Here is a 112,723-nt window from a genome sequence, read left to right on the forward strand (position 1 = left end):
ATGGTTTTCGCCGGGGCGCCGCCGCCGAAGCCGATGGTCTGTGCGCCGGGCACGCCGGTGAACGCCGTGCCTGGCGAGGCGGCGGGCAGGAACAGGACCCGGAAGCGGCTCGCCGTCACCGCGGGGAAGCTGACGGTGGTCTGCGCCACGCCCTTGGGATCGATGTCGGCGACGCGGGTCCACCGGCCCTGCGCGTCTTCCGCCTCCAGCCGTGGGGCGACCCCTTCGCCGCCCACGCCGAACACGTCGGTGCTCTGGCCCAGCGCCAGGACCGCCGAGCGGACCGTGACCGGTTGCGGATATTGCAGGACGAGAGCCGCCGGCGACTCCGCCGATCCGCGCTGGATGGTCACCACCGCCTTCAGGAGGCCGTCCGACAGGCTGGAGGCGTCGATGGCCTCCCCGGCGCCGTTGCCGATCCTCGGCGTGGGCAGGGGCTCAGCGCCGTCGGGCAGCCGGTAGGCGATGACCGCCGCGTCCGTGTAGAGCTGCGGCTTGTTCGGATCCGGAGGGCCGAGGATGCTGGGCGCCTCGGGGAGGTCCGCGAACGGGCCGGTGATGCGGGGCGGCTCCGGCAGGCGGCCCTGGTAGGGCGATCCACCGCTCACCAGGGTCTCGCTCCAGACGAGCTTCTTCATGGCGTCCGGCGGCGTGACCCACGGCCCGCCGGTCTCGCTCCAGCCGGGCGACGAGGCGATGGCGAGTTCAAGGCCCTTCTGGTCGGCGAGCTGCGCGGCGTAGCGGAAGGCGTCCTTCCATTCCGGAGACATGTAGACCAGGCGATTGGGCACCACCTGCGGCGTCAGAAGGTCCACGTCGAAGTTCTGCAGGCCGCCGATCCCCACCCGGCTCATCCACTCCAGGTCCTTGCGGATGCCGTCCTTGGTGACGTTGCCGTTCATCCAATGCCACCAGACGCGGGGCCGCGCGCCGTTCGGCGGATTGGCGAAGCCGGCCTCCAAGCTCTGGGGCGCGCTCTTCGCGGGTTGCGCAAAAGGCGCCGACAAGGGGGCGAGGATTGTGCCGGCGAGCAGCAGGGCGATCGTCGCCGTGCGGCGACGGCCATTCCATGTCGACGTCATCCGGTCCCTCCCAAGCCCCACGGTTGGATCCGCGTGGCGTCTTTCAAGCAGAAGGCGTCAAAATCGCGCAACTGCGGCAATCGTCAAGACCCTTAGGGGCGCATGAGGGTGATGGCGATCGCCGGCCTTCATTGCGGCCACAAGGGTTGCGATCACTTTGCGCCATGTGGCATCGATAACAATCAACAGGCCAGACAATTGCACCGCGAGAGGATCAGGATGAGACCGGCCAAGCTGACGGCGCTCGCGCTGACGATGCTTCTTGCCTGCGTAGGCGCGGCCCTCGCTGCGGACCCGCCCGCCATCCCCGTGCCCGTCCAGGGCGGCGCGCCGAAAGCCCCCACCCCGGAACGCACCGAAATGCTTCTGGGCGAACTCCGGGTGCGCAATGTCAGCCAGCCCTCCCTCACCCCTTTCCTGCCCGCCCCGGGCAAGGCGACGGGCGCCGCGGTCATCGTCGCGCCCGGCGGCGGCTTCATGATGCTCTCGTGGGAGAGCGAGGGGACGGCGGTCGCCAAGCGGCTGGCCGACGCCGGCGTCGCGGCCTTCGTCCTGAAATACCGGCTGGACCCCACGCCGGACGACTCGGGCGCCTTCACCCGCCAGTTCATGGCCACCATGGCGTCGCTGGCGAAGGGCGGCGGTGGAGCGGGGACGCTGCCGAGCTTCGCCGCGGAAGCTCCGGCCGCGGCGGATGCGGCCGAAGCCGTCCGCCTGGTCCGCAGCCGCGCGAGCGAATGGGGAATCGATCCCCATCGCGTGGGTCTAGTGGGCTTCTCCGCGGGGGGCATCACCGCGGCCAACGTCGCCACGGGCGCCGCGGCCGGCCGCCCGGATTTCGTCGGCATCATCTATGGCGCGCTGCGCCAGGCCGTGCCGGCCGATGCGCCCCCGGCGTTCATCGCCACCGCCGCCGACGATCCGCTGCTCAGGAGCGCCGCCGTCCCGATGTTCGAGGCCTGGCGCGCGGCGGGCCGTCCCGCCGAGCTGCACCTCTACGAGAAGGGCGGCCACGGCTTCGGCATGGTCCCCAAGGGGTCGAGCAGCGACCACTGGTTCGACGAATTCGTCTGGTGGATGCAGGCGAGAGGCCTGCTGGGGAACAAGTCCGCCAAGCCCGGCTGATATCGGCCTTTCGCGCCCCTCGGCGCCGCCGCGAACCGACCGCCGATCAAACCCACGATCACTCCGCCGCTTCGTGTCTTGATCTAAAATGATCGAGAAAGGTGAACTCTTGCGCTAAATTGCTTCGGAGCATAAGCATTCACTCAAGAACAAAAATTCTAGGGGGACGAAACGACATGCTTCAGCACCACTATGTGTCGCGTCTGATGGCCGGCGCCGCCGTCGCGGTCCTCGCCGTGGCCGCCGCTTCGCCGAGCTTCGCGCAATCGTCGGCGAGCCAGGCGCCGACGCAGCAATCCGCGCCGCCCGCGGACGTCAGCGAAGTCGTTGTGACCGGCTCGCTGATCCGCGGGGTCGCCCCCGTCGGGACCACGGTCGTCGGCGTGAACGAGCAGCAGATCGAGCAGATGGGCGTGGTCTCGAGCAATCAGATCCTGGCCAACATCCCGGCGATCACCAGCCAGTTCAATTCGCAGCCGGTCAACCAGACGAACATCGGCATAAGCATCGTCCGCCCGAACATCCGGAACATCGGCGCCTCAGGCGGCAATACGACCCTGGTGCTGATCGACGGGCACAACGTCGTGGGCGCGGGCATCCTGCAGACGACGCCGGACTCCGGCGTGCTGCCGCCCGGCGTCCTGCGGCGAGTGGAAGTCGTCCCCGATGGCGGATCCTCGCTCTACGGCGCCGACGCCGTCGGCGGCATCGTCAACTTCATCACCAAGAAGAAGGCCGACGGCTTCGAGATCGCCGGCCACTATGGCGTCGCCGATCCGGGCTACCAGTCCAGCGACCTGAACCTAACCGGCGGGACCAGCTGGGAAGGCGGGTCCGCCTATATCTCGTTCGCGAGCCGCGAGAACAGCGACCTGAAGGCCTTCAAGCGCGACTTCCCGCGCCAGAACCTCACGTCGCTGGGCGGCTCAGACTTCCGGGTGACCACCTGCGCGGCGCCCAATGTCACAGCCAACGGCGTGAACTTCGCCGCGCCGGGCTTCACGGCAGGATCGGTCAATCTCTGCGACCAGACCGCGGCGTCCGACATGATCCCGAAGGAGACCCAGAACTCATTCTTTGGGTCGGTCTCGCAACAGATCACCGACCGCGTCGAGCTCTCGGTCACCGGCTACTGGAGCGATCGGATCACCAAGACGGCCGGGGCGCCGCTGAGCGCATCGGCGGTGACGGTGCCCTCGACCAATCCGTTCTTCCGTCCGCTCAACGGGGCGACCAGCGAGAGCGTCTCGTTCGATTTCTCGCCGATCACCGGGCCCAACGCCAATTCGCGCGGCGAGCTCAAGGAGTACGGGGTCACCCCCGTTCTCACCATCAAGCTGGGCGGCGACTGGCAGGCCAAGGCCATGTTCAACTACGGCCATAGCGAAACCAGCATTCACATGCCCGAGGTGAACCCCACCGCCCTGGCCTTGGCCGCGGTGGGGACCACGGCCGCAACCGCGCTCAATCCGTTCAACCTCAGCCAGACCAATTCGGCGATCCTGAGCGCGATCACCAACTTCGAGAACTTTGCGACCAACACCCAGTCGCTGAGCGACTTCCGGGTGATCGCCGATGGATCGCTGATGAGCCTGCCGGGCGGCGACCTGCGGCTGGCGGTTGGTGCGGAATACCAGCGCCAGACCTCCGACGCTTTCGACACCGATGACGCCGTAGGAAATCTCTCCGCGGGCCGGACGAAGAACGCCAACCGCAATGTGAAGGCGGTGTTCGGCGAGCTGCTGATTCCGCTGGTCGGCCCGGCCAACGCCATGCCGCTCATGCAGGCGTTCTCGATCGACGCCTCAGCGCGCTACGACGACTACAGCGACTTCGGCCACACCACCAATCCGAAGGTCGGCTTCACCTGGGACGTCGCCGGCGGCGTGAGCTTGCGCGGCAACTACGGCACCGCCTTCAACGCCCCCAGCCTGGCGGACACCACCGGCGCGGTCGACACCCGGGTGCAGGTCATCGCGGTCAGCCCGTTCCGGGCGCCGACCTCTCCGTTCACCGACCTCTTCCGTCCGACCATCGTCCTGGCCGGTGGAAACCCGAACCTGAAGCCCCAGAAGGCCGACACCTGGTCGTTCGGCGGAGAGTGGAAGCCGACCTTCTTCGAAGGGTTCCAGGCCGGGCTCAGCTACTGGAACATCAAGCTCAAGGACGCGATCGTCGTCGCGCCGCCGGGCTTCCCGACCTCCGTCTTCACCGTGCCGGCGTTCCAGCAGTTCGCGATCGTCAACCCGACGCTCGCCCAGGCCCAGGCGGCGACGGCGGGCATGTTCGTGACCGGCGCGCCCAGCGTCGCGGCGCTCTACACGCCGTTTTCGACCCCCTATGTCCTCCTCGACCTTCGCCGGAAGAACGTCGGCAACCTCAACGTCTCGGGTCTCGACTTCCACGTCGACTACACCCGTCCCACCAGCTTCGGGGCGGTGTTCGCCGATCTCAGCGGGACCTATGCGCTGGAGCGGAAGAGCCAGGCGCCGGGCTCCGGCGAGACCGATCTGCTGAGCTCCAACGTCAGCCGCCTGCAGCTAAGCGCGAGCGCCGGTGCGAACTACGGTCACTTCACCGGGACGGCGACGCTCAACTACAGCGCCGGCTACGATCTCACCGGCGCGGCGCCGCAGACCCATGTGGATTCGTTCCATCCGGTGAACCTGGCGCTGGTCTACAACTTCGATGGCCGGTCCTGGGCAAAGGACCTCACCGTTTCGCTGAATGTCGACAACGCCTTCGACGAGAAGGCGCAATTCATCAATGTCGCGCCCTCCGCCTTCGGCGCGTCGTCCAACGGCTTCACCCTGGGCCGGTTCGTCAACCTCGGCGTCCGCAAGCACTTCTGAGACGTCGGCAGGCGGGCGCGCAGCCCGCCTGCCGGAGCCTAGCGGTCGATGGCGCAGGTGAAGTTGGCCGCCTCGTCGGTGGATCCCGAGCCATTGTAGCGCGCCGTCTTCGGCCAGGCGCACAGGGGGCGGCTGCGCAGCGACCTGGTCGGCAGGCCGAGCAGGGCGAAGATCGCATTCTCGGGTTTGTTGGCGATGACCCGTTCGGGCGCCGCCCCGTGTTCGACCCACTGGTCGAGCTCCGGCAGCATGTCGAACGCCGTGGCCCCGGGACCGTTGAAGCAGTGCCCCATCCCCGGGACCATGAACAGCCGCACGGCCTTGCCGTCAGGGTCGGCGCGGCGCTGGACGGCCTCGTAGTAGCGAACCGAATTGCCCGGCGGGACCGCCGGATCGCTCCAGCCGTGATAGACGATCAGCTTGCCGCCGCGGCCGGTGAATGCGCGGATATCGGGATTGTCGGAATCGAGGATCGGGGCGACCCGTTGCCGGGCCAGTCGGTAGTCCCGGTCGAGGTCGAAGCTGGGCTTGTCCCACTTGGGATCGCCGATGACCATCCAGCGGTAGAACTCGGTCCCGAAGTTGATCTGCGATGACTTCGGGCTGGTGATCCACGCCGTCCAGTCCGTGGTCTCGCCGCCGACCGCGAAGCCGCTGATCACGGACTGCCCGTTGCGCAAATGCGCGCCCTGATAGAGCTTGCGCAAGGCCGCGACCTCGCCGGCGTCGAGGCAATCGGGGCCCGCGCCGGCCTTGCATTGCAGTTCGGCCGGATCGAAGCCGCAACGGCTGGGATTCTCCAGGACGCCGTCCTTCACGCCGTCCAGGGCGTCGCACTTCTTGAGCACCGCCGCGTTCACGAACGGCAGCTTAGCGGCCAGGCCCGGCGCTCCGGCTATGGCCAGATTGTTGAACACAAATCCGGTGAACAGCGGCGTGAAGCTCGTCGCGGGGGCGCCGGCGATCACCCCGTCATAGTCGGTGGGGAAGCGGCTCACCTCCATCAGGGCCTCGCGGCCGCCGTTGGAGCAGCCCTCGAAGTAGGCGTGCGTCGCGGGCGCGCCGTAGAAGGCGTGGATCAGCGCCTTGGCGGTAAGAGCGGCGAGATGGTTTCCGCGGTAGCCGTAGTCGATCAGCTTCTCGCGGTGGCCGAACGCCCACTGGGCGCCATCGCTGGCGTCATGTCCGACGTCGGTGGCGACGCCGGCGTATCCCTTGGAAAGCGGCGTGCGGAGCATGAGCGCCATGGTGGGCAGGCCGCCCGAAAAGCCGCCGCCGCCGACGCCCAGGAGCTTTCCGTTCCAGGTGTCGGGTAGCCAGGCTTCCACCAGGATCTTGGAGTCCTTGGTCGGCTCCAGCCGCGCCCGGACCCGGCAAAACCCAGTGGGCGACGTCAGGCTGCTCAGCGCGGCCGCGGGACCGGTCAGCTGTTCGGTGACAAGCCGCCCGCCGACGGCGACGTGGTCGGCGCGCTCGACCGCGCCGAATGGCGCCTTCGACCCTACCAGGGCGCTGCAGCGCGCGGCGGCGTCGCCTGGGTTCTGGCCCGCCGCCTGGGCGCCGCCGCCCGAGGGTTGGGTCGCGCCGGGCAGGGCCATCAGCAGGAGTCCCGTGGAGGCCAGCAGAGCCGCTCGCACCCTGTTTCGTTTCCGCATCACAGCCGCCCCGTTTTCGCGCAATTGCGTTCACGATAGCTCATTAGTGATAACACTCAATCCTCGCGTGAACCTGAGGGTCGGGCGTTCGGATCGTCCAGGGCGCGCTGTCGCTCTCGCCGGCCCTGTCCCGTCGCTCACAGGTCGCGCAGGACCTGGTCGATGGTTTCGGACCAGTCGCGGGGCTTGGTCTGGCGGTAGAGCTTCAGGGTCGGGTACCAGGGCGAATCCGTCCGTTCGCGGAGCCAACGCCAGTCGGCGTGGATGTAGGGGATGAGCGTCCAGCAGGGCTTGCCCATGGCGCCGGCCAGGTGAGCCACCGAGGTGTCGATGGAGATCACCAGGTCCAGGCGCTCGATGATCGCGGCGGTGTCGGCGAAGTCGCGGGCGCCGGTGTCCTCGGGGTGCAGGCTTGTAGCGCCGCGGTCGAGCAGGCGCTGGGCGAGCTCGGTCGGCAGGCCCTTATTCGGGGCGTTGAAGCCGGTGGGACTGGCCTGCCACGCGAGGCCGATGCCTCTGGCGTCCGACCAGCGCTCGCGGCGGTCGGCGGGCGCGGCCAGGTAGGGCGCGGACGGCAAGGTTTCCAGGGTGACGCCGAGCGGCTCGGGCAGCGAGAAGTAGCGGCTCCAGTAGTCGTGCGGCGCCACGGCGGCGCTGGCGCCGGTGGCGATCGGGATGATGGCGTCGGCGCCGGCGAGCGTGGAGAAGAGGTGGGCCAGCGCTGGGCGGCACCCCAGCGTCACCCGCGCCGCGCCGCGGGCCTTCAGGCTATCGGCGAACCGGCACATCTGGATCTGGTCGCCGAACCCCTGCTCGACCCAGACCAGCACCGACTTGCCTTCGAGCGGCTCTCCGCGCCATTCGGGGAAACGGACCTGGACCGGCGGCACGACCTCGGGATGCAGCGGGACGCGGGCGGCCATCAGCGGCCAGCCCTCGGCATAGCGGCCGAGCGACAGATAAAGCCCCGCCAGCGCCAGTTCGGCGGACCGGTCGTCGGGTTTGGCGGCCCGCGCCGCCTGGTATTCCTGCTCGGCGAGATCGGTCCGCCCGGCCTCGGCGCAGACCGCAGCCAGCCGGCGGCGGAAATCGGCGTTGGCCGGCTGGTGGCGCGCGGCGAGGCCCAGGTAATGCGCTGCCCCCGTCCAGTCGCCGAGTTCGCCAAGGCAGACACCCAGGTTGCAGGCCAGGTTCGACGTCAGGCGCGCCGGCGCGATCTGCCGATAGACCTCGGCGGCCTCGGCGTAGCGCTGCGCCCGCTGCAGCTCGACGCCCCGCGCGAACTGGTCCTGGCTCACGTCGTCCTGCATCCGCTCCCGGCCACCCGCATTGTCCGACCCGCGCGCAGTCTCTAACTAGGTTTCCAGCTGACGGGGAGCCACGTTGAAAGCCTTCGGCCATCGCGCGCCAACCACCGGCCGAGGACGGCGCCCCATGCGCCGCGGGCGCGCCTGTGTCTCCTAGGCTTTCGATCTTCCATCCGGTCGGGACGCTCGGCCTGGCGGGCAATCCGTTCGGCAAGGACATCGCCAACCTGGAACTCTATCAGGCGCTGGCGCGGCACGGCGGGTTCGAACAGCTGGATGTGCTCAGCCTGCGGCCGATGACCGAGGCCGCGCTGCGCGAGGGCCTGCTGGATGACCCGGCCGCCGCGGTGCGCCTGGTTCCGGGCTCGATCTTCGCTCAGGCGGCGGTGGCGGAGGCCGGCGCCCTGCTGCGGGGCCAGCCCGACCTCAACAATCTCGCCTGGCTGCGCCGCCGCATGGTCGGCGACCGGGCCTACAGCCTGCTGGGCCTGGCCCACACCCTCGCGCCGCCCGCCATGCGGCAGTACATCGCCATGGCCTCGGTCGCCCCGGTCCACCCATGGGACGCGGTGATCTGCACCTCGCCCAGCGTGCGCGACGCGCTCGGCGCGATGTTTGAGGCCTGGGGCGACCATCTGGGCGAGCGCACCGGCGGACGAGCGCCGCCGCGTCCAGCCCTGCCGGTCGTGCCGCTCGGTGTGGATGGCCCCCGGTTTGCCGCCCTGGCCGACCGCCCGGACGCGCGGGCCAGGCTGCGCGCCCAACTCGGCCTGACGGAGGCCGATGTGCTGGTGCTGTGGGTCGGCCGGCTGTCTTTCTTCGAGAAGGCCTTCCCACAGGCCATGTTCCAGGCGGTGCAGCGGGCCCGCCGGGCGAGCGGGGTGAAGATGCACTTCGCGCTGGCCGGCTGGTTCCCGGTCGAGGAGGACCGTGGCCGCTACGAGGAGGCGGCGCGGACCCACGCACCCGACGTGGCGGTCCATGTGCTGGACGGCAACGACCGCGCCCTGGTCGGCGAGCTCTGGGCCGGCTCCGATATCTTCCTGTCGCTGGTGGACAATATCCAGGAGACCTTCGGCATCACGCCGCTGGAAGCCATGGCCGCGGGCCTGCCGGTGGTGGCCAGCGACTGGGACGGCTACCGCTTCACCGTCCGCGACGGGGTGGAGGGCTTCCTGATCCCCACCCTGGGGGGCCCGCGGTCCGGGGTCGGCGCGACCATGGTCCAGCGCCATATCTTCGAGATGAACAGCTACCAGGCCTATGTGGGCGAGGTGGCGCAGTACACCGCCGTCCATATCGGCCGAGCCGCCGACGCCCTGGCCCAGCTGGCCGCCTCGCCGGAACTGCGCCGGCGGATGGGAGGGGCGGGCCGCGAGCGTATCCGCGCCGCCTTCGACTGGCCGGTGGTCGCGCGGCAGTACCAGGAACTGACGGTGGAGCTGGCGCGGATCCGCGAGGCCGCCGCCGATCCGGTGACGCGCCTGGCGAACGATCCGGTGCGGGGCGACCCGTTCATCGACTTCGCGGGCTTTGCGACCCAGCCGTTCACCCTCGACACGCCCCTGGCCGCCGCGGCGGGCGTCACCGGCGACGACGTGCGGGCCCTGACCGGCGGGCTCGACCTGGCCTTCCCGGGTCTCAGGGCGACCCAGGAGGAATGCGCCCGGGCCCTTGACCTGTTGGCGTCGGGTCAGGCGCGCAGCGGGCGCGACGTCTTGATCACCTTCCCCATGGACCGGCGGCGGCTGGTGGAGATGGGCCTGGCCTGGATGGCCAAGCTCGGCCTCATCGACTGGCTGGTCTGACCCGCGCTAGGCTGAGCGCCATGGAAGCGCGCGACCTGGTGGACGTGGCGATCGACGAGGATCCAAGGGCGCCTTGCCTATGGGTGCCCTCGGAGCTGTGGCCGGAGTTCCTGGCCGCGATCGACCGGCAGCCGAACCGCATCGGAGCCGTCATCTACCGCAACAAGACCATCCGCGAAGGCGGCCCGCTCACCGACATCACCACCCGCAGGCCCTGAGGGGTGCGCAGCGCCGCCACCTTGATCGCGGCCCGCGGGGTCCGGGGCCTGGGCGACGGGTTCACCGCCCTGCTGCTGCCGGTCTATCTGACGAGCCTCGGGTTCAGCGCCTTCCAGGTCGGCGTGCTGACCACCGCGACGCTCCTGGGCTCGGCGGGCCTGACGTTGGCGGTGGGCCTGGCGGGGCACCGGTTTCCGGCGAAGCGCCTGCTGTTCGCCGCCTGCGGATTGACGGTCGCCACCGGCCTCGCCTTCTCCCAGGCCCACGCCTTCTGGCCGCTGGTGGCGATCGGCTTCGTCGGCACGCTCAATCCCTCGGGCGGCGATGTCAGCCCCTTCCTGCCGCTGGAGCAGTCGCTGCTCGCCCACGCGGGGCCCCCCTCGCAGCGGACCCACCTCTTCGCGCGCTACAGCCTGACCGGCACGCTGACGACCGCGCTCGGCGCGCTCAGCGTCGGCCTGCTCGGACCGCTGCGCTCGGCGACCGGCCTGACGCAACTGACGCTGATCGAGGCCGCGTTCGGGGTCTACGCCCTCCTGGGCCTGGTCTCCGCCGCGCTTTACCGGGGCCTGCCCGATCAGCCGCCAGAGGCCGACGCGCCGCGCACGCCGCTCGGCCCGTCGCGGCGCAACGTCTTCGGGCTCGCGGCGCTGTTCAGCCTCGATTCCTTCGGCAGCGGCTTCATGGTGCAGTCGCTGTTCGCGCTGTGGCTGTTCCACCGGTTCGGCCTGTCGCTGGGCGTGGCCGGCGCCTTCTTCTTCTGGACCGGGGCGCTCTCGGCCGTGTCGCAGCTCGCCGCGCCGGCGCTGGCCAAGCGGATCGGCCTGATCAACACCATGGTCTTCACCCACATCCCGGCCAGCCTGTGCGTGATCGCCGTGGCCTTCGTCCCCAATGTGCAGATGGCCTTCGTCCTGCTGTTCGTCCGCGCCCTGCTCTCCAACATGGATGTGCCGGCGCGCACCTCCTACGTCATGGCGATCGTGACCCCGGCCGAACGGGCGGCGGCGGCGGGGGTGACCAACGTGCCGCGCAGCCTCGCCTCGGCCTTCAGCCCGGCCCTGTCGGGGCTGCTGTTCAGCCTTTCGCCCTTCGCCTGGCCGCTGGTGATCGGCGGGTCGCTGAAGGTGACCTATGACCTGCTGCTGCTCTGGCGATTCCAGAAGGTCCGGCCGCCGGAGGAGCTGGATCCCTAACGCCGCGCAGCCGCCATGGCCGCGGTCCTCACCTGCGCAGGCAGGGTGGTGAACCAGGCGGGCGGCGAGAGCTGTCGGGCCACCCGCTCGCGCCCGGCCTTGGTCAGCCGGCGGCGCAGGGCCGGGTCGCCGCGCAGGCGGGCCAGCGCCGCAGCGGCCGCCCCGACATCCGGATCGGCCCAGGTCTGGCCGCGATAGATGTCCTGCGGATCGGCGACCGGGGTCGGCCGATAGGGGACCAGCAGCGCGCAGTCCTGGTCCATGAAGTCGAGGACCCCGGAATAGGCGGTCGCCAGGACGGGTACGCCCAGGGCCATGGCTTCGGCGGGCGTCAGGCCGAAGCCTTCGGCGCGGTGCAGCGAGACCAGCACGTCCGCGCTGGCGATGAGAGTGAGGACGTCCGCATAGGCCCAGACCTCGTCGACGATGCGCACATTGGCTGGGGCCGAGGCGCGCAGGCCCGCCAGGACCTCGGGAAAGGCCTCTCCGTTCTGGGTCTTCAAGGTGAGTTCGCAGTCCGGATCTTCGCCGAAGGCCTGGCGCCAGGCGGCGATGGCGCCCTGCGGGTTCTTGCGGGCCGCCGAGGACCTGAAGTCGAACACCGCCACACCCTGGAAGGCCGCCCGCCGCGGGGCGGGGGCGATGGCCGCATAGTCCTCGGGGAACAGCGGATGCGGCACCACCCGCACCGGTGCGGCGGCGCCGGCCAGGGCGTCTGCGGTGTAGCGGCTGGGCGCCCAGACCTCGTCCACCATGGCGGCGTCCTTCAACCAGCGGCGCGGGGCCTGCGGCAGCTCCCAGGCCCAGTAGCCGAAGCGCGGCCCGACGAGCTGCCGGGGCCCCAGGCAGGCCAGGGCGGCGAGCAGCTCCGGCGGATTGAGATGGAAGATCCAGGCGCCGGCGGCGACCGGCCCGGTCAGCCGGCCGTTCCAGCCCAGCTTGGCGTCGGTGACGTCGACCCGCTCGACCGGGACACCCAGCGCCTCGAAGGCGCGGGCGGCGAGACGGGCGGAGGCGGCGATGCCGTGGGAGCCGGCGAAATAGCCCACGACCTTGATCGGGCCCTGGGCGGCGTCCGCGCCGTGCGGCTTGCGCGCGGCGGAGCGGACATAGCTCTCCAGCGCGACGTTGAGCGCCGGCGCCGCGAGCGTCCGCAACGGTTCCGGCAGGACCGATCGCCAGAGCCGGCGGGCGGCGCCCAGGACGCTCATAGGCGCGCACTCATGCCGCGACCGGGGCCTGGGTCTTGACCGGCCGGAAGAGATCGCCGCCGGCCGAGGGCGCCCAGACCTCGTCGACGAAGCCCAGGCCCACCGAGGCGTCGGTAAGACCGCCCGCGGTGGCGGCGTCCCAGACGCCCACGGCGCGGCTCCAGCGGACGCCACGGCTGTGCAGGGCTATGGCGTCGGCAGGGACGAGGTCGGGGTGGGTCAGGAACCGCACCAGGTCCGCCTGGGCGGGCGCCGCGGCCGGGCCGGAAGGTCCGAGGAAGCGGCCGGCGGCGGCTTCGTAGACCAGGCGGTCGGCGGCGGCTTCGGCGGCAAGCTCGGGGCCTTCCACCACCCAGAGCTCCGGCACGCGGCGCTCGGCGGCGCTTCTCGCCGCCGGCTGGCGCTGGCGGACGGTCAGGCGGGCGAGCTGGGTCTGAGGGTGCAGGCGGACGGCGGGCGGCAGGGCGTCGAACTCGACCCCGTATTCGGCCAGACCCCCGCCCACCAGCCAGCGCAGAAACTTGAAGCGCTCAGGCCCGGTGCGCAGCGGGAACATTCGCTGCAGATCGACGCGGCTTTCCCAGATGTCCGCGAAGAGCTGGATGAACGGTGCGGGCTGGGCGCGGGCCGGTTCCAGGAACGGCGCGCGCAGGGCCTCGGTCAGGGCCGGCGGCCATCCGGCGCGGGCGGCGACGCCGAAGCCGGCGGAGAGGCGGCGCTTGAGGTCGCTCGCGCCGGGCTCAGCGAGGCGGGCGGCCGAGAGCAGGGGGGTGGGGTCGCGGGCCAGGTCGTCGATCACCGCCTGGGGCAGGAGGTCGGGCGCGAACCGGCCGGCGGCGGCCTCGGCGCCCAGGCACCAGGCGATCAGGCCGCCGGCGTCACCGGCGAACCTGGCGCGCAGGTCGGCCCGGGCGGCCAGCAGGGCCTTGGCGGCGCGCGGCGTTCCGCCCGCGGCGGGCTCGCGCAGCCAGTCGAGCGCGCCGGACGCCGGCCCCCGCCAGGGCGGCTCGCCCCAGACCGTGGGATCGGCCTCGCGCGCGCCGCTGCGCCAGGCGGTCAGCAGGCCTTCCGCCGCTGAGCCTGACAGGACGTCGGCGCCCAGGGTCGTGGCGTGTTCGGCGAAGAACCGGTGGAAGCCCAGGCGGCCGGCCTCGTGGTCGAGCTGGAAGCCCGAGGGCGTGTCGCGCCAGACCTGGTCCATGGTCCGGGTGATGTCCGGCAGGCCGGCCAGCGCCGCCTCCGGATCGGGGGCGTCCATCCAGGCTTCGACCGCTGCGGTGAGGCCGGCCGAGAAGTCCTTGCCGTCGCGGGCGGCGCGAAGCGCGCGGCGGCGCATGGGGCCGGTGACCAGCCGCCCGGAGGGGAATCGCAGGTGGGCGTAGGGAACGGCCCGGCTGGTCTCATGGCCGTTGCGCAGCATGGCGGCGGCATAGTCGGCCAGGAGCTCGGCGAGCGGCGAGCCGGGGACGACCTTCACCCGGTCCTGGTGCTTCGACAGGACGTCGGGCCGAGAGGGATCGAAGCCGGAATAGTGGAAGAAGCCCAGGGGCTCGCCGTCGACCGCCCAGCCCGCCTTGCCCTTGGCCAGAGTGCGGCCTTCCAGGTTCCAGTAGGCGAGGTTGAGGGTCGGGGTCCTGAGGATCGCCAGGCTGTCGACGAAGCCGGGGGCAAGGTCCATCCAGCGCTGGTCGGTGAAGAGGCCGTTCTTCAGGTCCACGCGGCAGTCGAACTCGCAGCGGTCGGCCCACCAGCTCATCAGGTCGAGGACCTTGGGCTCGGCGCGGGCCGCGCAGAAGCCCAGGTTGAATGAGCCGGAGCGCAGGATCGCGTGGTCGTTAGGCATGGCCGAGCCCAACAACGGCCTCGTGAGGTGCGGGGTCAGCGCCAGCTGCGCCTCGGCCAAGCCCAGGCGCACCGCGTCCAGCGGCCGGAAGACGTAGATGTCGGGGTCGAGGTAGGTGGCCGAGGTCACGCCCGGCTCGCTCAGCAGTCGCCGGAAAACGTAGGGCTTCACCGCCGTGTTGAACTCCAGTGCGTCATAGTAGACGCTCATCGCGGCGTAGGGCGCATCGAGCGAGGCGGCGTCGATCACCTCGGCCAGCCGTTCCAGCTGGGGGATCGGGCCGTCGGTCGCCACCACCACCCGGCGCGCCTTGGGCTCGGCGGCGGCCAGGCTCTCCATCAGCGTGGCGGCCTGGGCCGCGTAGTTGCGGGAGACGATGGTGAAGATGACGTCCAAGGCGATACCTGCCGGCCCCCGCTAGGTTATGGCTCGGTCTATCAGGGGTTGGCTTTGAGCCGCAATGTGGCCGCTCAGGCGGCCATCAGCTCGTCGAGCTTCTTGATGTCGGTGACCGGCGAGGCGACGCCGCCCTCCAGCCGCATGACCTTGTTGCAGTAGAGGCGCAGGAGATCGGTGTCATGGGAGGCCAGGACCAGGATGCCGGCCCGCTCGACGAGTTTCAGCAGCCGCTTGTGGGCCAGTTTCTGGAAGTCGGCGTCGCCCACGGCGATCCATTCGTCCATCAGCAGCACGTCGGCCTCGACGGCGGTGGCCGCGGCGAAGGCGAGGCGCGCCTGCATGCCGGCCGAATAGGTCTTCACTGGCATGGCCAGGAAAGCGCCCAGGCCGGTGAACTCGGCGATCTCCGGCAGCTTGGCGTCGATCTCCTTGGACGAGAGGCCCGCGATCCGGCCGCGCAGGCGGATGTTGTCCATGCCGGTGGCGGAGGGGTCGATGCCGAGGTTGAGATCCAGCAGGGCCGCGATATGGCCCTGCACCTCGATGGTCCCCTCGTCGGGCTCGTAGGCCCCGGAGAGCGCGCGTAGCAGGGTGGTCTTGCCCGACCCATTGTGGCCGACGAGGCCCAGCCGGTCGCCGGCCTTGAGCTCAAGGTTCAGGTTGGAGAGCGCGGTGACCTCGGTCGTGCCGTGGCTGCGGCCGAGGCTGCCGCCGACGGTGATCTTGGCCAGGTGCTTCTTCAGCGACTTGGCGTCCACGCCATAGACCGGGAAGCGCAGGGTGAGGCCCTGGCAGGAGATGGAGACCGGGGGGGCCTTCATAGGTAGTGCACGATCCGTCGGCGGGTGTAGGCGAAGATCGAGAAGGTCAGGACCCAGCCCGCCGCCGCCATGCCGGCCAGGAAGAGGTAGGTGTGCGGCGCGACGCCGACGCCCATCAGCGGCGCCCGGACCGCCTGCAGCAGGTGGTAGAAGGGGTTGAAATCGAGGATCCCGCGATGCTCCGGGCTGATCCGGTCCGGCAGCCAGAAGACCGGCGTCATCAGCGCCGCGGCCTGGGTGATGGAGGCCACGATCTGCGGGATGTCGCGGAACCGCGCCGAGACGATCCCCACCAGCATCGACAGCCACGCGACATTGATCACCATCAGCAGGAGGCCGAGCGCCGCCACCGGATAGTTCGCCGTCCGCCAGAAGCCGAAATAGACCAGCACCGCGAGCACGATCACCAGGTGATGGCCAAGGTTGATCAGGTTCCGGAGCACGGTGCGCCAGACGAAGGTGAACATCGGCAGGCTGGTCTGCGACAGCATGCCGGCCGCCTGGACGAAGGTGTCGCAGCCCTCGTTGATGGTGCCGGTCACGGTCCCGAAGAACACGATGCCGAGCGCCACGAAGGGGATGAAGTCGTGGATCGAGACGCGGAACAGCTCGCCCCAGAGCAGGCCGATGCCCAGCACCATCAGACCCATCGACAGCGTGATCCAGAACGGACCCAGGATCGAGCCGCGGTAGCGCGAGATCACGTCGTGCGAGGCCAGCGACCAGGCGAGGTCCAGCCGTTCGCCCGATGCGCGCAGGTCCCGAAGCGCCATCTGGAGCTCGAACAGCGGGCCGCGCCGTCCGGTCCGCAGCATGTGGGTGGCGGTGTCCATAGTTTCCCGGTGAGGGGGTTCTCCGACGAAGGGCGCTGGTAACAGGCGTGCCGGAGGGGCGCAAGAACGGCCCCTTGCCACGCTTTGCCACCGTCACGCCCCCGTGTTAGCCCGAGTCGCGGGAGCAGCCGGAAGACGCATGACCTCCATCGACAAGATCAGGCGGGGCGCGTCCAGGCCCACCGAGGAGCGGCGCCAGATGCTGCGCGCCTTCGATCCCAGCCTGGAGGGCGCCGGGGTCTGGCTGGTGATCCCCTGCTACCGGGTGACGGCCCACATCCTCGACGTGATCGCCAAGACCCCGGCCTGGGTGGACGGCATGGTCTGCGTCGACGACGCCTGTCCCGATCATTCGGGCGATTTCATCGAGGCGAACAACACCGATCCGCGGGTCGCCGTCGTCCGGCTGAAACAGAACCAGGGGGTCGGCGGGGCGACCATGGCCGGCTACCGCGAGGCGATCGCGCGCGGCGGCCAGGTGATGGTCAAGGTCGACGGCGACGACCAGATGGACCTGGGCTACATCGCCCACTTGGTGGCGCCGATCCTCCTGGGGGAGGCCGACTACGCCAAGGGCAACCGCTTCACCTCGATCAGCCACCTGCAGACCATGCCGCCGGTCCGGGTGTTCGGCAACGCTGCGCTGAGCTTTGCGGCCAAGATGTCGACCGGCTACTGGAACATCTTCGATCCGACCAACGGCTACACGGCCATCGAGGCCCAGGTCGCCGGGATGGTGATCGAAAAACGCGTCTCGCGGCGGTTCTTCTTCGAGACCGACCTGCTCTACCATCTGGGCACCCTGCGCGCGGTGGTGCGCGACGTGCCGATGCCCGCCCGCTACGCCAACGAGGTCTCGAACCTGCGGATTGGAGCCATCGTCGGGCCCTTCGCGCTGAAGCACGTGAAGAACTTCTTCCAGCGGCTGCTCGGCCAGTACTTCGTGCGCGACTTCAGCGCCGCCAGCCTGGAGCTGGTGTTCGGCCTCTTCTTCGTGCTGTTCGGGGTGGGCTACGCCGCCCACTACCTGGTCACGCCACACCACGGCCAGGCGGCCTCGGCCGGCGTGGTCATGGCCGCCGCCCTGCCGGTGATCCTCGGCGCGCAGCTCCTGATGCAGGCGCTGAACTTCGACGTGCTCAACGTGCCGAGCCGCCCGATCCACCCCTATCTGCGCACCATCGCGCGGATGGAAGCCGAGGAGCACGGCAAGTGACCTCTAAGGACATGCTGCTCTGCGCGGGCTTCTCGCTGGCCCTGCCGGTCGGCCAGACCCTGTTCAAGTTCGCCGCGGTGAACAACGCCCGGCTGTCGGGCCCGCTGATCGTCAAGCTGGTGACCAACGTCCCGTTGATCGGGGCCTTCGCCTGGTACGGCCTGACCGCGCTCTTCTGGTTCTACATCCTGACGCGGGTGCCGCTGTCGACCGCCTACGCCTTCTCGATCGTGGGCTCGGGCCTGGTGCCGCTGGTCGCCTGGCTGGTGTTCAAGGAGCCGCTCGATTGGCGGTTCGCGCTCGGTTACCTGCTGATGCTGGGCGGCTTCGCGGTGATCCTGCAGGGCCAGCGCGGCTAGCCCCGCGCCGCTAAAACGCGTCGAAGTCCAGGAAGCTGAACAGGATCCGCTCCGGATCGAGCCGCCCGCCCGGCGTCCGGTGATCGAGCCAGATCATCCGCAAGGGCGACGGCCTAAGCCGCTCCGGCACGATCATCGCCAGCCGCCGCCGCGCCGTCCCCTTGGGCGTCAGGCCCAGCACCACGGCCGGGCCGAACGCCCCGCCATGTCCGCCGAGGCTTAGGCCGGCGCGGGGGATCGCACCCCGGGCGCGGACCAGGGGCAGGGTGGAGGCGCCCTCGACGATCAGGCTGTCGGCGGTTTCGGCGGCTATCTTCAGGGGGTTGGCCGGGTTCTTCAGCCGCCAGGCGAGCGTCGCGTCCTCCCAGCGGTGCGCGAACTCCGCGGCGGCCAGCGCCTTGGCCATGTCGATCCTCTGCGGCGCCAGCTCGACGTGGGCGTGGAGGCCGGCGACGTTCTGGAAGCCGAGCCTGGTCTCGTAGGCGCGGATGGTCTGCTGGTTGGCGACGCCGACGACGCCCGCGTGACCCCGCCCCGCCGACATGGCCGCCACGCGCCGGACAAGCTCCAGGAAGAGACCACGGCCGCGATAGTCCGGATGGGTGGAGACATTCATGATCAGGGTCACGACCGCGGCCTCGCCGCGCAGGGCGACCTTCAGCGGGATGCCCATCAGGTGACCGATCAGGCGTTCGCCATCGTCGATGTTGCAGCCGAGCGGCTCACCGGCCGGGTTGTCGTAGTACTGCCACTGCAGGAAGGCCTGCGAGAACTTGTGCGCGCCCGGGAAGCCCAGTCCCATCAGCTCCACGGTGCGGCCGAGGTCGTCGGGAGCCGCCGGGCGGAAGACCGGATCGCTCATGGGCTCGCCGCAGGCGTCGTCCAGGGCGCCTTGCCGTCTGCCGCCAGGCCGTCGACGGCGGCGCGGACCACCGGATAGGGGGTCCTGAACATCCGCTCGTAGAGCAGGCCGCCGCGGTGCGGGCGTTCCCCGATGCGTTTCGGGTCGAGCGCCTGGTAGCGGAAGGCGCCCTGCCGGGCAAAGGTCATGGCCATGGCCGGCAGGAGCCCGGACCAGGCCTTGAGCTGCGAGGGAAAGGCGCCGACTGCCGCCAGCCACGCCGCCCATTCGCCCAGGCTGAGACGCAGATCCCGCGCCGGCCCGTTCTCGGCGAGCGGCCAGGAGGCCCGGTAGAGGATCCAGGGCAAGCCCTTGCCCTGATAGAGGCAGACCTGGTCGACCGGCGCGCCGCCCCGCTCGGCCGCCAGCTTCACGCCGAGCGCCGCGCAGATGTCGTGGTCGGGGTGGCCGCCCTCCCAGGCCGGGACCACGACCCGCTCGACGGGCCCGGGGACCGCGCGCTTCAGAGCCTCGTAGGCGGGACCCGCGTGGCGGTGCAGCTCGCCGTCGAACCAGCCGGTCCCGCCGCCCAGGTGGATCTGCTGCCCAGGGCTGATTCCGAGGCGCGCCAGGAAGACCTCGGTCTCGCGCCGGCGGCGCTCGGCCATGCGCGGATTGCGGTAGTCGACCACATGGATGAACAGCGGCTCGCGGCCCTCCGCCAGGTCGCGGCGGATCAGCGGCAGGGCGCAATATTCGTCGTCGAAGTGGGCCAGGACATAGACGACGGTCATGCCCGGCGCCGCCTTCGTCCGCGCAACGATCGAGGAAGGTGGCCGTGCCCCATGGCGGGGCAACTCACCACGATTGCCCGGCCCCGCCAAGCCGCCGTGCTTTTGCGCTTCTCATCGGCGCCCACGCACCGTACCAAACGCGTGGAGCCGGGGGTTACGGCGGGCGGATGACAGGCCTTTCGATGCAGATCAGCGCGCGGTCGGCGTTTCGCGCGGTGCTCGCAGCGGGCCTCCTGGTCATGCTCGGCGCGAACCTGCCGGGGCACCTGTCCTACGACTCTGTCGCCCAGCTCTACGAGGGCCATTTCCATCTGCGCGAGACCTGGGGCCCGGCGCTCTATGCCTGGATCCTCGGGGTGTTCGACGGGATCATTCCGGGGACCGCGCTCTATGTCACGGCGAGCGCCGCCCTGTTCTACGCGAGCCTCGCCTCGCTGTCGGACCTGAGGCCCCGGACCCACTGGTTGGCCGCCCTGGTCACGGCGCCGATCATGCTGATCCCGCAGGTGCTGATCTACCAGGCGATCGTCTGGAAGGACGTGGCCTTCGCCAACACCGCCGTGGCCGGCCTCGTCTGCCTGGCGCACGCCGCCAAGGTTTGGCCGCAGACGCGCCGCCGCTGGCTGTTCCTCGCCGCCGCGGTCGCCCTGCTGGCGGTGGCGAGCCAGGTCCGCCAGAACGGAATCATCGCGGCCATCGTCGCGGCCGTCGCCCTCGGTTGGATCGCCAGCCGCGGCCGGTGGCTCCGCGGCGCGGTCTGGGCCGTGGGTGGGCTGCTGGCGGTCTTCCTCACCGGCCTCGTCTTTACGCAAGCGTCGATCCCGTCCGGCTCGCCGCCGGAGCCCAGCGTCAAGAGCGGCCTGCGCATCGTCCAGAACTTCGACCTGGTGGGGGCGGTGGCGCTCGATCCCAGCTACCGGCTGGACGCCATGGCCGCGGTGGCTCCGGCCGACACCGCGCTGGTCAGCCGCCGGGCGAAGGCTGACTGGTCGGGGCGGCGGGTGGACTTCATGGACCGCGACCGTCCGATGAACGACGCGATCTGGCGGATCCCGGACGATGCGGCCAATGTGCAGTGGCGGGACCTGATCCTGAAGCATCCCGGGCTTTACCTGCGGGTCCGCTGGGAGGATTTCCGCTGGGTGTTCGCCACCCCGGTGATCGATTTCTGCCTGCCGGTCTACATCGGGGTCGATGCGCCGGTCGAGAAGATGGCGCCGCTGCGGATCGACCATCGCTTCGTGGAATCCGACGCCCAGCTCAACAACTATTCGACCTGGTTCTTCGACACTCCGGTGTTCCGGCACTGGTTCTACGCCGGGATATCGCTGGTCCTGACGGGCCTGTTCCTCTGGCGCCGGCAGCCTGCCGACATCGCCATGGCCGGGCTGCAGCTCGCCGGGGTCGGTTTCGCGGCGAGCTTCTTCATCATCTCGATCGCCTGCGACTATCGCTATCTCTACTTCACCGACCTGGCCGCCCTGGCCGGCCTGATCTACGCGGCGATTGATCCGCCGACGCCGTGGCGCAAGGCCACTGCCTAGCCGAAGCGCTGTTCCCAGGCGGCGGCGACGTCCAGCCGGGGCCGCCGTCCCGCGAGGAAGCGGTAGAGCGAGAGCTGGCGGCCGATCCCGAAGCTCCTGACCTCGACGTCCTCGAAGAGGGCGCGGACCAGGGTCTCGATCTCGCGGGCGTCGTTGACATGCTCGTGGGCCATCATCAGCCCGTAGTCGAGGCCGTGGCGCAGGCGGAATTCCAGCCCGGTGGTGCACATCCAGCCGAGCTTCCAGAGGAAGCCGCCTTCGCTGGGAATGGCGGCGCGGAGCGATCCCCCTGGGGCCAGCAGGCGCGCGGCCCGGGCTAGCACCAGCGGCAGGTCGCAGATGTGCTCCAGCGACGCGACGCTGGTGATCCGGTCGTAGGTGCGCCCCGCCGGCACGTCGGAGGCGTCGGCGTAGATCGCCCGCAAACGGCCCCTGAGCGGCGAGTCGCGATAGAGTTCCTCGAAGGGCTCGATGATGTCGTAGGCCTCGCTCGACGGCTCGTAGGCCAGCTGGTTGAGGGTGCCGGCCCCGATCTCCAGGGTGGCGGCCGATCCCGCGCCGCCCTTCACGTCGGCGGCCACCTGATGGTGCAGCCAGCGCTCGAGCCGCTGCGACAGCGAGGCGGCCGGCGTCTCGCCGCCGCGGTTCTCGATATATTGCCGGGTGTAGATCGCCTGCATCTTCGGCAGCAGCGGCGGCCGGGTCTTGGGAAACCGCGCGAGCAAGGTTGCCAGGTCGCGCGCTCCGCTCATCCAAGTCTCCTCCCGCCGTCGGCCGCGCCGGACGCGACGCACACTTAGCAAGGGCCGCTGCGCCGCCACAAAGGCTTTTGCCGCTTCCCAACGCAGAGACGGCCTCTTACCAACAAGGACAGGCGGCGAACGGGGCGGGCGTTGGGCGAAGCGGGGCAAGAGCGGCGGCGGGGCGACGCGGGGCCGGCCTTCCGAATCGCCATGGCCGTGGGGCTGTTGCTGACCCTTGCGGCCAACGTGCCGGGCCAGATGTCGCTGGATTCCGTCGTCGCCCTGACCGAGGCGCGGACCGGCGTCCGCCAGACCTGGGCGCCGGCGGTCTCGTCCTGGATCCTCAAACCCTTCGACCACATGCTCGGGGGAACCGGGCTCTATGTGACCGCGTCGGCGGCCCTGCTGTTTTTCAGCCTGATGTCGCTGCCGCGCCTGCGGCCGCGGTCGAGCTGGCTGGCGGTGGGCCTGGGCGTGCTGGTGATCCTCACCCCGCAGATCGTGCTCTACCAGGGGATCGTCTGGCGCGACGTCCTGTTCGCCAACCTGACCATCGCGGGCTTCGTCATGCTGGCCCACGCCGCGAAGGCCTGGGACGCGCGGCCGCCGGCCCTGCCGTTGGCCGGGGCGCTCGCCTGCCTGGCCCTGGCGGCCCTGGCGCGGCAGAACGGGGTGATCCTGGTGGTCGCCGCGGCCGGCGTGCTGGCCTGGACCGCGCGCAAGGACGGCTGGCGGCCGGCGCTGACCTGGGGCCTTGGGGCCCTGATCGCCGCCGGCGTCCTGGCCTTGGGCGTCAACCGCCTCGCCCAGCCGGCCCACACCCCGCCCAAGCTCCGGCTGAACGCCGCCTCACTGATCCTTGAGCACTACGACGTGGTCGGCGCCAAGGCCCATCATCCCAGCCTGAAGCTGAAGGAGATCGGCAAGGTCGATCCGGCCGCCCAGGCGCTGATCGAGGCGAAGGCGTCGCAGATCTACACCCCGACCCGCGTCGATACGCTCGACGTCGACGACGCCTTTCGCAAGACGCTGTGGCACGTGCCCGACGCGGCCATGCACGCCCAGTGGCGGCGGATCATCGTCCACTATCCCGCAGCCTATCTGCTCCACCGGGCCGACGTCTTCCGCTGGACATTCCTGACGCCGAAGCTGGAGCTCTGCCTGCCGGCCCACGTCGGCGTCACCGGGCCGGACGGCATGCTGAAGGACATCGGCGTCGGGATCGGGGTCGATATCCAGGACCAGGGTCTCGCGGACTACGCGCGCAGGTTCTACGGCACGCCGGTCTATTCCCACCTGACCTGGGCGATCGTGGCGGTGGCCGTGATCGTGCTGCTGCTTCGCCGGCGCGATCCCGCGGACTGGGTGTTCGTGGCGATGCTGGGCGGCGCACTGGCCTTCACCGCGAGCTTCGCCGTGGTCTCGGTCGCCTGCGACTACCGCTACCTCTACCTTCTCGATCTCGCGGCCATGGCCGGCGTACTCTACACGGCGCTCGACCCGCCGCGCTGGCGCAAGACCTAGCCGTCGCCGAGGCTCGTCGCGTCCACCGCCTGCAGCATGTCGCCGATCAGCTCGCGCTCGACCGCGTTGAGCTCCGGCCGCCAGATGTCGAAGATCATCACCACCCGCAGCTTGTCGGGGTTCCGGTTCCAGGCCTCGTGCTCGATGCTGTCGTCGAAGACGCAGGCCTGGCCCTCCGTCCACGCCCGGGTCTCGGAGCCCACCCGCATCGCGCAACCGTCCGGCACGATGAGCGGCAGATGGCAGATGAAGCGGGTGTTGGCGAAGCCGTGATGCGGCGCGATGTGCGCGCCCGGACGTAGCAGGGAGAACAGGATCGACGGCGTGCGCCCGGGGATCCGGCAGAGCGGCGCGTCTTCCAGGGCGGCCATGGCGGCCGGACAACGCGCCGCGTTCTCCGGAACCGGGGAGCCGGACTTCCACAGATAAAAGGCGCCCCAGCTCGGGTTGCCCAGCATGCCGTGGTCGTCGAAGAACGGCCGGTTCGGCTCGGCCTCGACGTAGGGCGAGAAGGCGGAGTCCTCCTCCAGCACCTGGATCAGCTCGGCCCGGATGTCGCCGGTGGCCGCCTCGACCTTGTCCAGCCAGGGGAAGGCCGCGCGGTCGGCGTATTCGATGTTGGGCAGTTCTGGGAAATAGAAGTTCCGCGGCTGTTGGAGGTAGAGCTGGGACTTGCCGACCAGCAGGTCCAGCGCGCGGCGGACGCGGCGCGCCTCCGGCCGGCCCAGGGGCTCTCCCAACTGGCTGCGCAGCTGAGCCTCGTAGGTCTCGGCGTATCGCTCCCGCATCTCCTGGGCGCGGAGGATCTCGGGCTCGAGCATGGGCTCTACCACGCCCGCGGCGGCGGCCACCTTCACGACCGTGTCGTAAAAGGACGAGGCGGCGCGGGCGTCCCCGATATCGGCGAAGTGGTCGGCGGTCGCCAGCAGCGCGCGGAGATCCCGCGGATCGAGCTTGAGCGCCTCGTCCAGGGCCGCGCGCTCCGCCGGCCGATCGCCGAGCGTCTTGTGCGCCATGGCCGCCGCGACCCAGACGACCGAGGTTGCCGCGCCGGCCTCGGTGATCCGGCTGAGCGCCGCCAGGGCGTCGGCTGGTCGGCCGTCGCGCAAGGCCCGTGCGCCGTCGCGCCAGGCGGCCTGCAAATCCAGGGCTGGATCAGTCATGGCGCCACGATGCCGAACGGGTCTTGGCGGTCAAGCTCACGGGGTCCGTCCGATGGCGTCTAGGCGTTCGAGATAGCGGCGGCCGACCGCGCGCGTGGCGTAGTGCTCGGCGATATGCGCCCGGGCGCGGCGTCCCATGGCGCGCGCCTCGGCCGGGTCGTCGAGCAGGGTCTCGATCAGCCGCGAGGCGTGTTCGGGCGAGGCCTCCGCCCAGACCTGGCCCTCGCCGTGCGGATAGGCGCCGGGCGCCACGGGGACGAGCTCGTAGTCGACCAGCAGGCCGGTCCCCGGCGCCATGAAGTCGAGATTGCCGGAATAGCCGGTGGCCACGGCCGGCCGGCCGAGCGCCATGGCTTCGGCCATGCCGCGCCCGAAGCCTTCCGAGCGGTGCAGCGAGACGAAGACGTCGCAGACCCGGATCAGGTTCTTGATCTCGTTGTCGTTCAGGTCGCCGTAGATCGCCTGGGCGCGCGGGCCCAGCGCCGCCAGCCGCGCCTCTAGCTCGGCCTGGGCGGCGTCGGCTTCGTGGCCGCCGCGGGACTTGATCACGCAGTGCAGAGCCGCCGCCGGACGCCGGGCGGCGAGCCGCTCGAAGGCCTCTAGCACCGCGCCGGGGTTCTTGCGGTCGGCGAAGGAGGCGAAGTCGAAGAAGAACAGCACCACGAAGGCCTCTTCGGGGATGCCGAAATGGCGTCGGCCGAGGAAGCTCGAAAGCTTCAGGTCGACCGGCAGCGGCATGCGGTGGACCGGCCGCGAGACCGCGCCCTCCAGCGCCTGCTGCACGAAGGCCGAGGGCGCCCAGATCTCGTCGAAGCGATCCAGCACCCTGGCCCAGGCCTTCGGATAGCGGGCCAACTCCCAGGCGGGATAGGCGATGTTGTAGGCGCCTTCGAAGGCGGCCTCGCCGACCTTGTCGATCACACGCGCGGCCTCGTCGCCATTGACGCCGAAGAGGTTCACGCCGGTCCCGAGCGTGGTCACCAGGTGGGGTCCGAAGTCGCGCTCCAGGTCGGGGTCGAAGCCGCGGTTGGCGTCGGCGACGTCCAGCAGGCGTGGGGTCACGCCGGCGGCCTGGAAGGCGCGGAAGGTCGAGCGCGCATGCTCGGCCATTCCGGTGGGCTGGAACGGGTAGCCGACGATGGTGACGTCGGCATTCACGCCAGCAGGTCCGCATCGGCGGCGTTGGCGACGGCCTCCAGCCAGCCGTGGCCGAAGCGCAGGTCCGGGGCGAGCGCGGCGCCGGTCTCCCAGTCGTTCCAGGCGTGGACGAACACCAGCCGGCGGTCGGGCGCACGGTCGCGGACGCCGTCGCCGGCAGCCTCCAGCCAGGCCTGCAGGGCGCCGGGGCTCGCGCCCTGCCAGACGACCGGCGCGTCCTGCGAGCGCGGGGTGGTGTCGTGCGCCGCGACGACCAGCGGGATCGTATCGGGGCCCGCCGCCTCGGCCAACCGTTCGCGGATCAGCGCCTGGCCGTCGTGCACCAGGCCGCGGAAGTCGGGATTGACCACGGGGCCCGGCGGACCCTCCGGCGCGCGGGGCGGCAAGGCGTCGGCCAGGCAGGCGTCGAAGCCGGCGGCCGGGGTCCCACCGCGCTGGATGAGGAAGAGTTCGGCCCCCTTGCGCCAGGCGTCGGGATCGGCCCCGGGCTGCAGCAACAGCACCGGCCGGCCGTCGACCCGGATGGCGTGGGCGGACGCCAGCGCCGGCGCGAGCGCGGCGAGGGCTTTGGCCGCGGTCGTCGGGCCGGTCCAGGACAGGCAGAAGGGGAAGGCCGATGCGGCGATGGCGGCGACCTGCTTGGCGTTGGCGACCTCGTGGCAGAAGCCGCCGAGCCCGTAGCGCTGGGCCAGCGCCACGTCGCGCGCCAGGGTCGCCGGGCCGGCCGGATCGGTGAAGCCGTCGGCGGGCAGGCGCGGCTGCAGGTGGCCGCGGAAATTGGGCAGGGCTCGGGCCACCGCGACCCAGTCGGGCGCGGCGGCGCGGCGGATGGCGATCACCCGCACCGGCTCCCGCGGCCCGGCGTCCGGGCGCGGCCGGCGAAGGGCGGCGTAGGCCGCGTTGTCATAGGCTTCGGGGTCGGGCTCCGAGGCGCGGCGGAGGTCCTGGAACAGCGCCTCGGCGGAGACCGCGCGGCCCGCGGGCGCTCCGGCGAGCGGCCGTTCGGTCCCCTGCAGCGTCCAGTGCTCCAAGCCGCTGAGCGGCGAGGCCGCGGCGTCCGGGTGGGCGGCGAAATAGCCGCCTTCGTCGAAGTCCGGCGCCGGCCACAGGCCCTCGTGCGCCCCCACCGTCAGGTAGTGCAGCAGCGGGTTGGCCCGTGCCTCGGGACGGTCGCCGGCCTGTTCCAGGTAATAGGCGGGCCGGAAGTGCGGCGTGGGGCTCTTGAGCGCGCGTCCGCCGCTGGCCAGGAAATCGCTGAGGGCGTCACCGCGCAGTCCGGCCGCGCGCTGCTTGCGGTAGGCGGGGACGTCGAACAGCGGGTGCGGGTCGAGCCCCTCGGCCGCGCCGGTGGCCACATAGTCGAGAAGCGGCGCGATCCCCGCGGCCCGGGCGGCCGGGTTCTGCTCCAGGTACCAGGCGCCGGCGAACAGCGGGTGCGGGTTCAGGCCTTCGCGCCAACCGGCGCGCAGGTAGTGGATCAGCGGGTTCTCGCCGGAGGCTGCGACCTCCTCGGACTGGCCGACGTAGAACTTCACATCGAACAGCGGATGCGGATTGGCCCCTTCCGCCGCGCCCTCGAACAGGAAGTGCTCAAGGGCGGTGAGCTTCGATGCGCTCATCTTCGCGCCGTGCCGGGCGCGGTAGGCCGGGGCGTCGAGCAGGGGATGCGGACTGAGGTTATGGCTGTCGCCGACCACCAGATAGTGCGCGAGTGGCGGCCAGCGGCTGCCGGGCAGGGCGGGCGCGCGCTCCAGGTACCAGCTCTGGTCGAAGAGCGCGGCGGGCTGCGCCGCGGCGTCCGGGCCGGCGCGAACATAGTCGGCGAGCCGGATGGCGGGGCCGGGCACGCTGCCGAGGCTGAGGCTGAGGTCCGGCTCCCACAGGCCCGAGAGCCGCAATAGCTGGATGCGTCCCGGTGTCTTGGCCCGGGCCAGCAGGCGGGCCATGCCTGGCGAGAGCTTGCCCGCGGCGCGGGCCGCGTAGCGCTTGCGGTTGGCCGCCTGGAAGCTCAGCCAACGCTCCTGCGCCAGCCGCACCCGTTCGGCCTGGGCGGCGCGCCGGCGCTCGATCAGGGCCGCGGGATCGGTGGAACTGGACACGCCGGCCGCGCTCAGCCGTCGGCCAGGATGGAATCGAGGCTCACGGAGGCCCGGGCGCACTCGCGACGCAGGGCCTCGACCTCGACCTGCAGGAAGTCCAGACGCTGGCGCAGGTCGAGCACCTCGGCGCGCGCGGCGTCGAGGTCGCGGGTCACCGGCGAGACCAGCACGCCGACGTCGCGGGCCCGGCGATCCAGCTCGGCGGCCGCCTTGTCGAGGGTTCTGGCGCTGGGCGCGGGGCCGGTCGCGGCCGCCTCGAACCAGTCCAGAACCTGGCCCGCCAGCGCGCCGGCCCAGCCCAGGTCCTTAAGTCCCGCGTCGCCGGCGTTGTGGCGCAGCTCGGGGCTCAGGAAGCGATCGATGGCCTTGGCCGCCGCGTCGGTCATCTTCGGCAGGGGCGCGCCATGGGCGGCCTCGATTCGCGCGACCTCGCCCCGCCAGTCGCCCAGCAGGCCGTCGTAGCTGACGAAGGCGCGGGGCAGGTCGCGGGTATAGGCCTCGGCGGCCAGCATGTAGGCGCTCCAGAGCAGCACCGACTTCTCCGGCGCGAAGCCGTTGCGCCGGGCGAGCGATCCGGCGACCGCCAGCGGATGGCGCACCGGAATCACGCAGCGCGCGCCGATCTCAAGGTCGGCCAGCACCGTGCGCCAGAAAGGCATCAGCACCGTGACGCGGGGATCCTTCAGGAGGGGGTATCGCGCCTCGCCATATTCCTCCTCGAACAGCGTCTCGGCGCGGTTCAGCCACTCGCGCTCGGGCTTGGCCGCCAGCGGCCGATGGGGGAAGGCGAAAATGTCGTCCCAGGCCGCGCCGCCGGCGCGCAGGCGCCCATCGTTGAGGATGGCGATCTTCCAGGGCTCGAAGTAGCCCTTGGCGTTGTGCTCGTCGCCGCTCATCACGTTCTCGGGCAGCGAGGCGCCGGCCAGGGCAAGCACCTGGGTGACCGCCGAGGTGCCCGAGCGGTGCATGCCCAGCACCAGATAGGCGGTGCGTTCCGGGGTTCCCGCAGCGGGCCTGGCGCCCTTCGGGGCGGCCTTGGTTGTGGTCATCTAAGGGGCTCTACGCCGGTTGATCGCTCAGGCCTTCTGTTGCACACAGCCTGCGCCGCCGCACAGGATTTTACGCCCAATGGCCGTTACGGCCCGAGTTGACGAGGCCCATCGGGTGATCTCCACGGCGGTGGACGGCGCCTTCTACCGGGCCGTCAATCCCGACCTGGCCAAAAGCGATCTCGACCCGATCCGGCACTATCTGCTGAGTGGCTGGCGGGAGGGCCGCGACCCGGCGCCCTGGTTCTCGACGCGCGCCTACGTCGAAGCCAATCGCGAGGTCATCAGGGCCGGCTGGAATCCGCTGCACCACTACCTGGCGATAGGCCGGCGCGAGGGCCGCGAGATCGTCCGCTCGGCTCTGGCCGAAGACTACCTGCTGCGCGCCGCCCGCCAGGGCCAGGAGCCCGCGTGGGACTTCGAATCGCTGACCGACGACGGCCGCGCGGCGGAGGAACGCGAACAGCGCCGACGAGAGCGCCTGCTGGCGGCCACCGAGTTCGACGTCGCCTTCTATCTCGAGAACAGCCCAGACGTGGCCAAGACCGGCGACGACCCGCTGGACCACTTCCTGGCCTCGGGCTGGCGCGAGGGCCGCGACCCCAACCCGACCTTCTCGGTGAAGGACTATCTGGAAAGCTACCCGGACATCGCCGCGGCCGACCTCAACCCCTTCGTCCATTTCCTCGGCGCCGGGCGCGCGGAAGGGCGGACCGGACGCACCGAGCTCGGCTTCCGCTACGAGATCATCAAGCGGCTCGCGCCGCTGCAGGCGCGGGTCGACGCCGTCGCGCGGGCCTCGGCGCGGGTGAAGCTTGCGACCGCGGCCGGCCTCTCCAAGGCGCTGGCCGGCGCGCGGACGGGCCTCGCCGACCTGCACATCACCTTCAGCCACGACGACTACACGGCCAATACCGGCGGGGTGCAGCTTTGCCTGCAGCGAGAGGGCGCGCAGATCGCCGCGCTCGGCCGCGACCATCTGCATATCTTCCCGGTGAAACCCTGGCCGGTGGTGCGGGCCCGCGGCGAGCCCGGCCACCTGGGCGTGCTGTTGAACGGCAAGTCCGTGGGCGTCTTCGCGCCGCAGACGATCGCCGGCGCCCTGACCAAGGCCGCCGGCGGCAAGGCCGGACAGCGGAGCTTCGCGATCCACAGCCTGCTGGGCCACAGCGCGACCGAGATCGCCGATATCCTCGCGGCTGCGGGCCTGAGCGCCGGCTATTTCTGGCTGCACGATTTCGCCAGCCTCTGCGCCGGCTATCACCTGCTGCGCAACGACGTGGAGGACTGCTCGGCGCCGCCGCCGGAGAGCGCGGCCTGCGGCATCTGCGTCTACGGCCCCTGGCGGGCGCGGCATCTCGCCGAGCATGGACGGCTCTTCGAACGCCTGGCCCTGACCGTGGTGAGCCCGTCGCGGCCGACGCTCGATCTCTGGAAGGCGAGTTCGGCCTATCCGACGGCCGGCGAGACCATCCTGCCGCACGCCCGGCTGGTCGAGCGGGCCCCGGCGCCGCAGACCCCGGCCGGCCGGCCGCTCCGGATCGCCTATGCCGGCATGCCGACCGCCCACAAGGGCTGGGAGATCTTCCGCGACCTGGCGGCCAGCCACGCCGGCGACCCGCGCTACCACTTCATCCACCTGGGCGGCCGCACGCCGCCCGGCCTCGCCCTGGAGTTCCACAAGGTCACCGTCACCGCCGACAAGCCGCGGGCGATGCAGGAGGCGATCGAGCGGCATGAGGTGGATGCGGTGCTGATCTGGCCGCTCTGCCGCGAGACCTTCTCGTTCCTCGCCTATGAGGCTGTGGCGGCCGGAGCGGCGGTGATCGCCGGGCCCGACAGCGGCAATGTGGCGGCCTTCGTGGAAGAGACCGGTCACGGCGTGGTGCTGACCGGGGAGGACGCCCTGGCCGCGGCGCTGGAGGGCGGCGGCCTCGCCGACCTCGCCCGCGCCCGCCGCCGGCCGCAGCTCTACGACCTGGCGTTCAGCGCGATGACGGTCGATCTGCTGGAGGGCCAGGCGTGAAAGTCCTCTGCTATTCCAGCTTCACCTTCTCCTACCTCAACCGCGCCCGCGTATTGTTCCAGACGCTGCGCCGCTTCCATCCGGACTGGGAGCTGGTCGCCCTGATCACCGACCGGGCGCCGCATGGCTTCGCCTTCGACCCCGCCGCCGAGCCGTTCGACCGGGTCGTGTGGGCCGAGGAGCTGGGCATTCCGGACTTCGAGGGCTGGCTCTTCAAGCACGACGTGGTCGAGGTCTGCACCGCGGTGAAGGGACCCTTCCTGCATCAGGCGTGCGGCTGGGGCGCCGACGCGGTCATCTACCTCGACCCCGACACCGCGCTCTTCGGCAGCCTCGCCCCGCTGGAGGGGTGGCTGGAGGATCACGACATCCTGCTCACGCCGCACTTGGTCGATCCGAACGACACGGCCGAGGCGATCCGCGACAACGACCTCTCGGCCTCGCGCACCGGCATCTTCAACCTGGGCTTCGTGGCCGTGCGCACGACCGGCGAGGGCGCGAGATTCGCCAGGTGGTGGAACGACCGGCTGCTCGACTGGTGCTACGACGACATGCCGAACGGCCTCTTCGTCGACCAGCGGTGGTGCGACCACGTCCCGGCGCTGTTCGACCACGTGAAGGTGGTGCGCGACCCGGGCTACAATGTCGCCAGCTGGAACCTCAGCACCCGCATCGTGGCGGTGCAGAAGGACGGGCAGGTCACGGTCAACGGCGCAGTCTTGCGCTTCTGGCACTTCACCAAGCTGGGGCCGATGGGCGACGCCATGACCAAGAAGTACGGCGGCCGCAACTTCCCGGTCTACGAGATCTGGAGCTGGTACAAGCGCCAGGTCGGCCAGGCCACCGACGCGGCGATCCCCGAGCGCTGGTGGGCCTATGGCGTCTATTCCGACGGCGCGCCGATCGAGAAGGCCCACCGGGTGCTCTATCGCGAGCGCCCCGACCTGCAGGCCGCCTTCCCCGATCCGTTCCAGGCGCGCGAGGGCGGCTATCGTCAGTGGCTGGAACGCGAAGGCCTCTGACGGCTCGCCCTGACAGGCCCGGGTTGACAGGCCCGGGCGCGCGCCCGAGACAACCCACCCAGAGTTCAACCAGAGGGGCCGCTTCAGCGTCGCGGCCGCAGACTTGGCCAAGACCCCCGCGCCATCGCCGAAAGCCGCGCCTCAGACCACGGGCGACGTCGCCCGCAAGGCCGCCGCCGCGGCGCAGAAGGTGGCGGGCCTGCGGACCGACCTGCGCCTCGCCCATGAGATGGCGCATCAGGCCCAGGTGCGTGAGGCGCTGACCCGCAGTGAACTGACCCTCGCCCTGACCGAGGCCCTGAAGGTCCGCACCGAGGCCCTGACCGCCGCGCGGCGGATGACGGCCGAGCGCTGGCTGGAGCAGGCCAGGCCACAAGCCTTGCGCCGCCGCGGCAAGCTTGAACGCGGTTTCGAGCGTCTGCTGGTCCGGTTGGGCCGTTCGGGCCACATCCGGTTGATTCTCGACGCCGGCGTCTGGCGCGGCGACGATGAGGCCGGGATCGCGGCCTATGTGCGCCGCGGGGCCGACCCGACGGCGACGCCGGCGGCGCTGTTCGACCAGGCCTGGTATCTGGAGACCTATCCCGCGGTCGCCGGCTCGGGCCTGCCGCCGCTGGTCCACTATCTCGCGCGGGGCGCAGCCCTCGGTTACAGCCCACACCCGCTGCTGCATTCCGACTATTACGCGGCGCTGAACGCCTCCGCGCTGCGGGGAAGCCAGGTCTCGCCGCTCGAGCATTTCGTCCGCGAGGGCGCCGCGCGCGGCCGCAATCCGCAGCCGTTGTTCGACGTCCTGCACTACGCCGCCCAAGGGCCGCAGTTGGCCAAGGACGAGGACCCCGCGTCGCACTACCTGCGCACCGGCTGGCGCGACGGGCTCTCGCCGCACCCGCTGTTCGACGGCGCCTGGTACCGACGGCAGATGCCGCGCCAGGAGGCGGAGACCGCCCCGCTCGTCCACTACCTGACCAAGGGCTGGCGCCAGGGCCTGACGCCGCATCCGCTGTTCGATCCCAACTGGTACGTGGAGCACAATCCGGACGTGGCCGAGCTCGGGGCCGAGCCCATGACCCACTTCCTGATCGGCGGGGCCGCCGAAGGCCGCAGTCCGAGCGCCTGGTTCGATCTGCCGCACTATGTGGCGGCGCGCGGCGAAGCGCTGGATCCCGGGGCCAATCCGCTCGTCGACTACCTGCAGGGCGGCGCCTGGGCCGTCGCCGAGGCCCGGCCCGGTTTCCCGACCGCCGCCTATCTGGCCGCGACGCCGGAGTTGGTTCGGCAGGGCATGACGCCGCTCGAGCACTGGGCGCGGCAGGCTACCCGGGCCTAGGCCAGGGCTCGGCCCCGGACGCCGAGTTCGGAGAGTTGCCGCCAGATCTCCGCATAATAACCGCTGACATAGTGGAACGGGCTAAGACCCCAGTCGTGCGCGTCGTCGGCAAGGCGGAAGTCCGGCGCCTCGACCCGATGCACGTTCGGGACCAGCGCCATGAACGCCGCCTCGTAGCGGCCGAGGAGGGCGTTGTGCGCCGCGACGTCGGCAGGGTGTCCGGGGAGAATCTCGATTTGCGCGATCGGCGCCTCGCGGCCGTCGGCGAGCCGGCGGTGCGTGGCCCAGCGCGCCGAATGCAGAATCAGGCGCGCCTGGGCCAGCGGTGTGGCCTGCACGAAGGCGGAGAGCTCGCGAACGGACTCCAGCCATAGCTGCTCGCAGGCCGCCGAGAGCCTGCGAATCGGTCGCGCCGCGCGCAGGGCGGGCTGGCTCCGGTAGCCACTGCACTCGAGCTCCCAGGTGTCGGTGACCAGCGTGCCGCGCGCCGACAACAGGTCGTACCGCTCGTCGATGAAGTCGAAGATCACGTGGGTCGGCCGGAAGGCGACCAGGCTCGCGAGTGTGGTCTTCTGCAGGTCCGCGACCAGGGCGTTGTGCGGCAGGGGTTTCAACCCTCCCGGCGGCGCGGCGGCCGGCCGGAAGCCCGGCAGGGGTGCGGCAAAGAGGCTCGGGAGGCTGGTGCGCTGGATATAGAGCAGGTCAGGCGCCGGGCCTGTAACGCGCCTGCCACTTAACCGCCACACATCCCGCGTTATGCAGCTTCCGACGATGGCGACCCTCGACATTCCTCCTCCAGGCGCCGGCGCCGCATCCTTATGCCAGCGGGCGTATTGTAACATGCACGGTCTGCGCGAGTGGAACCCCAGGATTGACATCGCAAGGGTCCCCAAGCATCTGTCCGCCCGCCTCGGGCGCTTCGGACCCGACGATGACCGAGTGAAGAATATCGGTCCGCGTTCATCTTTTTAGACCGATCGTTAAGTACGTTGGGCAGGGACCAAACAACTCGGCGCGCATGAAGATATTCAGCTTTCTCACGAATCAGCCCGACAACGTGCTCACCCGAGCCCTTAACGACGGGAAGCATCCGTTCGCCGTGGCGGCGGGATTCAGCTTCTTCTCGAACGTGCTCTACCTCGCGCTGCCGCTGTACACCTACCAGGTCTACGGCCGGGTCATGGTCAGCCAGAACATCCCGACCCTGATCATCCTGACCGTGATCACCCTGTTCGTCTTCGCCGTCTCGAGCGCGATCGACGACTACCGCGCGCGCATCCTGATCAACTACGGGGTGATGCTCGACCAGCGGGTTTCGGGGAAGGTCTTCTCGGCGCTGTTCGACGCCTCGGTGCGGGGCGATTCCGGAGCCCGCGCCCAGGCCCTGCGCGACCTGGACCAGTTCCGCCAGACCCTGACCGGCATCGCCGCGGCCGCCTTCTTCGACGTTCCCTGGATTCCCGTCTTCCTGTTCGTGCTGTTCCTGATCGACCCGGCCGTGGGCGTCGTCACCACCGTCGGCGCTCTCGCCCTGCTTGGCCTGGCGCTCTTGCAGGAGCAGATCATCCGGCCGGTCCAGCGCGACGCCGGCGACGCACAGCTTCGCAGCTACGCCTTCACCGACGCGGCGTTGCGCAACGGCGAGGTGGTGCGCGCCATGGGCATGCTGCCGACCCTGGGCGCGTCCTGGGCCAGCCACCGCGGCGTGGCCATCGAACGCGGCGCCACGGCGGCCGAGCACTCCAACGCCTTCACCGACATCATCAAGGCTGTCCGGATGGGCATCCAGGTGCTGATCATCGCCATCGGCGCCTACCTGATCATCAAGGGCAAGCTGCATCAGGGCATGCTGTTCGCCAACATGATCCTGGCCAGCCGCGCGCTGCAGCCGATCGAGAAGATCGTCGGATCGTGGGACCCCTTGAACAACATGGTCCGCGCCCACGGCCGGCTGATGCAGCTGCTGTCGAAGGCCGAGCCGTCGCTGCCCGCCACGGCCCTGCCCAGGCCCAAGGGCCGGCTGGCTGTCGAAGCGCTCAACTACGCGCCCCCGGGGGCGAACAAGCTGTTGCTTGGCAACATCAATTTCGCGGTTGAGCCGGGCGAGACGCTCGGCGTGATCGGACCCTCCGGGGCCGGGAAATCAACCCTGGCGCGGCTGCTGGTCGGCATCTGGCGTCCGGTCAACGGCATCGTCCGCCTCGACGGCGCCGACGTCTTCGCCTGGGACCGGGCGGACTTCGGCCGTCACGTCGGCTACCTGCCGCAGGACACCGAGCTGTTCGCGGGCACGATTCGCGACAACATCGCCCGCTTCCGCACCGAGGTCACCGACGAAGAGGTGGTGCACGCCGCCCAGCTCGCCGGGGTCCACGACCTGATTCTGCGCCTGCCGAAAGGCTACGAGACCGACGTCGGCGACGGCGGCCACACCCTCTCCGCCGGCCAGCGCCAGCGGGTCGGCCTGGCGCGCACCATGCTGGGCAATCCGGCCTTCATCGTGCTCGACGAACCCAACGCCAGCCTCGACGCCGAGGGCGAGGACGCGCTGCTCCAGGCGCTCGACGCCATGAAGGCCAACGGCGCCACCGTGGTGATCATTTCGCACAAACCCAGCATCTTCCGCGCCGCCGACAAGATGCTCGTCCTGCGCGAAGGCCGCATCGAACTGTTCGGCCCGCGCGACCAAGTGATGAACCGACTGATGAAGCCGACCGAAGTCCGCGCCGTCGAGGCCGGCCGATGAAACTCGACCTCACGCCTGTCCGCTCGTCCTATATCGCGCCCACCTTCGGCGGCGACGAGTACCTGCCGGTCAATGCGGAACTGCAGCGGCGCATACGTCATCCGATGATCGTCGGCGCGGTGATCATCGGCGTTCTGGTGCTGGGCCTGGGGCTGTGGGCTTCGCTCACGCCGCTGGTCGGCGGCATCACCGCTCAGGGCGAAGTCCGCATCGAGTCGAACGTCAAGACGCTGCGCAACCGCTCGGGCGGGACCGTGAAGCAGATCCTGGTGCAGGAAGGCCAGCATGTCCGCGCCGGCCAGCCGATGATGCTGTTCAACGACGTCGAGGCGCGCGCGTCCAACGACGTGCTGCAGAATCAGGTCGACAGCCTGCTCGTCCAGACTGCCCGGTTCAATGCCGAGGCGACGAACAAGAACACCCTGGAATTTCCGCCCGAGGTGACCGCTCGGATGTCCGATCCGCGCGTCTCCGGCATGGTTCGCGACCAGCAATTCCTGTTCACCACCCGCGCCCAGCTGTTCCAGAGCCAGAACGCAGTGCTCGCGCAACGCCTGGACCAGGTGCAGACCCAGGTCGAGGGGCAGCAGGCGCAGGTCGCCTCCGTCGACGAGCAGATCAAGCTGACCGACGAGGAAATGGCCGGCTATCAGACGCTCTACGACCAGGGCTTCGCGCCTAAGCCGCTGATTCTGCGCTACCAGCGCTCGCTCGCCGATCTTCGGGGCCGCAAGGGTTCGCTTCTGGCCGACATCGCGCGGCTGCGTCAGCAGGCCGGCGAGACGCGCATGCAGGTCTCGGCCAACCGCGACACCCGCACCAGCCAGGCCGCCGAAGGCCTGCGCGACGCCCAGACGAAGCTCGCCGACACCCTGCCGCGCCTCGCCGCCGCCAAGCAGGCGCTGGACGACACGGTGATCCGCGCCCCGGTGGACGGCTACGTCTTCAACCTCACCCAATTCACCGTCGGCGGGGTCACCGGCCCCGGCGAGGTCCTGACGCAGGTGGTGCCGGCCAACGCGCCGATCGTGGTCACCGCGCAGATTCCGCCCAAGGACATCGACAAGGTGCACCAGGGTATGGACGCCCAGGTGCGCTTCACGGGCCTCAATCAGCGCTGGCATGGGCCGATGAAGGCCACGGTGACGCTGGTTTCGGCCGACAAGATCGTCAACGAAAAGGCCGCCGCCGCCTATTATCGCGCCGACCTGCGGATCGACGCCAAGGAGCTGACGAAGCTGAAGCGAACCGCGCAAATCAGCCCCGGCATGCCCGCTTCGGTGATGATTGTGACCGGCAAAAAGACGGTCATGGGATCGCTGATTTCGCCCATCACCGACACCGTCCACGGGGCGCTCCATGATTGATAGATGCGTCTCGGTAACAGGAGGCTAGAGGATGGATTCCACGGCCTTTTTGCTGTTGCGTAAATTGCGTGCTTCCGATACGTCTTCCCTCGGGCTCGTTTAACCTTCGCCGCAGCCATGCTATGGCGCTTGGGACAAATGGACCGTCGGGACTGCTCCATCGGGGATGGGGGTCAGGCGTGCCGAGGGTCCGTGTGACACAGACTGGAGAGATCTATGGCGACTTATTTCTTTGAGACGATCACGGCGACGCAGGCGCTCGCATTCAACGGTGCGGCCGGCGGCGACGTGTTGGTCTTCACTAACCCGACGTCGTCGGGTTCCAAGGTTGCGGTGAGCTACAACGCGGCGACCGCGACCTCGACCCAGACCGTGACCATCACCGACCTGGTGACCGGCCACGCGGTGGTCTTCGGCACCGGCATCTACGGCGAAGGCGAAGCCAGCCACACCGTTCCGGTGTTCGCGGACGCCTCGACCCTGGTCGTCGGCGACCCGGGCGCGAACGACACGGCCACGCTGACGGCCGGCGCCAACGGCATGTTCGGCGGCGACGGCAACGACGCCCTGACCGGCGGCTCGGGCGGCGACGTGATCCAGGGCAACCAGGGTAACGACGTCCTCAGCGGCGCGGGCGGCAACGACACGATGTTCGGCGGCCAAGGCAACGACTCGATCGACGTCGGCACCGGCACCAACTTCGCGCAAGGCAACCTGGGTGACGATACGATCACCGCGGGCGGCGGCACGAACATCCTGCTCGGCGGCCAAGGCAACGACAACGTTTCGGGCAGCACGGGGAACGACATCCTCAGCGGCGACCTGGGCAACGACACGCTCAGCGGCGGCGGCGGCAGCGACAGCCTGGCTGGCGTTGACGGCAACGACAGCATCAGCGGCGGCACCGGCAGCGACATCATCGATGGCGGCAACGGCAACGACACGATCGCCAACGGCGGCGGCGCGGGCGGTGACACCATCACCGGCGGCAACGGCGCTGACAGCATCGGCGTGACCGGTACGGGCGTGAACAATGTCGAAGCTGGCCAAGGTAACGACATCGTCACCGACAGTGGCTCCGGCGCGGATACGCTCCTCGGCGGCCAAGGCGACGACACGATCGCCCTGACCGGCACCGGCAATGTGCTGATCGACGGCAACCTGGGCAACGACACCATCACCGCTTCGGGCGCGGCGACGGGCGCGCTCAACCTCCAAGGCGAAGACGGCAACGACGTCATCAACGATGGCGGTACGGGCAAGGCCACGATCGCCGGCGGCGCGGGTGACGATACGATCACCGCCAGCGGCGCCGCCGTCCACGTGATCACCGGTGGTGATGGCAACGACAACATCACCGGCGGCAGCGCCGGCGACAACATCGACGGCGGTCTTGGCAACAACACCATCGTCGGCGGTGCGGGCCTCGACACCCTCACGGGTGGCGCTGGCAACGACAACATCACGGCGGGTGGCGGCAACGACGCGATCAATGCCGGCGACGGTAACAACACGGTCACCCTGTCCACGGGCGACGTGTCGGTTACGACCGGAGCTGGTAACGACGTGATCAGCGGCGGCACGGCTGGCAACGAGAACATCGCCAGCGGCGCCGGTGACGACACGATCACCACCAGCATCGGCAACGATGCGATCGACGGTGGAGCCGGCAACGACGTGATCACGGGTGGCCAAGGTAAGGACATCCTGACCGGCGGCGCCGGGAACGACACCTTCGTGTTCGGCACGACTTCGGCCGGCTCTCCGGTGGTCAACACCGGCGACTCCTCGATCACCGCCGGGTCCGGCGACCAGATCAAGGATTGGGAAGGCGGCACCTCCGCGGCTCCGCTCGACCACCTGCACTTCGTGGACGCCGGTGGCGGCACCACGAACCTCGGCGCGGCCACCTCGGCCAACTACGTCGAAGTGACGGCGACCGACTACGCCAACGCTACGACGCTCGCGAGCACCTTCTTCTCGGGTGGCACGGTCCACTACGTGGTGGCTCAGGTGGGGACCGACGTCGTGGTCTTCGCCGACACCAACCACGGCAGCTCGCTGGATGCTGGTGACGATGCGGTGGTTCTGGTTGGCCGTTCGCTGACCGACATCGACGTCGGCAACATCATCTAAGCTCCGGGTCTGGAGTAAGGTTTAGGGCCGCCCCTCGGGGCGGCCCTTTTCTTTTGTAGCGATAAGGAATGGGCGCTAGCCGTCCCATTTCTCCTGTAGTGACAAGGCGGGGCGCGCCGCGCCCCATTATTCCCCTAGTGACAAGGCGGGGGCGCGGAGCGCTTCCGGGGCGTGCAATGACCAACGCTGCGATCTACATGCACCCCAATGGGTTCGACACCACGAGCGGCCGCATCCTCGGGCGGCATTCCGCGGGCGAAAGCTTCCTCAGGGGATTCCTCCGCCACGCCGACGTCGAGCGCTTCTACTTCTGGAACGCAGGCGCCGCGACGATCCCGGACCTGCAGGCCCTGGTGAGGCGGATCCACCCGACGGACCGTCCGAAGACCTGGATCACCACCAACCATCGTCCCGGCATCGGCGAGCCGGGCGTGCTGAACCTGCCCGGCCCGAACCTCAATGAGGAAGCCTGGGCCCGTCGCGTCCACGGCGCCGGCGTCTATTCGATCTGCGGCATCACCCACACCACCGCCACGGCGCGCGTCATGGACATGGTGGGCCAATTCGCGATCTCGCCGATCTCCGATCACGACGCCCTGATCTGCACCTCCTCGGCGGTCCGCGACAGTGTCGAAGCCCAGCTCGACGGCGTGAGGGAATATCTCGCCGAGACTTTCGACGGACCGCGCCGTCGTCCCGAGGCCCAGCGCGTGACCATCCCGCTGGGTGTCAACGCCGAGGACTTCCAGGCCGACCCAGATCAGCGCAAGGCCTGGCGCGAACGCCTCGACATCCCCGACGATGCGGTCGTCGCCCTCTATGTCGGCCGCTTCAACCACCGGGAGAAGATGAACCCGGCGCTGATGGCCCTGGCCCTGGAAAAGGCGGCCCAGGCGACCGGCAAGCCGATCTATTGGGTCAATTCGGGCTGGGCCGAGTCCGAGGAGGCCAACACCGCCTATCATGATGGCGCGCGCGCGCTCTGCCCCACCGTCCAATATCGAGAGGTCGATGGACGGCCGCCCGACGTCCGCTTCTCCATCTGGTCGGTCGCCGACTTCTTCATCAGCCTGTCGGACAACATCCAGGAGACCTTCGGCCTCACGCCGCTCGAGGCCATGGCCGCGGGCCTGCCTTGCGTCGTCACCGACTGGAACGGCTACAAGGACACGGTCGCGCATGGGGAGCACGGTTTCCGGATTCCGACCGTCGCGCCGAAGCCCGGGGCCGGTGTCGATCTCGCCTACTGGTACGCCAACAACTGGCTGAGCTACGAAAACTACGTGGGGGCCGCGAGCCAGTGCCTGGCGATCGACTTCGCCGAATCGACGGCGGCCATCTCTGCCCTGGTGCTGAATCCGGATCTTCGCCTCAAGCTCGGCCGCCAGGCGCGCGCGCACGTCCAGGCGACCTTCGACTGGGTGCAGATCATCCCGCAGTACCAGGCGCTTTGGGGGGAGCTGAACGACCGGCGCAAGCGCAACGCACAGCTACCGGCCAGGCCCGACAATCCCTATCGTCCCGACCCCTTCCGCCTGTTCGGCGGCTATCCGACCCGCCATCTCTCCGAGGACTGGACGGTCGAGCTGGGCGCCGGGGTGACCTGGGAAGACGCGAAGGAACTGCTGTCCAGGCCGATCACCAGCTACAGCGCCATCCACCGTCCGACGCTCTTCGAGGTGGAAACCATCGTGGCCTGGCTCGGCGCATCGTCCCCTGGGGCCAGGTTGGGCGACCTGGTCAAGATATTCCCGGCGGAGCGGCGATCCATCGTGACGCGTGGCGCGCTGTGGGTCGCCCGATACGGGGTGATCGTCCTACGGCCGCCGGCCTGAGGCCCAAAACGCGAAAGGCCGGGCGACGGATCTTGCGATCCGTCACCCGGCCAAAGCGACACAGCCATGGAGAGCTAGGCTGACGACCCACATTAGCTCAAAGCGTCACCACACTGAAGCAATGCGCCGATCACTTAACGGTTAGACCGGCCGGCGCCCGCTTCCGCCTCGCGCAGCGCCTCGACACGAACCCGGTGAACGAACTGCTCGCCGGCCGGCGCGCCGGCGAGGTTGTGGCCGGTCCCCGCGGGCCCTTCATGCAGCCGCACCAGGGGATTGGCGCACAGCACCTCGCGATCACGGGCGCTGGTGAGGGAGGGCCAAAGGGGCAGGTCGCGCACCGGCAGGAGCGGCAATTGGGCGACGACGAGGTCGGTCGGCACGCTGAGGGCGCGCGCGAGATGCTCGTAGTCGACGTTGTCCGCCCGCTCCAGCGCGATCCCGAAGACCTTGTCGAAGAACTCAGCCAGGAGCTTGTTGTCTGGGTTGAGCGCCAGCCGCTTTTGGGAGTCGGCGATGAAGGGCCACAGGTCGCTGGTGTTGAGGAACGGCTCCTGGACGATCTGCCGGACGACGTTGGGCGCCTTGAGCCCCAGGGTCACCAGGCATCCGGTGGAGACCCCGTAGGCGACGACCGGCTGGGTCGGCAAGAGCGCGCCGATAAGCTCATCGTAGGCCGTCGAATAGTGGCCGGGCCGGGGAAACTCGAAGGCCGGCGATCGCATCCCGGGCAGAGTCCCCACAATGACATTCGCGCCGGAGTGCTTGTCCACCAGGTCATGCAGGAAGTCGTCGGGCGGAAAGGCGCCGCCGACGGCGAGCAGGGCCGGTCGCTTCCGGTCGGCGTACAGGCGACCCACCACATGCAGCGGCCCGAAGCTGGTTTGAACGATCAGTCGGTCCATGCGGCAGGCGGGCGCGATCCATCGAAGGTCGATGCGTCTCTAGCCCAAGTCGCCCATGCCGCCTAGATCGTGGCGGTGAACCGGCGCGTGATGGCCACTGCGCCGGCCCGGCGCACCCGCACCTCGGCGGAATAGGCGCCGTGGGGCCATCCGCCGGCCGGCGGCTTCTTGCCGGCATAGGCGACGTACTGGTCCTTGTCCGAGGTGAGCGGCGCGAGCTGGTTCTGCAGCAGGACCTGGCCGCCTGGCCCGGTCAGGACGAGCTCGATGACGTCGCCGGTCTCCAGCCCGATCAGGCGCGCATAGGCGATCAAGGGGGTCGTGGCGGTGGGCGGCCCGACGCCGCCCTCTTCGACGGCGGCCATGGTCACGGGACCGGAGGCGAATCCGCCATTCAGCACGGCGCCCGCCTTGTAGGTCAGCTGGCGCTGCGCCGCGGCGGTCCACAGCGTATTGGGCTGGGCGCGGCAGACGGTCGGACGGCTCATGTCCGGCGCGAAGGGATCCACCACCTGGGCGGCGTGGCGGACGGTGAAGTGCAGGTGCGGGAACTCGGTGTCGCCGGAGAGGCCGACGTGAGCGAGCGGCTGGCCGGCCTTGACCTCCTCGCCCACCTTCACCCGCACGCTGCCGCGCGCCAGGTGGCAATACTGGGTCTCCCAGCCGTCGCCGTGATCCACGACCACGCCGTTGCCGCACTCCTGGCCGGCGACCGAGGGCGCGCCGGGCGCCCGGATGGAGATGTCCTGGACGCCATCGCGCAGCCGAACCACCCGCCCGGCCGCCGCGGCCAGGACGTCGACGCCGGCCCGCTCGGCGGCCATGTCGAGGAGGCGGATGTCGATCCCGTTGTGCGCCTGGTAGGTCCGGTGGCCGCAGCGGTAGTCCAGCGCGCTGGGCCCCGGATCGCGGTCCACGTAGTGCTGCACCTCGCAGGAGCGACCTATCTGGCAGGCGAGCGGCAGGGCGAACTTCGGCCCCTCCGACGCGCCGCGCGCGGCCAGCGGCGCCAGGGCGAGCGTGAGGCCCAGAAGGCCGAGCGAGGTCGTTCGCATCTTGGCTCCTTTGGCGGCGATCGGGCCGAACCTCGCGGGCCGCCACGACCAAACTATGGCCTCACCCGAACCTGACTCCAGTGAGGTCCGCCAGCCGCGCCGCGTCGCGCGCATAGATCCCGCGCAGGAAGTCCACATCGGCGGGCGTCAGGTCGGAGCCATAGTCCATCTCTCGGCCGACATGGACGTCGCGCGCCTCGGACGCGATCCCCGGACGGAGCCCGAGGAAGGCTCGCACCTGGCCGAGCGTGCGGCCCGGATCGCCGCGCAGGTCGTCGGACCGCAACACCAGCACCTGTTCCCGAGGGAAGAGGCCATAGAGCCTGGCCATCTGCTCGCCATAGAAGCCCCGCTCCACATAGGAGATCTCGCGGCTGAAGCCCCAAGGTTCGACATCGAACAATCTTTGCCGACCCTCACGAACGCACCAGGCGAAGGGCTTCGTCTCGACGCCGCGGGCATATTCCATCTTCCAGTGCGACCAGGCGCGCTCCACCGGATCGCGCAGCATGACGATCAGCCGGACCTTCGGATTGTAGGCGGCGATACGCTCCAGGCTCCCGGGCCAGTAGAGGTAGATCGGTGTCGCCTCGCCGCGCGGACGGCCGTCGAACGGCTCGAAATTGGCGTGGTAGGCGGCGTAGTCGGGCCGCGCCCAATCCTGGCTCTCGTCGTCGAAGAAGTGGACCTCCTTGACGCGCGACAGCGACAGGTCGGGCGCTTCGCCGAGGTAGTCGAAGAGCGCGGTCGTGCCGCCCTTCTGCACGCCGGCGACGATAAAGGCGACACGGTCTTCAGCCATGCCCTCACATCCCCCGCCGGACGCGATGTCGCAAGACCTCGAAGACTGCTTGGCGGTCCATTGGCGCTGCCCGGCGTACGCGATAAGAGGAGCGGCGGTTCGCAGGGGCGCGGCCGGCGAGAGGCTTCGACGCGATGAAGACGGTGATCCTGGCGGGCGGCCTCGGCACGCGCATCTCGGAAGAGAGCCACCTGAAGCCCAAGACGATGATCGAGATCGGCGGCCGACCGATCCTCTGGCACATCATGAAGCTCTATTCGCACTATGGCTTCAACGACTTCATCGTCTGCCTTGGCTACAAGGGCTACGTGATCAAGGAGTACTTCTCGAACTATGTGCTCCACAACGCCGACCTGACCGTCGATCTGGCGAAGGGCGCCATCGAATTCCATCAGACCAACCACGAGCCCTGGCGCGTGACGCTGGTCGACACCGGCGCCGAGACCATGACCGGCGGGCGCCTGAAGCGGGTGGCCAGATACCTCGACCCGAAGGAGCCCTTCTTCCTCACCTACAGCGATGGCGTCGCGGACCTGGACCTGCGCGCGCTGGCCGAGTTCCACCGCAGCCATGGCCGCGATGCGACGGTGACGGCGGTCTCGCCGCCGGGCCGGTTCGGCGCGCTGGAGATCGTCGACGGCCAGGTGGAGCGGTTCATCGAGAAGCCGCCCGGCGACAACGGCCTGATCAACGGCGGCTTCTTCGTCCTTGAGCCCAGCGTGATCGAGCGCATCGCCGGCGACGAAACCATCTGGGAGAACGAGCCGCTCACCGGCCTGGCCCACGACGACCAGCTGATGGCCTTCCGTCATGACGGCTTCTGGGCCCCGATGGACACCCAGCGCGACAAGAACATCCTTGAGGCCATGTGGGCTTCGGGGGAGGCGCCGTGGCGGCGCTAGACCGCGGGTTCTGGCGCGGCAAGCGGGTCCTGCTCACCGGCCACACGGGGTTCAAGGGCTCGTGGACGGCGATCTGGCTGGCCGGGCTCGGGGCCGAGGTGACAGGCCTCGCGCTCGCCCCCGACCAGGATCCCAGCCTCTTCGAGCTCGCCGGCGTCGCGGGTCTTGTGCAGTCGCTGATCGTCGACCTGCGCGACGCCGCGGCGGTCGAGGCCGCGCTGACCGGGCGCGGCTTCGACCTCGTCCTGCACATGGCCGCCCAGCCGATCGTGCGGACGGCGATCGCCGACCCGGTGGCGACCTTCGCGGCCAATGTGATGGGCAGCGTCCACCTGCTGCAGGCCCTGCGGGCGCAGACCTCGCTCAAGGCGGCCCTCACGATCACCTCCGACAAGGTCTACGCCAACGCCGAGACCGGCCGCGCCTTCGCCGAGGGCGACGCGCTCGGCGGCAAGGATCCCTATTCCGCCTCGAAGGCGGCGACCGAGATCGCCGTTCGGAGCTTCGCGCAGAGCTATTTCGAGCCGGCTGGCGTCCCGGTCGCGACGGCGCGCGGCGGCAACGTGATCGGCGGCGGCGACTTCTCCCGCGACCGCATCGTGGCCGACATCGTGCGCGCCGCGCGGGGCCAGGAACCGGTCGTGCTGCGCCATCCCGAGGCGACCCGGCCCTGGCAGCACGTGCTGGACTGCGTGGCGGGCTACCTTGTCTATCTCCAGGCGCTGGCGACCGACCCGGCCACGCCGCGGGCGATGAACTTCGGCCCCCGGCCAGGCGACGCGGCTGTGACGGTGGGCGAGCTCGCGACCCTGGGCGTCGAGGCGTTGGGCGCGAAGCCCTGGCGTCATGAGCCGGATCCGGCGTCGCTCGAGGCCAGGTCGCTGGCCATCGACGCCGGTCTCGCGAAACGCGCCCTGGGCTTCGAAAGCCACTTAGCGGCAGGCGAGGCCGTGGCGCTGACGATGGACTGGTACCGCCGCCAGGCGAACGGCGAGGACGCGCTCAGCTTGTGCCGGGACGAGATCGCGGCCTACGAAGGCGGCGCATGACCCCGCCTCTCTGCCGCTTCTGCCGGACGCCGCTCGTCCACACCTTCCTGGACCTCGGTCGTCAGCCCTTGGCCAACAGCTATCTCACCGCCGAACAGCTCGCCGCGGGGGGCGAGCCGACCTATCCGCTGCACGTGCGAGTCTGCCACAACTGTTTCCTGGTGCAGGCCGATGACGCCGTGCCGGCCGACGCCATTTTCGACGACGCCTACGCCTATTTTTCCTCCTATTCGACGAGTTGGGTGGAGCACGCGCGGCGCTACGCTGTGGCCATGGCTGAGCGGTTCGAGCTCGGTCCGGAGTCGCTGGTGGTCGAAGTGGCGAGCAATGACGGCTATCTGCTGCAGCACTTCGTCGAAATGGACATTCCGGTGCTGGGCGTGGAGCCTACGGCCAACACGGCGAAGGCCGCGATCGCCCGCGGCGTGCCGACCGAGGTGATGTTCTTCGGCGAGCGGACCGGCCAGCTGCTGGCTGCGCAGGGCTACAACGCCGATCTGATGGCGGCCAACAATGTGCTGGCCCATGTGCCGGACATCGCCGACTTCGTCTCCGGCTTCCGCGAGATGCTCAAGGACGAGGGCGCTCTGACCTTCGAGTTTCCGCACCTACTGAACCTGATCGAGAAGGTGCAGTTCGACACCATCTACCACGAGCACTTCTCCTATCTGTCGCTGCTGGCGGTGGAGCAGGTCCTGCGGGCCAATGGCCTTAGGCCGTTCGATGTCGAACGACTGCCCACGCACGGCGGCTCGTTGCGGCTGTTCTGCTGCCACATGGGCTCGGGCCACGAGGAGACCGATGCGCTCGTGGCGCTACGGGACGACGAGCACGCCGCGGGCTTCGACCGGATCGAGACCTACGCCGGCTTCGCGCCCCGTGTGGAGGCGGTGCGCGAGAGCTTCCGCGCCTTCCTGGCGACCGAAAAGGCCGCCGGGCGACGTGTCGCGGCCTATGGCGCGGCGGCCAAGGGCAACACCTTCCTCAACTATTGTGGGACGACCACGGACGATATCGTCGCGGTGTTCGACGCGAGCCCGGCCAAACAGGGCCGTTTCCTGCCCGGCAGCCACCTGCCGATCCTCAGCCCCGCCGCCGTGCGGGAGGTAAGGCCCGACGATCTCCTGATCCTACCCTGGAACCTGAAGGTCGAGATCATGGGCCAGATGGCCTTCATTGCCGACTGGGGCGGCCGTTTCGTCACGGCATCGCCGGAGACCAAGGTCCTTTCCTGATGCGGTTCGCGGAAACCGCCATCGTCGGTGTCGTGACGGTCGATATCGAGCCCCACGAGGATGAGCGCGGCGCGTTTGCGCGCCTGCATTGCCCGGAGGCGTTCGCCGCCGCCGGACATCCCTTCGTCCCGGTCCAGACCAGCCTCTCGCGCAATCCCCACTCAGGCACGCTCCGGGGCATGCACTACCAGCCCGCGCCCCATGGCGAGGCGAAGCTGGTGCGCGCCGTCCGTGGGCGGATGTTCGACGTCGCGCTCGACCTGCGCCCGGGCAGCCCGACCTACCGGCGCTGGACCTCGGCGGAGCTGTCGGCGGACAGCGGCCGCGCGCTGCTGATCCCGGAAGGCGTCGCCCACGGCTTCCTGACCCTGGAGCCGGACACCGACGTGCTCTACCAGATCACCCCGGCCTTCCAGCCGGGCCACGAGGCCGGCGTCCGCTGGGACGATCCGGCCTTCGCCATCGCCTGGCCGGCCGCGCCGCGGATCATCTCCGGTCGCGACGCCGGCTATCCCGATCACCAAGGCTGAGAACGCGCGTACGATCTGCTAGATGTGCCGCGCTTTCCAAAGGAACAGGTTCGCTTAGATGGCTCACGACAAGGCGCTAGAAGCTCTGGCGCGCATCGCGCAGGACGAGGCCTGGCGCGCCGCCTTCATCCGCCAGATGATCGCCTTCGAAGGCGCGATCGAGGCGCCGGGTGTCGACGTGCGCGAGGAGATCACCGGCCCTCTCGTCGACGCCCTGTTCGACGACGACCAGGTGATCCGCAAGACGCTCTCCAGCGGGGTGACCTTCGAATTCCTCTACCGCTCGAAGATCGCGCGGGACTTCGTGATGTCGACGCCCGAGGCGCCCGACCACGCCTGGGAGCCGCAGACCAGCCGCATCCTGGTGAACCTCGCCAAGCGCGCCAAGCAGGTGGTGATCGGCGGGGCCTATTTCGGCGACCACGCCGTGCTGATCGCCCGCGAGATCGCCTCGCGCGGCGGCGTGGTGCACGCCTTCGAGCCCAACAACGAGCAGCGGGCGATGCTGACGCGCAACGCCGAACTCAACGGCCTCACCAACATCCGCCCGCGGCCCGAGGGCCTGTGGTCGGATTCGAGCACCAATCTCAAGCTCGTCGGCTACGACAGCTTCGCCAGCGCCGAGGTGGCCGAGGCCGGCGCCGCCGACGGCTTCAAGACCGTGACCATCGCCGACTATCTGAAGGCCGCCGGCGTCGACCAGCTCGACCTGATCGTGATCGATATCGAAGGCGCCGAACTGGGCGCGCTGAAGGGCGCGGAGCCCTTCCTGGCCGCGCCCGCCGGCCAGGCGCCGGACATCCTCTTCGAGGTGCACCGGCATTATGTGGATTGGTCGAACGGGCTGGAGGCGACCGAGATCGCCCGCCTGCTCACCGGCCACGGCTACCACCTGTTCGCGCTGCGCGATTTCAACTCGAACTACGATCTGGCCGGCCGCCCCATCGAGCTGATCCCGGCCGACGCCATTCACCTGGAAGGCCCGCCGCACGGCTTCAACATGGTGGCGGTGAAGGACCCGAAGGTGTTCGAGACCGACGCCTACCGCATCGTCCGCGACGTCTCGCCGAAGCTGCTGCGCCACAAGGATCCCAAGCTGCATCACCCGGTGGGAGGCCTCTGACGAGGTGACGGGCCTCGCTACCATCATCGGCGCCACGGGCTTCGTCGGCCGACGGCTGCTGGCGCGCCTGGGCGCGGCGGGCTGGGACACCTATGCCCCGGCCAAGGGCGACAAGAGCCTGTTCGGCCGCGACATGGGGGTGGTCTTCTACTGCGCGGGCCTGACCGCCGACTACGACCGCCGTCCCTTCGACACGGTGGACGCCCACGCGAGCCTGGTCAGCGAACTGGTCCGGGCCGGGCGGTTCGAGCAACTGATCTACCTCTCTTCCACGCGGCTCTACGACGGCCAGGCGGCGCCGATGGTCGACGAGACCACGCCTCTGGTGTTCGACCCGGCCGATCCGCGGCGGACCTACGACCTCTCCAAGGCGCTGGGCGAGAACATCACGCTCACCCGGGCAGAGGGCCGGGGCGCCGTGGCCCGGCTCGCCAATGTGTTCGACTGGGCGCTGGAATCGCCGGGCTTCCTCTCCCAGTGGCTGATCGAGGCGGCGCGGACCCGCGACCTGCATCTGGACTCCACGCCGCATGTGGTCCGCGACTACATCCGCCTCGATGACGTGGTCTCCGCGCTGATCGCCATGGCCGAACGGTCTGCGCGAGGGGTCGTCAACGTCGCCTCGGGCGAACTCACCGGCAATGGCGAGATCGCCAACCTCTTCCTCAAGGCCGGTTGGCGGGTGACCTTCAGCGGCGACGCCTCGCCGCCCGTGCCGCCACGGGTTGACGTCGCCCGGCTGCGGGCGCTTGGCGTCGCGCCCACGCCGGTCAAGGATGTCGTGCGCGGCTATCTGGAGGGGCTGACAGCGTGAAGCTCAGGGACCACACCCGCGAGAGTCTCCTGGCCTATACCGTCGCCCAGTGCGCCGCGGTGGTCCCGGACGGGCGCGAGGCGGCCTTCCGCTCGGCGGTCGACGCGCACCTCGACGAGACGCTCGAGCGGCTGCATCGCTGCATCAACGCCTGCGCCCCCTGGCGGCCGGACGAATTCAATGTCCTGCAGTCGTCGCAGCACACCATCTATCTGTATTTCCTGGGCAATACGATCTGGAAACGATCCGGCGACACCGAGGCGCCGACCCGCCTCTTCCTGATGAACAAGGCCTTCAACGGTATCGACCTGTTCTATGAGATCGCCATGCCGGAGGTGTTCTACATCGGCCATAGCGTCGGCATCGTGCTAGCCAAGGCGATTTACGGAAACTATCTGGTGCTCTACCAGAACTCGACCGTCGGGCGGCACAAGGACCAGATCCCGGTGCTGGGCGACCGGGTGGTGCTCTATCCAAACACCGCCGTGATCGGGCGCTCCATCCTCGAGGATGACGCCGTGGTGAGCCAGGGCGTCAGCGTCGTGAACAAGCGCGTGCCGAAGGGCTCGATCGCCTTTGCCGGCGGGCCCGGCGAGCTCGCCTTCCGGCCGCGGCCCGACGACCTTATGAGCGAGTACTTCCGGCTGTAGCCTTTGCGGGCGCTTCGGCGACCGCGCGGGCGATCATCTCGTAGAAGTCGCGGGCGAACTCGTCCGTGCGGCCGAGCGGGCTGTTGCGAATCCGGTCGCGGAGCGTCAGGCGCAGGTCGCGCCGCCGCTCGCGGTCGCTGGCCAGCTTCAGTGCGATCGCCTGGTATTCGTCGAGATTGCCGCCCACCAGGTCGCCCAGGCCGGCGTTCGACAGGATCGACCAGCTCAGCCGTTCGAAGAAGGCCTCGCCGCGCAGGCTGACCACCGGCACGCCCATCCATAGCGCCTCGGTCGTGGTGGTCCCGCCGGTCAGGGGGAAGGGGTCGAGCGTGATGTCGATCTCATTGTAGAACGGCATGTGCTTGCCGCGCACCGCGTGGAAGATGATCCGGTCCTCGGCCACGCCGTGCGAGGCGAACTCGGCCAGCACGTTGCGGCGGAAGGTCGGCGTCGCGCCTTCCGGCCGCACGAAGGCGAATTTCGAGCCCGGAACGGCGGCCAGCACGCGGGCCCAGGCGGCTAGCACCTGCCGGCTGTATTTGTGCGGATTGTTGGCTGTCCCGAAGGTGAGGAAGCCGTTGCGCTCCTCGGGCAGGCCCTCGGCGATCGGCTGGTTGTCGGCGAACACCGCGCGGCCGAGCGCCAGCCAGGTGTGGGGCATCATCAGCGGCTTTTCGATCATCAGCGCCGGGTCGGTGGGCGCCGAATAGGGGTCGCAGATGAAGTAGTCGATCGTGGAGAGCCCGCCTGAGTGCGGGTAGCCCAGCCAGCTCGCCTGCCGCGGCGCCGGGCGATAGGCCAGCACGTCCAGACGGTTCATGTGGGTGGTGCCGCCGAGCTCGATCAGCATGTCCAGCTGGTCGTCGGCGATGGTCTGGGCGATTTCGCGCGAGGCGCTCTCCGGCATCCAGCGGAACGCGGTCACCTGCCTGGCGATATAGGCCTGCAGCGGGTCCTCTTCGCCCTGGTAGAAGGAGTAGCAATAGACGTCGAAACGCTCGCGATCGATGTGGTCGAACAGCGGCTGGGCGAAGTAGGCGACCGGGTGGCGGCGCAGGTCCGACGACATGAAGCCCAGGCGGATGCGTCCGTCGGCGGGCCGCGGCGGCGGCCGGGTGATCGGCGATGCGGCCACGGCGGCTTCCACGAGCCGACCCCAGATCCGGTGCTGTTCCAGTAGCTCGAGCCGGTCCTCCGGACCGCGGACGAAGGCGAACTGTTTCAGGAGCGCGGTGTGCCGCCCGGAATTGGCCCAGCCGCGGCCGAGCGTCTTGAAGTCGCCGAGCGAGTCGAGCGCGTCGAAGGCGCAGACCCGGATCAGCAGCTCGTTGAGGATCTTCAGGTGGCCGGGGTCCTTCGACTTCAGCGCCAGCGCCTGCCCGGCGAGCTGATAGGCCTCCTCGATATTGGCCCCCTCGTCACCCTTGCGCAGGCGCTCCAGGCTTTCGATGAGGGCCATCAGGCGATCGATATTGTCGGGCTCCAGCGCCACGGCCTTGCGCAGATGCACCGCGGCGCGTTCCTGGTCGTAGTCGGTGATCAGGGCCCCGAGCTGGGCGTGCAGCCAGGCGGCGTTCTCGAAGCGCGGCAGGAGGTCCATCAGATAGGCCTCGCCGCGCCGCCGCTGCCCAGATCGGCGGATCACCGTGGCCCGGGCGTCGTGCAGCCGCGGGTGGTCCGGATTGGCGGCCAGCGCCTTGTCGACGAGGGCCTCGGCCGCCTCGACATGGTTCAGGTCGTTCTCGTAGCCGATCAGGTCGAGCCAGGCCTCGATGTGATCCTTCTTGAGCGCGACGGCCTGGCGGAGCCGCATCATGGCGGCGGCGGTCTTGCCCTGCCTGAGCAGCGATCGCCCCAGCTGGCGCTGGAAGTCGCTGTTGCGCGGCTCAGCGCGGAGCAGCTTGGCGAACACCGCCTCGGCGCGCGCGTCCTCCCCCAGGTCCTGCAGGACGTTGCCCCGGTTCGACTGCACGGCGATGTTGTTGGGGTTGAGCTTCGCTGCCCGATCGAGGGTCGCGAGCGCCTCGGGGTAGCGCGACAGGCGCCGGTAGACCACGCCCAGCAGGTTGAGGATCTCAAGGTCACGGGGATGCCGGGCGGCGGCGGCTTCGCCCCACCGCGCGGCCGCGTCCAGACGTCCGGCCTTGTAGAGCTGCAGGAGGAGGGCGCGATAGACGCCGGCTGTCTGAGCCGGGTCGGCCTCCAGAAGCTCGGTCAAACGCTGGATGGCCTCGTCGCTGCGTCCCGCCTTCAGCGCCGCATCCGCCGCGGCCAAACGCTCATCCATGCTTCCACTCGAGGCCTTGCGCCCCTTCGGGGCGAACGGCGAGCAGCCTTAAGGCCGCCCGTTCCATGTGGCTAGAGCACGCCGCGCGGGGCGATGGTCAAGCGCCCCGGCTGAACCGCCACTTCAGCGCCAGCACGGTGGCCGACATCAGCAGGCAGATGGTGTTGGAGGCGGTCACCGGCCAGCTCGCGATCAGCACGCCGTAGCCGATCCAAAGGCAAAAGCCGGCGACGGTGACCAGGTACATGGTGAGCGAAACCTCGGAGGCGTCGCGATCGCGCCAGATCTTGACGATCTGCGGGGCGAAGCTGGTCATCGAGCAGAGCGCCGCGACGGTCCCCACGCTGTTGGCGACGAGGTTCGACAACCGCTAGCCCACGCCGGCGAGGTCGTCGCCCCAGAGCTCTTGGAACCGAGGCGAGAGGGCCAGGCCCTGCGGCGGCGGACCGGGCGCGCGATGCTCGCGGAGGCAGGCGTCCAGATAGGTCAGGGCCGAGCGCACCGTGTGCTCCGAATAGGGTTTGCCGATCACCCCGCAGGCCCCGGCGTAGTCGTCGGGCAGCCGCTTCACATTGGCGGTCATGAACAGGACCACGGCGCCGCAGTCCTCGACGATCAGGCGGGCGGTCTCCACTCCGGTCGGGCCGTCCTTCAAATGGACATCGACGAGCGCCAGGTCGGGGGTCAGGGCGCCGGCCAGCGCGATGGCCTCGGTCGAACTCATGGCGCGGCCGACCTCGCGCAGCCCCACTTCATGCACCAGGAACGCGAGTTCCTCGGCGAGCAGGGCTTCGTCCTCGACAATCAGGACATCGAGCCGCTTGGCGGCGGTCATGGCGTGGGGCCCGGGGTCATCGGGATAGCAACTGTCGTGCGCACGCCTGGTTGCGCGTCGGCGACATCCAATTGCGCATGAAGTTGCTGGCAGAGCAGCTTGATGATGGTCGAGCCGAACCCCGGCGGACGGTCTCCCATGCCCACGCCATCGTCGCTGACGGTGAGCACGCAGGCGCCGCCGCGATGGGCGAGGGAGACGGTGATATGGCCCGCTCGGCCGCCGGGGAAGGCGTGCTTCAGGGCGTTGCTGAGCAGTTCGTTGATCACCAGGGCGAAGGCGGCGGCGGAGGAGGCTGGGATCGCCACCTGGTCGAGGGCCACCGCGATCTCCAGGTCGTCGCGGCCGGCCGCGGCGGCGAGGTCGCCGATCAGGTCGCGTACGAAATCGGCGACGTCGAAGCGCAGGGGATCGCCCTGGAACAGTCGGCGGTGGACGGTGGCGACCGCGGTGACCCGCTCCAGCACCGATCTCAGCGCCTGGCGCGCGGCCTCGTCGGTGGTGCGGCGGCTTTGCAGCAGGATCAGGGAAGCGATCAGCTGCAGGTTATTCTTCACCCGGTGGTCGACTTCGTGCAGCAGGGCGTTCTTTTCGGCTAGGGCGTCCGCCAGAGCGCCAGCGTCGGCCGCTCGGTTCTCCGGGCGTCCGTTTTGAAAATCGTTCATGATGCTACACGGGTCTTCGCCGCCCCGAAGTTGGCCTCCCTGAACGGCCATGCACAAGAATGGGTTCCGTACGCTCTCGATGTGGACCCGCGTCACCGATCTGTCACAGGACTGAGGATGCTAGGGTGTCGCGGAACGGAGATTCGCCACTGTCCCTGCTCGATCCCATCGCATCGTCCACGCCGGCTTCGCAGCTCTATGCGGCGCTGGTCGACGCCCTGCCGGACCCGATTCTGGTGGTGACGGGGTCGAAGCGCGACGACCTGACCGGGCGGCGTTTCGTGCTGGCGAACGCCGCGGCGCGCGAACTGCTGCGGCTCACGTCGGACGAAGGCATGCTGCTGTCGGCGGTTCGCGATCCCGAAGTCCTGGGGGCCGTCGACAAGGCGCTGTTCGACGCCGCCGACGCCGATGGCGTGTACGAAACCACCGGCGCCCAGTCGCGCAGCCTGCGGGTGCGGGCCCGTCCGCTCGGGTTCGGCGCCGACGGCGCGCGCCTGGCCCTGCTCACCTTCCACGACGAGACCGAGGTCCGTCGGGTGGAGCGCACCCGGGTCGATTTCCTGGCCAACGCCAGTCACGAGCTGCGCACGCCGCTGGCCTCGCTCTCCGGCTTCATCGAGACCCTGCGCGGCCACGCCCGCGACGACCCGGCCGCGCGCGACAAGTTCCTCGGCATCATGCAGGCCCAGGCCGACCGCATGGCGCGGTTGATCGCCGACCTGACCTCGCTCAGCCGGATCGAGCTTGACGAGCACATCCCACCGCGCGGCGTCGTCGACCTCGTGTTGCTGGTCGGCGAGGTGGTCGAGGCCGCGGGCCCGCTGGGCGCGCAACGCGGCGTCAAGCTCGACTGGCGCCCCTGCGCCGCCTGCCAGGTGATGGTTCGGGGCGAGCGCGACCAGATCGTCCAGGTCGTCCAGAACCTGCTCGACAACGCCATCAAATATTCCCCCGACGGCGCGGCGGTGCGCATCCAGATGCAGAGCGGCCTGAGCGAATTCGCCGCGGCCGCCAGCCACGACGGCGTGCCGCGCCTGTCGCTGGTCGCGCCCGATCCTTCGCCGGAGAGCTATGCGGCCCTGCGGTTCACCGACCTCGGTCCCGGCATCGCGCGCCAGAACCTGCCGCGGCTCTCCGAGCGCTTCTACCGCGTGGATGGCCAGAAGAGCGGCGCGCGCTCGGGCACCGGCCTGGGCCTGGCGATCGTGAAGCACATCATGAACCGCCACCGGGGCGGCCTGGTGGTCGCCAGCGCCGAGGGCGAGGGCTCGACCTTCACGGCCTATTTTCCGATGGCCGGCGACCCGGAGGGCGTCGTCAAAGCGTCATGAGACTGTAGCATAGGGGCCTGGGGCCGGCGTCCCCTTGGGCAAGGCGTATGAACGAGCACATTGTCAAATCCTACGAAGAGGAATTGAACGGCCTGGCGGCTGAGTGCGTGCGCATGGGCGGCCTGACCGAAGCCCAGGTGGCCGACGCCGTCAGCGCCGTGGTCAAGCGCAACCAGGACCTGGCCGCCATCGTGGTCGGCCGCGACGACAAGCTGGACGAGGCCGAGCGCGACATCGAACGCAAGACCATCCGCCTGATCGCCCTTCGCCAGCCGGTGGCCGACGACCTGCGCCGCGCCGTGGCGGCGATGAAGGTCGCCAACAATCTCGAACGCTGCGGCGACCTCGCCAAGAACATCGCCAAGCGCACCCTGGTGATCGTCGAGTCCGATCCTCTGACGCCGCTCACCCGCTCCATCGAGCGGATGGGCAAGCTGGTGCTGGGCCGGCTCTCCAGCGTCCTCGACGCCTACAGCCGCTCCGACCTCGAGCGCGCGCTCGCCGTCTGGAGCCAGGACGACGAGGTCGACGAGCACTATAATTCCCTGTTCCGCGAACTGCTGACCTACATGATGGGCGATCCGCGCACGATCACCGCCTGCGCCCACATGCTGTTCGTCGCCAAGAACCTGGAGCGGATCGGCGACCACGCCACCAACATCGCCGAGATCATCCACTATCAGATCACCGGGGCCGAGATGATCGGCGGCCGGCCGAAAACCGACGAGTTGGCTTGAGACCCACATGCAGATGACGCCCCACATCCTGGTCGTCGAGGACGAGGATTCGCTGGCGACCCTCCTGCAGTACAACCTGCAGAAGGAAGGCTACGACGTCGGCCTCGCCGGCGACGGCGAGGAAGCCCTGCTGCTGGTCGACGAGCGGCTGCCCGACCTCATCGTGCTCGACTGGATGCTGCCGAAGATCTCCGGCATCGAGGTCTGCCGCAGGCTGCGCCAGCGCAACGAGACCCGCAACGTGCCGATCATCATGTTGACGGCGCGCGGCGAGGAGACCGACCGGGTCCGTGGCCTCGACACCGGCGCCGACGACTATGTGGTCAAACCGTTCTCGATGACCGAGCTGACGGCCCGCATCCGCGCGGTGCTGCGCCGGCTGCGGCCGGGCCTGGCGGAAGACCGTGTGCGGCGCGGCGACATCCTGATCGACCGGGTGGCCCACCGCGTGAAGCGTTCCGGCCTGGAGATCCATCTGGGTCCGACGGAGTTCCGCCTGCTCGACTACCTGATGCAGCATCCCGGCCGGGTGTTCTCCCGCGAGCAGTTGCTGGACGCCGTCTGGGGCTCGGATGTCTATGTGGAGGCCCGCACCGTGGACGTCCACATCGGGCGGCTGCGCAAGGCGCTGGGCGTCTCGGAAACCGACGACCCGATCCGCACCGTGCGCTCAGCAGGCTATTCCCTGGACCTCGAAGGCTGACCCCGGCTTGACCGCGGGCGCCGCCCGCGCGAAAGCGCAGCCCATGAACATCCTCCTGGTCGGCTCCGGCGGGCGCGAGCACGCGCTGGCGTGGAAGATCAAGCAGTCGCCCCTGCTGACGCGGCTCGTCTGCGCGCCGGGCAACCCGGGCATGGCGCAGATTTCGGAGGTGCGGGAGATCAAGGCCATTGAGGTCGCGCGCCTGGTCCAACTGGCCCAGGAGATCGCCGCCGACCTGGTGGTGATCGGCCCGGAGGTGGCCATCGAGGCGGGCCTCGCCGACGCCCTGGAAGCCGCGCAGATCCCCTGTTTCGGCCCGACGGCGGCCGCCGGGCGGCTGGAGTCCTCCAAGGCCTTCGCCAAGGCCTTCTGCGACCGCCACCACCTGCCCACCAGCGGCTATCGGATCTGCGACGACGCCGCGGCCGCCAAGGCGGCTCTGGCGCACTTCCAGCCGCCCTATGTGGTCAAGGCCGACGGCCTGGCGGCCGGCAAGGGGGTGGTGATCGCTCCCGACCGCGCGGGCGCGGAGGCGGCGATCGACGACGCCTTCGGCGGCGGCTTCGGCGCGGCCGGCGCGCGGGTGGTGATCGAGGAATATCTGGAGGGCGAGATCGGCTCGCTGTTCGCGCTCTGCGACGGCAGGACTTCGATGCTGTTCGGCTGGGCCCAGGACCACAAGCGCGCCTTCGACGGCGACGAGGGCCCCAACACCGGCGGCATGGGGACCTATTCGCCGGCCCCGGTCTTCACCTACGACCTGGTCGAGCAGACCCGCACGCGGCTGGTCGAGCCGGCGTTCAAGGGCATCGCCGCCGACGGCGCGCCCTATCGCGGGGTGCTGTTCGTCGAGCTGATGTCCACGCGCCACGGGCCGAAGCTGATCGAGTTCAACGCCCGTTTCGGCGACCCGGAGTGCCAGGTGCTGATGCTGCGCCTGGAGAGCGACCTCGTGCCCTATTTGATGGCCTGCGCCACCGGCCGGCTGCACGAGATGCCGCAACCGAAATGGCGCGACGACGACGCGGTCTGCGTGGTGCTGGCGACCGAGGGCTATCCCGGTCCCGCCAAGGCCGGCAGCGCGATCGGCGGCCTCGACCGGGACTTCGGCGAGGGCGTGGTGGTCTTCCAGGCCGGGACCTCAGCGGGTCCGGGCGGCGCGGTCCTGGCCGGCGCCGGGCGGGCGTTGAACGTCTGTGCGACCGGCGAGGATCTCAGCGAAGCGCGCGAGCGGGCCTATGGCGCCGTCGCCCTGATCGACTGGCCGGAAGGCTTCCACCGCACCGACATCGGCTGGCGCGCGCTCGGTCGCTGAGCGCCTTGCTCCCGGCGCGTGAGCCCCGGTAAAGTGGGTTCAAACAACTGTACGAGGGAACGCCATGGTCGACGCCGCCGAGCAGGAGCGCGAGCAGCTCAACACCGGCACCAAGGCCGTCGCGGACTCCCACAAGTTCGACGAGGCGTCGCTCGACCGGTGGATGCAGGCCAATGTGGCGGGCTACGCAGGCCCCCTTGAGGTGCGCCAGTTCAAAGGCGGCCAGTCGAACCCGACCTACCAGCTGATCACGCCCGGCAAGAAATACGTCCTGCGCCGCAAACCGCCCGGCAAGCTCCTGCCATCGGCCCACGCCGTCGACCGCGAGTACAAGGTGATCACGGCGATGGGCACGACCGGCTTTCCGGTGGCCAAGACCTATGGGCTCTGCGTCGACGACGAGGTCATCGGCACCTGGTTTTACATCATGGACATGGTCGAGGGCCGGATCCTCTGGGACCAGACCCTGCCGCAGTATGAGCCGGCCGAGCGGCACGCGATCTTCATGGACAAGATCAAGGTCCTCGCCGACCTCCACAACACCGACTACGAGGCCATCGGCCTTGGCGACTTCGGCCGGCCAGGCAACTACATGGGCCGCCAGGTCGAGCGCTGGACCAAGCAGTACAAGGCCTCCGAGACGCAGCTGATCCCTGAAATGGAGCGGCTGATCGAATGGCTGCCCGCGACCCTGCCGGCCCAGGAGCGGACCTCGGTCGTGCACGGCGACTACCGGCTCGACAACATGATCTTCCACCCGACCGAGCCCCGGGTGATCGCGGTCCTCGACTGGGAGCTCTCGACGCTCGGCGAGCCGCTGGCCGACTTCACCTATTTGCTGATGAACTGGGTCAATGGCTCGATCTCGACGATCGCCGACCCCAAGGCCCACGGCGTGCCCACGATCGAGGAGACGGTCGACTACTATTGCAGCCTCACCGGCCGCGCTGGCCTGCACGATCTCGACTGGTTCTTCAGCTACAACGCCTTCCGGCTGGCGGGCATCCTCCAAGGCATCGTCGGCCGGGTGCGTGACGGCACGGCGAACAGCCCGCATGCCGCTCAGCAGGCGGACCGCGTCGTCTCGCTCGCCCAGGCCAGCTGGCACTTCGCCCAAAAAGCCGGCGCGACCGCCTAGAGCCCGACGGCGGCCAACAGGGCGTCGAGCGCGGCGGGGTCGGCGAACGTCGCCTTGACCGGCCAGGCGGTCACGCGCGCGCGCCATTCCAGCGGCAGGCGCACCCAGTCCTTCTCGGTGGTCACCAGGCCGGCGCCGAACTGGGCGGCGCGGTCGGCCAGCCGCTTCAGCGTGGCCTCGTCATAGGCCCGGTGGTCAGGGAAGGGCGCGAAGTCGGCTAGCTCACAGCCGGCGGCCTGCAGGGCGCGCTCCACCTTCCAGGGCTTGCCGACCCCGGCGAAACCCACCTGCGGGCCCTTGGGCGGGGCCGCGGCGGCCGTCAGATGGGCGACCAGCGGCGGCGGGCCTTTCAGCGCCGCGACCAACTCCGGGTCGGCGCCCGGCAGGTCGGCCGGCAGCAGGATCAGCGTCGCCTGGGCTCGGGCCAGGCCCGTGGCCAGCGGTTCGCGCATCGGCCCGGCGGGGAACACCCGCCCGTCGCCGAACGGCCATTCCTCGTTCCGCGTCTCGCCGTCGACGACGACGATGGAGAGAGCCTTCTGCACCGAGGGATTCTGGTGGCCGTCGTCCATCACGATGACCTCCGCGCCCGCCGCGGCCGCGGCCCTGGCGCCCGCCGCGCGGTCGCGGGCCACCCAGACCGGGAAGTCGCGGGCCAGCATCAGCGGCTCGTCGCCGACGTCGGCGCTGGAGTGCCGCGCCGTATCGACCTGGACCGGGCCTTCCAGACGCCCGCCATAGCCTCGCGAGAGAAGGTGTACGGCCAGCCCCCGCGCCTTCAGCCGCTCGGCCAGGGCGCGCACAACCGGCGTCTTGCCCGCGCCGCCCACGGTGACATTGCCCACGCAGATCACCGGAACGCCCGGATCGAAGGGCTGGGCGCGGGCGATCCGCCGCGCGGTGACGGCGGCCCAGATCCAGGACACCGGCGTCAGCAGGGCCCGCGTCAGGCCGATGCTGCTGCCGCGCGTCGGGGCATGGCGGACGTACCACCAGCGGGGCGTCGAAAGCTTCATGCGGGCAGCAGGGGCTCGATGAGCGCCAGGGCAGTCTCCAGCGCCGCGCCCTGGCGCCCCGCGTAGGCGGCGGCCGCTTCGCCAATGCGCCGGGCAATCACCGGGTTCGCCAGCAGGCCGCGGAGGTGGCGGGCGAGCGCTTCGCCGTCGGCGGCCTCGATGGCGGCGACCTCGGCGAACATCTCGGCGTAGATCTCGCGGGCGTTGAAGGCGTGCGGGCCGGTGACGATGGCCGCCTCCAGCCGCGCGGCGTCCAGCGGGTTGTGGCCGCCGATCCCGGCCATGAAGCTGCCGGCCATCACGACGGCGTCGGCGGTGACGTAGAAGGCCCCCAACTCGCCCAGGGTGTCGGCGACATAGGCGGTGGTTGTCGGGCCAAGCGCCTCGCCGGCGGCGCGCCGGGCGACGATGAAGCCCAGCGCTGCGAGCGCGTCAGCGATCTCAGGGCCCCGGTCTGGATGCCGCGGGGCGACCACCAGGACGGCGGGCGGTCCATCGTCCGTGGCGGTGCGGAAGGCCTGGGCGATAAGCGCCTCCTCGCCGGGATGGGTGCTGGCGGCCAGGACGGCTTTGCGCTCGCCCAGCCCGACCCTCAGGGCCGCGACGGTCGCCTCATCCACCGGGGGCGCGGCGCCGACCAGCTTGAGGTTCAGATACGGTCCGACCTGGGCTCCGAGCCGGGTCAGGCGGGCCGCTGTCGCGGCGTCTTGCGGCAAGACCAGGTCGAAAGCCCGCAGCAAGGCCCGCGCGGTGGGCGGCGCACGGCCCCAGCCCTTGGCCGCCGCGTCGGTCATGCGCGCCGAAATCAGCGCCAGCCTTACGTTCCGCTTGGCGGCGGCAAGGATGAGGTTGGGCCAAAGCTCGCTCTCGACCAGCAGCGCCGCGCCGGGGCGCCAATGATCGAGGAACCGGGCGGCGGCGCCCGGCGCATCCACCGGCGCGAACTGGTGGATCACGCCGGCCGGGAGGCGCTGGGCCAGCACCTGGGCCGACGTGACCGTGCCCGAGGTGATCAGGATGTTCAGCTCGGGCCGCCGCGTTCGCAACGCCGCGATCAGCGGCAGCAGGGACAGGCTCTCGCCGACGCTCACCCCATGCAGCCAGACCAGCGGGCCGTCCGGCCTCGGCAGAGTGGGGCGCGCCAAGCGTTCGTTCAGCCGCGCGGCGTCCTCTTTGCCCGCCCGCGCGCGTCGGCGGAGCAGGGTCGGCGCCAGCGGCTCGAGCAGGCCGGTCGCCGCGGCGTAGAGCGCCAGCGGCAGGGTTCGTGGCGCTCGGCTCACACCACCCCGGCCGGCGCGAGCCGGCAGGCGTTCTCGCTGTCGGTCTCCACCTGCAGGGTGGCGTGGCCGATGTTGAACCTGTGCGCCAGCTCCTCGCAGGCCTGGTGCAGGAAATGGTCGGCGTCGTCGCCCTCTGGTCGATTGGCGGCCGGGCGGATGACGTGGGCGGTCAGCGCCGTCTCTGTCGTGCTCATCGCCCAGATGTGCAGGTCGTGGATCTCCTCGACGCCGGGCAGGGCCGCGAGCCAGGCCCGCACTTCCGCCACGTCGATCTCGCGCGGCGCGCCGTCGAGGGCGAGGTTCACCGAGTCGCGCAGCAAGCCCCAGGTGCCGACCACGATCACCGCGGCGATGGCGAGGCTGAGCGCTGGGTCGATCCACTCCAGGCCGGTGAGCGCGATGACGCCAGCACCGATCACCACGGCGACCGAGATCACCGCGTCGCTGGCCATGTGCATGAAGGCGCCGCGGACGTTGAGGTCTTCCTTGCTGCCGCGCATGAAGAGCAGCGCGGTGACGGTGTTGATCACGACGCCGATCGCCGCGGTGATCATCACGGTCTTGGTGGCGATCACGCTGGGGTGGCTGAGCCGCTGCGCCGACTCCGAGACGATCGCCCCGATCGCCAGCAGCAGGAACACCGCGTTGGCCAGCGAGGCCAGGATGGTGCCCTTGCGCAGGCCATAGGTCCGGCGGCTGGTCGGCGCGCGCTTGGCGAGCACCGTCGCGCCCCAAGCCATCAGCAGGGCCAGGACGTCGGAGAGGTTGTGGCCGGCGTCGGCCAGCAGCGCCATGGAGCCCGCCCAGAACCCGGCGGCCACCTCGACGGCGACGAAGAGCGTGTTCAGCCCCACGCCGATCGCGAAGATGCGGCCCATGTCCGCGGGCGCGTGGTGATGGTGGTGGCCGTGGCTGTGCGAATGGCCGTGATCATGCGCGCCGGCCTTGCGACCGTGGTCATGGTCGTGGTGGTCATGATCGTCGTGATGCGAATGCGCCATGCTGAGCCTATGTCTCACCGCGCGCGGGCGGGATCAATGTCGCTTAGACCGCGGCGTGCGGCCCACCAGGCCTTCCGCGCGGCGGGTGACGGCCGACAGGCGGGCGGACCAGTCGGCGATCAGGGCCGCGATCGCGGCTTCGTCGGCGGCGGGCGGCACATGGAGCGGGCCCTCCCAGACCACCGCGCCGCGGCCGAAGGGCAGGGCGAACATCATCCGGTCCCAGCCGCCGAGCTGCAGCGCCGGATTGGCCGCGATCCCCATCAGGAACACCGGCTGCTTCGAGCGCCGGGCGATCTGCAGCGAGCCCGCGGCGATGACCTCGTTGGGCCCGCGGGGGCCATCGGGCGTCACGACCAGCGCCCCGCCTTCGGCCACATGGTTGATCGCCTCGCGGAAGGCGGCCACCGCCTGGCGGGCCTTGGCGGCGTCGCCGGGCTTGGCGGTGGAGATGCGGATGCCGGGAAAGCCGGCCATCTCCAGGGCGGTGGCGATGAATTGCCCGTCGGAGGAGGGGGAGATCAGCGCCTTGGTGTTCTTGCGCCACCACTGCGGCGCGGTCGCCAGGCACAGCGGGATGCGGCCGTGCCAGAAGAGCGCCACGGCCCCGGCCTCGCCGGCCAGCACCGGCTCGACGCATTCCAGGTTTTCGTGGGTCCAGCGGACGGTCGCCAGGATCAGGCGGATATAGCCGCCCAGGAGCCAACCCAGCAGCGCCTGGACCGCGTCGCTCCGCAGCAGCTTCTTCAAGCCGCGGTCTCCGTGTCGAAGTCCTGGTTCTTGGCGAGCCGGGCGTAGAGGCCGCCTCGCTTGCCCATCAGGTTGGCGTGGTTCCCGGTCTCGACGATCCGGCCCTTGTCGATGACATAGATGCGGTCGGCGCCGCGCACGGTGGAGAGCCGGTGGGCGATCAGGATGGTGGCGCGGCCGGCCATCAGCCGCTTCAGCGCCGCCTGCACCTGGGCCTCGCTCTCGGTGTCGAGGGCGCTGGTGGCCTCGTCGAGCAGCAGGATCGGGGCGTCCTTCAGGAACGCGCGCGCGATGGCGATCCGCTGGCGTTGTCCGCCCGACAGCCGCGCGCCGGCCTCGCCGACCGAGGTGTCGTAGCCCTGCGGCAGGGTCAGGATGAAATCGTGGGCGGCGGCTTCCTTGGCCGCCTGCTCGATCTCGCCTTCAGAGGCCTTGGGCCGCGCATAGGCGATGTTGGCGCGGATGGTGTCGTCGAACAGGAAGGGCTCCTGGGTCACCAGGGCGATCTGGTCGCGCAGGGAGGGGAGCGTCACCTCGCGCAGGTCGTGGCTGTCGATCAGCACCCGGCCCGACGTCGGGTCGTAGAACCGCGGGATCAGGTTGAGGATCGTCGACTTGCCGCCGCCGGAGGGCCCGACCAGCGCCACGGTCTCCCCGCGATGCACCTCGAAGGAGACGTCGCTGAGGGTCGGGGAGCCCTCAGGCCCGTAGGCGAAGCCCACATGCTCGAAACGGATCGTCGCCTGGCCTTTGGGCAGGGGATGGGCGCCGGCCCGCTCGCGAATCTCCGGCTCGACATCGAGCGCGCTGAACAGCCGCCGGGCCGCCGACATGCCCTCGGCGAACACCGTTTGCAGGTTGGCGAGCTGGCGCAGCGACTGGGACGCCATGCCGAGCGCGCCCATGAAGGCCACGAAGGCGCCGACCGTCATGTGGCCGTGCTCCGATCGCCAGCCGGCGTAGGCGATCACCGCGGCGGTGATCAGAGTCATCAGGAGCTCGGTGGCGGGCGCGGCGTAGGCCCGCGCGTTGGCGCCCTTGGTCAGGTGCGTCTGACGCCGGCGCACCACCTCGTCGACGCGCGCCTCCTCGTAAGCCTCACGGTTCTCGATCTTGACCACCCGGACGCCGTCGAGGCTCTCCATGATCGCGCTGGAAAGCGCCGAGGTTTCGGCCATGGCGCCGCGGGCCGCCTTGCTGGTGCGCTTGGAGAACCGCCGCATGATCCAGCTGGCGGGCGGCGCGGCCACCACCACGGCCAGCGACAGCACCAGGTCATTGGAGACCATGATGGTGATCGCCCCGATCACCGTCAGCAGGTGCTGGGTGTAGTTGATCACGCCGGCGGTCGCCGCCTCGCGGATCAGGCCAGCGTCATAGAGCACCGAGGAGACGTAGGACCCGGAGTGCTGGCTGCGCAGCCGGGCGAGGTCGGCGCGGACCAGCTTGCCGAACAGCTGCACCTGGACGTCGCCGACAACGGCGTTGCCGATCCGGTTGACCAGCGAAGCCTGGATCACCTGGCTGAGCGTCCGCCCGATCGCGTAGGCCGCGATGATCAGCGGCAGTTTGAGCAACGCGCCCGGCTTGTGGTTGACCATCAGGTCGTTGGTCGCGGGCTCCAGGATCTGGATCAGCTTGGAGGAGAAGAAGGCCACCAGGACTGCGGCGAAGAGGGCGGTCGACCAGCCCTTCCAACGCGGCGCCATGTAGACGCTCGCCACCCGGCCGACCAGGGCGCGGGCGGAAAGCTCAGGCGGGGCGCGCTCGCTCATAAGGCCTGGGGTCGTCCGATGCGGGGTTGAAGTCAAGACGGCGGCCGGCGGCGGCGCCGTGGCCCGCCGGCTTCCGTCGAAGCGGCGGACGCCTTACGTAGGGCGTGATGACCGCCACGCCAACCGCGCCTGGATTCGACCTCGCCACCCCGATTGGCCGGTTCAAGACCTATGCCGACTACCTGTGGAACGACCACGCCTATCTGCGGCTGGGGTTCCAGAACGCCCACTGGATCTCCGACGAGCTGGTGCGCACCAACCAGCCCTGGCCGCACCAGCTGGCCGCCTGGAAGGACCGAGGCATCAAGACGGTGGTTAACCTCAGGGGCGGGTTCGACGCCAGTTTCCATGCCCTGGAGAAGGACGCCTGCCGCCGGCTTGGCCTGGAGATGGTCGACTTCACCATCACCTCGCGCGAGGTCCCGAGCCGCGAGCGGGTGCTGGGCGCCAAGCGGCTCTACGAGACCATCGCCTATCCGGCGTTGATCCACTGCAAGTCCGGCGCGGACCGGGCGGGGATCATGAGCGTGCTCTACATGCACTTCCGGCAGGGCCGGACGATCCGCGAGGCGATGGACCAGCTCCATCTCCGCTACCTGCATGTGAAGCAGGGGAAGACCGGGGTCCTGGACTATGTCTTCGAGCGCTATCTCGCCGAGGGCGAGCCGGCCGGCATGTCGTTCCTGGAGTGGGTCGAAAGCCCGATGTATGACCCGGCCGGCATGAAGGCCGATTTCCGCGCCGGCATGCTGGGTTCGGTACTGACCGAGAAGCTGCTGCGCCGGGAATAGCGCCTAGTGCTCGTGCGGGTGGTCGCTCTCCGGGTCGAGCAGCTTGTGGGCGTGGATGATGAAATAGCGCATCAGGGCGTTGTCCACCGTCGACTGCGACTTGCCCCGCCAGGCGGCCAACGCCGCGCGATAGTTCGGATAGGCGCCGACCATGTCGACCTTGGAGGGGTCGCGGAACTCGGCGGGCCCTTCGAGCGACTTCAACTCGCCGCCGATCACCAGGTGAAGGAGCTGTTTTTCGGCCATCATAGGTCTCGTAACGCGTGAAACGATCTGTCGCCGCAGCCGATAGTCCGCCGAGGCTTAAGGATCAATGGCCGGCTAGAGCCCGGCGATCGCCAGCGCGTCGATCAGGATCGACGGCGCGTTGGTCGAGCCGCGGATCTCCAGGTCGGATCCCGGGACCAGCCGCGCGTAGATGTCGATCAGATTGCCGGCCACGGTGATCTCGTTCACCGGGTAGGCGACGGCGCCGTCCTCGAACCAGAAGCCTGAGCAGCCGACCGACCAGTCGCCGGTGTTGCCGTTGAGCGACGGCCCGAACATCGAGGTGACCAGGAGACCCGCGCCGGCGTCCTTCATCAGCTCGGCCTGGCTGCGCGTCCCGGGCTGTAGGGTCAGGTTCGAGGTCGAGACCCCCGGCGGGCCGGCGAGGCCGCGTGAGGCGTGGCCGGTGGTGGCCAAGCCGAGCTGGCGGGCCGAGGAGGTGTTGAGGAGCCAGGTGGTCAGCACGCCGTCGTCGATCAGGCTCAGGGCCTCGTTGGCCACGCCCTCGTCGTCGAACGGCGAGGAGCCCAGGCCTCGCAGGCGGTGCGGGTCGTCGGTGACGGATATCCGCTTGGCGAACACCGGTTGGCCCAGCTTGTCCTTCAGGAACGAGGTGCCGCGGGCGATCGAGGGGCCGGAGATCGCGCCGATCAGCGGGCCGAGCAGCGAGGCGGCCAGCCGGTTCTCGAAGATCACCGGGGCGGTGGTCGAGGCGATCTTGCGCGCGCCCAGCCGGCCCGCGGCGCGGCGGCCGGCTTCGGCGCCGATCGCGCCGGGCTCGGGCAGGTCGCCCTGCCAGCGGACCGATCGGCCCTCGTAACCGGTCTCCATGCCGCCTTCGTCGCCGGCGATGGCCGAGGCGCCGAGCGAGAAGGCCGAGGCGCGGTGCAGGCCGGAGAACCCCGCGCTGGTCACCATCCGCCACTGGCCGGTCGACCAGGAGGCCGAGGCGCCGTCGGAGTTGGTGACCTTCGGGACGGCGCGGGCCGCGTCCTCGGCGATGCGGGCCTTGGCTTCCAGGGCTTCCGGGTCCGGCTCGGCCGGGTCGTAAAGATCGAGATCGCGCAGAGGCCCGCGCGCCAGGCGGTCGGGGTCGGCGAGGCCCGCATAGGGGTCCTCCGGCGCGAGCCTGGCCATGGCGACGCAACGCTCCACCAGCTTGGCGCGGGCCTGTGCGCTGACGTCGGAGCCGGAAACGCTGGCCTGGCGGCGGCCGACGAAGACCCGCAGGCCGAGGTCGCGGGATTCCTCGCGCTCGACCTCTTCCAGTTCGCCCAGGCGCACGGTGATTGAAAGGGCGCGGCGCTCGGCGCCCACGGCTTCAGCGGTGTCGGCTCCGGCGGCCAGGGCTGCGGCCACCACCTCGTTCAGCAGGGTTTCGTCCATGGGGGGCATATGGCCGAGCCGGCCGCCCCCTTCAAGCCAAGTATGGGGGGCAGGCTCAAGGGATGGCGTAGAAGATCAGCGCCACGCCGCCCAGGATGTAGGCGAGCCAGGTCAGGATCACCCCGGCCGAGCGCAGGATCGACGCGCCGCCGCTACGCGACAGGCCGACCGCGTGGCTGACCCGGCCGGCCAGCAGCAGGAGCCCGCTCAGATGCACGACCATCGGCGGCGCGCCGACCATCGCCAGGACCGCGATGGCGACGAGGCCGGCCGGCACATATTCCGTGGCGTTGCCGAAGGCCCGGACCGCCTGCACGAGCTTGGGAATGTCGGCGTCGCCCAGGACCACCCCATGGAGGCGGCGCTGCCGCACGACCATGAGCGACAGCACCAGCAGCAGGATCAGATGCAGGCCGACCCAGAGCGCGGCCGCGTGAGCCGATGCGGTTGCATCCATGGCGTTTTCCCCGTGAGCGCGCGCAGTTGGTCGCGCTTCGCGGCTTCCCGCAAGATCAGTCGATGGGCCGTCCGTCGCCGGGCAGGCCGAGCTTCGACCACATGTGCGTGACCGACTCGACGGTGGCGGAGTCCATGCCGAGCTTGCGACCCCACTCGCGGTGGGTCTCCGGCGGCCACTTGTCGGTGGCGTCGAGGCCGATCTTCGAGCCCAACCCGCTCTCCGGCGAGGCGAAGTCCAGGTAGTCGATGGGGGTGTTCTCGATGACGGTGATGTCGCGCGCCGGGTCCATGCGGGTGGCGATCGCCCACATGACGTCCTTCCAGCTCCGCGCGTCGATGTCGTCGTCCACGACGATCACCCACTTGGTGTACATGAACTGCCGAAGGTAGCTCCAGACGCCCATCATCACCCGCTTGGCGTGGCCGGCGTAGGCCTTCTTCATCGAGACCACGGCGATCCGGTAGGAGCAGCCCTCGGGCGGCAGCCAGAAGTCGACGATCTCCGGGAACTGCTGGCGCAAGAGCGGGATGAAGACCTCGTTCAGCGCCTCCCCCAGCACGCTGGGTTCGTCCGGCGGCCGGCCGGTGAAGGTGGTCAGGTAGATCGGGTCCTTCCGCATGGTGATCGCGCTGACCTGGAAGATCGGGAATTTCTCGACCGAATTGTAAAATCCCGTGTGATCGCCGTACGGACCCTCGTCGGCATAATCATCAAGTAAAACATGACCTTCGATGACGATCTCGGCGTTGGCGGGAACCATCAGGGGGACGGTCTTGGCGGGGACCAGCTCGACCTTGGCGCCGCGCAGCAGGCCGGCGAACTGGTATTCGGAGAGGGTGTCGGGGACCGGCGTGACGGCGGCGAGGATGGTGCCGGGGTCCGCGCCGATCACCGCGCAGGCAGGCAGGGGCTCGCGCTTGCCCTCGGCCTTCCAGCGGCGGTGGTGCTGGGCGCCGCCACGGTGGGCGAGCCAGCGCATGACCGTCCGGTCCGGGCCCAGCACCTGCATGCGATAGATGCCGAGGTTGTAGTCGTCCTCGCGCTCTTGCGAAGGTCCGCGGGTGACCACCAGCGGCCATGTGATCAGCGGCGCGGGCTCGCCCGGCCAGCAGGTCTGGATCGGCAGCTTGGCGAGGTCGATGTCGGCGCCCTTCCAGACCACCTCCTGCACGGGGGCCTTCTTCACGATCGAGGGCCGCATGGACATCACCGTCCTGGCGAGCGGCAGCATGTCCCAGGCGTCCTTCAGGCCGCGGGGCGGTTCGGGCGCGCGCAGGAAGGCCAGGAGCTCGCCGACCTCGCGCAGGTCGGCGGCGGTGGCGCGTTCGCGGCCGTCGAGGGTCACGCCCATGGCGACGCGCTTGACCGTGCCGAACAGGTTCACGAGGCAGGGCATCGGCGAACGCTGGCCGTCAGCGCGGATGACGTTTTCGAAGAGCACCGCCGGTCCGCCCTGGGCCAGCAGGCGGCGGTGGATCTCGGTCATCTCCAGCACCGTGGAGACGGGCTCGGAGACGCGGACGAGTTCGCCCGCGGCCTCCAGCTTGCCCATGAAATCCCGCATCGACCGGTACGCCATGGCTCCTCCCTAGGGGCAGAGGGCTCCCCTGTCACGCCTGCCGGGGCTAGGATGGCCGGCATGAAGCGCATCGACCTCGACGACCTGCCGCCCAAGCTCGCCGCCCTGTTGACGGGCGCGGAAGCCGGCGAGGAGGTGCTGCTGGTGCAGAACGGGGCCGTGGTCGGCCGGCTGACCGGCGGGCCCGCCGCGCCGCCCGAGGCCGCCCAGGCCGAGCCCGAACTGCCGCCGGAAGAGAACGCCAAGGAGATCTTCGAGCAGTTCCGCTCGATGATGGAGGATGAGTTCTAGGCGCCGACCTTGGCGTCGTATTCCTTCACCGCGGCCTTCTTGGCGATCTTCCGGAAGCGGCGCTCGAGGAAGTTCTTGAACGAGCCGGGATGCAGGGTGTCGATCCGCGCCAGGACGCACGGATAGTCCTTGTAGTGGGCGGTCAGGTGGAAGGTCTTGGGCTCCGCCTCCATGAGCATCTCGCGTTCGTCGAAGCTCACGTCCATCAGCACCATCGAGCGGTCGTCGCGGCGCAGGCGGGTGAAGAACTTGCCGTTGATCTTGTAGGCGGGCGAGCCGTAGCTCATGCCCTTCTCGGCGCCGGGGAAGGTCATGACGATGGCGTCCATCTCTTCAGCGGTCATGGCTTGGGCTCCATCTGCGTCGCGGTGGCGAGTCTGCGCGACTGGGCCGAGGCGTCAATCAGCAGCGCCAGGCGTTTGGCGCGGGTCTCCGGCGTCTTCGCCGCGAGGATGCGGTGAACGGTGAGCTTGCGGTAGCCCGGCGGCTGGGCCTGGAAGAACGCCCAGGCCTCGGTGCAGGCCTTGAACTGAGCAAGGTCCTCCGCCGGCAGCTCGCTTGCCGCGCGCTCATAGGAATAGACGCCGGTGCGGTGCTTGCCGACCTCATAGGCGGCCTGTCCGGCCGGCGTGATCCGGCCTTGCGCTTTCAGCTCGGCGAAGCGCTTGATATTGACCGCACTCCAGATCCCGCCGGGCTTTCGGGGCATGAAGCGGATGCGGTAGGCCTCGTCATCGATCCGGTGGCGCACCGCATCGATCCAGCCGAAGGCCAGCGCTTCGTCGACGCTTTGCGGCCAGGTCATCGAGGGCTTGCCCGACCCCACCTTCCAGAAACCGACGGAGAGTTCGGGGGCAGTGGCGTGGTGTTCCTGGAGCCAGGCCCGCCACTCGCCCGACGTGGCGAAGAAGGTGGGCTTTTCCGCCATCAATAGGCCAGCGCCGTCCCGTCCTTGCGCATCTCGGTGGCCGCGGCGTAGCGGCCGGGGTGGCGCTGGATGGCCTCGTAGCCGCCGTAGACTCCGGGGTTGGGCCCGAGCTTCCAGCCGAGGTCGGCGAGCGCCTTCTGGGTGTTCGCCGGCACGCCGGTCTCCAGGTTCAGCACGCCCAGCGGATCCAACGCCTCGCCCGTCGGTTCATGCCCGCCGTCGTGGTGCCAGCGGGGCGCATCGCCCGCCTCCTGCAGGCCCAGGTCGAAGTCGACGATGTTGGAGATGATCTGCGCCTGGCCCTGCGGCTGCATGTCCCCGCCCATCACGCCGAAGCTCATCAGCGGCTCGCCGCCCCGGGTCGCGAACCCCGGGATGATCGTCTGGAAGGGCCGCTTGCCCGGCGCATAGATGTTCGGATGCCCGTCCTCCAGGGCGAACATCTCGCCGCGGTTCTGGAACATGAAGCCGAGCCCGTCCGGCATCAGCCCCGAGCCCATGCCGCGGTAGTTCGACTGGATGATCGAGATCATCATCCCGTCCCTATCGGCGACGGTGAAATAGGTGGTGTCGCCGTGGCTGGGCGCCTGGCCCGGATAGACCGACGTCAGGATCCTGTCCGGCCGGATCAGCTTGGCGCGCTCCTTGGCGTAGTCCTTGGAGAGCAGCCAGCCGGTGGGCTGTTTGTAGAAGGCGGGATCGGCGTAGAACTTCGCCCGGTCTTCGAAGGCGAGCCGCTTGGCCTCCACCGAATGGTGGATCGCCGCGGCCGACTGGAAGCCCATGGCCCTGATGTCGAACTGCTCCATCATGTTGAGCAGCTGCAGGGTGACCAGCCCCTGGCTGTTGGGCGGCAGGCCCCAGACGTCGATCCCGCGGTAGTTGATCGAGCGCGGCTCGACCCATTCGGTGTGGTGGGCCATGAGGTCGGCCTTGGTCATCCAGCCGCCGATCCGCTTGAAATAGCGTTCGATCTTGTCGGCGATCTCGCCCTCGTAGAAGGCGCGGCCGCCGCCCTCGGCGACCAGACGATAGGTGTTGGCGAGCTCGGGATTGCGGAAGATCTCGCCCTCGCGCGGGGTCTTGCCGTCCTTCACCCAGATGCGGTTGAAGTTCGCCACCTCCTCGATGTGGCTCTCCGGCTTGTTGAAGGTCCGCTGCGAGGCGCCGACGTAGAAGGCGACGTTCTGGACGATCGGCGCGCCCTCTTCGGCGTGATGGATGGCCGGCTGGAAGAGGTCCTTCCAGGGCAGCTTCCCGAACTTCTGATGCAGGGTCCACCAAGCGTCGACCGCGCCCGGCACGCTGACCGAGACCGCGCCGAACGAGTTGATCAGGCCCTTGGCGTTGGCCCGCCTGCGCTGTTCGGCGAGGCTTAAGGCCTTGGGGCTGCGGCCCGAGCCGTTGAGGCCCAGCACCTTGCGGGTCTTGGGGTCCCAGAGGAGCACGAAGCAGTCGCCGCCCATGCCGCAGGAGATCGGCTCGCCGAAGCCCAGCACCGCGTTGGCGCAGATCGCCGCGTCCACCGCCGAGCCGCCGGCCTTCAAGGTCTCGATGGCCGCCAGCGTCGCCAGCGGATGGGCCGTCGCCGCGGCGCCATGCAGCCCCCAGGCGGGGCTGCGCGACGCCCAGGTCGCCCCGTCGATGCGGTCTCCGCCATGCACGTCCGGCCGGTCCCGGTTGGGGTTCTCCTGCCGGCTGGTCGCGAAGGCTCGGCCCGCGAGGGCGGCGGCCGGAATGGCGGCCAGGAATGTGCGGCGCTGCATGTGGTGGAGGCTCCCCGATCGTGTGGCCGGCTAGTGTTAGCAGAGGTTCGGAGGAGTGCGAGGGGCGGGAGCGGTGTCTAACGCGCGCCGCTCGTCGCGCTACGATATCCGTCGGCAGCATCCTCCACGCGAAGGCGCCAGGATGGGCACAACTGTCGCGACGCCTGGAGTCCCTTCGTGAAATCACTCGCCGCCGCCCTGACCCTTGTGGCCCTTTCCGCCACCCAGGCCCTCGCCGCCACGCCGCCCTACGTCACCGCGGCGCTCGCCGCCCCCGGAAGGCCCAAGGCGGACCTGGACGCTGACGCACTACGCGACCCGGACGACACCCTGGCCTTCGTGGGCGTGAAGCCGGGGATGACCGTGGCGGAACTCTTCCCCGGCGGCGGCTATTTCACGCGTCCGCTGAGCGCTATCGTCGGCCCCAAGGGCCACATCATCGGCATCGAGAACGCCGGCTGGAAGGGCGCGGTGAAGGCGGACCAGGCCATGATCGCCGAACCCGGTCACACCAATGTCAGCCTGGACGTCGAGCCGTTTGGCCAGATGACACTGCCGGGGAAGGTCGACGTCTTCTGGATCACCCAGAACTATCACGACCTGAAGATCGCCAAGTTCGGCATCGTCGATATGGCCGCCTTCAACGCCCACGTGTTCCAAGCCCTGAAGCCGGGCGGCGTATATTTCATCCTGGACCACGAGGCCAATCCGGGGACGACACTGGACGAGATCGCCACACTGCACCGGGTGGAAAAGACCGTCGTCATCCGTGAGGTGACCGCCGCAGGGTTCGTTCTGGTCGGCGAGGGCAAGTTCCTGAACCGCGCCGGAGACGATCACAGCAAGCCGATCTTCGACCCCGCAATCCAGGGCAAGACCGACCAGTACGCTCTGAAGTTCATCAAACCGAGGACCTGAGTCCCGGCCCGGACGCCGAGCGACCCAACCGCGCCGGCAGCTGACGTCCAGACGCAGACCGGACGTTGCCACTGGCCATCGGCCAGGACGCGCCGCGATCCTGGGAAATCCCCACACCCGCACCACTACCGCAGGTACCCCAGCACGAGCCGGCTGGCCTCATCGCCAAGGGTTCCGACCGCCTGGTCCGAGAGGATGTCCGGACGGTGCAGGACCGCCGCATGGGTCAGGGCCTCGATCGTGTTCACGCAGACGAAGGTGGCGAGGTCCAGGTCGAGGTCCCGCACCTCTTCCCTGTGGCCTTCGAGATAGGCGTGGAACAGCCGGTAGTTCTCCTGGTTGAAGGCCTCCACGCCTTCGAGGGCGCCGGTGCGGGGCACCTGCTCGGCTAGGACGCGATGCAGGTTCGGGTCGAGCCGGTGGGCCGCGATCGCCGCGGCCACCAGGCGGCGCACGCCCACCTCGAGCGGCTCGGCCGCAGCCTTGGTCAGCGCGGCGCGCGCCACTGCCATAAGATCGCGGTTGTGGCGCTCGATGACGGCGACAACCAGCGCCTCCTTGTTTGGGTAATACTGGTAGAGCGAGCCGATGCTCACCCCCGCCTCGCCCGCGATGCGGTTGGTGCTGGCCTTGTCGAACCCGTCCCTGATCAAAATGCGAGCGGTCGCCTCGATCAAGGCGTCGACCGTCACGCGCGACCGCTCCTGAGCGGCCTGCTTCCTCGGTTTGGTGAGCGGCCTCGTCGCCATTTCTCCGCAATCCAAATGCGAGTTTAGAACACGAGCTATCGCTCATATTATCAGCTGACGAACGGAAGTCACCTACGGAGCCTCCCATGATCCATCAGCCCTATGCCCAGCTCATCGACATCAAGCGGTGGGCGGACCGCGGCCTCTGCGAGGCGGTCAGCGGCAATCTCGACCAGCTGAGCGCCGAGGAAAATTTCCTCATGCTGCGCATCTTCGACCACATCCACACGGTCGACCGGATCTTCCAGCATCACCTCCTGGGCTTGCCGCACAGCTTCCAGGCGGCGCGGTCGGAGGTCATGCCGGAGTTCCAGGCGCTGGTGAATGGCATGAGAGAGGTCGACGACTGGTACGCGGCCTATGTGGGCGGCCTCGCCGCGAGCGATTTCGAGCAGCCGATCGACTTCGTCTTCACCAGCGGCAAGCCGGCGCGAATGCGCCGAAGCGAGATCATCCTGCACGTCTGCCTGCACGGGACCTACCATCGGGGCAACGCCGGCGCCGTCCTGCAACTGAAGGGCCTTACCCCGAGCCCCGATGCGATCACCGATTTCCTCGAGGCGGCGGCCTGACGGCCAGCGCGGGGCGCCCTTGCAAAGCCGGCCGAACGATAGGCCAAATGCCGGCAAAGCAAGGACGTCGGGGGAATCGATGGGCATCTATGACGTGAGCGGCGGCCGGCTCGGGCCCGGTGGGATCACCCGCCGGGGGCTGATGGGGACGGCGGCGGGGATGGCGGCCGTGCTGGCCGGGCCGGCCTTTGCCGCGCCGCGGCGCCTCGCGCCCAGCGACCGGGTCAATGTGGCGGTGATCGGGGCCGGCGGCCAGGGCGCCGCCAACATGACGAAGCTGACCGGCCAGAACATCGTGGCCACCGCCGACGTCGACTACGACCACGTGCTGCACGCCCTCGTCGACAAGACCGGCTGGATCAGCCCGGCGCGGCAGCCGCTGAAGGAGGCCTACGACAAGGCGGCCCGGTTCACCGACTACCGCAAGATGTTCGACGCCCAGAAGGACATCGACGCCGTGGTGATCGCCACGCCGGATCACCACCATGCGGTGGCCGCGCGCTGGGCGATGGAGCGCGGCTACCACGTCTATGTGCAGAAGCCGCTGACCTACTCGATCGACGAAGCGCGCAAGCTCCTGTCGCTGGCCCAGGCCAATCCGAGCCTGGTCACCCAGATGGGGAACCAGGGCCACTCCGGCGACGATGGCCGCCGCGTGGTGGAACTGATCCGCGGCGGAGCGATCGGGCCGGTGCGCGAGGTGCACGTCTGGACCAACCGGCCGGTCTGGCCGCAGGGGATCGCCAGGCCGGCGGCGGTGGCGGCGCCGGGCAGCCTCGACTGGCAGACCTGGCTCGGCCCGGCGGATGTGAATTGGGGCTACCACCCCGACTACGCGGCCTTCAACTGGCGCGGCTGGCTGCCGTTCGGCTCCGGCGCACTCGGCGACATGGGCGCGCACCTGATTGACTTCCCGGTGTGGGCGCTGGAGCCGGGTCTGCCCACCAAGGTCGAGACCCGCCACTCGCGCTGGGCCGGCAACGCCAGCCTCTGGGACACCAAGCGCCCGGCCGAGCTCACCAGCTATCCGCTGGCCAGCATCACCCGTTACGAGTTCGGCCACGCGAAAGGCGGCCCGCTGCGGCTCACCTGGTACGACGGCGGCCTGCTGCCGCCGACCCCGCCCGGCTTCCCGACCAACCTGAAGATCAGCGGCGACGGCGGGGTGCTGTTCGTGGGCGCCAAGGGGATGCTGATGCACGAGACCTATGGCGAAAAGCCGGTGCTGATCGGTGAGGGCCTGGACGAGAAGGCCAAGAAGATCCCGCAGTCGCTGCCGCGTATCCAGGGCGGGATTTCCGGCCACGAGATGAACTGGATCCGCGCCATCCGCGGCGAGGAGAAGATCTCCTGCCCGTTCGAATACGCCGCCAAGCTCGACGAGACGATGATCCTGGGCGTCGTGGCGCTGCGCGCCGACCAGCCGATCGAATATGACGGGGCCGCCGGCCGCGTCACCAATATCGCCGACGCCAACCAGTACCTGACCCGCAACTACCGCAAGGGATGGGAGCTGTGAGCCGGAGCCATCGGTCGTGGTTGGCGGCGGGCGCGGCCGGCCTGCTGCTCTTCGGGACAACCTTCGCCCTGGCTCAGGCCGTGCCGCCGCCGCCCGGGTCGACCGCCAAGCCGCAGGACACCGAGCAGTGGACGCCGGTCCCGGCCGTCGTGACGCCCGGCGCGGCGGACGCTGCCCCGCCATCCGACGCCATCGTGCTCTTCGACGGCAAGTCGCTCGGCGAATGGGTCAACACCCGCGACAAGCAGCCGGCCGGTTGGACCGTGGCGAACGGTGTGATGACGGTGGCCAAGGCGGCCGGCAACATCGAGACGAAGCGCAGCTTCCGCAACTATCAGCTGCACCTGGAATGGCGGGTTCCGGCCGATGTCACCGGCTCGGGGCAGGGTCGCGGCAACTCCGGCGTCTTCCTGGCCTCCACCGGGCCCGCGGACGCCGGCTACGAGCTGCAGATCATGGACAGCTACAACAACCCGACCTACGTCAACGGCCAGGCGGGCAGTGTCTACAAACAGCATCCGCCGCTGGTGAACGCCAGCAAGAAGCCCGGCCAATGGCAGACCTATGACGTGGTCTGGACCGCCCCGGTGTTCGCCGCCGACGGCAAGGTCACCTCGCCCGCGCGGGTGACGGCCTTCCACAACGGCGTGCTGATCCAGAACGCCGCGGTGCTGGCGGGCGAGACGCTTTACATCGGCAAGCCGGTCTACAAGCCCTACGCCTCGGCCCCGATCAAGCTGCAGGCGCATGGCGACCCGAGCCCGCCGCTGAGCTTCCGCAACATCTGGGTGCGCGAGCTTCCGCCCCCGAACTGACGGCGGCTTCAGTGCGGGCCGAGGTGGGTCACCACCATGCCGGCGAAGGCCTGGCCGAACCAGGGGACGGTCAGGATCAGCGAGGAGACGCCGACCCGCACCAGCATGGTCTGGTCGACCGGCCATTCCGGCGCCGCGGCGATCCGCGCCTCGTAGGCGAGCAGGCTCTGCAGCCTGGGGGCCGCGGCCGGGTCGGCGGCCAGCCGGTCCTTCGTCACGGTGATCTCGGTGCGCAGGCTGTCGAGCTCGGCGGTCTTGGCGATGCGGATCTGGCGATGCATCTGGCTCATGGTCCCGACGAACACCCAAAGCCCCATGACGGCGCAGGCGACGAGGGTGACGATCGTGAAGAGCGTCATGCCCGTGCTGACGAAGAGCAGCAGGGCGCTGGCGCAGACCGTGAACCAGACGAGCGAAGTGCGGACCGCCGAGCGGCCCCAGGGGTAGAGCAGCTCGATCCGCAGGAGGTCGATCTGCAGGTCCTCCTCGATCACCTGGCGCGTGTGGCGCGCCCCGGCCCGGGTCAGCACCAGGCCCCGGAAGAAGAGCGCGCCGAGCAGGCTGGAGGTGACGCAGAACCATACGAAGGTCGCGGGCCGGGACGGGATCGCCGACGCGCCCTGCGAGCTGGCGATCGCCACGATGGCGAGGCCGACGACGACGCCGACAAGCGTGAACCACCGTAGCCGCTGCATCGGAAACTCCGGCTGCCAGCGCACGCCGGGCCTGAGCGCGCGGGCGAAGGCCGGTGCGTCGGCCACCTCGCCGAGCCGCGAAAACCGCTGCAGGCCGAGGTTCGAGCAGATGATCAGCGGCAGGACCAGCGCCAGCCGTGCGCGGTAGTCGAGCATGGCGCCCGGCCCCTCGCGCATCAGCCACGGCGCCCGGTCCACGAGCGCCGCCAAGCCATAGGCGCCGATCATCGCCGCATAGAGCAGGGCCGAGGTGAGCCACAGGTTGAACGGCGAGGTTGCGAACAGCGCCTGCTCGGCATAGACGGCGTGGCCGTCGCCGGCCTCGGCGGGGCTTGCCGGCTCGACGTCTCGCATGGGCCTCCCTCATCCTCGCCGCGGCGCGCTCCCGCCGGCCGGGCGAGCATGACAGGGGCGGCCGGCGGTGTCTGCACGCGAGCTTGGCCTTGTTCCCGCCGATCTTCGACGCCAAGCTGCGGTCATGCGCCTCGCCGTCCTAGTCCTGATGACCGGCCTCTTCGGCGGAGCCGCCCTGGCCGCCCCGCCGTCGCCGGCCCTGCCGCCGCAGCCGCCGAAGGAGGTCTCGGGCCTGACAGTCTACGGCAGGACCGATCCGCCGAAGGTGACCGCCAGCTATCCCAAGGCCGGACAGGCGATGCCGGCCGGGGTGCTGATCCTGACCGTGACCTTCGACCAGAAGATGCTGGCGAACGCTTTCGACATCGGGCCGGGCGAGGGGGGCGAGATGCCCAACTGCCTGAAGACGCCGCGGCTGCTCGACGACGGTAAAACCTTCGTCCTGCTCTGCACCACCGACCCGCATAAGGCCTATGCGCTGGCGCTCAACGCCAAGCCGCAGGGCGGCTTCGCCAACATAGCCGAGCATCGCGCCGAGCCCACGACGCTCGCCTTCACCACCACGGACGGCGATGGGCCGCGCTCGATCCCCGAGGCGCTGAAGGCCGAGAACCTGCGGCCGATCGACATGCCGATCCAGACCGATCCCGACGCCGACAGGCGGACCACTGTCGCGGCGGCGTCCTCGCCCGCGCATCCGTAGCGGCGGCCGGCGGCGACTATCTGGCAGGCGGCCGGACGGCTTCTTACATTCCGGACGTCAGGGAGGACTTCAATGACCAAGCTCTGGTCCAGGGTCGGTGCGACGCTCGGCGTGGCGCTGGCCCTCAGCATGCTCGTCGCCGCGCCGGCGGACGCCCGGCGAGGCGGCAGTTTCGGCAGCCGCGGCGCGCGGACCTATTCCGCGCCCCGCTCGACGGCGACCGCGCCCCACGCCGCGCCGCCGGTGCAGCGCTCGATGACCGCGCCCGGCGCGGCGCAGCCCGGCGGCGCCTATGCGCCTCAGCCCGGCATGCCCGGCTACAGCGCCTATCGTCCGCAAAGCCGTTTCGGCGGTTTCGGCGGCGGGTTCCTGGGCGGCCTGGTGGCCGGGGGCCTGATCAGCGGCCTGATGGGCCACGGCTGGGGCGGCGGTTGGGGCGGCGGCGGCTACGGCGGCGGAGGCGGAGGCCTCTTCACCATTCTGATCCAGCTCGCGGTGCTGTTCTTCGTAATCTCGCTGGTCACGCGCTGGTTCGCCCGCCGGCGCGCCTCGGCGTCCATGCCCTGGGAAGCGCCGCAGATGGCCTACGGCGGACCGCAGGGCTTCGCGGGCGGCGGCGGCGGCGGTTTCGCGCCCGGTCCGGCTCCGGCCGGCCCCTACGTGCCGCCGACCGGTCCGGCCTGGGAGATCCCGATCATGCCGCAGGACCAGAAGGACTTCGAGCGGCTGCTGCTGGAGGTGCAGGACGCCTTTGGCCGCGAGGACTACGCGGCGCTGCGCGAGCGCTGCACCCCGGAGATCATGGGCTACCTCGCCGAAGAGCTGAGCGACAACGCCACCCACGGCAGGAAGAACGAGGTCAGCGGCACCCGCCTGTTGCAGGCCGACGTCGGCGAGGCCTGGAGCGAGGGTCCGGTCGACTATGCCACCGCGGCCATGCGCTACGAGGGGATCGACGTGACGCGCGACCGGACCTCGGGCGCGGTGCTGTCGGGCGACCCGAACCGGCCGAGCGAGACCACCGAGCTCTGGACGTTTTCGCGGCGCACCGGCGAGCCCTGGAAGCTCTCGGCGATCCAGGAAACCTGAAAAGCCGGCCGTCCGCGCGTTGCAGGACAGTAACCAAACAGTGGTGGCCGCGACCCCGCGAAGCATTGCGGCGGGTGCGGGGCGCCCGTAAGTTACCGGCATTCACGCTGCGCCTCGCCGCGGACGCATTTCATCCGGAGCTAGACCTTTGCATCGCGCCCTTATCCTCGCCCTCGGAACGGCCCTGTGCGCCGTGCCGATCGCCCTGACCGGCCCCGCGGCCGCCCAGCCCAAGGCGGCGACTGCGCCCTACAAGGCCGGGCGCGACGCCGACGGTCACCCGGATCTCTCCGGCTTCTGGTCCAACGCCACCCTGACGCCCGAGCAGCGCCCCGCCACCCTGGGCGACCGCGCGGTCTACACGCCCGCCGAAGTGGCCAAGCTCGAAGGCCAGGTCGCCAAGGAAGTCGAGGAGGGCAACAAGCCCACAGACCCCAATTCCGGCGCCGAGGGCGGCAAGGCCGACCCGAAGACCCTGCGGCCGGAATTCGCGGCCGCCGGCGGCGACGTGGGCGGCTACAACCGCGGCTGGCTCGATCCAGGCTCCGCGGTGATGCGGGTTCACGGCGAGCCGCGCACCTCGTTCCTGACCACGGCCAACGGCCAGCCCCCGCCGCGCAAGCCGAGCGCGCCGGCGCCGGGCGGCTTCCCGCGCGGCCTGGGATCGTTCGATAATCCGGAGAGCCGCTCGCTCGGCGAGCGCTGCATCATGGGCTTCGGCCGCAACGCCGGCCCGCCGATGCTGCCCAACGGCTTCTACAACAACAACTACCAGTTCCTGCAGACCAAGGACGCCTTCGTCATCGAGGTCGAGATGGTCCACGACACCCGCATCGTGCACCTGAACGCCCAGCACCGGACGGACGGCGAGCGGCCCTGGATGGGCGATTCGATCGGCCACTGGGAGGGCGACACCCTGGTCGTAGAGACCACCAACATCCCGCCCACCCAGGCCTACCGCGGCTCGTGGAAGAACCTGAAAGTCACCGAGCGGTTCACCCGCGTCGGCAAGAGCCGGGTGCTCTATCAGTACACCCTCGACGACCCGACGCTCTGGGAGAAGCCCTGGGGCGGCGAGTACGAGTTCGCGCCGCTGCAGGGCGTGATCTACGAATACGCCTGCCACGAGGGCAACTATGCGCTCCCCGGCATGTTGGCCGGCGCGCGGGCCCAGGAGAAGGAAGCCTCGGCCAAGACCGGCGCGGCGGCCACCAAGGCCTCGCGCTAGATTTCGGCCTTGTCCGGCGGGGCGAAGGACCGCGAGGCCTTCGCCGCGGGCGACAGCGGCAGGGTAATGGTGAAGCGCGCGCCGTGATCGTCGCGGGCGTCGAGCGACCCGCGCAGCTGCCGCACCACCGCCTTGACGATGGTCATGCCGAGACCCATCGACTGATCGGCGTCGAAGCCGGGGCCGAGGCCCACGCCGTCGTCGGCCACGGTCAGGCGCAGGATCGCGCCATCGCGGCGGCATTCGACGTGCAGACCGCCCGGCTGGCCCTTCGGATAGGCGTGCTTGGCGGCGTTCATGGCCAGTTCGTTGATCGCGATGGCGAGCTGCTGGGCGGCCGCGCCCGGGACCTCGACCGGGTCGGCGTCGACCGAGCAGGAGAGGCCCGTGCTGCCGACGATCCGGCTGCAGAGCTCGGTCAGGAAGGGCTCGAGATCCACACCCGAGGCGTCCTGGTGGGCGCTCATGAACCGGTGGAGCTGGGCGACGGCGGTGAGCCGGGACGCGGCCTGCATGAGGGCGGCGCGCGCGCCGAGGTCGACCAGGCGCGCCTGCTCGAAGATCAGGAAGTCGGCCGCCAGCTGCAGGCTGTTGGACAGGCGGTGGTCGATCTCCCGCCGTTCGTCGGCCAGCGGCGGGAGCCGGGGCCGCGGCACGGCGGCCAGGGAGTTCTCTTCGGTCGAGGTCAGTTTTGCTGGTGTGTCCACGCCAGCCTCCGCGATTCAAGCGCCCCCGCCCGACCGAGACGTGTATCACACCACTTAAAGGTGTAGAACCTACCAACAAGCGCAACCGTAGGGATACAATCGCCGGTTGCATCTCAGATCGGCTGTTCGATGGACCGGGCAAGCGGGGTGAACAGCTTCGGCCCGGCCTCGGTCATGTGCCAGCAGTCCTCCAGCCGGATGCCGAATTCGCCGGGCGTATAGAGGCCGGGTTCGTCGGAGAAACACATCCCAGGGGCGAGTGGCGTCGCATCGCCGTGCACCAGATAGGGCGACTCGTGGCCATCGAGACCGATGCCGTGGCCGGTGCGGTGCGAGAGGCCCGGCAGCCGGTAGCCGGGGCCCCAGCCTTCCTTCTAGTAGTAGGCGCGCACCGCGTCGTCGATCGCGCGGACCGGGACGCCCAGGCGCGCGGTTTCCAGGGCGATCTCCTGGCCGCGCTTCACCGTCGCCCAGACCTTGCGCTGCCGGGCGCTCGGCGCGCCCATGATCCAGGTGCGGCTGATGTCGGAGGTGTAGCCGTGCACGGTGCAGCCGACGTCGACCAGGACGACGGAGCCCTCGCGGACGGCCTGTTTCTGGTGCGAGCCGTGCGGATAGGCGCTGGCTTCGTTGAGCAGGATGAGGCCGCCGTCCCAGCCGCCGCCGGCCGCGGTGGTCGCCGCCCCGATCAGGGCGTTGATGTCGCCGGGTCCCATGCCGGGCCTGGTGGCCGCGTGGGCGTGGCGGATGGCCTCCAGGGTGATCGAATTGGCGATCTGCAGCAGGGCGAGCTCGGCGGGCGACTTGACCATCCGGCAGGCCCGCACCAGGACGTCGCCCGAGACCACGCTGTAGGCGCCGCCCGCGGCCTGGCGCACCCCGTCGACGATGAACAGGCGGGTGGTGGCCTCGAAGGCGATCGGGCCCGAGGCGACGCCGCGGTCCTTCAGCGCCTGGACGATCCGCTCGAACGGGCTCTCGTGCTCGTTCCAGGGGCGCACGTCCTTGCCGACCGCGAGCGTCTCACGCACTGACGGCTCCTCGAAGGCGGGGGTGACGATGACCACCTCGCCGCGCGCCGGGATCACCGCGGCCGTGGTCCGCTCGGAGCGCCACCACTGGATGCCGGTGAAATAGTCCAGGCTGGAGCCCGACTCGGCGATCAGCGCGCCCACGCCCTGGTCGACCATCAGCCGCTGCAGCTTGGCGATCCGCCCGCGCCGCTCGTCGGCCGAGATCGGGACCGCGCCGGCGGTCATCGGCCGGCCCCCAGGCGGCCCCGCGAAGGCCCGCGCCGCGGCCGGGATCAACGCCGAGGCGGCGCCGGCCGCGACAGCGGCGGTGAGGAAATTGCGGCGATGCATGCGAGGCCCCCTGAGACTCAAGTGTTGGGGTTCATCACAACAGGGATGCGCGCCTTTTGCGAGCGCGCGCAGCAGAACCCCTTGCCGGTCATCGAACCCTCCAAACTTCGCCCTAACCGGCAAGGGTATCGCCGAAGGGCCGGGCCGCCAAAAATCAGCTGTTCACGAATTGTATCGGGGCCCGGCGACCGTAGTCTTCCAGAGCAAACACAGCTCTCGTGGGCCGGTCGGACCTCGGCTGAACGCCCTTCCGCCCGGCGACGCGGGTCCCTAGACTGGCGGGCGTGATAGTTCTCCGGTTGGTGTGCGCGTGATGCGAGAGGCCGACGTCTCGTTTCGGTATTTCCTGCCCGCGCCGGCGCTGCGCGCGACGATCACCACCTACTATGTGCTTGAGGTCGGCGGCGACGGGCTGGCCGAGGAGCTGCTGTTCCCCGAGTGGGCCAATATCCGTCTGCTGCTCGACGGCGAGTGGACGCAGACCTTCGGCGACGGCCGCGTCGTCACCCATTCCTCCCCCACCGCGCTGATGAGCGGGGTGATCAGCCGCACGGCCAGGGTGCGATGCCCGCCCGGACGGATGGTGGGGGCGGGGTTCCTGCCGGCGGGCTGGGCGGTGTTCACCGCCTTGCCGGCCTGCGACTACGTCAACGACATCATTCCCCTGTCGAACTTCATCGGCGCGGCGGCGGACGAACTGCTGGGCGAGGTGCTGACCACAACCGATGACGCCGCGATGGTCGCGGCCCTCGACGCCTGGTTCCTCGCGCGCATGGCGGGCCGCAAGGCGGCCGAGGCGCTCCTGGTGGCCGCGCATGAGGCGATGCTCGATCCGGAGGTGCGGTCCGTGGCCGAGTGGGCCCGCCGCCTGGGACGCTCGCCCCGCCAGCTCGAGCGCCTGGCCCTGACCTATTTCGGCATGGGGCCAAAGGCCCTGCTGCGCCGCCAGCGCTTCCTGCGCAGCTTCGCGGCCATCCGGGAACATCCGCCCGGACTCTGGGGCCGGATGATCGATCCGGGCTATGTGGATCAGTCCCAGTTCATCCGCGACTTCCGCTACTTCATGGGCATGGCGCCGCGGGCCTATTTCGCGCGCGATTTCTCGTTCATGCGCGCCGCAGGCCGGGCGCGGGCGGCGCTGCTGGGCGATCCGCTCCACGGCCTGCACGCCGCCGTACCCGCCGCGGATCCGAAGACGGCCTAGGCTGGCCGTTGGGGTCGGCGCGGGCCATCCGCCAGTTTCCACGGCCGTGGCCGCGATGCGTTCATCGAGGCGGCGGGAAGCGCACCTCGAAGGTGACAGGCGTCGCGGGAGCGATCTCGCCTTCAGCCGAGCGCCTGACGGCCAGCTTGTAGAGCGGGGCCATTTTCACCGCAGCGTCGCCGAAGCCGAGGCCTTGCGGGTCCTCGCCGATCTGCCGGCAATCGTGGAACCGTCCCCGCAGATCCACGGCGCAGGAGATCGTCGCGCGGCCTTCGATGCGCTGTTGCAGCGCGCCGGCCGGATAGTAGCGCAACAGGTCCTCGCCCGATGGGAGACGCATCCAGTCGATTGGAGCCGAGGTGCGGAGGTCATGGGCCGAAAAATTCCGCGGCTCGGCCCCGGCCGCGCCCGCCAGCATCACGAGCCCGACAAGCGCGGTCGCCATATGCCGGTTCATCGAGATCCTCGTGCGCTTCAGCCCGCCTGAATCCTAGGTCTGCGAAGGTCTGGTTTCCACCCTCTATCCTTCGCTGAACACGCCGAGTTCGTTGCCGCTGGGGTCGGTGAAGTGGAAGCGGCGGCCGCCGGGGAAGCTGAAGATCGGGCGCGTGATGGTTCCGCCGGCGGCGCGGACCTTGGCTTCCATGGCCTCCAGGTCGTGGGCGAAGAGGATGACCAGGGGCTTCTTCACCTGCTCGGCGGCGTCGGCGTAGAAGCCGCCGTCGAGGCCCTCGGCCATGGACGCGTACTCCGGGCCGTAGTCGGTGAAGCTCCAGCCGAAGGCCTGGGCATAGAAGCTCTTGGTGGCCGGCAGATCGCCCGCCGGGAACTCCACATAGTCGATCTTGCCGTCTTCGCGCATGGCCGTCCTCCAGTCGCGGAAAGACTAGCGCCTGACATCATACCCAGCAAGAACAAATAAAGAACATCTGGACACGCCTCTCGGGAGCGGGCTGAGGCTAAGACCACTTTTCCGTGAATTCCGTCCGATTGACGCTCGTTAAACGGGTGTCGGCATGCAAGGCTGAACCCGTCGCCCCGGCTTCCCAAGGCCGGTCCGGCGGCCGTTTCAGTGTGCGTTGTTTTGTTCGTCGCGGACGGGGGCACACAGGCATCCCATCCGATGGTTCAACGCCCGAGCGGAGCGCGGGGGGATCTTCGTATTCGCCGCCGTCGCGCTCGGGACCAACACGATGGAGACCGCCATGAAGATGATTGTCCTCGGTGGGTTCGGCAGCGACGCCGGCTACTGGTCGTTCGAGAACGGACGCTGGGTCCACCACGGGGGCTGGGAGATCAACCAGCTCGCCGACGTCTCCCGCTCGTTGAGCATCCTGGGCGAGGCCGCCCGGCTGAAGACCCCCGGGCTCGCCGACAGCGTCAGCAAGGAGCTGAGCGTCAGCGTCGAGAAGGCGCTGACCGCCCATCTCGGCAAGCAGCTCGGCGGCGAGGCTTCGGTGGTCATTGTCAACGTCGCCCACTGAGGCTGAGGCAGGGCCTGGAGTGGGGACGGCGCCCAGCGCGCCGTTTCCCGCCGCCCCGGCCTCGCCGCAGGACCTGCGCTACGTGGCCTGGTTCCACGAGCTGGACGCCTGGACGGAGTACTGGGACGTCTATCACCCGGAGACCAAGGGCCGGTTCTACTTCGGCGACGGCGAGGGCGAGACCGGCCTGCTCGGCGCCTTCCTGCCGCGCACCGGCTACCCGCCGCCGTGGACCGCCTGGAGCCGCTGGGCGCTGAAGGCGGCGCCGGCGGAGGACTTCCGCGCCGAAGTCCGCAAGCGCGAGGTGGCCGACGCGGTGATGGAGGTCGACGCCCTGGTGGGCGGCCTCTTCGCCAAGCATTTCGGCGACGCGGCCGAACCGGCGGTGCGGGAGGACTATCTGGAAGCCACCTTCCGCTTCGCCCTCGACGTGCTGCCGGCGGCCACCGAGCGGGAAGCGCGGATCGCCGAGGACGACTGGCGCAAGCGCACCGCCGGGCGCCACACGCTCGACGGCGACCTGATGTGGTTCGCCTGGGCGCTGCACACCGAGGCGGTGGAGGCCCTGGTCGGGCGCGGCCGCGACCGGGCGGGCCACGCGCGCCGGGCCCTGACGCTGGCCGGCATCGCCGCCGGCTGCCCGGCCAACTTCGCCTGGCGCGGCCACCGCCGCACGCGGGCCGAGTACCGCCCCGACGAGGAGACCCTGGCGCGGCTGCGTGCCCGCAGCCTGGACTGGGCGCTGGACTACGAGGGCGCCGCCGCGGAGGTCCACGCCCTCTACCGGATCCGCGAGTGGGGCGAGGAAGAGGCCTAGGCAGACAGGCGTCGACGTTGTTCGCGTAACGCTGGATTCACCGGACACGCGAACGAACTTTTGGCGAACGAAACGCCAACTCCGCCCGAGGTTTTGCCGGCCCTGGCGGCAGGCGACGCGCGTCCCCAGTTAGGGGTCTGGCAAACCCGGGAGACAGCGAGATGATCCGCAAGGCGAACGCAGTGTGGCGCGGCACGGGCCGCGACGGGGCGGGCGATCTGAGCTCGGCCTCCGGCGTGCTGGCCCAGACGCCCTACAGCTACAAGACCCGCTTCGAGGACCAGCCGGGGACCAATCCCGAGGAGCTGCTGGCCGCGGCCCACGCCGGCTGTTTCACCATGGCGGTGGCGTTCGGCCTGCAGCAGGCGGGCTTCACCGCCGAGGAGCTGAAGACCGAGGCCGCGGTCTCGCTCGACCCGGCGGACGGCGGCGGGTTCAGGATCAGCCGCTCGGCGCTGACGCTGCGGGCCAGGATTCCCGGGATCGATGCGGCGAAGTTCCAGGAACTGGCCAAGGCCGCCGAGCAGAACTGCCCGATCTCCAAGGTGCTGAACGCCGAGATCACGCTGGATGCAGAACTCGAGGCCTAGCCCGCCAGCAGGATCGCGCCGCCGGAGATGACGATGGCGCAGACCGCGCGGCGGATCGTGAAGCGCTCCTTCAGGAAGATCGCGCCGAGGATCGCGGCGAACAGGATCGAGGTCTCCCGCAGGCCCGAGACCTTGGCCATGTCGGTGGCCGACATGGCCCAGACGACGACGCCGTAGGAGACCAGGCCGATCAGTCCGCCGCCCAGCGCCTTGAAGGTCTCGCGGTCGGCGCGGATCGGCGGGAAGCAGCGGCGGATGGCAAGGTAGACGAGCGGCATGGGCGCGCCCTGGATGAAGGTCATCCAGACCACGTAGGAGGTCGGCCGCCCGGAGAGCCTGACGCCCACGCCATCGGTGACCATGTAGCCGGCGATGAAGACCCCGGTGACCACGGCGGCCGCGATCGAGCGGATGTCGGCGCGGTCGCGGCCGAGGCTCAGGCCCATGATGCCGACGCAGACCAGCGCCAGGCCGGAGAGCGCCTGGGGCGAGAGCTGCTCGCCGGCGAAGACCGCCGCGCCCAGCGCCACCAGCATGGGCGCCGAGCCGCGGGCGATCGGATAGACCTGGCCCAGCTGGCCGTCGCGGTAGGCGCGGATCAGGAAGAGGCAATAGCCGATCTGCAGGCCCGCCGAGCCCACCGCGTAGGGCCAGCTCGCCGGGGCCGGGGCCGGCAGGATGAAGAGGAACGGCGCGGAGACGGCCGCCGCCACCAGGCACATCAGGCTGATCGACCAGAGCCGGTCCTGGCCGGAGCGCAGCATGGCGTTCCAGGTGGCGTGCATCACCGCCGAGCCCAGCACCAGAACCAGGACCAGCGGCGGCACCGAAGTCAAGGCAGGGCCCAGACCGAGGTTCGCTTGACCGCCATGTCCTCCAGCTCCCGCGTCGTCGGGACCTGGTATTCCGCGAGTCGCGTCAGGCCCGAACGCGGGAAGTAGCTGCGGCCCGGGTCGCCGATCAGCACGGTCGCGCCGGCCGCGCGGGCGGCGGCGAGCCAGGCCAGCACCCGCTCGGCCAAGGGCTTCTCGTAGCAGATGTCGCCGGCCAGGATGACCTCGGCCCAGGCGGGCGCCGGCGCGTCGAGCAGGTCGGCGCCCGTGAAGCCGCAGGCGACCGCGTTGGCCTCGGCGTTCAGGGCGACGGCGGCCTCGCAATAGGCGTCGATGTCGGCGCAGAGCACGTCGGCGGCGCCCGCGAGCTTCGCGGCGATGCCGACCAGGCCCGAGCCCGAGGCGAAGTCGATCACCCGCTTGCCGGCGACGGTCCGCGGCGTGTCGATGAGGTACCGCGCCAGCGCCTGGCCGCCCGCCCAGGCGAAGGCCCAGAACGGCGGCGGCAGGCCGATCTCGGCCAGCGCCTCCTCGGTCAGCGTCCAGATCGGCGTGATCTCGTCGGCCAGGTGGAGCTGGATCTCCGGCGTGTGCGGCGGGCGCTGCAGCCGGGTGTTGGCGACGATGAAATCGCGGCGGCCGTCCAGGGTGGCGGGGATCATCGGGGCTTCGTTGCGGCGGAGTGTCGCGAGGTCAAGCCCGTCACCGATTTCGTAACGGTCGGGCGCGCATGGTGGCGGCGTCAATTCGACGAGTCCGCCATGCCCAAGTTCCTCCAGCTGCTGCTCTGCGCCGCCGCCTTCCTGGGCTTCCAGGGCTGTCAGACCCTGGCCGGCGACACGGCGCGGTCGGACGCCGAACTCAAATCCTATGTGCAGGGCCGCTGGCTGGCCTTCGCCGGCGCCCCTGGGGGGACCGCCGCGGAGCCGGCGATGGAGCTCTTCTGCCTGGACGGCGGCTGGAAGCTGAACGCCGGCCAGGGCTGGGCGGTCGGGACCTATACGGTCAAGGCCTCCCAGATCTGCGTGACCGAGGACGGCGGCAAGACCAGCTGCCGCCATTTCACCCGCTCCGGCCCCGAGGGCTATGTGGCCAGCGCCGGCCCCGGGGCGGGGGACGCGGTCGCGGTCAGGCCGGAAGCCGCCTCGGCGAACAGCTTCGCGACCAACTACAGCTGCGCGACGCTGGGCGCCCTGCGACGGGCCCCGATGAGCCTGGCGTCCAACCGCTAGCCGGCGCCGGCTTGCCGCACGGAGGGTGACAAGCCGCGGGCGCGGCCCAATAGTCGATCCGCAGGGCCGACCCAGAGGGCCCGCGGAGGATCAGCCATGGCCTATGCGCCGTCGCACCGGGCGTTCTACGACGCCGACAGCCACATCATGGAGCTGCCGGACTTCCTGAAGAAGTACGCCGACCCGAAGCTGCGGGATGAGATCCCGGAGGTGAGCTACGCGGCCTCGCTGGTCACCGACGAGGAGGTGGCGGTGATCGTCGGGCAGGGGAGCCGGCACAGCGCCGAACACATCGCCGCCCAGATCGCGCTCGGCGACCGGCTGATCGAGAGCTCCAAGGAGATCCAGGCCCTGGGCGCCTTCGACCGTGACGATCGCAGCAAGGCGCTCGACCTCCTGGGGTTCAAGAAGCAGCTGGTGTTCGCCACCCACAGCGTGGCCATGCCGTTCTCGCCGTCCTCGAAGATCACGCCTGAGCTGCGCTATGGCGCGACGCGGGCCCACAACCGCCACATGGCCGACTTCTGCGGCGCGGACCCGCGCCTGCTGGGCGTGGCGATCATCCCGCTCGACGAGCCTGAGCTTGCCATCGCCGAGCTGGACGCGGCCATCGCCTCCGGACTGAAGGCGGTCTGGGTTCCGCATCGGCCGCCGTTCGAGCGCTCGCCCGGGCACACCGACTTCGATCCGTTCTGGGCGCGGCTGGCGCAGAGCGGGACGCCGTTCCTGCTGCACGTGGGCGGCGCGCCGCTGCAGCAGGCGCGGGCCTGGATGAACAACGGCAAGGGGCTGGTGAAGGACTGGATGGGCGGCGGCGAGAACCTGCGCTCAAAGGATATCGCCATCCTGCACCAGGGACCGGAGACCTTCATCTCGATGATGCTGATCGACGGGGTGTTCGAGCGCTTCCCGGGGTTGCGCGGCGCGAGCGTCGAGCTGGGCGCGGGCTGGGTCCCGTCGCTGCTCACCCGCCTCGACTGGGTGGCCAAGAACTGGATCCGCGCCGACAAGGGCCAGTCGCCGTTCAGCCGCAAGCCCTCGGACATGCTCCGTGAACAGATGGCCTTCACGCCCTTCGTCTTCGAGGACGTCGGCCAGCTGATCGACCACTCCGGCGCCGACCTCTACCTGTTCTCCAGCGACTATCCGCACGTCGAGGGCGGGCGCGATCCGATCAAGAAGTTCGAGGGCTTCCTGGGCGAGCGCAGCGAGGCGGTGCGCGAGGCCTTCTACGCTGAGAACTTCCTGCGCATCTTCCCGGGCGCCCGGGTGTCGGAACCGGCGCGGGCGATGGCGGAACAGCACTAGGGTTTGAGATGAAGAACGAGGCGGGCCCCAGGGCTCCCACGACCGGCAAGGCGTCGGCCGTGCAGGCTGAGGGCGCCTGCGTCTGCGGCGCCGTGCGGATCGAGATCGATGTGCCGGCGGTCTGGGCCTGGCACGACCATTCCGAGCGGAGCCGCCACGCCCAGGGCTGCGCCTACGCGACCTACGTCGGGAGCTGGAAGAGCCGGTTCCGGATCCTGGAGGGCGGCGAGAACCTGAGCCGGTTCGAGGACGCCGAGGCCGGGACCGCCCGCAGCTTCTGCGCCCGGTGCGGCACGCCGATGCTCTACGAGCGCGCCCGCTCGCCGAAGATGATCAACATCCCGCGCGCCGCCTTCGCCACGCGCACCGGCCGCGAACCGCGCTATCACATGAACCTCGCCGAGCTGGCCGACTGGACCTGGCAAGGTGAGCCGCTGGCGCCGCTGAAGGGCTATCCGGGGGTGATGCGCGAGCGGCCGCGGAAGAAGAAGGCCAGTCTGCTCGATCCGATGTTTTGAGGGGGACTGCCGTGAACGGGAAGATCGTGTCGATGGGGCTCCTGGCCGCCGCCGTGCTGGCCGGGTCGGCGCGAGCCGAGACGCCGGACCCGGCGGTGCTGGCCTACAGGCTGCCCGACCAGATCGCCTGGCAGGGCGACCCGAAGGCCGGGCCGCTCTCCTATGTGCTGTGGGGCGATCCGGGGAAGCCCGGGCCCTATGCGATCCTGGTGAAGTGGCCGCCGCACCAGATGAGCCGGCCGCACACCCATCCCAACGAGCGGCGCGTCACCGTGATCAGCGGGACCTGGTGGGTGGGGACCGGCAAGACCTTCGCGCCGGAGACCACGACGCCGATCCCGGCGGGCTCGGTGGTGACCCACTTCGCCAGGCAATGGCACTACGACGGCGCGAAGGACGAGCCGGTGACGTTGGAGATCGTCGGAGAGGGGCCGCAATAGGCCTTTAGGCGGTGGCCGTCCGGCTGCGCTTCTGGCGCAGGCTCGTGCCGACCCCGCCGAAGCCCAGGATCATCAGCGACCAGGCCGCCGGTTCCGGCACGCCGCCGGCGCTGGCGAAGGCGATGGCCCCGATGTCGCTCACCTCGAAGCTCGGCGAGCTGGAGTCCAGCCGCACGCCGGTGACCGCCTGGTCGAAGGTGAAGGTATAGCGGCCGTTGGTGGAGGCGGCCGACTGGTCGCCGTTGGACCCGTCCGACGCCGCGGTCGCCGCGTTCAGGTCGGCGCCGGTGAAGGACTGGGTGAAGCCGCCGGGGCCGGTGAAGGTGATGGTGTTGTAGGTGTCGAGCGAGCCCACGTAGAAGCTGATCTCGCTGAGCGGCCCGCCGGTGAGGGTGAAGTCCTGGCCGGCCTGGACCGCGAGGTACTGCGTCAGGTCGCGGGTCGTCGCCGAGGTGGCCGGGGCCGCGCCCAGGTTGCTCGAACCGGTCATCAGGGTGGCGTTGCCGCCCGCGCTGAAGCCCGGGGCGACCGCGCCGCTGTCGAAGTTGGTCACCAGGCTCTCGCCGGCGTTCAGCGCGGTCTGATAGCTGGAGAAGGTGATGAAGGTCGCCGCCGAGGCGGAGCCTCCGGCCACTGCGGCGAGCGCCGCAGTCGACAGCCCAACGAGCCAACGCTTCATAATAAACCCTGACTTAAGCTACAACCGTGGGACGTCTCTGAAGACGTTATGACCTATCGGGAGTTGGACGACAAAGTAATTCCACCCAGGTGGGAATTCCCTCGGCAATCGTCCCGACGGGGCGACAACAACAAGTCGCGATGTTGGTTGCGTCTCTGAGTGCAGGGATGGTCGATTTTTAGGCCAGTGTGGCTCGATTAGTTGGTTAACAAAGATGGTTAACGAGAACGTTAACGCCGGTTGGAACTCAAAGGTTCCCCGGTCGCGAGCGGCCTAGGGCCTGGCCGGCGCCGGGGTCTCGACCTTCGGGGCGGCGGTGAACGGCTGGATGCCGAAGTGGGGATAGACCTCGCTCGGGAAGTAGATCGCCCCGTCCTTGACCACCATGGCGATGGTCTTGATCGCCTTCAGGTCCTTGGTGGGGTCGCCCGGGACCAGGAAGAAGTCGGCGAGCTTGCCCTTCTCGATGGAGCCCATGCGCTGGTCCTGGCCGGTGTAGCGGGCGGAATCGTAGGTCGCGCGCTTCAGGATCTCGGGGGCCGTGAAGCCGGCGCGCTGATAGAGTTCGAGCTCGCGGTGGTAGGTGAAGGACCCGCCGGTGTCGGTGCCGAAGACGATGAAGACGCCGCGGTCGTGCAGCATCTTGGTGGTGCGCAGGATCTGCTCGAAGGCGGCGCGGTAGGCCGCATCGTCGCCGGGGGCGGAGGTGTCGACCCAGGCCTTCATGGCGCCGCGGCGATAGCCGATCGGCATGTGGTCGAGGTAGTCGACGGCTCCGGGCGGGACCTGGCCGTCGCGGTTCTGGGTCAGCTGTTCGTGGATGCCCAGCGTCGGGTCGATCGCCTTGTGGCCGTCGACCATCATCTGGAGGGTGTGCTGCACGGGCGCGCTTTGCAGGTCCAGCGCCGGCAGGCGCTTCAGCGCGGTCAGGCGGAAGAGGGTGCGGGTGTCCTCGCCCGGCTTCATCACCCAGCCCAGCATGAACTGGTTGATGTGGGTCATCTCGTCGTAGCCGGCGACGATCATGTCGTCGGCGGTGGAGAAGGCCGGTACGTGGCCCGCGACCCGCATGCCCAGGCCATGCGCCTCCTTGACCATGGCCGGCACCCAGGCCGGGTTCATGGAGTTGTAGATCTTGATCTGCCAGTAGCCGCGCGCGCCGTACCAGCGCACCGCGTCGATGGCCTGGGCCTGGCTGTCGACCAGGATGCCGTTGTTGGCGGAATAGGGGCTCTTGCCCTCGATGAAGCCGGAGCGGATCACGTGCGGCCCGCCGATCTCGCCGTCGTCCATGCGGCGCACGAGGGCGTCGAGCACGGCGTTGTCGTTGCCCATGTCGCGCACGGTGGTGATGCCGGCCATCAGGTTGAGCAGCGCGATGTCCTGCTGGATGTGAGCGTGCATCTCGTACATGCCCGCGACCAGTGTCCCGCCGGCGCCGTCGATGGTGACCTCGCCCGGCGTGGCTGGGCTGTCGAGGGGCTCGACGGCGGCGATCTCTTTGCCGCGAATGAGGACAGAGACCGGCTGGGTCAGAGCCGATGTCTTGGGGTCGAACAGGCGGACGTTCTTGATCCGCACGGGGCCGGCGTAGCGATGCGCCACCTGCTTTTCCATGTCGACGAGGCGCGCGGTGGACCAGCCGGCGGCCAGCTTGCGCAGGCGAACCTCCTCGCCCTCGTAGCCCTTGCGCACGAGGATCGAAGAGGCGTCGAGCTCGGCGAACAGGTCCCCCTTCTCGTCAAGCAGGATGGTCGTGGGTATCACGTCGATGCCCAGAAGATCGTAACGGGTGACCTTCACCGGGCCGCCGGCCCCGGCGACCGTCAGGCTCTCGCCCTTCTCCAGCTGCAGCGTGCCGCCGGGCAGGGCGGGCAGGGTCATGTTAGGCGCCTTGAGGAGGGCCTTGGCGATGATGCCATCGCCCCAGGGACTGCCGGCCTGCGCCACATAGAGGCCGGGCCGCGGAACGCTCGCCCGGCCCTTGCCGGTGGAGTCGCTCCACTCGGCTCGGCCGCCGGCCTGGTGGAAGGTCTCGCTGACCTTGGAGCCGAAGGTGGTGGCGCCCTTGATCGTCCAGGCGACCGGCAGGCCCTCGGCGTTCGACTTGATCACCTCGGCGTCGGTGGGGCCGCGGCCGTTGTTCTTGATGTCGTAGTCGATGGTGGTGGTGTCGCCCCTGGTCTCGGCGATCAGGTGGCCGACGTTCTTGCCGCCGAAGACGGCGGTGAAGCTGGCGGTTTCGGCGGCGGCTGCGGCGGGAAGGGCGAGCAGGATGGCGGCCGAGGCGAGGGCGATGATTTTGCGCATGCCTGGGTTTAGAGCATCGGCGGATTTCACGGTAAAGCTCGTACCCGTGTTCTCTTAGGCGCTGTTGTCAAAGCCTGCCCCCGCAGCCTAGCTTGCGCGCACATTTTTCCGGGGGATCTGCCTATGTTGAGGAAAGTCTTGTTGGCGGGCGCGGCCGCGTCTCTGGTCGCCGGCCTGGCGATGGCGCAGGAGGCCTCGCCGGCCAAGGCGATGAACGCCGACAAGAAGCCCATGGCCTCGACGACCGCCGAGCCGAACGCCGGCGTGCTGTTCCAGCCGGAGCGCGCCGACAGCGAGGGCTCGGTGACCATCCGTGGGCAGAAGATCGACTACCACGCCGTCGCCGCCACGATCATCGTGCACCCCAAGGGCTGGGACGACGCCGCGCGGCGCGAGCGCAGCGGGCCGGACGGCAAGGACCTGGGCGACCGGGAGGCCGGCCCGCAGGCCGAGGCCTCGATGTTCTACGTCGCCTACTTCAAGAAGGGCGCGCCCTCGGCCGACCGGCCGATCACCTTCGTCTACAACGGCGGCCCCGGCTCCTCGACCATGTGGCTTCACATGGGAGCCTTCGGACCGCGCAAGGTGGTGACGGCGGACAACGGCGGCCACACGCCGCCCGCGCCCTACGCCGTGGTCAACAACGAGAACTCGATCCTCGACGCCAGCGACCTGGTGTTCATCGACGCGCCCGGCGTCGGCTTCAGCCGCATCGCCGGCAAGGACAAGGAAAAGGCCTTCTGGGGCGTCGACCAGGACGCCTACGCCTTCGAGCAGTTCATCCTGGCGTTCCTGTCGCAGCACGGCCGCTGGAACTCGCCGAAGTACCTGTTCGGCGAGAGCTACGGCACGCCGCGCTCGGCGGTGCTGATCAACAACCTGACGACCGGCGACAGCGTCGACTTCAACGGCGTAATGCTGCTCTCGCAGATCCTCAACTTCGCGCTCAGCGTCGATGGCGTCGACGCCAACCCCGGCAGCGACACCGCCTACATCACCGCGCTGCCGACCTATGCGGCGACCGCCTGGCACTACAAGCTGGTGCCCAACGCGCCGGCCGATGTGACCACCTACCTGAAGCAGGTCGAGCACTGGGCGATGACCGACTATGCGCTGGCCCTGACCGCCGGCTCGGAGCTCGATCCGGCCAAGAAGCGCGCGGTCGCCGAGCAATACGCCACCTATACCGGCCTGCCGGTCGACTATGTGCTGAAGGCCAACCTGCGGGTCACCGGCGGCATGTTCGAAAAGACCCTGCAGTCGGCCCGCGGCATGACCACCGGGCGCATCGACACCCGCTTCTTCGGCCCGGACATGGACCCGTTGGCCAAGGACGCCGACTACGACCCGCAGGCCGCGGCCCTGTCGTCGGCCTATGTCACCGCCTTCAACGACTATGCGCGGCGCACGCTGGGCTACGGCGCGGGCAAGACCTTCAAGCCGTCGGTGCCGCTGTTCCGGTCGTGGGACAACGCCCACCAGCCGCCCGGCTCGCGCTTCACGCCGCGAGCGATGCTGAATGTGATGCCCGACCTCGCCTCGGCGATGAAGTACAACCCCGGCCTGAAGGTGCAGCTGCTCGGCGGCTACTACGACCTGGCGACGCCCTACTTCCAGGGCTGGTACGAGATGCACCACCTGCAGATCCCCGACGCCCTGCAGGCCAACATCGAGTACCACTACTATCCGTCCGGCCACATGGTGTACGCCCAGGAGGCCTCGGCGCGCGCCCTGCACGACGACGTGGCGGGCTTCATCACGCGCAACAGCCGGCACTGATCAGAGGGAGCGCGGCGCCGAGAACTTCGTTTGCCAAGAGCTGTGACCTCGGTATCTTAGCACTGTAAACATAAGGGACGGGACATGAGCGGCGGCGAAACGGTGCTGGTGACCGGCGGGTCCGGCTACATCGGCGGATGGTGCGTGGCGGGCCTCATCCAGCGCGGCTATGTGGTGCGCACCACGGTCCGCGACCTCGCCAAGGAGCCCGCCGTCCGCGCCGCGCTCGGCAAGATCGTCGACCCCGGAAACCGTCTGAGCTTCTACGCCGCGAACCTCACGGCCGACGATGGCTGGGACGCCGCGGTCGAGGGTTGCGACTATCTCCTGCACGTGGCCTCGCCGCTGGGCGTCGCCGATCCGAAGGACCCCAACGAGCTGATCGTCCCGGCCCGCGAGGGGGCCAAGCGCGCGGTGGGCGCGGCGATCAAGGCCGGCGTGAAGCGCGTGGTGCTGACCTCCTCGGTGGCGGCGACCAACAAGGGCCAGCAGACCTCCGACTGGACCTCCACCGAGCCGGCCGATCCCCGCGGCGACTGGGTCAGCGACGAAACGATCTGGACCGATCCGGCGGCGCGCGGGGTCAGCGCCTACGCCCAGTCGAAGACGCTGGCCGAACGAGCCGCCTGGGACACGATCAACCGCTCGGACGGCAAGACGACGATGGCGACGGTCAATCCGGCGCTGGTGCTGGGCCCGGTGACCAGCGGCGACTTCTCGGAGTCGGTGCAGGTGGTCGAGCGGCTGTTGTCCGGCCGGGTGCCGGGCCTGCCGCGGCTGGGCTTCAACGTGGTCGATGTGCGCGACGTCGCCGACCTGCACATCCGCGCCATGACCGACGACAAGGCGGCCGGCGAGCGGTTCATCGCGGCGGGCCAGTTCGCCTGGATGGCGGACTTGGCGACCCTGTTGCGTGAGCGGCTGGGCTCCGACGCCGCGAAGGTCCCGACGCGGAAGGTGCCGGACTTCGTGATCCGCATCGCCGGGCTCTTCGACAAGGACCTGGGCTCGGTGACCCCGGGCCTCGGCCACAAACACGACTATTCCTCGGAAAAGGCCCAGCGAATGCTCGGCTGGAAACCCCGGCCGCTGGACGAGACGATCCTCGACTGCGCCAGGAGCCTGATCGCGATCGGCGCGGTCTAGCGCGATGCTGAGCGCCGACCCGGACGCCGTTCTGGAGCGGCTGCGGGCGGCCTGCCTGGCGCTGCCGGAGACCGACGAGATCATCTCGCACGGGATCCCGGCCTTCCGGGTCGCGGGCAAGATGTTCGCCTACTTCCGGCACAACCATCATGGCGACGACACCACCGCGGTCTGCGTCAAGACCAGCGGCCGCGACGAGCAGGAGATGCTGATCGAGGCCGACCCGGAGCTGTTCAGCCGGCCGGCCTATCTGTGGCCCTCCGGCTGGGTCGCCATGAGCCTGGCCGGCGACCCCGACTGGGGCCACGTGGAGGGACGGCTGCTGACCAGCTGGCGCCTGGCCGCGCCGAAGCGGCTGGCGGCGATCTGAGCGCACGCAAGCCCGTCATCCCGGACGGCCGCCAGGCCGAGCCGGGACGAGCGCGGTAAGACTGCCTTCGCCCATCGGGAACGTTCGGAACGTCCGCTTGCGAAGATTCGATGTCCAGAACATCGTCATCGAATGAGCAAGCTTCGCCTTTGCGCGGTCATTGGCCTTCTCGTCGTATCGGGATGCGCCACCCTCGCCAGTCCGCCTAAGGGGCCGGGACAGGTCGTGCTGGATGCGGCCTTCGATCCAAACCGCAGCTTCAAGGGAGACCTGACGCCCGGCGGCGACGATCAGCTGCTCCTGACGGTCTGGGCAAGCGCCCGGGACGACTATGCGCCCATGTACAGCCTGGCGATCGCCTACCGGTGTGTCCCCACCGAGACGCGGGGTCAGCGGAGATGTGGATACACCGCGCGACTGCTGCGCACCGGGCTGATGGACAACGAGGGCTTCGGCCGAAGCTTGGAACTCTCAGGGCAGGCCAGGATCGCCACGAGCGCGTCAGAGATGCGAAGCCAGCTCGACAAGGCTTCGCTCCAGTGGCTCGAGGCCGACGTCGACGCGTGCCCCAAGGGCATTTTCGCGATGGATTCCGTGCGGGTCTCCGATTGGCGGCCAGACATCCACTTCGGGCTGCAGGACACCAAGGATCGAGAGATCATCATGCATCCCGCTGCGATACGGGTGAGGATGTCCGGGACCTATGCCACAAGCGCCTATGAGGGCTGGGTGTTGGCGGCCGGGGTCCCCGCCGCCGTGCGACAACTTCTGGAAACCCTGGAACCGTGCTGGAAACCGGCGACCGCTCCGCGACCGTGGACCCGACGCTGACGCCGCGCCGCCGTTAATTTCACTCAACCTCCGCGAGACCTTGCAAAGGTCCCGCGAGCGTGGCCCCGTAGGGGTCGATCCCGGGAACTCCCGACAGCGCCATCCGCCCGACGCCCTGGCCGCGCACTCCGCCCGCCAGGATCCAGCTCAGGGCGCAGGTCCGAAGCGAAGGGATTTGCCGCATTCAGGCGGCGCCTCGGAGACCTGCCGATGGACAAGCCCCAGATACCTGACGACATCGACCATCCGCGCCGCCGCTTCTTTGGCGCGGCTGCCATGACCATCGCCACCGCCGAGTTCCTTGTGACCGGCGCGGCCGCAGCTCAAACCGGCAAGCCATCGCCTGTCGCTGCGCGGACGAGCGCGTCGGGGCCGAAGAACGCATTCGGCCCGCTCAAGCAGATCGACGCCGGCCTGCTGAGCGTCGGATACGCCGAAGCCGGGCCTGCCGACGGCCCCGCCGTCATCCTGCTGCACGGCTGGCCCTACGACATCCACAGCTATGTGGATGTCGCGCCGCTGCTTGCGGCGCAGGGCTATCGGGTGATCGTCCCCTATCTGCGCGGGTTCGGGACGACCCGCTTCCGCTCCGCCGACACCTTCCGGAATGGCCAGCCGTCGGTGTTCGCGCTCGACACGATCGCCCTGATGGACGCCCTGAAGATCCAGAAGGCGGTCATTGCCGGCTTCGACTGGGGCACCCGTACAGCCGACATCATCGCGGTGCTGTGGCCGGAGCGGTGCAAGGCGCTGATTTCCGTGAGCGGCTATACCGTCGGCATCCCCACCGCGACGCCGCAGCCGCCGGAGGTGGAGCGCCAGTGGTGGTACGAGTTCTATTTCGCCACCGAGCAGGGAAGGGCCGGCTATGCCAAGAACCGGCACGACTTCGCCAAGCTGATCTGGCGGCTCGCCTCGCCGAAGTGGAATTTTGACGACGCCACCTACGATCGCTCCGCCGCCGCGTTTGAAAACCCCGATCACGTCGACATCACCATCCACAACTACCGCTGGCGCCAGGGGCTGGTGAAGGGCGAGCCGAAGTACGACGAGCTGGAAGCGCGCCTGGCGCCGGGACCGGCGATCAAGGTTCCGACCATCGTCCTGGAAGGCGACGCCAACGGCGCGCCGCATCTTCCGGACGACACGCTCTATCGCCAGAAGTTCGCGGGCAAATATGCCTTCCGCATGCTGCCCGGCATCGGCCACAACCTGCCGCAGGAAGCCCCCCGGGCTTTCGCTCAGGCGGTCGTCGACGTCGACAAGCTCTGACCCCGGTCGCCGACACCGAATGAGAGATGGCCGCGAAAACCGGTCTGCGATCCCGGCGCAACCTTCGCTCGCCGCGGACGGCGAGGTTCGCTACCGGCCACGAGGCCGATGACCGCTTTCGACCCATCTCGGACGTAAACGAGGTCCGCTTATGGGAAGTTGTCGCTGGCCCAGGGTTGCACCGGGCAGAGCCACACAGAGCCCAAAGGCAGCAGTTCAAGATCGTCCGCCACGAACTTCCACAGATGCGGGTAAGCCTGTCAGGCCGACACCAGGGGCGAGACGATGCGGGTGACCTCCTCGTAGCTAGCAACGACGTGGTCAGCACCGGCGGCTGTCAATTTCTCCGCATGGCCGCTGCGGATATGACCGCCCGCGCATAGTCCGATGGTCAGCATTCCGGCTGCCATCCCTGCGGTGACACCCGTGATGCTGTCTTCGATGACAATGCAGTCGGCGGGCTCTCTCCGCATCGACCTGGCTGCCAATAAGTAGATGTCCGGGTGAGGCTTGGCGCGGGCCATGTCCTGAGCGCTGAACCGATGTTCGAAGCGTTGGGCGAGCCCGATCATCTCGAGACTTCGGCCTATGTAGGGAAGATCGCTAGATGAAGCGATGCAGCGGGCCGTGTCTTCGAACCTGTCGAGAAAGGCTTCCAGGCCCGCGATGGCCTGCACATTCGCCTCCATCAAGACTGCAGCCTCCGCCTTGGCTTGATCAATGAAACCCGGCGGCATGGGCCTGTTGTGACGCGCTTCCATCTCGATGACGGTGTCGGTCCATCGCCGTCCCATGTAGTGGTTCAAGGCGTCGTCAAAAGTCGTGGGACAACCGACGCGGGTCATTGCGTCAGCCAGGGCTTGGGTTGCCCACATTTCACTGTCCACGACCACACCGTCGAAGTCGAAGATGATCAGAGATTTCAACTGTCGCATTCCTGACGTGGCGTGTGAGCCCATCGCTAACACCCTTGCCGACCGCAGAGGCAGTGATTCCAGCTTGCTATCGTAGCGCCCTTGGATGTCCGCAACCCACCCGTGGATGACGTTGGGAAGGTCGGCTTGTCGCCGATGATCTGGCGGCTGAGCTCGCCCCTCTTGCGTGTCTCCAGTTCGGGCGCTAGATACTGAACCATATGGTTCAGTATGCAACAGCTCGCCTCGATGCTTCGTTCGCCGCGCTCTCGGACGCCACCCGACGCGGCGTTCTGGAGCAGCTCGAACGTAGAGACGCTTCGATCACCGACCTTGCCGAGACGTTCCACATGACCCTGACGGGCATGAAGAAGCACGTCGGCGTCCTGGAGCAGGCGGGGCTCGTCACGACGCAGAAGATCGGGCGGGTGCGGACCTGCAGGCTCGGCCTGGGCGGACTGGACGCGGAGGCGGCCTGGATCGAGCGGCGCCGGCAGATCTGGGACGCACGCTTCGAGGCGTTGGACAAGGTTGTCGAGGACTTGAAACAGAAGGAGAAAGTCGATGAATAGCCGCACAGCGGTCGAACGGACGTCCGACCGGGAGCTGGTCGCGACGCGGACCTTCGATGGGCCGGCGCGCATCGTGTTCGAGGCGTGGACGAAGCCCGAGCTGATCATGCGGTGGTGGGCGCCGAAGTCGTTCGGAATATCCTTCCTGTCCTGCGAGATCGATGCTCGCACGGGGGGCTCGTACCGTTTCGTGTTCGGTCACGCCGCCTCGGAACAGCCGATGGCCTTCTTCGGCCGGTACATCGAAGTCACCCCGCCCTCCCGCCTCGTCTGGACCAATGAGGAAGAAGAGGACGGGGCCGTGACCACGGTGACCTTCGAGGAAAAAGACGGCAAGACACTGGTCGTCGTGCACGACCTCTATCCCTCGAAGGAAGCGCTCGATGGCGCCATCGCCTCCGGAAGCACGGGCGCGTGGCCCGAGCAGTTCGAGGCGTTGGACGACCTTCTCACCACTCTGGGCTTGAGCGTGTGACGCTCATGAGGCCGGCTCAAGCCCGAGCCGCCAGGCCTTGGCGGGCGCGAGATAGAGAAATGGCGAAGCGCCTTCACCCCGTCGCGATCTGGTAGAGGAAGTCGACGAAGCCGAGGGTCGCGCCGTCGTAGCCCTGGATCTTCGGGTTGGCGCTCTCGATCAGCATGAACTCGTCCGGCGCGTGGGCGCCGGCCCCGCAGCCCAGGCCGAACTGGCCGGCCGGCAGGCCGACGGGCGCGGAGGTGAAGACGAAGCCCGGCCAGGATCCGGCCAGCCTGGGGTAGATCGAGGTCTTCACCCCGGCCTTCCGGTAGGTGGCGAGCTCGGCCTTGATCAGCGGGCTGTCCTCGGCGGTCTCGGTCGGGTCGTAGCCGCCGGTGACATTGACCGCGATGTCGCCGTAGCCGCGCTTGGCGAGGTGGGCCTTCAGCTTGGCGACGCAGTCGTCCTTGGTCTGGTTGGGCACCAGCCTAAGGTCGATCTTGGCCGTGGCCTTGGCCGGCAGGATGGTCTTGCCGCCCGGGCCGGTGTAGCCGGCGACCAGGCCCTCGATGTTGACGGTGGGCATGGCCGCGCCGCGCTCCAGCGTCTCCTGCCAGGTCATGTCGCCGACCCATTTCCTGACCCCCAGGACCTTGCGCTCGTTTTCCGATGAGCGGCTCGCGGCCGACTGGGCGATCAGCACCTTCTCGCGGGCGGTGAGCGGGCGGACCTTCTCGAACCAGCCGTCGATGGCCGGGGTGTTGCCGTCCGGCGAGACCAGGGTCGCCAGCGCCTCGACCAGCCGCCAGGTCGGGCTGTCGACGGTGGCCTTGAGGCTGGAGTGGATGTCCTTGGCGGGACCCCGGCCCCAGGCCTCGCCGGACGAGACCAGCTCCAGCTCGACGATGCCCTTGGCGCCCAGGTTGACGACGATCGAGCCGTCGGAGGAGTCCTGCCAGCTCGACGGGATGATCACCCCGGAACACCTCTTGAGCGCCGCCAGGACGTCGGGGCGGCGGACCACCTGGGCGAAGTGCGGCGAGCCGATCTCCTCCTCGCCCTCGCAGACCAGGACCAGGTTCACCGGCGGCGTCTTGCCGGCCGCGCGGATGGCGTGCAGCGCGGCCAGCATGGCCGACTCCGGACCCTTCTGGTTGGTGGCCCCGCGGCCGATCATGATCTTGCCGAGGCCGGCGCGCTCGACGATGCGGCCCTCGAGCGGCGGCGAGGACCACTCGGCCGGGTCGAATTGCTTCACGTCGTACATGAAGTAGAGGCCCAGCGTGTGCTTGGCGCCGTTGTCCATCACCCCGAAGACGCCGGGCTGGCCGTCGGTCGGCACGCGCTGGACGTTGGTGAAGCCGGCGTCCTTGGCCAGCGCCATCATGTAGGCGCAGCCCTTTTCCATGTCGCGGTTCTCGGCGGCGATGGAGGGCAGGCCGATCCACTCTCGCAGGCGCTGGACCGAGGCGTCGTGGCCGGTCGCGACCGCCTTGCGGATGGCGTCCATGTCGCCCGCGGCGGCGAGCGCGCTCAAGGGCGTCAGCAGCGCCGCGCCGGCCGCCGCGCCTTGCAGCAGGCGGCGGCGGTGGGTCTCGAATGCGGAATGGTTGTCGGTCATGTCGGCTCCCCCGGAATGCACTGACCGAGGAATAGACGGCGACGCGGGAGACGGCTCAAGAGGAGTTTGGGGCTGCGCGTTTTCCGGGATGACACGCGAGGGGGGAGCGCCATAGTCGCGCTTCACGTTTTGAGGGGCTGAGTATGGGCAGACTGGGCATGGGCAGACTGGGCATAGGCAGACTGGGCGCGGGCAGACTGGGCGCGGGCAGACGGGGCGCGGTGATCGTGGCTGTGGCTTTGGCGGCGGGATGGGGCGCGGCCGCGCAGCCGCCACGGCCCGGCGCGCAGGAGGCCAATGGCTACACCCGTTACGAGCTGCTGGCGCCGGGGTCGGCGAAGTTCCGGATCGTCTATGACATCACCGCGGTCCGGCCCGGGGCGGTGGCCTTCTTCAACCCGATCCGCAAGGGTTCGGTCGCGTCGGACGAAAGGGTGACGGACCTGGCGACCGGCCAGCCGCTGAAGTTCGCCCAGGTGTCGGGCGAGTCGGCCAAGACCACGGGCCTGCCGGACGCCGACGCCGGTTCCGACTACATCCGCGTCGAGCTCGCCCACCCGGTGCCGGCCGACGGCGGCGAGGGCCGGATGCGGATCGAGAAGACCTATGAGGACCCCAAGAGCTATCGCGTGGACGGCCGCGAGATCGTCTTCGAGCGCGGGCTCGGCATCAAGAAGAACGCCGTGGTCCTGCCGCCGGGCTACGTGCTGGTCGACTGCAACTATCCCTCCCAGGTGGCCCAGGAGGCCGACGGGCGCATCCGCATCAGCTTCTTCAACGTCACGCCCGGCGAGGCGCCGCTGAAGCTCAGGGCCGCGCCCGGGACGCTGCGCGCCGGCCCGTCGAGCGTGCAGGAAAAGCTCGGCGAGCGGGCGAAACAGACCCGCGACATCGTCTATTTCCTGCAACAGCCCGAGACCCACGCCTTCGACCTCTACCACGACTACACCGAGGAGAAGGCCGGCGTCGGGCGCTATGTGAACGTGGTCCGCACCGGTTCGACGGCGACCAATCCGGGCGCCCGCAACCTCGACACCGGCGAGACGATCCCCGCCGTCCACATGAAGGGCGCGGAGATCACCAAGGCCGGGATCACCGACCATGACCTCGGGCCAGTGACGCCGGAGAGCGAGATCGTGGTCTTCAACTTCAAGCCGCTGAAGCCCGGCCAGTCGATCCGCCTGCGGATGAGCGAGACCTACACCGACCCCGGCCGCTACCGGCTGGCGGGCGACGAGCTGGTGTTCGACCGGACCTTCGGCCGCGCGGCCAATGCGGTGGTGCTGCCCAAGGGCTGGGTGCTGACCAACTCAGCGGCGCCGGCCATCGTCAGCCGGACCGCGGACGGCCGCACCCGCCTCGACTTCCTCAATCCGCGCCCGGACGAGGTGGAGGCGCTGATCACCGCGCGGCGGGAAGAAGGGCGGCCTTCCGGAACGGGCCAGCGGTAAGCCGCCCGGAAGGCCTGGCCCGGCGCGTCAAGCGATGGCGCGCGCGGGATGGGATGACGGCGGAGCGGCGCGCGCGGCGGCGGGCGCGGCCTGTCCGACGGCGTTGAGGCGGAACTGCAGATGCCGGTGGCCGATGACCGCGATGGCGCCGGCCAGCAGGCCGAGGCCCAGCGACAGCATGGCTTCGGCCAGGCCCGGCGCCAGGACCGTCAGGTTCGGCGTCGGCCGGACGTTGCTGATGCCGATGAAGCCGCTGAGGAAGGCGTAGCTCAGGCCGAAGAGGCCCACGAGCGGCGCGGCGGCGGCCTGGGCGGAGAGGTAGGCGACGCCGCCGGCGACCCCGTCGGACCGCCCCTGGCGGACGCGCGCGGCCTGGAGGATCCAGACCACGATCGCGGCGGCGATGGCGGCCACGAGGCCCCAGAGCACCACCTTCATGGTGGGCGCGGCGTGAGAAAAGACACCGCCGAGCGTCAGCCGGTCCGCCTGGGGAAGCGTACTGAGCCGGACGTCGGCGGCGGTCGTCTGGGCGACGACAGGAGTGGCGATGACCAGGGCGGCGAGGAGGCCCGCACGGGACGCGAGGCGTTTCAGGATCTGCATGGGCGTATCTCCCGATTACATTTGTAAGTCGAATGTAGATTACGCGCGTAAAACCGAGAGTCAACGGCCTGTCTGCGGCGTTGCGCCGAACGGGCGGCGGGAGCCTAGGCCGGCTTGGAGGTCGCGACCTTCAGCATGCTGAGGTAGCCCTGCGCGGTCAGCATGCCGTCCATGACGCCGTGCTGCTTAAGCAGGCGGTGGGCGCGGGGCAGATGGTAGCAGGGCACATGCATGAACATGTGATGCTCGCAGTGATAGTTGACGTAGTAGGGCGCGATGAACGCCCGTTCGAGCCAGTTGGCCTTGGTGGTGCGGGCGTGGCGCAGGGGGTCGGGCTCGTCCTTGGCCACGCAGGCATGCTCGGCGATGTTGCGCAGCCGGGTGACCATCGGCAGCCAGGTCGCCTGCGGGACCAGCCAGAGCACCGGCCAGACCCACCAGACGCCGAAGGGCGCGGTGACGGCGACGGTGGCGACCATGCCGATCAGGAAGCGGCGGCGCGCGACGATGGCTTCGCCGAGGATCGGCGCCAGGGGCTCGCCCGGCTTGCGGTTCGCGATCCGTTTCACGAGGCCTGACCAGCGCAGCTTGTAATAGGTCTGGCCGGTCAGATCGCGGAGGATCTTGCGGCGCAGGGACAGGCGGGTGATCGGGAACGGGGCGGACAGAACCAGGTCCGGATCCTCGTGCTGCTGGGCGTATTTGTGATGCGTCAGGTGGTACCTTCGATACCCCAAGAGGCCGCCGGTGGTCAGGTGGTTGCCGACCCAGTCGTTGACCTTCAGGTCCGGATGCAGGGCCGCGTGCGCCGCGTCATGCATGAGGATCGCCAGGCCCAGCTGCCGCGCCCCGATGATGGCGATGGCCAGCGGGATGGTGAGCGGCAGGAGCCACCAGGGCGAGAGGACCGCCATGGCCATGGCGAGCCCGATGACGATCCAGGCGTGGGCCAGCAGCGCCAGGCCCATCCAGGGCGAACGGCGTGCGAGCGGCGCCCAGTCCTCGGGCGCGAAATAGCTCTTCGGATCAACGCGGGCGGCGACGGCCATGGGGCGATTGTAGCGCCGAAACCCTCGCGAAAACAGGATGACGGTGGGGAAGCGGCTCAGAACCCGATGGCCAGCCGCGCGCCCGTCGCGATGGCCAGGAAGAGCAGCAGGCCGGCCCAGCTGTTGGACCTGAAGAGCCGAAGCGCCCGATCGGGATCGTCGGTGCGCACGCGCCGGGCCTGGGAGCAGAGCTGGATGCCGTAGCCGATCAGCAGGATATAGAAGGCGGGCGCGAGGCCGGCCGCCGCGCCGACCGCGATCAGCAGCGCGAGGCTCGCCAGGTAGAAGGCCAGGACCGCCAGCGGCGCCTGGGCGCCCAGCCGCCGCGCGGAGGACTTCACCCCGGCCAGTGCGTCGTCCTCCAGGTCCTGGATCGCGTAGATGGTGTCGTAGCCGAGCGTCCAGAACACGCCCGACGCATAGAGCAGCAGCGCCGGGAGCTGCAGGGCGCTGTCGGCCGCGGCCTGGCCGAGGAAGCGCCAGTCTCCCGAGGAGACGACGTAGGGCGCGATCTGCCGCCAGAACCCCGGCCCGGCGCCGATCGCCGCCGAGAAGCCCAGGAGGGCGCCCCAGTTGAAGGTCAGGCCCAGCCAGGCCTGCGGCCACCAGGTGATCCGCTTCATGAACGGATAGGCCGCGACCAGGACCAGCGAAGCGACGCCCAGGGCCACGGCGGTCGGGGGCAGGGTGATCAGGATGTAGAGCGAGGCCAGGCAGCAGGCGATCACGAAGGCCCAGGCCTGTTTCACGCTGATCTGGCCGGCGGGGATAGGGCGCAGGGCAGTGCGGGCCACCTTGGCGTCGATGTCGCGGTCGACGATGTCGTTGTAGGCGCAGCCCGCCGCCCGCATCAGCGCCGCGCCGAGGAACATCTGGCCGAGCAGGCCGAGGTTCGGCAGCCGGTGCTCCAGGGCGTCGGCGAGCGCCACCCCCTGCCAGGCGGGCAGCATCAAGAGCCAGATCCCGGTCGGCCGGTCGAACCGCCCCAGCTTCAGCCAGGGCCGCAAGCCCGCTGGCGCGAACCGGTCGACCCAGTTGCTGGGCGCCGCGTCGGGAAGGGGGGCGGTGGTCACGCGCCTTCTCTAGTGCGCCCGCCGCGGTCCCTCCACCAGATTGTGGACTCCCTCGATTTAGGGCCTTGACATCCGATAGTGGGCCTGACATTTTAACTCGTCCAAAGGTGCGCGCAAAAATAATTGTTGCGAGCGCCTTTTTGCGCGTCTATACGACGCCCCGTTGGGAGCGATCCCGGCGGGGATTTTTTGTGCCGCGTTGGTCGCGCGGCCTGCACGACAGCTCAGTCCGATCCGGCGTTCGTCGCCGGACGCGCGCGCCCCGAGGGTCCTCCCTCGGGCGCACAGCCGTCTGCGTCCCCGCCCGTCGCTTCGCCGCCGGCCGGCAAGGCCCTGCCACGAGGGGAGACCGCACATCTGAGCCGTCAAAGCCGGCGCGCCGGTCCTGCCTCGCGATGGCGCGGCGGGTCGGTCGGCCTGCGCCCTACCCTTCAGCCCTCGAGAGGTGACCATGCAGACCCTTGCTTCCCTTGGACCGACGACGATCAGCCGCTGCAACCGCTATTCGCTGGCGTCTCGCAATGTCGACCAGACCTTCCTCATCGACGTCGCCATGCCGGCCGCGCCGCTCGCCCCGGGCCAAGCCGTGCCGGTGGTCTATGTGCTGGACGGCAACGTGATGTTCGCCATGGCGGCGCAGGCCGCGCGAATGATGCAGTCCGGCGGCGACCCCCTGCCGCCCTTCCTGATCGTCGGAGTGGGCTATCAGTACCGGCGAGGCGGCGGACCCAACTGGGAATACGTCGGCCTGCGCTGCCGGGACTATTCGCCGACCAGCGACCCGTGGATGATGGCGGCGCTTCGCGCCTCGCCGCCGCCCTATGGCGTTCCCGAGGACTTCCAGCTCGGCGGCGCCGCGGCCTTCCTGGCGTTCTTCAACGAGGAGCTGAAGCCGTTCATCGCCGCGAACTATGCGGTGGAGGCCGGCGACCAGACCCCCCTAGGATTTTCGTTGGGCGGCCTCTTCGCGCTGAACACGCTCTTCACGGCCCCCGGATCTTTCAACCGGTACATCGCCGGCAGCCCGGCGCTCGCCTGGGACGGCCGGGTGATGTTCGACCGGGAGGCCGCTCTGGCGGCGACCGCCAAGGACCTGTCGGCCGATCTCTTCCTATCGGTCGGCGGACTGGAGGAGGACGAAGACGGCGGGGCGTCCACGGCGCGCGTGTCGAACCTCGCGGCCATGGAGGCGGCGCTGCGGGGACGGCGTTACCCGAGCCTTCGCATGACCCATCACGTCTTTCCGGACGAGACGCACTTCTCGGTCATGGCCGCCACCATCAGCCGCGGGATCCGCACGGTGTTCGCCCGCCCATCCGATGCCCGGACCGCCGCGCCCGACGCCTGAGCGCCGGGCGGTCCGCCCACCCCCTGCACGTTCCCGCAGAGCAGCCGAAGGAGACTGAATGAGCTTCAATTTCGCCCCCACGATCCAACTCGCCCCCAGAGCCCTCGTCGCGCCCCGCGCGCTTGTCCCGGACATCGCGCAGCCCCGGACCTCCGTCGACCCCTGGAAGGAGATCAGAGCCATGACCTTCAAGATGAACCGGATGCTCGACCTGATGGCCCCGCTCGCCATCCTCTTCCTCGCCCTCGCGGCCGCCGTGGCCATCGCGGCCATCAGCAGCTAGCTGGACCTGGTCTCGACCTGATCTAGCTTCGGCAGGTGTCGGCGCCCGCGGCCTGGATGGCGGGCGCCGACACCGACCGTGGCCGCGCAGCCACGTCCGCCAAAACTTCGCCCGCCGCAAAGCGGTGTTCGGCCAGTCGTCTTGACCACCCCGACGACCGCGCCTAGCTTCCGCACCCTCAGCAACCCGAAGGGAGGGCCAAGATGACGTTCATCGTTTCCGCTGCTCCTCGACGGTTCGCCGGGCCGCCGCCGCGCTTCTAACTCAACCGGAACGCTTCGTCTGAGGGCCTGATTGGCCCGCTTCACGAAGCCCTTCCGCGCGCCCGGGGTCCGCCGGGGTTTTTGCAAACCCCCCGCCTCACCCAAGACCTTTCCCTTCGCGCCAGCGCGCCGCCGTCCCTTCAGGACATTCGCGGCCCGCCGGCGCAGACATCCGAGTTCCTCCGATGACCGACCACTACGAAGACACCGACGAACACCGCCAGCGAACGCTGAAGAACAGCCAGGTGCTGGGCTTCATCGCGCGGTTCTGGCTGCGCCGGCCCTGGCTGCTGACCGGCACTGTGGTGCTGGTGATGCTGGCCATCGCCTTCGACCTGGCGACGCCTTGGGCCGCTGGCCGGCTGGTCGATGCGGTGACCGGCGGGCCCAGCCACACCCACGCCGCCTGGCAGGCCTGGGCGGTGTTCGTCGGCGTCTATTTCGCCTTCTCGACGATCCGCAACCTGTCCATGCGGTTCTGGATCCCGCTGGCCTCCGGCAACATGAAGGAGATGACCGACGAGGGCTTCAAGAAGGTCCAGTCGTTCTCCGCCGACTGGCACGCCGACACCTTCGCCGGGGCGACCGTGCGTCGCCTGTCGCGGGCGATGTGGGGCTATGACAACGTCTCCGACGCGGCCCTGGTGTTCCTGGGGCCGGCGGTGCTGGTGCTGATCGGCCTCTGCGGAATGATGGCCTGGCGCTGGCCCATGGTGGGCCTGTTCGCGAGCGTGATGGTGACGCTCTACATCGGCTCCAACATCGTGATGACCAACCTCTACGCGCGGCCAATGAACCTGCGCTCGGTGGCGCTCGACAGCCGCATCGGCGGGGCGTTGTCCGACAGCATCGCCTCCAACCCGACCGTGAAGAGCTTCGGGGCCGAGGCGCGCGAGGAGGCGCGGATCGCCGAGGTCACAGACCTGTGGCGGCGCGCGGCCAACAAGACCTGGGGCCGGTTCACCGACATCTGGCTGATGCACAACACCCTTCTGGTGCTGTTGCAGGCGGGGCTGACGGGCCTCTTGCTGCGGCTGTGGGCCAAGGGTCAGGCGACGCCGGGCGACGTGGCCTTCGTGATCACCGCCTTCATGCTGATGACCGGCTACCTGCGGAATATCGGCGACAACATCCGCATGACCCAGAAGGGCCTGGACGACACCGAGGACGTGGCCCGCTATGCGACCATGGCCCCGCAGGTGGTGGACGCGCCCCAGGCCAAGGCCTTCCGCGCAGACCTCGGCGAGATCGTCTTCGACCGGGTGGTGTTCCGCTACAAGTCGGCGTCGACGCCGCTCTACGACCACTTCACCCTGCGCATCGCGCCGGGTGAGCGGGTGGCGCTGGTGGGTCCGACGGGGGCGGGTAAATCCACTTTCGTGAAGCTGATCCAGCGGCTCTACGACGTGGACGAGGGCCAGATCCTGGTGGACGGGCAGGACATCGCCCAGGTCAGCCAGGGGAGCCTCCGGCGCGCCATCGCCGTGGTGCCGCAGGACCCGGCGCTGTTCCACCGGACGCTGTCGGAGAACATCGCCTACGCCCGGCCGGACGCCACCCAGGACGAGGTCGAGCTCGCGGCCAAGCGGGCGCGGGCCCACGACTTCATCTCCAAGCTGCCGCAGGGCTATCGCACCCTGGTCGGCGAGCGCGGCGTGAAGCTCTCGGGCGGCGAGCGGCAGCGGGTGGCGATCGCCCGCGCCTTCCTGGCCGACGCCCCGGTCCTGGTGCTGGACGAGGCCACCTCCTCGCTGGACGTGGAGACCGAGCGCCAGGTGCAGGCGGCGATGGAGGAGCTGATGGTGGGCCGCACCACCATCGTCATCGCCCACCGGCTGTCGACCATCCGCGGCGCCGACCGCATCCTGGTGTTCGAGGACGGCCGCATCGTCGAGGAAGGCAAGCACGCCGAGCTGGTGAAGAAGGGCGGCGCCTACGCCCGGCTGCACGCGGTGACGGAAGGCTGGGTCTAGGTCCCGGAAGCGGGGCCCGGAATCGGATGAGCCCCGACACCCACCCAGTGTCGGGGCTCGCCGACAGCAGCTGTCGGTGGCGGCGTCCTTGAGTTGGGCTCGTGACGACCGCGGCCGGTCCCCTTGACTGAAAACGGGACAGGCGCTCGAAACGCTGCAACACCGGCGCCGAAAGCGCGGGACGGCGAGCTAGCCGATGGCGTCCGCCAGCGTGGCGGCCAAGTCGCCCTTGCGCTCCACGCGCACGCGGTCCAGGCCGAGCCAGCCCGCCATCAGGTTGAGTTCCTCGGCCAGGCGGACGGGCGTCGCGTCGCCGGCCCAGGGCTCGGCGTGGCTCGCTTGGACGATCAGGGTCCCGGCTTTGCGGTCGGCCTTCAGGTCGACGCGGGCGGTCAGCGCATCGCCCTCCAGGAAGGGCAGGACGTAGTAGCCGTGGGTGCGCTTCTCGGCCGGGGTGTAGATCTCGATCCGGTAGCGCACGCCGAACATCCGCTCGGTGCGATCGCGGAACCAGATCAGGTTGTCGAAGGGCGAGAGCAGGGCCTGGGCGTCGATGCGGCGCGGCCAGCGCGCGGCGGGATCGAGATAGGCCTGGTCGCGCCAGCCCTTCACCGTCACCGGCAGCAGCGAGCCGTCCTCGACCAGCTCCGCCAGCCGGGCCTTGGCGCCCTCGACCGGCATGCGGAAGTAGTCCCGCAGGTCCCTGGCGGTCGCCACGCCCATGGCGCGCGCGGCGATCCGGTAGAGCTGGCGCTGGGCGTCCTCGCGGGGCGGGGTGGGGATCGCGGTGATCGCCCTGGGCAGCACCTTTTCCGGCAGGCCGTAGACCCGCTCGAAGGTCCCGCGCCGGGTGGCGGTGGTGAGTTCGCCCGTCCAGAACAGGCCCTCGACGGCGCGCTTGGCGTCGCTCCAGCCCCA

Annotated in this window: 105 protein-coding genes and 1 pseudogene (2 of these 106 cut by a window edge); 56 read left to right on the top strand and 50 right to left on the bottom strand. The window is 69.6% G+C overall.

What is annotated here, in order from left to right:
- Positions 1-1,082, bottom strand: the 5' end (the start) of a protein-coding gene (locus tag ACESMY_RS06755) for a glycosyl hydrolase (protein ID WP_372783518.1). Its footprint begins 2,305 nt before the window's first position; only the first 1,082 of its 3,387 coding nucleotides appear in the window; its start codon is at positions 1,080-1,082; its stop codon lies beyond the left edge, outside the window.
- 219 nt (positions 1,083-1,301) lie between these two features.
- Here ACESMY_RS06755 and ACESMY_RS06760 point away from each other — a divergent pair, with 219 nt between their 5' ends.
- Together ACESMY_RS06760 and ACESMY_RS06765 are read left to right on the top strand one after the other, a co-directional pair.
- Positions 1,302-2,207: an alpha/beta hydrolase gene (locus ACESMY_RS06760; protein ID WP_372783520.1), complete on the top strand. Its 906-nt coding sequence runs from the start codon at positions 1,302-1,304 to the stop codon at positions 2,205-2,207.
- Between the two features lie 176 nt (positions 2,208-2,383).
- On the top strand, positions 2,384-5,059 hold the full coding sequence (locus tag ACESMY_RS06765) for a TonB-dependent receptor plug domain-containing protein (protein ID WP_372783522.1): 2,676 nt from the start codon (positions 2,384-2,386) through the stop codon (positions 5,057-5,059).
- A gap of 38 nt (positions 5,060-5,097) precedes the next feature.
- On the opposite strand, the gene ACESMY_RS06770 is transcribed toward ACESMY_RS06765, so the two are convergent.
- Together ACESMY_RS06770 and ACESMY_RS06775 are read right to left on the bottom strand one after the other, a co-directional pair.
- Positions 5,098-6,696: a tannase/feruloyl esterase family alpha/beta hydrolase gene (locus ACESMY_RS06770; protein ID WP_372783524.1), complete on the bottom strand. Its 1,599-nt coding sequence runs from the start codon at positions 6,694-6,696 to the stop codon at positions 5,098-5,100.
- A gap of 155 nt (positions 6,697-6,851) precedes the next feature.
- Positions 6,852-8,024, bottom strand: a complete 1,173-nt coding sequence (locus tag ACESMY_RS06775) for a tetratricopeptide repeat protein (RefSeq protein WP_372783526.1) — start codon at positions 8,022-8,024, stop codon at positions 6,852-6,854.
- 143 nt (positions 8,025-8,167) lie between these two features.
- On the opposite strand from ACESMY_RS06775, the gene ACESMY_RS06780 reads away from it, so the two are divergent.
- The 3 genes from ACESMY_RS06780 to ACESMY_RS06790 are packed head-to-tail and all read left to right on the top strand — an operon-like array spanning position 8,168 to position 11,244.
- Positions 8,168-9,829 carry a glycosyltransferase family 4 protein gene (locus tag ACESMY_RS06780; RefSeq protein ID WP_372783528.1) on the top strand — a complete coding sequence of 554 codons (1,662 nt, stop codon included), beginning with the start codon at positions 8,168-8,170 and terminating at the stop codon, positions 9,827-9,829.
- 20 nt (positions 9,830-9,849) lie between these two features.
- On the top strand, positions 9,850-10,047 hold the full coding sequence (locus ACESMY_RS06785) for a hypothetical protein (RefSeq protein WP_372783530.1): 198 nt from the start codon (positions 9,850-9,852) through the stop codon (positions 10,045-10,047).
- 3 nt (positions 10,048-10,050) lie between these two features.
- Entirely contained in the window at positions 10,051-11,244 is a 1,194-nt protein-coding gene (locus tag ACESMY_RS06790) for an MFS transporter (protein ID WP_372783532.1), read from the top strand.
- On the opposite strand, the gene ACESMY_RS06795 is transcribed toward ACESMY_RS06790, so the two are convergent.
- The 4 genes from ACESMY_RS06795 to ACESMY_RS06810 form a co-directional block, all read right to left on the bottom strand.
- Positions 11,241-12,455, bottom strand: a complete 1,215-nt coding sequence (locus ACESMY_RS06795) for a glycosyltransferase family 4 protein (RefSeq protein ID WP_372783534.1) — start codon at positions 12,453-12,455, stop codon at positions 11,241-11,243. The two genes, ACESMY_RS06790 and ACESMY_RS06795, sit on opposite strands and share 4 nt — an antisense overlap.
- Positions 12,456-12,465: 10 nt before the next feature.
- Positions 12,466-14,694 (bottom strand): hypothetical protein, encoded by a 2,229-nt coding sequence (locus tag ACESMY_RS06800; RefSeq protein ID WP_372783536.1) that lies wholly within the window; start codon positions 14,692-14,694, stop codon positions 12,466-12,468.
- Positions 14,695-14,768: 74 nt separating this feature from the next.
- Complete coding sequence (locus ACESMY_RS06805) at positions 14,769-15,518, bottom strand: ABC transporter ATP-binding protein (RefSeq protein ID WP_372783538.1); 750 nt, start codon at positions 15,516-15,518, stop codon at positions 14,769-14,771.
- Positions 15,515-16,351, bottom strand: coding sequence for an ABC transporter permease (locus ACESMY_RS06810; protein ID WP_372783540.1), 837 nt, complete (start codon positions 16,349-16,351; stop codon positions 15,515-15,517). The genes ACESMY_RS06805 and ACESMY_RS06810 overlap by 4 nt, the downstream gene beginning before the upstream one ends.
- Before the next feature lie 139 nt (positions 16,352-16,490).
- On the opposite strand from ACESMY_RS06810, the gene ACESMY_RS06815 reads away from it, so the two are divergent.
- A complete protein-coding gene (locus tag ACESMY_RS06815; RefSeq protein ID WP_372783542.1) occupies positions 16,491-17,567 on the top strand; it encodes a glycosyltransferase family 2 protein in 1,077 nt (358 codons plus the stop codon).
- Positions 17,564-17,926, top strand: a complete 363-nt coding sequence (locus tag ACESMY_RS06820; protein ID WP_372783544.1) for a hypothetical protein — start codon at positions 17,564-17,566, stop codon at positions 17,924-17,926. Before ACESMY_RS06815 ends, ACESMY_RS06820 begins: the two co-directional genes overlap by 4 nt.
- A gap of 10 nt (positions 17,927-17,936) precedes the next feature.
- Here the strand turns inward: ACESMY_RS06820 and ACESMY_RS06825 are convergent, their stop codons facing one another.
- Both ACESMY_RS06825 and ACESMY_RS06830 read right to left on the bottom strand, forming a co-directional pair.
- Positions 17,937-18,788 carry a GNAT family N-acetyltransferase gene (locus ACESMY_RS06825; RefSeq protein WP_372783546.1) on the bottom strand — a complete coding sequence of 284 codons (852 nt, stop codon included), beginning with the start codon at positions 18,786-18,788 and terminating at the stop codon, positions 17,937-17,939.
- The gene (locus tag ACESMY_RS06830) at positions 18,785-19,561 is read right to left on the bottom strand and encodes a PIG-L deacetylase family protein (RefSeq protein WP_372783548.1); all 777 of its coding nucleotides are present in this window, start codon (positions 19,559-19,561) and stop codon (positions 18,785-18,787) included. The genes ACESMY_RS06825 and ACESMY_RS06830 overlap by 4 nt, the downstream gene beginning before the upstream one ends.
- A gap of 167 nt (positions 19,562-19,728) precedes the next feature.
- On the opposite strand from ACESMY_RS06830, the gene ACESMY_RS06835 reads away from it, so the two are divergent.
- Positions 19,729-21,105: a hypothetical protein gene (locus tag ACESMY_RS06835; RefSeq protein ID WP_372783550.1), complete on the top strand. Its 1,377-nt coding sequence runs from the start codon at positions 19,729-19,731 to the stop codon at positions 21,103-21,105.
- Here ACESMY_RS06835 and ACESMY_RS06840 read toward each other — a convergent pair.
- The gene (locus ACESMY_RS06840; protein WP_372783552.1) at positions 21,102-21,857 is read right to left on the bottom strand and encodes a class I SAM-dependent methyltransferase; all 756 of its coding nucleotides are present in this window, start codon (positions 21,855-21,857) and stop codon (positions 21,102-21,104) included. The genes ACESMY_RS06835 and ACESMY_RS06840 overlap by 4 nt on opposite strands.
- 201 nt (positions 21,858-22,058) lie before the next feature.
- Here ACESMY_RS06840 and ACESMY_RS06845 point away from each other — a divergent pair, with 201 nt between their 5' ends.
- Entirely contained in the window at positions 22,059-23,372 is a 1,314-nt protein-coding gene (locus ACESMY_RS06845) for a hypothetical protein (protein ID WP_372783554.1), read from the top strand.
- Here the strand turns inward: ACESMY_RS06845 and ACESMY_RS06850 are convergent.
- From ACESMY_RS06850 to ACESMY_RS06865, 4 genes are read right to left on the bottom strand one after another with little or no spacing between them, the layout of a single operon-like run.
- Positions 23,369-24,535 carry an aspartyl/asparaginyl beta-hydroxylase domain-containing protein gene (locus tag ACESMY_RS06850; protein ID WP_372783556.1) on the bottom strand — a complete coding sequence of 389 codons (1,167 nt, stop codon included), beginning with the start codon at positions 24,533-24,535 and terminating at the stop codon, positions 23,369-23,371. The two genes, ACESMY_RS06845 and ACESMY_RS06850, sit on opposite strands and share 4 nt — an antisense overlap.
- Positions 24,536-24,571: 36 nt before the next feature.
- Positions 24,572-25,693 (bottom strand): glycosyltransferase family 4 protein, encoded by a 1,122-nt coding sequence (locus ACESMY_RS06855; RefSeq protein WP_372783558.1) that lies wholly within the window; start codon positions 25,691-25,693, stop codon positions 24,572-24,574.
- A complete protein-coding gene (locus ACESMY_RS06860; RefSeq protein ID WP_372783560.1) occupies positions 25,690-27,792 on the bottom strand; it encodes a glycoside hydrolase family 99-like domain-containing protein in 2,103 nt (700 codons plus the stop codon). Before ACESMY_RS06860 ends, ACESMY_RS06855 begins: the two co-directional genes overlap by 4 nt.
- An 11-nt stretch (positions 27,793-27,803) precedes the next feature.
- The gene (locus tag ACESMY_RS06865; RefSeq protein WP_372783562.1) at positions 27,804-28,841 is read right to left on the bottom strand and encodes a hypothetical protein; all 1,038 of its coding nucleotides are present in this window, start codon (positions 28,839-28,841) and stop codon (positions 27,804-27,806) included.
- Between the two features lie 79 nt (positions 28,842-28,920).
- On the opposite strand from ACESMY_RS06865, the gene ACESMY_RS06870 reads away from it, so the two are divergent.
- The 3 genes from ACESMY_RS06870 (at position 28,921) to ACESMY_RS06880 (ending at position 33,219) form a co-directional block, all read left to right on the top strand.
- Positions 28,921-30,867: a hypothetical protein gene (locus ACESMY_RS06870; protein ID WP_372783564.1), complete on the top strand. Its 1,947-nt coding sequence runs from the start codon at positions 28,921-28,923 to the stop codon at positions 30,865-30,867.
- Complete coding sequence (locus ACESMY_RS06875; protein ID WP_372783566.1) at positions 30,864-31,889, top strand: hypothetical protein; 1,026 nt, start codon at positions 30,864-30,866, stop codon at positions 31,887-31,889. The genes ACESMY_RS06870 and ACESMY_RS06875 overlap by 4 nt, the downstream gene beginning before the upstream one ends.
- Positions 31,890-31,992: 103 nt before the next feature.
- Positions 31,993-33,219, top strand: coding sequence for a hypothetical protein (locus ACESMY_RS06880; RefSeq protein WP_372783568.1), 1,227 nt, complete (start codon positions 31,993-31,995; stop codon positions 33,217-33,219).
- Here ACESMY_RS06880 and ACESMY_RS06885 read toward each other — a convergent pair.
- Positions 33,216-34,007: a DUF6270 domain-containing protein gene (locus ACESMY_RS06885; protein WP_372783570.1), complete on the bottom strand. Its 792-nt coding sequence runs from the start codon at positions 34,005-34,007 to the stop codon at positions 33,216-33,218. The two genes, ACESMY_RS06880 and ACESMY_RS06885, sit on opposite strands and share 4 nt — an antisense overlap.
- Positions 34,008-34,237: 230 nt before the next feature.
- On the opposite strand from ACESMY_RS06885, the gene ACESMY_RS06890 reads away from it, so the two are divergent.
- The 4 genes from ACESMY_RS06890 (at position 34,238) to ACESMY_RS06905 (ending at position 41,303) form a co-directional block, all read left to right on the top strand.
- Positions 34,238-35,965, top strand: coding sequence for a type I secretion system permease/ATPase (locus ACESMY_RS06890; RefSeq protein ID WP_372783572.1), 1,728 nt, complete (start codon positions 34,238-34,240; stop codon positions 35,963-35,965).
- Positions 35,962-37,332 (top strand): HlyD family type I secretion periplasmic adaptor subunit, encoded by a 1,371-nt coding sequence (locus ACESMY_RS06895; RefSeq protein WP_372783574.1) that lies wholly within the window; start codon positions 35,962-35,964, stop codon positions 37,330-37,332. Before ACESMY_RS06890 ends, ACESMY_RS06895 begins: the two co-directional genes overlap by 4 nt.
- Positions 37,333-37,548: 216 nt before the next feature.
- Positions 37,549-39,468, top strand: coding sequence for a beta strand repeat-containing protein (locus ACESMY_RS06900; RefSeq protein WP_372783576.1), 1,920 nt, complete (start codon positions 37,549-37,551; stop codon positions 39,466-39,468).
- 176 nt (positions 39,469-39,644) lie between these two features.
- Positions 39,645-41,303, top strand: a complete 1,659-nt coding sequence (locus tag ACESMY_RS06905) for a glycosyltransferase family 4 protein (RefSeq protein ID WP_372783578.1) — start codon at positions 39,645-39,647, stop codon at positions 41,301-41,303.
- Positions 41,304-41,437: 134 nt separating this feature from the next.
- On the opposite strand, the gene ACESMY_RS06910 is transcribed toward ACESMY_RS06905, so the two are convergent.
- The 3 genes from ACESMY_RS06910 to ACESMY_RS06920 all read right to left on the bottom strand — a co-directional run bounded on the left by ACESMY_RS06910 (position 41,438) and on the right by ACESMY_RS06920 (position 44,065).
- Positions 41,438-42,208: an alpha/beta hydrolase gene (locus ACESMY_RS06910; protein WP_372783581.1), complete on the bottom strand. Its 771-nt coding sequence runs from the start codon at positions 42,206-42,208 to the stop codon at positions 41,438-41,440.
- Positions 42,209-42,270: 62 nt separating this feature from the next.
- Positions 42,271-43,263 carry a M23 family metallopeptidase gene (locus ACESMY_RS06915; RefSeq protein WP_372783582.1) on the bottom strand — a complete coding sequence of 331 codons (993 nt, stop codon included), beginning with the start codon at positions 43,261-43,263 and terminating at the stop codon, positions 42,271-42,273.
- 61 nt (positions 43,264-43,324) lie between these two features.
- Positions 43,325-44,065, bottom strand: a complete 741-nt coding sequence (locus tag ACESMY_RS06920) for a sulfotransferase domain-containing protein (RefSeq protein WP_372783584.1) — start codon at positions 44,063-44,065, stop codon at positions 43,325-43,327.
- Positions 44,066-44,199: 134 nt separating this feature from the next.
- On the opposite strand from ACESMY_RS06920, the gene rfbF reads away from it, so the two are divergent.
- The 7 genes from rfbF to ACESMY_RS06955 are packed head-to-tail and all read left to right on the top strand — an operon-like array spanning position 44,200 to position 50,368.
- The gene (rfbF, locus tag ACESMY_RS06925) at positions 44,200-44,967 is read left to right on the top strand and encodes a glucose-1-phosphate cytidylyltransferase (protein WP_372783586.1); all 768 of its coding nucleotides are present in this window, start codon (positions 44,200-44,202) and stop codon (positions 44,965-44,967) included.
- A complete protein-coding gene (gene rfbG, locus ACESMY_RS06930) occupies positions 44,955-46,016 on the top strand; it encodes a CDP-glucose 4,6-dehydratase (RefSeq protein ID WP_372783588.1) in 1,062 nt (353 codons plus the stop codon). Before rfbF ends, rfbG begins: the two co-directional genes overlap by 13 nt.
- On the top strand, positions 46,013-47,251 hold the full coding sequence (locus ACESMY_RS06935) for a methyltransferase domain-containing protein (protein WP_372783590.1): 1,239 nt from the start codon (positions 46,013-46,015) through the stop codon (positions 47,249-47,251). Before rfbG ends, ACESMY_RS06935 begins: the two co-directional genes overlap by 4 nt.
- Positions 47,251-47,781, top strand: coding sequence for a dTDP-4-dehydrorhamnose 3,5-epimerase family protein (locus ACESMY_RS06940; RefSeq protein ID WP_372783592.1), 531 nt, complete (start codon positions 47,251-47,253; stop codon positions 47,779-47,781). Before ACESMY_RS06935 ends, ACESMY_RS06940 begins: the two co-directional genes overlap by 1 nt.
- A 58-nt stretch (positions 47,782-47,839) precedes the next feature.
- Positions 47,840-48,904, top strand: a complete 1,065-nt coding sequence (locus tag ACESMY_RS06945; RefSeq protein ID WP_372783594.1) for an FkbM family methyltransferase — start codon at positions 47,840-47,842, stop codon at positions 48,902-48,904.
- A gap of 4 nt (positions 48,905-48,908) precedes the next feature.
- Positions 48,909-49,718 carry an NAD-dependent epimerase/dehydratase family protein gene (locus ACESMY_RS06950; protein WP_372783596.1) on the top strand — a complete coding sequence of 270 codons (810 nt, stop codon included), beginning with the start codon at positions 48,909-48,911 and terminating at the stop codon, positions 49,716-49,718.
- A complete protein-coding gene (locus ACESMY_RS06955; RefSeq protein ID WP_372783598.1) occupies positions 49,715-50,368 on the top strand; it encodes a hypothetical protein in 654 nt (217 codons plus the stop codon). The genes ACESMY_RS06950 and ACESMY_RS06955 overlap by 4 nt, the downstream gene beginning before the upstream one ends.
- Here the strand turns inward: ACESMY_RS06955 and ACESMY_RS06960 are convergent.
- The 4 genes from ACESMY_RS06960 to ACESMY_RS06975 form a co-directional block, all read right to left on the bottom strand.
- On the bottom strand, positions 50,343-52,655 hold the full coding sequence (locus ACESMY_RS06960; protein ID WP_372783600.1) for a tetratricopeptide repeat protein: 2,313 nt from the start codon (positions 52,653-52,655) through the stop codon (positions 50,343-50,345). The genes ACESMY_RS06955 and ACESMY_RS06960 overlap by 26 nt on opposite strands.
- 97 nt (positions 52,656-52,752) lie before the next feature.
- Positions 52,753-53,022, bottom strand: a complete 270-nt coding sequence (locus ACESMY_RS06965) for a SemiSWEET family sugar transporter (RefSeq protein ID WP_372783602.1) — start codon at positions 53,020-53,022, stop codon at positions 52,753-52,755.
- 3 nt (positions 53,023-53,025) lie between these two features.
- Positions 53,026-53,490, bottom strand: a complete 465-nt coding sequence (locus tag ACESMY_RS06970; RefSeq protein WP_372783604.1) for a response regulator — start codon at positions 53,488-53,490, stop codon at positions 53,026-53,028.
- A complete protein-coding gene (locus tag ACESMY_RS06975) occupies positions 53,487-54,155 on the bottom strand; it encodes a sensor histidine kinase (RefSeq protein ID WP_372783606.1) in 669 nt (222 codons plus the stop codon). The genes ACESMY_RS06970 and ACESMY_RS06975 overlap by 4 nt, the downstream gene beginning before the upstream one ends.
- A 125-nt stretch (positions 54,156-54,280) precedes the next feature.
- Between ACESMY_RS06975 and ACESMY_RS06980 the strand changes: the two genes are divergently transcribed.
- The 5 genes from ACESMY_RS06980 (at position 54,281) to ACESMY_RS07000 (ending at position 59,382) form a co-directional block, all read left to right on the top strand.
- A complete protein-coding gene (locus ACESMY_RS06980; RefSeq protein ID WP_372783608.1) occupies positions 54,281-55,489 on the top strand; it encodes an ATP-binding protein in 1,209 nt (402 codons plus the stop codon).
- Between the two features lie 47 nt (positions 55,490-55,536).
- Positions 55,537-56,226 carry a phosphate signaling complex protein PhoU gene (gene phoU, locus ACESMY_RS06985; RefSeq protein WP_372783610.1) on the top strand — a complete coding sequence of 230 codons (690 nt, stop codon included), beginning with the start codon at positions 55,537-55,539 and terminating at the stop codon, positions 56,224-56,226.
- 13 nt (positions 56,227-56,239) lie between these two features.
- A complete protein-coding gene (gene phoB / locus ACESMY_RS06990; RefSeq protein WP_372784049.1) occupies positions 56,240-56,929 on the top strand; it encodes a phosphate regulon transcriptional regulator PhoB in 690 nt (229 codons plus the stop codon).
- Between the two features lie 43 nt (positions 56,930-56,972).
- Complete coding sequence (gene purD / locus ACESMY_RS06995) at positions 56,973-58,244, top strand: phosphoribosylamine--glycine ligase (RefSeq protein WP_372783612.1); 1,272 nt, start codon at positions 56,973-56,975, stop codon at positions 58,242-58,244.
- A gap of 64 nt (positions 58,245-58,308) precedes the next feature.
- Positions 58,309-59,382, top strand: coding sequence for a phosphotransferase family protein (locus tag ACESMY_RS07000; protein WP_372783614.1), 1,074 nt, complete (start codon positions 58,309-58,311; stop codon positions 59,380-59,382).
- Here the strand turns inward: ACESMY_RS07000 and lpxK are convergent.
- The 5 genes from lpxK to ACESMY_RS07025 are packed head-to-tail and all read right to left on the bottom strand — an operon-like array spanning position 59,379 to position 65,204.
- Positions 59,379-60,398 carry a tetraacyldisaccharide 4'-kinase gene (gene lpxK, locus ACESMY_RS07005; RefSeq protein ID WP_372783616.1) on the bottom strand — a complete coding sequence of 340 codons (1,020 nt, stop codon included), beginning with the start codon at positions 60,396-60,398 and terminating at the stop codon, positions 59,379-59,381. The two genes, ACESMY_RS07000 and lpxK, sit on opposite strands and share 4 nt — an antisense overlap.
- Positions 60,395-61,678, bottom strand: a complete 1,284-nt coding sequence (locus ACESMY_RS07010; protein WP_372783618.1) for a 3-deoxy-D-manno-octulosonic acid transferase — start codon at positions 61,676-61,678, stop codon at positions 60,395-60,397. Before ACESMY_RS07010 ends, lpxK begins: the two co-directional genes overlap by 4 nt.
- On the bottom strand, positions 61,675-62,679 hold the full coding sequence (locus tag ACESMY_RS07015; protein WP_372783619.1) for a cation diffusion facilitator family transporter: 1,005 nt from the start codon (positions 62,677-62,679) through the stop codon (positions 61,675-61,677). The genes ACESMY_RS07010 and ACESMY_RS07015 overlap by 4 nt, the downstream gene beginning before the upstream one ends.
- A 33-nt stretch (positions 62,680-62,712) precedes the next feature.
- Entirely contained in the window at positions 62,713-63,429 is a 717-nt protein-coding gene (locus ACESMY_RS07020; RefSeq protein WP_372783621.1) for a lysophospholipid acyltransferase family protein, read from the bottom strand.
- The gene (locus ACESMY_RS07025) at positions 63,426-65,204 is read right to left on the bottom strand and encodes an ABC transporter ATP-binding protein (protein ID WP_372783623.1); all 1,779 of its coding nucleotides are present in this window, start codon (positions 65,202-65,204) and stop codon (positions 63,426-63,428) included. Before ACESMY_RS07025 ends, ACESMY_RS07020 begins: the two co-directional genes overlap by 4 nt.
- A 107-nt stretch (positions 65,205-65,311) precedes the next feature.
- Here ACESMY_RS07025 and ACESMY_RS07030 point away from each other — a divergent pair, with 107 nt between their 5' ends.
- Entirely contained in the window at positions 65,312-65,995 is a 684-nt protein-coding gene (locus ACESMY_RS07030; protein ID WP_372783625.1) for a protein tyrosine phosphatase, read from the top strand.
- Positions 65,996-65,998: 3 nt separating this feature from the next.
- Here ACESMY_RS07030 and ACESMY_RS07035 read toward each other — a convergent pair whose 3' ends face one another.
- The 4 genes from ACESMY_RS07035 to ACESMY_RS07050 all read right to left on the bottom strand — a co-directional run bounded on the left by ACESMY_RS07035 (position 65,999) and on the right by ACESMY_RS07050 (position 69,687).
- Positions 65,999-66,241 (bottom strand): DUF4170 domain-containing protein, encoded by a 243-nt coding sequence (locus ACESMY_RS07035; protein WP_372783627.1) that lies wholly within the window; start codon positions 66,239-66,241, stop codon positions 65,999-66,001.
- 75 nt (positions 66,242-66,316) lie between these two features.
- Positions 66,317-67,648 (bottom strand): TldD/PmbA family protein, encoded by a 1,332-nt coding sequence (locus ACESMY_RS07040; protein WP_372783629.1) that lies wholly within the window; start codon positions 67,646-67,648, stop codon positions 66,317-66,319.
- 55 nt (positions 67,649-67,703) lie between these two features.
- Complete coding sequence (locus ACESMY_RS07045; protein ID WP_372783631.1) at positions 67,704-68,105, bottom strand: MAPEG family protein; 402 nt, start codon at positions 68,103-68,105, stop codon at positions 67,704-67,706.
- Between the two features lie 55 nt (positions 68,106-68,160).
- A complete protein-coding gene (locus ACESMY_RS07050; protein WP_372783633.1) occupies positions 68,161-69,687 on the bottom strand; it encodes a UbiD family decarboxylase in 1,527 nt (508 codons plus the stop codon).
- A 60-nt stretch (positions 69,688-69,747) separates the two neighbouring features.
- Between ACESMY_RS07050 and ACESMY_RS07055 the strand changes: the two genes are divergently transcribed.
- Positions 69,748-69,978, top strand: coding sequence for a hypothetical protein (locus tag ACESMY_RS07055; RefSeq protein ID WP_372783635.1), 231 nt, complete (start codon positions 69,748-69,750; stop codon positions 69,976-69,978).
- Here ACESMY_RS07055 and ACESMY_RS07060 read toward each other — a convergent pair.
- From ACESMY_RS07060 to ACESMY_RS07070, 3 genes are read right to left on the bottom strand one after another with little or no spacing between them, the layout of a single operon-like run.
- Positions 69,975-70,322: an MmcQ/YjbR family DNA-binding protein gene (locus ACESMY_RS07060; protein WP_372783637.1), complete on the bottom strand. Its 348-nt coding sequence runs from the start codon at positions 70,320-70,322 to the stop codon at positions 69,975-69,977. The genes ACESMY_RS07055 and ACESMY_RS07060 overlap by 4 nt on opposite strands.
- Positions 70,319-70,906 (bottom strand): YdeI family protein, encoded by a 588-nt coding sequence (locus tag ACESMY_RS07065; protein WP_372783639.1) that lies wholly within the window; start codon positions 70,904-70,906, stop codon positions 70,319-70,321. Before ACESMY_RS07065 ends, ACESMY_RS07060 begins: the two co-directional genes overlap by 4 nt.
- Positions 70,906-72,672 (bottom strand): gamma-glutamyltransferase family protein, encoded by a 1,767-nt coding sequence (locus tag ACESMY_RS07070; protein ID WP_372783641.1) that lies wholly within the window; start codon positions 72,670-72,672, stop codon positions 70,906-70,908. Before ACESMY_RS07070 ends, ACESMY_RS07065 begins: the two co-directional genes overlap by 1 nt.
- Positions 72,673-72,849: 177 nt before the next feature.
- Between ACESMY_RS07070 and ACESMY_RS07075 the strand changes: the two genes are divergently transcribed.
- Positions 72,850-73,590 (top strand): class I SAM-dependent methyltransferase, encoded by a 741-nt coding sequence (locus ACESMY_RS07075; protein WP_372783643.1) that lies wholly within the window; start codon positions 72,850-72,852, stop codon positions 73,588-73,590.
- A gap of 125 nt (positions 73,591-73,715) precedes the next feature.
- Here ACESMY_RS07075 and ACESMY_RS07080 read toward each other — a convergent pair whose 3' ends face one another.
- A complete protein-coding gene (locus ACESMY_RS07080; RefSeq protein WP_372783645.1) occupies positions 73,716-74,282 on the bottom strand; it encodes a TetR/AcrR family transcriptional regulator in 567 nt (188 codons plus the stop codon).
- 143 nt (positions 74,283-74,425) lie between these two features.
- Between ACESMY_RS07080 and ACESMY_RS07085 the strand changes: the two genes are divergently transcribed.
- The 3 genes from ACESMY_RS07085 (at position 74,426) to ACESMY_RS07095 (ending at position 77,245) form a co-directional block, all read left to right on the top strand.
- Positions 74,426-74,911: a DinB family protein gene (locus ACESMY_RS07085; RefSeq protein WP_372783647.1), complete on the top strand. Its 486-nt coding sequence runs from the start codon at positions 74,426-74,428 to the stop codon at positions 74,909-74,911.
- Positions 74,912-74,990: 79 nt separating this feature from the next.
- Positions 74,991-76,430, top strand: a complete 1,440-nt coding sequence (locus tag ACESMY_RS07090; protein ID WP_372783649.1) for a Gfo/Idh/MocA family protein — start codon at positions 74,991-74,993, stop codon at positions 76,428-76,430.
- On the top strand, positions 76,427-77,245 hold the full coding sequence (locus tag ACESMY_RS07095; RefSeq protein WP_372783651.1) for a DUF1080 domain-containing protein: 819 nt from the start codon (positions 76,427-76,429) through the stop codon (positions 77,243-77,245). The genes ACESMY_RS07090 and ACESMY_RS07095 overlap by 4 nt, the downstream gene beginning before the upstream one ends.
- Before the next feature lie 8 nt (positions 77,246-77,253).
- Here ACESMY_RS07095 and ACESMY_RS07100 read toward each other — a convergent pair whose 3' ends face one another.
- Positions 77,254-78,294 (bottom strand): hypothetical protein, encoded by a 1,041-nt coding sequence (locus ACESMY_RS07100; RefSeq protein WP_372783653.1) that lies wholly within the window; start codon positions 78,292-78,294, stop codon positions 77,254-77,256.
- Between the two features lie 124 nt (positions 78,295-78,418).
- Between ACESMY_RS07100 and ACESMY_RS07105 the strand changes: the two genes are divergently transcribed.
- The 3 genes from ACESMY_RS07105 to ACESMY_RS07115 all read left to right on the top strand — a co-directional run bounded on the left by ACESMY_RS07105 (position 78,419) and on the right by ACESMY_RS07115 (position 81,314).
- A complete protein-coding gene (locus ACESMY_RS07105) occupies positions 78,419-78,997 on the top strand; it encodes a hypothetical protein (RefSeq protein ID WP_372783655.1) in 579 nt (192 codons plus the stop codon).
- Positions 78,998-79,069: 72 nt separating this feature from the next.
- Entirely contained in the window at positions 79,070-80,086 is a 1,017-nt protein-coding gene (locus ACESMY_RS07110; RefSeq protein ID WP_372783657.1) for a Tim44 domain-containing protein, read from the top strand.
- 148 nt (positions 80,087-80,234) lie between these two features.
- Positions 80,235-81,314 carry a hypothetical protein gene (locus tag ACESMY_RS07115; RefSeq protein ID WP_372783659.1) on the top strand — a complete coding sequence of 360 codons (1,080 nt, stop codon included), beginning with the start codon at positions 80,235-80,237 and terminating at the stop codon, positions 81,312-81,314.
- Here the strand turns inward: ACESMY_RS07115 and ACESMY_RS07120 are convergent.
- Positions 81,311-82,021 (bottom strand): sensor histidine kinase, encoded by a 711-nt coding sequence (locus ACESMY_RS07120; RefSeq protein ID WP_372783661.1) that lies wholly within the window; start codon positions 82,019-82,021, stop codon positions 81,311-81,313. The genes ACESMY_RS07115 and ACESMY_RS07120 overlap by 4 nt on opposite strands.
- Positions 82,022-82,134: 113 nt before the next feature.
- A pseudogene (locus tag ACESMY_RS07125) lies at positions 82,135-83,385 on the bottom strand (M24 family metallopeptidase).
- Between the two features lie 313 nt (positions 83,386-83,698).
- Between ACESMY_RS07125 and ACESMY_RS07130 the strand changes: the two are divergent.
- Positions 83,699-84,589 (top strand): helix-turn-helix domain-containing protein, encoded by an 891-nt coding sequence (locus tag ACESMY_RS07130; RefSeq protein ID WP_372783663.1) that lies wholly within the window; start codon positions 83,699-83,701, stop codon positions 84,587-84,589.
- A gap of 61 nt (positions 84,590-84,650) precedes the next feature.
- Here ACESMY_RS07130 and ACESMY_RS07135 read toward each other — a convergent pair whose 3' ends face one another.
- Positions 84,651-85,034, bottom strand: a complete 384-nt coding sequence (locus ACESMY_RS07135; protein ID WP_372783665.1) for a hypothetical protein — start codon at positions 85,032-85,034, stop codon at positions 84,651-84,653.
- 75 nt (positions 85,035-85,109) lie between these two features.
- Positions 85,110-85,451 carry a VOC family protein gene (locus ACESMY_RS07140; RefSeq protein WP_372783667.1) on the bottom strand — a complete coding sequence of 114 codons (342 nt, stop codon included), beginning with the start codon at positions 85,449-85,451 and terminating at the stop codon, positions 85,110-85,112.
- A 343-nt stretch (positions 85,452-85,794) separates the two neighbouring features.
- Between ACESMY_RS07140 and ACESMY_RS07145 the strand changes: the two genes are divergently transcribed.
- The 3 genes from ACESMY_RS07145 (at position 85,795) to ACESMY_RS07155 (ending at position 87,480) form a co-directional block, all read left to right on the top strand.
- Positions 85,795-86,073: a hypothetical protein gene (locus ACESMY_RS07145; protein ID WP_372783669.1), complete on the top strand. Its 279-nt coding sequence runs from the start codon at positions 85,795-85,797 to the stop codon at positions 86,071-86,073.
- Between the two features lie 19 nt (positions 86,074-86,092).
- On the top strand, positions 86,093-86,890 hold the full coding sequence (locus ACESMY_RS07150; RefSeq protein ID WP_372783671.1) for a hypothetical protein: 798 nt from the start codon (positions 86,093-86,095) through the stop codon (positions 86,888-86,890).
- Positions 86,891-87,051: 161 nt separating this feature from the next.
- A complete protein-coding gene (locus ACESMY_RS07155; protein ID WP_372783673.1) occupies positions 87,052-87,480 on the top strand; it encodes an OsmC family protein in 429 nt (142 codons plus the stop codon).
- Here the strand turns inward: ACESMY_RS07155 and ACESMY_RS07160 are convergent.
- Entirely contained in the window at positions 87,477-88,307 is an 831-nt protein-coding gene (locus ACESMY_RS07160; RefSeq protein WP_372784051.1) for an EamA family transporter, read from the bottom strand. The two genes, ACESMY_RS07155 and ACESMY_RS07160, sit on opposite strands and share 4 nt — an antisense overlap.
- Before the next feature lie 5 nt (positions 88,308-88,312).
- Complete coding sequence (locus tag ACESMY_RS07165) at positions 88,313-88,975, bottom strand: methyltransferase (protein ID WP_372783675.1); 663 nt, start codon at positions 88,973-88,975, stop codon at positions 88,313-88,315.
- 99 nt (positions 88,976-89,074) lie between these two features.
- Here ACESMY_RS07165 and ACESMY_RS07170 point away from each other — a divergent pair, with 99 nt between their 5' ends.
- From ACESMY_RS07170 to ACESMY_RS07185, 4 genes are all read left to right on the top strand, one after another.
- Complete coding sequence (locus ACESMY_RS07170) at positions 89,075-89,545, top strand: hypothetical protein (RefSeq protein WP_372783677.1); 471 nt, start codon at positions 89,075-89,077, stop codon at positions 89,543-89,545.
- Between the two features lie 96 nt (positions 89,546-89,641).
- Positions 89,642-90,853 carry an amidohydrolase family protein gene (locus ACESMY_RS07175; protein ID WP_372783679.1) on the top strand — a complete coding sequence of 404 codons (1,212 nt, stop codon included), beginning with the start codon at positions 89,642-89,644 and terminating at the stop codon, positions 90,851-90,853.
- A gap of 8 nt (positions 90,854-90,861) precedes the next feature.
- The gene (locus ACESMY_RS07180) at positions 90,862-91,371 is read left to right on the top strand and encodes a GFA family protein (protein ID WP_372783681.1); all 510 of its coding nucleotides are present in this window, start codon (positions 90,862-90,864) and stop codon (positions 91,369-91,371) included.
- An 11-nt stretch (positions 91,372-91,382) separates the two neighbouring features.
- On the top strand, positions 91,383-91,811 hold the full coding sequence (locus tag ACESMY_RS07185; RefSeq protein ID WP_372783682.1) for a cupin domain-containing protein: 429 nt from the start codon (positions 91,383-91,385) through the stop codon (positions 91,809-91,811).
- A gap of 4 nt (positions 91,812-91,815) precedes the next feature.
- Here the strand turns inward: ACESMY_RS07185 and ACESMY_RS07190 are convergent, their stop codons facing one another.
- Together ACESMY_RS07190 and ACESMY_RS07195 are read right to left on the bottom strand one after the other, a co-directional pair.
- On the bottom strand, positions 91,816-92,490 hold the full coding sequence (locus ACESMY_RS07190; protein ID WP_372783684.1) for a PEPxxWA-CTERM sorting domain-containing protein: 675 nt from the start codon (positions 92,488-92,490) through the stop codon (positions 91,816-91,818).
- Between the two features lie 273 nt (positions 92,491-92,763).
- Complete coding sequence (locus tag ACESMY_RS07195) at positions 92,764-94,800, bottom strand: amidohydrolase family protein (protein WP_372783686.1); 2,037 nt, start codon at positions 94,798-94,800, stop codon at positions 92,764-92,766.
- A 123-nt stretch (positions 94,801-94,923) separates the two neighbouring features.
- On the opposite strand from ACESMY_RS07195, the gene ACESMY_RS07200 reads away from it, so the two are divergent.
- The 5 genes from ACESMY_RS07200 to ACESMY_RS07220 all read left to right on the top strand — a co-directional run bounded on the left by ACESMY_RS07200 (position 94,924) and on the right by ACESMY_RS07220 (position 100,198).
- Positions 94,924-96,579, top strand: a complete 1,656-nt coding sequence (locus ACESMY_RS07200) for a S10 family peptidase (protein ID WP_372783688.1) — start codon at positions 94,924-94,926, stop codon at positions 96,577-96,579.
- Between the two features lie 84 nt (positions 96,580-96,663).
- A complete protein-coding gene (locus ACESMY_RS07205; protein ID WP_372783690.1) occupies positions 96,664-97,725 on the top strand; it encodes an NAD-dependent epimerase/dehydratase family protein in 1,062 nt (353 codons plus the stop codon).
- Between the two features lie 4 nt (positions 97,726-97,729).
- Positions 97,730-98,095 carry an MmcQ/YjbR family DNA-binding protein gene (locus ACESMY_RS07210; protein ID WP_372783692.1) on the top strand — a complete coding sequence of 122 codons (366 nt, stop codon included), beginning with the start codon at positions 97,730-97,732 and terminating at the stop codon, positions 98,093-98,095.
- A 225-nt stretch (positions 98,096-98,320) separates the two neighbouring features.
- Positions 98,321-98,926, top strand: coding sequence for a hypothetical protein (locus ACESMY_RS07215; protein WP_372783694.1), 606 nt, complete (start codon positions 98,321-98,323; stop codon positions 98,924-98,926).
- A 210-nt stretch (positions 98,927-99,136) separates the two neighbouring features.
- Entirely contained in the window at positions 99,137-100,198 is a 1,062-nt protein-coding gene (locus tag ACESMY_RS07220) for an alpha/beta fold hydrolase (RefSeq protein ID WP_372783696.1), read from the top strand.
- A 260-nt stretch (positions 100,199-100,458) separates the two neighbouring features.
- Here ACESMY_RS07220 and ACESMY_RS07225 read toward each other — a convergent pair whose 3' ends face one another.
- Entirely contained in the window at positions 100,459-101,124 is a 666-nt protein-coding gene (locus ACESMY_RS07225) for an HAD family hydrolase (RefSeq protein WP_372783698.1), read from the bottom strand.
- Between the two features lie 209 nt (positions 101,125-101,333).
- Between ACESMY_RS07225 and ACESMY_RS07230 the strand changes: the two genes are divergently transcribed.
- Entirely contained in the window at positions 101,334-101,684 is a 351-nt protein-coding gene (locus ACESMY_RS07230) for an ArsR/SmtB family transcription factor (protein ID WP_372783700.1), read from the top strand.
- Positions 101,677-102,159, top strand: a complete 483-nt coding sequence (locus ACESMY_RS07235) for an SRPBCC family protein (protein WP_372783702.1) — start codon at positions 101,677-101,679, stop codon at positions 102,157-102,159. Before ACESMY_RS07230 ends, ACESMY_RS07235 begins: the two co-directional genes overlap by 8 nt.
- Before the next feature lie 73 nt (positions 102,160-102,232).
- Here ACESMY_RS07235 and ACESMY_RS07240 read toward each other — a convergent pair whose 3' ends face one another.
- Positions 102,233-103,762, bottom strand: a complete 1,530-nt coding sequence (locus ACESMY_RS07240; protein WP_372783704.1) for a M20/M25/M40 family metallo-hydrolase — start codon at positions 103,760-103,762, stop codon at positions 102,233-102,235.
- 227 nt (positions 103,763-103,989) lie between these two features.
- Between ACESMY_RS07240 and ACESMY_RS07245 the strand changes: the two genes are divergently transcribed.
- A complete protein-coding gene (locus ACESMY_RS07245; RefSeq protein ID WP_372783706.1) occupies positions 103,990-105,213 on the top strand; it encodes a hypothetical protein in 1,224 nt (407 codons plus the stop codon).
- A 27-nt stretch (positions 105,214-105,240) separates the two neighbouring features.
- On the opposite strand, the gene ACESMY_RS07250 is transcribed toward ACESMY_RS07245, so the two are convergent.
- The 3 genes from ACESMY_RS07250 to ACESMY_RS07260 form a co-directional block, all read right to left on the bottom strand.
- Positions 105,241-105,816 (bottom strand): MotA/TolQ/ExbB proton channel family protein, encoded by a 576-nt coding sequence (locus ACESMY_RS07250; protein ID WP_372783708.1) that lies wholly within the window; start codon positions 105,814-105,816, stop codon positions 105,241-105,243.
- 104 nt (positions 105,817-105,920) lie between these two features.
- Positions 105,921-106,865: a fatty acid desaturase family protein gene (locus ACESMY_RS07255; protein ID WP_372783710.1), complete on the bottom strand. Its 945-nt coding sequence runs from the start codon at positions 106,863-106,865 to the stop codon at positions 105,921-105,923.
- A gap of 56 nt (positions 106,866-106,921) precedes the next feature.
- A complete protein-coding gene (locus tag ACESMY_RS07260) occupies positions 106,922-107,938 on the bottom strand; it encodes a UbiA family prenyltransferase (RefSeq protein WP_372783712.1) in 1,017 nt (338 codons plus the stop codon).
- 451 nt (positions 107,939-108,389) lie between these two features.
- Between ACESMY_RS07260 and ACESMY_RS07265 the strand changes: the two genes are divergently transcribed.
- From ACESMY_RS07265 to ACESMY_RS07275, 3 genes are all read left to right on the top strand, one after another.
- Positions 108,390-109,286: an alpha/beta hydrolase gene (locus tag ACESMY_RS07265; protein WP_372783714.1), complete on the top strand. Its 897-nt coding sequence runs from the start codon at positions 108,390-108,392 to the stop codon at positions 109,284-109,286.
- Between the two features lie 58 nt (positions 109,287-109,344).
- Positions 109,345-109,569 (top strand): hypothetical protein, encoded by a 225-nt coding sequence (locus ACESMY_RS07270; RefSeq protein ID WP_372783716.1) that lies wholly within the window; start codon positions 109,345-109,347, stop codon positions 109,567-109,569.
- Between the two features lie 448 nt (positions 109,570-110,017).
- A complete protein-coding gene (locus ACESMY_RS07275; RefSeq protein WP_372783718.1) occupies positions 110,018-111,805 on the top strand; it encodes an ABC transporter ATP-binding protein in 1,788 nt (595 codons plus the stop codon).
- Between the two features lie 189 nt (positions 111,806-111,994).
- Here ACESMY_RS07275 and ACESMY_RS07280 read toward each other — a convergent pair whose 3' ends face one another.
- On the bottom strand, positions 111,995-112,723 hold the 3' portion of the coding sequence (locus ACESMY_RS07280) for a winged helix-turn-helix domain-containing protein (protein WP_372783720.1). 477 nt of this gene lie beyond the right edge of the window; only the last 729 of its 1,206 coding nucleotides appear in the window; its start codon lies off the right edge, out of view — the gene reads right to left on this strand; it ends in the stop codon at positions 111,995-111,997.

The sequence above is a fragment of the Phenylobacterium sp. genome, assembly GCF_041691455.1.
In the GTDB taxonomy this organism is placed as follows: Bacteria; Pseudomonadota; Alphaproteobacteria; order Caulobacterales; family Caulobacteraceae; genus Phenylobacterium.

Bases quoted from the DNA above. Each gene is read 5' to 3' on its own strand.
- ACESMY_RS06760 (WP_372783520.1), top strand. From the start codon at position 1,302: ATGAGACCGGCCAAGCTGACGGCGCTCGCGCTGACGATGCTTCTTGCC.
- ACESMY_RS06765 (WP_372783522.1), top strand. From the start codon at position 2,384: ATGCTTCAGCACCACTATGTGTCGCGTCTGATGGCCGGCGCCGCCGTC.
- ACESMY_RS06775 (WP_372783526.1), bottom strand. From the start codon at position 8,024: ATGCAGGACGACGTGAGCCAGGACCAGTTCGCGCGGGGCGTCGAGCTG.
- ACESMY_RS06785 (WP_372783530.1), top strand. From the start codon at position 9,850: ATGGAAGCGCGCGACCTGGTGGACGTGGCGATCGACGAGGATCCAAGG.
- ACESMY_RS06795 (WP_372783534.1), bottom strand. From the start codon at position 12,455: ATGAGCGTCCTGGGCGCCGCCCGCCGGCTCTGGCGATCGGTCCTGCCG.
- ACESMY_RS06805 (WP_372783538.1), bottom strand. From the start codon at position 15,518: ATGAAGGCCCCCCCGGTCTCCATCTCCTGCCAGGGCCTCACCCTGCGC.
- ACESMY_RS06810 (WP_372783540.1), bottom strand. From the start codon at position 16,351: ATGGACACCGCCACCCACATGCTGCGGACCGGACGGCGCGGCCCGCTG.
- ACESMY_RS06815 (WP_372783542.1), top strand. From the start codon at position 16,491: ATGACCTCCATCGACAAGATCAGGCGGGGCGCGTCCAGGCCCACCGAG.
- ACESMY_RS06825 (WP_372783546.1), bottom strand. From the start codon at position 18,788: ATGAGCGATCCGGTCTTCCGCCCGGCGGCTCCCGACGACCTCGGCCGC.
- ACESMY_RS06830 (WP_372783548.1), bottom strand. From the start codon at position 19,561: ATGACCGTCGTCTATGTCCTGGCCCACTTCGACGACGAATATTGCGCC.
- ACESMY_RS06835 (WP_372783550.1), top strand. From the start codon at position 19,729: ATGACAGGCCTTTCGATGCAGATCAGCGCGCGGTCGGCGTTTCGCGCG.
- ACESMY_RS06840 (WP_372783552.1), bottom strand. From the start codon at position 21,857: ATGAGCGGAGCGCGCGACCTGGCAACCTTGCTCGCGCGGTTTCCCAAG.
- ACESMY_RS06845 (WP_372783554.1), top strand. From the start codon at position 22,059: ATGGCCGTGGGGCTGTTGCTGACCCTTGCGGCCAACGTGCCGGGCCAG.
- ACESMY_RS06850 (WP_372783556.1), bottom strand. From the start codon at position 24,535: ATGACTGATCCAGCCCTGGATTTGCAGGCCGCCTGGCGCGACGGCGCA.
- ACESMY_RS06865 (WP_372783562.1), bottom strand. From the start codon at position 28,841: ATGACCACAACCAAGGCCGCCCCGAAGGGCGCCAGGCCCGCTGCGGGA.
- ACESMY_RS06870 (WP_372783564.1), top strand. From the start codon at position 28,921: ATGGCCGTTACGGCCCGAGTTGACGAGGCCCATCGGGTGATCTCCACG.
- ACESMY_RS06885 (WP_372783570.1), bottom strand. From the start codon at position 34,007: ATGTCGAGGGTCGCCATCGTCGGAAGCTGCATAACGCGGGATGTGTGG.
- ACESMY_RS06890 (WP_372783572.1), top strand. From the start codon at position 34,238: ATGAAGATATTCAGCTTTCTCACGAATCAGCCCGACAACGTGCTCACC.
- ACESMY_RS06895 (WP_372783574.1), top strand. From the start codon at position 35,962: ATGAAACTCGACCTCACGCCTGTCCGCTCGTCCTATATCGCGCCCACC.
- ACESMY_RS06900 (WP_372783576.1), top strand. From the start codon at position 37,549: ATGGCGACTTATTTCTTTGAGACGATCACGGCGACGCAGGCGCTCGCA.
- ACESMY_RS06905 (WP_372783578.1), top strand. From the start codon at position 39,645: ATGACCAACGCTGCGATCTACATGCACCCCAATGGGTTCGACACCACG.
- ACESMY_RS06910 (WP_372783581.1), bottom strand. From the start codon at position 42,208: ATGGACCGACTGATCGTTCAAACCAGCTTCGGGCCGCTGCATGTGGTG.
- ACESMY_RS06915 (WP_372783582.1), bottom strand. From the start codon at position 43,263: ATGCGAACGACCTCGCTCGGCCTTCTGGGCCTCACGCTCGCCCTGGCG.
- ACESMY_RS06920 (WP_372783584.1), bottom strand. From the start codon at position 44,065: ATGGCTGAAGACCGTGTCGCCTTTATCGTCGCCGGCGTGCAGAAGGGC.
- rfbF (WP_372783586.1), top strand. From the start codon at position 44,200: ATGAAGACGGTGATCCTGGCGGGCGGCCTCGGCACGCGCATCTCGGAA.
- ACESMY_RS06935 (WP_372783590.1), top strand. From the start codon at position 46,013: ATGACCCCGCCTCTCTGCCGCTTCTGCCGGACGCCGCTCGTCCACACC.
- ACESMY_RS06940 (WP_372783592.1), top strand. From the start codon at position 47,251: ATGCGGTTCGCGGAAACCGCCATCGTCGGTGTCGTGACGGTCGATATC.
- ACESMY_RS06945 (WP_372783594.1), top strand. From the start codon at position 47,840: ATGGCTCACGACAAGGCGCTAGAAGCTCTGGCGCGCATCGCGCAGGAC.
- ACESMY_RS06960 (WP_372783600.1), bottom strand. From the start codon at position 52,655: ATGGATGAGCGTTTGGCCGCGGCGGATGCGGCGCTGAAGGCGGGACGC.
- ACESMY_RS06970 (WP_372783604.1), bottom strand. From the start codon at position 53,490: ATGACCGCCGCCAAGCGGCTCGATGTCCTGATTGTCGAGGACGAAGCC.
- ACESMY_RS06975 (WP_372783606.1), bottom strand. From the start codon at position 54,155: ATGAACGATTTTCAAAACGGACGCCCGGAGAACCGAGCGGCCGACGCT.
- phoU (WP_372783610.1), top strand. From the start codon at position 55,537: ATGAACGAGCACATTGTCAAATCCTACGAAGAGGAATTGAACGGCCTG.
- phoB (WP_372784049.1), top strand. From the start codon at position 56,240: ATGACGCCCCACATCCTGGTCGTCGAGGACGAGGATTCGCTGGCGACC.
- purD (WP_372783612.1), top strand. From the start codon at position 56,973: ATGAACATCCTCCTGGTCGGCTCCGGCGGGCGCGAGCACGCGCTGGCG.
- ACESMY_RS07000 (WP_372783614.1), top strand. From the start codon at position 58,309: ATGGTCGACGCCGCCGAGCAGGAGCGCGAGCAGCTCAACACCGGCACC.
- lpxK (WP_372783616.1), bottom strand. From the start codon at position 60,398: ATGAAGCTTTCGACGCCCCGCTGGTGGTACGTCCGCCATGCCCCGACG.
- ACESMY_RS07015 (WP_372783619.1), bottom strand. From the start codon at position 62,679: ATGGCGCATTCGCATCACGACGATCATGACCACCACGACCATGACCAC.
- ACESMY_RS07025 (WP_372783623.1), bottom strand. From the start codon at position 65,204: ATGAGCGAGCGCGCCCCGCCTGAGCTTTCCGCCCGCGCCCTGGTCGGC.
- ACESMY_RS07030 (WP_372783625.1), top strand. From the start codon at position 65,312: ATGACCGCCACGCCAACCGCGCCTGGATTCGACCTCGCCACCCCGATT.
- ACESMY_RS07035 (WP_372783627.1), bottom strand. From the start codon at position 66,241: ATGGCCGAAAAACAGCTCCTTCACCTGGTGATCGGCGGCGAGTTGAAG.
- ACESMY_RS07040 (WP_372783629.1), bottom strand. From the start codon at position 67,648: ATGGACGAAACCCTGCTGAACGAGGTGGTGGCCGCAGCCCTGGCCGCC.
- ACESMY_RS07045 (WP_372783631.1), bottom strand. From the start codon at position 68,105: ATGGATGCAACCGCATCGGCTCACGCGGCCGCGCTCTGGGTCGGCCTG.
- ACESMY_RS07050 (WP_372783633.1), bottom strand. From the start codon at position 69,687: ATGGCGTACCGGTCGATGCGGGATTTCATGGGCAAGCTGGAGGCCGCG.
- ACESMY_RS07055 (WP_372783635.1), top strand. From the start codon at position 69,748: ATGAAGCGCATCGACCTCGACGACCTGCCGCCCAAGCTCGCCGCCCTG.
- ACESMY_RS07060 (WP_372783637.1), bottom strand. From the start codon at position 70,322: ATGACCGCTGAAGAGATGGACGCCATCGTCATGACCTTCCCCGGCGCC.
- ACESMY_RS07065 (WP_372783639.1), bottom strand. From the start codon at position 70,906: ATGGCGGAAAAGCCCACCTTCTTCGCCACGTCGGGCGAGTGGCGGGCC.
- ACESMY_RS07070 (WP_372783641.1), bottom strand. From the start codon at position 72,672: ATGCAGCGCCGCACATTCCTGGCCGCCATTCCGGCCGCCGCCCTCGCG.
- ACESMY_RS07085 (WP_372783647.1), top strand. From the start codon at position 74,426: ATGATCCATCAGCCCTATGCCCAGCTCATCGACATCAAGCGGTGGGCG.
- ACESMY_RS07090 (WP_372783649.1), top strand. From the start codon at position 74,991: ATGGGCATCTATGACGTGAGCGGCGGCCGGCTCGGGCCCGGTGGGATC.
- ACESMY_RS07100 (WP_372783653.1), bottom strand. From the start codon at position 78,294: ATGCGAGACGTCGAGCCGGCAAGCCCCGCCGAGGCCGGCGACGGCCAC.
- ACESMY_RS07105 (WP_372783655.1), top strand. From the start codon at position 78,419: ATGCGCCTCGCCGTCCTAGTCCTGATGACCGGCCTCTTCGGCGGAGCC.
- ACESMY_RS07110 (WP_372783657.1), top strand. From the start codon at position 79,070: ATGACCAAGCTCTGGTCCAGGGTCGGTGCGACGCTCGGCGTGGCGCTG.
- ACESMY_RS07130 (WP_372783663.1), top strand. From the start codon at position 83,699: ATGCGAGAGGCCGACGTCTCGTTTCGGTATTTCCTGCCCGCGCCGGCG.
- ACESMY_RS07135 (WP_372783665.1), bottom strand. From the start codon at position 85,034: ATGGCGACCGCGCTTGTCGGGCTCGTGATGCTGGCGGGCGCGGCCGGG.
- ACESMY_RS07140 (WP_372783667.1), bottom strand. From the start codon at position 85,451: ATGCGCGAAGACGGCAAGATCGACTATGTGGAGTTCCCGGCGGGCGAT.
- ACESMY_RS07145 (WP_372783669.1), top strand. From the start codon at position 85,795: ATGAAGATGATTGTCCTCGGTGGGTTCGGCAGCGACGCCGGCTACTGG.
- ACESMY_RS07155 (WP_372783673.1), top strand. From the start codon at position 87,052: ATGATCCGCAAGGCGAACGCAGTGTGGCGCGGCACGGGCCGCGACGGG.
- ACESMY_RS07165 (WP_372783675.1), bottom strand. From the start codon at position 88,975: ATGATCCCCGCCACCCTGGACGGCCGCCGCGATTTCATCGTCGCCAAC.
- ACESMY_RS07170 (WP_372783677.1), top strand. From the start codon at position 89,075: ATGCCCAAGTTCCTCCAGCTGCTGCTCTGCGCCGCCGCCTTCCTGGGC.
- ACESMY_RS07175 (WP_372783679.1), top strand. From the start codon at position 89,642: ATGGCCTATGCGCCGTCGCACCGGGCGTTCTACGACGCCGACAGCCAC.
- ACESMY_RS07180 (WP_372783681.1), top strand. From the start codon at position 90,862: ATGAAGAACGAGGCGGGCCCCAGGGCTCCCACGACCGGCAAGGCGTCG.
- ACESMY_RS07190 (WP_372783684.1), bottom strand. From the start codon at position 92,490: ATGAAGCGTTGGCTCGTTGGGCTGTCGACTGCGGCGCTCGCCGCAGTG.
- ACESMY_RS07195 (WP_372783686.1), bottom strand. From the start codon at position 94,800: ATGCGCAAAATCATCGCCCTCGCCTCGGCCGCCATCCTGCTCGCCCTT.
- ACESMY_RS07200 (WP_372783688.1), top strand. From the start codon at position 94,924: ATGTTGAGGAAAGTCTTGTTGGCGGGCGCGGCCGCGTCTCTGGTCGCC.
- ACESMY_RS07205 (WP_372783690.1), top strand. From the start codon at position 96,664: ATGAGCGGCGGCGAAACGGTGCTGGTGACCGGCGGGTCCGGCTACATC.
- ACESMY_RS07210 (WP_372783692.1), top strand. From the start codon at position 97,730: ATGCTGAGCGCCGACCCGGACGCCGTTCTGGAGCGGCTGCGGGCGGCC.
- ACESMY_RS07220 (WP_372783696.1), top strand. From the start codon at position 99,137: ATGGACAAGCCCCAGATACCTGACGACATCGACCATCCGCGCCGCCGC.
- ACESMY_RS07230 (WP_372783700.1), top strand. From the start codon at position 101,334: ATGGTTCAGTATGCAACAGCTCGCCTCGATGCTTCGTTCGCCGCGCTC.
- ACESMY_RS07235 (WP_372783702.1), top strand. From the start codon at position 101,677: ATGAATAGCCGCACAGCGGTCGAACGGACGTCCGACCGGGAGCTGGTC.
- ACESMY_RS07240 (WP_372783704.1), bottom strand. From the start codon at position 103,762: ATGACCGACAACCATTCCGCATTCGAGACCCACCGCCGCCGCCTGCTG.
- ACESMY_RS07250 (WP_372783708.1), bottom strand. From the start codon at position 105,816: ATGCAGATCCTGAAACGCCTCGCGTCCCGTGCGGGCCTCCTCGCCGCC.
- ACESMY_RS07255 (WP_372783710.1), bottom strand. From the start codon at position 106,865: ATGGCCGTCGCCGCCCGCGTTGATCCGAAGAGCTATTTCGCGCCCGAG.
- ACESMY_RS07265 (WP_372783714.1), top strand. From the start codon at position 108,390: ATGCAGACCCTTGCTTCCCTTGGACCGACGACGATCAGCCGCTGCAAC.
- ACESMY_RS07270 (WP_372783716.1), top strand. From the start codon at position 109,345: ATGAGCTTCAATTTCGCCCCCACGATCCAACTCGCCCCCAGAGCCCTC.
- ACESMY_RS07275 (WP_372783718.1), top strand. From the start codon at position 110,018: ATGACCGACCACTACGAAGACACCGACGAACACCGCCAGCGAACGCTG.